The organism is Kitasatospora azatica KCTC 9699, from assembly GCF_000744785.1.
In the GTDB taxonomy this organism is placed as follows: Bacteria; Actinomycetota; Actinomycetes; order Streptomycetales; family Streptomycetaceae; genus Kitasatospora; species Kitasatospora azatica.
In genome coordinates this window covers 744,338-859,680 of sequence record NZ_JQMO01000002.1, presented here as the reverse complement: position 1 = coordinate 859,680, position 115,343 = coordinate 744,338, and the positions used below count along the sequence as shown (strand labels likewise).

Below are 115,343 nucleotides of genomic sequence, written 5' to 3'. Positions count from 1 at the left end.
AGCCGACGGACGTGGCGCAGGTGGTGGAGTCGGCCTTCGACACCGACGCGATCGCCGCCGAGTACCACGCCTTCCTGGACCGCTGGAGCGAGCCTGGCGCCGGAGGTCCCGACCCGCTGGGCGGGCAACTGCTGCTGCACACCGACTGGCTCGAGCTGGTCCGCCGCGACCCGCACCTTCCCGCGGAGCACCTGCCCGCCGACTGGCCGGCGATCCGCGCCGAGGAGCTGTTCCATGCCCTGGCCCAGCGCTGCGCCGCCGCCGCGCGGGCGGAGGCCCAGCGAGTCCTGGACGCGATCCCGGCGCACTGACGGCTCTCCCGCGATGTCGGTCCGCGGCACGACCATCGGCAGATATTGGGCACTGTCTTGACCGTCGCCAAAAAATCGCCCTACATTCATCGGGACCTCAGCCCGCGCCGGCGCTCCCGCTGAGGCACTTTCCCAGCTCCTTCCGAACCCATCTCCGAGAAGGACCACCTCACCATGGGCACACGCCTCGCGCTTCGACTGACCGTCGGCTGCACCGCTCTCGCCCTCGTCGCCGCCCCGGCGGTCGCGGCCCACGCGGACACCGCCACCGTCCACCGCACCGGCACGCTCGCCGACGGCGCCACCTGGGTCGCCGACGTCCCGGCCGACTGGAACGGCACCCTGCTGCTGTACAGCCACGGCTTCGGACCCACCCAGGCCGATGACGCCCCCAGCGCGGCCGCCGCCACCGCACTGCTCGCCGAGGGCTACGCGCTCGTCGGCTCCTCCTACGACCCGAACGGCTCCTGGTGGGCCCTCGGCAGCGCGGAACGCGACCAGTTCCAGACCATCGACGCCTTCGCCGCCGCCGTCGGCCGCCCCACCCGTACGATCTCCGTCGGTCTGTCCATGGGCGGCCTGATCAACGCTCAGATCGCCCGCGACTCGCACGGACGGGTGGCCGGCTCGCTCGGACTGTGCGGACTGGTCGCCGGCGGTGTCGATCTGGGCAACTACCAGCTCGCCGCCGAGACCGTCCTCGCCACCCTGCTCGACCCCGCCGACCGGCTCAGTCTCACCGACTACCCCAGCCAGTCCGCGGCGGCCGCCACCGCGACCACCCTCACCGACGCCGTCAAGGCCGCGCAGACGACACCGCAGGGCCGCGCCCGCATCGCACTGGCGGCGGCCTACCTCAACCTGCCGGACTGGGCCCCGGGCCAGAACCCGCCGGCCGCCGACGACCCGGCCGGCCAGGAGGCGCAGCAGTACGACTGGCTGGCCGCCGGGCAGCTCAACTTCATCATCACCGGCCGCTACTCGATCGAGCAGGCCGCCGGCGGTGACAGCGGCTCCACGGCCGGGCTGAACTGGAAGTCCCTGCTGGCGAGTTCACCCCACCGTGCCGAGGTCCGCGCCCTCTACCGGGCCGCCGGTCTCGACCTCGACGACGACCTTGCCACCCTCCATGCCGCCCCTGCCCACCAGGCCGACCCGGCTGCGACCCGCTGGATGGAGCAGACCTCCACCGCGGGCCAGGGCCTAGACGTGCCGCTACTCGACATTCACACCACCGCCGACCAACTGGTCCCCGTGGAGCAGGAGAACGCCTTCGCGGCCCGCGTCCGCGCCGCCGGAGACGGCGGGCTGCTGCGCCAGGCCTATGTCGCCCGCCAGGGCCACTGCAACTTCACCTCCGACGAGGTCCTCGCCGGCCTGCACGCCGTGGTCCACCGGATCGACACCGGGCACTGGGGCGACACCAGCGCTGCGGCTCTGACCGCCGACCGGCCCGCCGGAACCACGGCCTTCGTCACCTACCGCCCCGCACGCCTGGTCACCCGGTGACGTGCAGTCGCCGATCACCGAGAGGATCCAAGTCGCCATGAGCACCCCCGAGATCGAGCCCGGCCGGCTGTTCATCGGCGGGCGGTGGCGCGAGTCGTCCAGCGGCTCGCGGACCGAGGTGATCGACCCGTCCACCGGTTGGGCGGCCACCACCGTCGCCGAGGCCGACGCGACCGACGTCGACGCGGCGGTGCGTGCCGCCATCGGCGGCCGTCGCGGCGACGGCAGTGGCACCATCAGCCGCGACGGCGCCGCCCTCGGCGGGCACTTCTTCGGCCAGTCGTCCTTCGCCGACCTCGCCCTGGTCGAGGAACGCAGCCTGGTGAAGGTCGACCCCGACGTCCCCCTCGAGCTGATCGCGCCCCTGGGCTGCGGAGTTCAGACCGGCGTCGGCGCCGTGTGGAACGTGCTCCGACCCGAGGTGGGCGCCACCCTGGTCGTGCTCGGCGCCGGCGCGGTCGGACTCTCCTCGGTCATGGCGGCGGCCCTCAGCCCCGCGACCACGATCATCGCCGTCGACCGGGTGCCCGAGCGGCTGGCACTCGCCCGCGAACTCGGCGCCACCCACACCGTGAACACGGCCGAGGTCGATCTCGCCGAAGCAGTCCTGGATCTGACCGATCGTCATGGAGCCGACGGGATCGTGGAGACCACCGGCAGCATCACCGTCCTGCGCCAAGGTGTCGATGCCCTCGCGTCCCGGGGCACCCTGGCGGTCGTGGGCGCCCCACCCTTCGGCACCGAGGTGTCGCTCGATGTCAACGCCATGATCCCCGGCCGCAAGGTGGTTGGCGTGACCCTTGGCGACACCGAGACCCAGACCTTCATCCCCGCCCTGGTCCGCCTGATCCGCGACGGCCGCCTCCCCCTCCACCGCCTGATCAGCCACTACCCGTTCGCAGACATCGACCAGGCCGTCCGCGACATGACCGCCGGCAAGGCCATCAAGCCGGTACTCACCTTCTGAGGTCGCACGGCTTCTGAGGTCGCACGGCCGCGGTGCTGGTGATCTGCGGCCCTGCATCACCCACCAGTGGTACCCGGGCCCTCCGGTTCCGCTGCCGCGAGTTCGCGGACGTGGGTGAGAAGAGCGGTCAGGGCCAGTTCGAAGGCGACGTCGGTGCGGCGGCCGCTGCTGACAGCGGCAAGTGCTCGTGCCAACAAGGGGGTTGACCCGTCGGAAGCGGGCTGCCACATGGCCTCCGGGGCGGCCAGGTCCAGGGCCGAGCCCAGGACGAGGTTGTCCAGCGCGGTGATCACCGGCATCACCGTCTCCTCCGGGACTCCCGCCTCGATCAGCAGCCCGACGGCCCGCTCGTACACCGCCAGCGCCTCGGGCGCGGCGACCTGCGACATCGTCAGCAGCGGGATGGCGCGCGGGTGCGCGGCGAAGGCGGCGCGGTAGGAGCGGGCGAAGGCCTCCACCGCGCGATCCCATGGGCGCAGATCGAGGGTGGAGGCGTCGACGGCCTCGGCGATCCGGACCCGCAGCAGCTCGATGATCCCGGCGCGCCCTTGTACGTGGTGGTAGACGGAGGCGGTCTGCACGCCGAGCCGCTGGGCGATCTGGGGCACGCTGAAGTCGCCCTGGGCGTCGACCAGCGCCAGTGCCGTCGCGCCGATCCGCTCCCTGTCGAGCAGGGCCTTGCTGGGCCGCCCCATCGCCGATCCTCCCGCGCGATTACGTGTTCAGGTCTTCCCAGAGGGTAGACGGCCGGGCTAGGGTGCCAAAACCATCAGCCTTTAGGTTTAGGGCGAAGCACCGGACCCCACTCCGGCTGCCGCAGAAGGGCACCCCCATGGCCTCCGCATCCGCAGCACCCCAAGCCCCCGCACCCACCCTGCGCCCCGGCACCCTCGGCACCGCCGACATCGCCTTCTTCGTCGTCTCCGCCGCCGCCCCGCTCACGGTCATGGCCGGAGTCGCACCGCTGGCCCTGCTCATCGGCGGCATCGGCGCCCCCGTGGCGTACCTGGCGGCGGGCGTCACCCTGGCCGTCTTCGCCATCGGCTTCACCACGATGAGCCGGCACGTGCGCAACGGTGGCGGCTTCTACGCGTACGTCACCCGCGGCCTCGGCCGTCCCGCCGGATTCGGCGCGGCGCTGCTGGCGCTGCTCGGCTACCTGGCCATGAACATCGGCGTCTACGGCCTGTTCGGCGCCCAGACGCACAGCACCCTGCAGTCACTCCTCGGCTGGAACGTGCCCTGGCCGGTCATAGCCCTCGTGGGACTCGTGATCATCTGGTACGGCGGCTTCCGTTCGATCGACTTCGGCGCCAAGGTCCTGGGCGTCCTGCTGGTCGCCGAGACCGGCATCCTGGTCCTGCTCGCCGTCGCCGTCCTGGCCAGGGGCGGGGCGCACGCCCTCTCGTTCCATTCCTTCGCCCCCGGCAGCCTGGCCAACGGCGGCATGCCCGGTGTGCTGGCGATGGCCTTCGCCGCCTTCACCGGCTTCGAGTCCACTGTCATCTACCGCCGCGAGGCGAAGAACCCGAACCGGTCGATCCCCCGCGCCACCTACATCGCCGTCGCCTTCCTGGGCCTGTTCTACGCCTTCATCGTGTGGGTGATCGTCCAGGCCTTCGGCGACGAGGAGGTCATCGCAACCGCCGCCAAGGACCCGACCGGCCTGTTCTTCTCCGCGATCGCCACCTATGTCGGCCCCTGGGCCGCCGACGTCATGCACGTCCTGATCGTCACCAGCCTCGTCGCCTCGCTGCTCGCCTTCCACAACGCGACCAACCGCTACGGCCTGGCCATGGCCGAGGAGGGCGTGCTGCCCAGGGCGCTCGGCAGGATCCACCCCCGGCACCGCTCGCCGTACATCGCCGCAGTCGCGCAGACCGTGCTCGCCGTCATCGTGGTGGCCGCCTTCGCCGCTGCCGGGGCCAACCCCTCCACCCAGTTGCTGATCTGGGTGAACACCCCGGGGGTGATCGCTCTCGTGGCGCTGCAGTTCCTTGTTGCGCTCGCCGTGCTCCGCTACTTCCGCCGCCGTACCCACAGCGAGGGCGTCCTGCGCACCGTCGCCGCCCCGGGCCTGGCCACCCTGCTGCTCGGGGGCGCTCTGTGGCTGGTGATCGACCACATCGACCTGCTCACCGGCGCCTCCGACACGGTCAACCTCACCCTGATCCTTCTCGTCCCCGCGGTTTTCGTGATCGGCCTCGGCTACGCCCTTCGGGTCCGCTCCAACCGCCCGCAGGTCTACGCCGGATTCGCCGCCGAGCCCGCCGAGCCCGCTGAGGACGGCGACCCCAGCGCCACGACCACGCTGGCAGCGGTCTCCTGACACAACACCAGGCCCGGCCGCGCTGTCGGCCGGGCCTGCTCGTCCCGTCCCCTCCCGCACCGCACCGCACCCGGAGCCTCCCGTGTCCCTCGCGCCCGACGTCATCCTCCTCGCCGCCCAGGTCCACACCCTCGACCCCGACCAGCCGCGCGCCACCGCCGTGGCCGTCCGCGACGGGTTGATCACCGCGGTGGGTGACGCGGCCGACGCACGGGACTGGCAGGGGCCGGCCACCGAGGTGATCGACCTCGGCGGCGCCACCCTCTTCCCCGGTCTCGTCGACGGCCACAGCCATCCGGCCTTCGGCCTCGACCTCGCCAGAGGAGTCGACCTGTCCCAGGTGCGCGACCTCGACGGGCTGCGCACGGCGCTCGCCTCGGCCGAGCGCATCGACGGCTGGGTCCTCGGCTGGGGCCTCGACCACAACGTCTTCGCCGGCCGCACCATCCACCGCGAGTACCTCGAAGCCGCGCTGGGGCCGGACACCCCCGCCTTCGTCCGCCTCTACGACGGCCACTCCGCGCTGGCCAGCAGCGCCGCCCTGCAGGCCGCCGCCGTCACCGGGCAGCGCTCCTTCGCCGAGCGTTCGACCGTCGTCTGCGACTCCGACGGTTCCCCGACGGGCCACCTCATCGAGATGGCCGCGATGGACCTGGTCCTGGCGGTCACGCCGCGCCAGCCCCTCGCCGAGCGCCGCGACGCGCTGCACGGGTTGCTGTCCGAAATGGCCGCGACCGGCCTGACCGGCGCCCACGTCATGGACGCCGGCGGCGACGCGGTCGAGTTGCTGCGCGCGGTCGAGGACCGGTACGAGCTGCCGCTGCGACTGCGCCTCGCCCCGTGGTGCAACCCCGGCATCGACGAGGACGGGCTCGACGAGCTCGCCGCCCGGCAGGGCACCGCCGGGCGCAACTGGCTGGTCGGCGGCGTGAAGTTCTTCATGGACGGCACCGTCGAGGGAGGCTCCGCCTGGCTGGAGCACCCCGACTGCCACGGCCAGAACCGTGATGCCCTCTGGCTCGACCCGGCCGACTACAGCACCGCCGTCCAGCATCTGCACGCCGCCGGTGTACGCACCGCCACCCACGCCATCGGCGACGCGGGCGTGCGCCACGTCCTCGATACCGTGGCCACCCTCGGCCCGGACGGACGAATGCGCCACCGGATCGAGCACATCGAGACCCTGTCGTACGAACAGGCGCTCCGCTTTGCCGAGTTGGGCGTGATTGCCTCCATGCAGCCCACCCACTCCGGCTACACGCGTGCCGACCACACCGACGAGTGGTCCATCCGGCTCGGCACCGAGCGCGCCAACCGCGCATGGATCTGCCGCACGCTGCGCGACACCGGCGCGATCCTCGCGCTCGGCTCGGACTGGCCGATCGCCCACTTCGACCCCCGCCATGTCCTCGCCCACGCGCAACTACGCCGGCCTGCCCGTACGGCCATCGCCCCCGTCGCCCCCGAGCAGGCACTCACGGCGCTGATGGCTCTGGAGGGCTTCACCAGCCACGCCGCGCTCGCGGCCGGCGAGGCCGGCCGCGCCGGCCGTATCGCTCCCGGCCTGCGCGCCGACCTCACCGCCTACGCGCTCGATCCGCTCACCGCCCCTGCCGACGAACTCGCCGAGACTCCGGTGCCGTTGACCATGTCCAACGGCCGCATCACGCACCACTTGGGCTGACCGTCAGTCAGCTCCGGCAAGGCATCACCCGATGTCAGCAGCCGGCCCCCTGGCCGGCGTCCGGCGGCGTCAGCGCACCGTTCGGGCGGCCACCACGGCCGCGGCCAGCCGCACCCACACTCTGACCCACGGTCGGCCTCAGGCTTCATCCCCGGCCGCCTTGCGCTGGACGGCGGCTCTGCTGTGGCGCGGGGCAGGCGTCTCACCGACTGTTGGGCTGCAGACGGACCACCGTCCCGATCCCTTCGGCAAGGAGCTCGCCCATGGCCATCACGACGACCGACCATGCGGTCCCGCACACCTAGACCGTCCCCGCAACGGCGGGCCAGAAGGTCGAGCTCTTCGTGCGGGAGCACGACGGCACGCCGCCCGGTCCGCCCGCGAACCGCAAGGCCGTCCTCATGCTGCACGGCAGGAGCATTCCGACGCTGGCGGCCTACGATCTCCAGCACACCTCGTACGCGTGGGGCGAAGCCCTGGCCCGGGCCGGGTACGACGTGTTCATGATGGACCACGCTGCGCCGGCCCGACGGCACACCGATCCCCGGCCCGCGGCTGCTGGACCGCGACAGCAGCCTGCGGCCCGGCGACCTCCACCCAGCCAGGGACGCCAGCTGGGTAGGGGCAACGCGGACGGCCGCGGAGCGTGTGATGGCCGGCGGCGTGGGGCGTGGCGGTGCTGGCGCTGGCGGCCGGGTGCCGCTCGGCGCGATGGCCCGCGGCGGGCCGCAGCAGTGCGCGGTCTTCGCCCGGGAGTTCGCGAGGATGCGGTGGTGGACCTGCTGCACGGCGCCATCGCTTCACGTGCAGCGCATACGGCTCTTCACGCCTGCGTGGTGCGCGTCAGGTGGGCGTACGCGACCACGTTGCCCAGGTAGCCGGTCTTCTTGGAGAAGCGGCCCCCGCAGGTGATCAGTCGAAGCTCCGACCGGCTGGTCGCCCCGTAGACCTTGTCGTCCGGGTAGTGGTCCTTGGGGTAGACCTCGACGGCGTCGACGGTGAAGACGGCGGTGGTGCGGTCCTTCCGCTCGATCTCGACCGTGGCTCCCGGGTGCAGCCGGCCCAGACTGTAGAAGACGGAGAGTCCGTGCTTGTTGTCCACGTGTCCCGCCATGACGGCGTTGCCGTTCTGACCCGGTGTCACGCCGCCTCGGTACCAGCCGACGACGTTGTTGTCGTCCGGCGGGGGTGGTTGGAGGTGCCCGGCGGCGTCCACGTCGATGGGGATGACCCGCGCGTCGACCTGGATGGCGTGGATGCGGATCCGGGTCGGTGGCGAGGCGCTCATGCCGGGGGTCGCGGACATCGTCTCCGGTTGAGTGCCGTGGCCACCGCTCCCGGACGGTGCCTGAGCGGCTGTCGGCTGGGGCGGGAGATCCGTTCGGCGGCCGTCCTGGAGCAGCCATACGCCGATGACCAGGACCAGCACCAGGACGGCGCCGATGACGGCTGGCCGAGGCCTTCCGAGTCCGTGCACTGACGCCTCCTTCGCCGAGCTCTGGCCGAGCTCGCCGTGGTGTCCGAAGAGGACCGCTGACAGTAGGGGGTCGGGGGACGAAGCGGACTCGGGCTGACGGGGCGGGGTCGCTGTCCGAGATTCGTTCATCGTGTCATCGGACCCGCGCTCCCCTCGTCAGCCGCCACCGGACTGAATGAGTGATTGTGTGAATCGGGATGCGAAGCCCGGTGTGGGTCTCGCCGGAATCATCTGACCGGGTGTCACGATCGTGCGGGGCGGGACCTGGCAGGCCTGTTTGCATCACCCGGATGCGCGGGGCGGCGTGGCGCGAACGTGGCCGAGCTGCTCATATCGTATTTGCATACGAACTCTCTTCGAGAGGGCTGGGTCGGGACGGATTCCGCGTCGTCATCTCCTTGTGCAGCCCCGGGGGATGAGAGCTCGACTCTTCGATCGATTGCACTCCCGTCGGACCCTCTCGAAGGAGCTTGGCGCCTCGATGAACTCGAACACCTTAACTGTGCCTCGCCGGCGCGGATTTGCCGCCCGGGTTTCCACGGCACTCACGTTGGCCCTCACCGCTGCGGGGATGGCGGTGCTGCCGACTTCCGCCTACGCGATCGGGGTCGCCGTCCCCCTCGGAACCGCGGCCAGCTTCGCCGTCCTGGCCGGCCAGTCCGTCACGAACACCGGTCCCAGCACCATCACCGGCGATGTCGGGGTGAGCCCGGGGACCTCGGTGACCGGTTTCCCCCCGGGCACGGTGAACGGCGTCATCCACTCGGCCGACGCCGTTGCTCTGCAGGCGCAGACCGATCTGACCGTCGCGTACAACAACGCGGCCGGCCAGGCCTCCGACGCCAGCGTCTCGGGCGACCTCGGCGGCCGGACGCTGAATCCGGGCGTCTACACCGCCTCCTCGTCCATCGGGCTCACCGGAACCCTGACGCTCGACGCCCACGGGGACCCCAACGCGGTCTGGATCTTCCAGGTCGGGTCGACGCTGACCACGGCCTCCGCAAGCAAGGTGCTCCTGGTCAACGGCGCCGCACCGTGCAACGTGTTCTGGAAGATCGGCAGCTCCGCCACGATCGGGACCAACTCCACCTTCGTCGGCAACATCCTGGCGCTGACCTCGATCTCCGCCACCACCGGGGCGACCATTGACGGCCGCGCGCTCGCGCGGAACGGGTCGGTCACCCTGGACACAAACACCATCACGCGCGAGACCTGCTCGACCGGCGGGACGACCTCCGGCACCACGTCCGGCACCACCGCTGGGACGACGTCCGGTACGACAGGTGGGACCACCGCGGGAAGCACGGGCAGTACGACGGGCGGCAGTACCGCGGGAACCACGGGCGGTACGACGGCGGGCACCACCGCAGGGACCACCGGCGGTACGACATCCGGCACCACCGCAGGGACCACCGGCGGTACGACATCCGGCACCACCGCGGGGACCACCGGAGAGGCCACCGGCGGAACGACGGCCGGGACGACCGGCGGAGCCACAGCGGGTGGGGGTGGTTCCGGCGGCCGTCCTCCGGTCGGCGGCGTGGGCACCGGTGTCGGTGGTGCCGCGCAGGGGCCGAGTGCGATCGAGGTCACGATCGGTGCGGTTCTCGTCGGACTATCGTTGCTTGGTATCGGCTTCCTCGTCGTCCGCCGGCGCGCACTGACCCAGTCCTGACCGCACGACACATCAGTGGTGATGTCCCCGCGCGGCTGGTTGGCGTGGGGACATCGCGGTGCTTCACGGTGAGCAGGCAGACGGGAAGGCACGAGGTGCGAGCTGATCAAGAGGAAACGATGAGCGACATCGACCAGGGTGGCCGTCCAGCCGCACCCACGGCGACAACCGAGCCCAGGGAGGGCCATCCCGTCTGGGGCAGGAGGCCCTGCCTGGTACTCCGGTCCCCCAGACCATGGAAGCCGCCGAACTCGGCCGCGGACTCGGCGACGTGGGCGGCCCCCTCCTGGTCGGCGGCATCGCCACCGCAGCCACCCTGACCAGCGATTACGCGGCCCTCGCCCCTCCTTGCCGCCGTAGCCCTCACCATCGGCCATCTGACACGCTCAGCACGCACCGGTGTTCCACGCCTCGGTGCGAGCCCCGCTCCGCGTCGCGGGGGCGCGGTCACCTGATGGATCGCGGACACGGTCTCGATGCTCGGCGTCGGCGTCGGCGCCGCGACTCGGCCGATCGGCAACGGGAATCGCGAGGTCGTCCCCGGTTGGGCTGCGGTTGGGAGCTGCAGCCGGCCGTCTACAGTTCCGCGTCGGCGAGGTGCTCGGTGGTGCCGCCGCGCCACTCGACCAAGAAGAGACTCGCGTCATCGCTGGTGGTCCCGCCCCTCTCGCGCATCAGGGCGTGGGAGAGGCCGCGCACCATCTGCTGCACGGCTCCACTGGTCGGCCCGACGCGCTCGATGGTGGCGATCAGGCGTTCCTCACCGAACTGCTCGCCGCCGGTCTGGTGTTCCTCGACGAGGCCGTCGGTGTAGAAGAGCACCCGGTCACCGCGCCGGAGTTGCCGGGTGCTGATCTGCGGTGTGTCACCGCCGAAGCCGACCGGCAGGGTTCCGGGGCTGTCCAAGGTCTGGATGACCTGGTGGTCGCGGATCAGCAGCGGCGCCGGGTGGCCGGCGTTGACCCATTGCAGATGGCCCGTTCCGACGTCCAGGCGCATCATCTGCGCCGTGACGAACTGGTCGGGGCCGAACTGCTCGTCGATTGCGGCATCCATGAACGCGTACAGTTCGTCGAGCCCGACATCGGCGCGCCTGGCATGCCGGTAGGCGCCCACCGCAACAGTTGCCAGTACGGCGGCGTTCAAGCCGTGACCCATCGCGTCGATCATGGCCAGGTGCAGGATGTCGTCGTTGAGGGCGTAGTCCAGGCTGTCGCCGGCGACGTTGTAGGCGGGCTCCAGGATTCCGGCGACCGCGACCTGCGGGGTGTTCATCGACAGCGGCGGCAGCAGCGACCACTGGATCTCCGCCGCCACACTCATCGGCTCGCGGCGCCGCGCCTGGAAGAACCGGTCCGTGTAGCCGTTCTTGGTGACCAGCATGTCGGCGACCAGACCGGCGAGACGTCGCAGCAGTCGGCGGTCGTCGTCATCGACGCGGTCGAGGGTGACAGCCAAGACCCCGACCTCGTCGCTGCCGTCCAGGAGCGGGAGGAACATCCGAACGCCGTCAGCCTGAGAATGCTCGGCGGGGGTCGCGTTGAGGAAGACCGTGCCGGCCCGAGAACCGTCGATGGACACCGGATCTTCAACGGTGAGTCCTTTGCCCGGGAGCGGCACCAGCAGGAGTTGGCCGTAGTCCTGCAGGAGGATCGAGACGTCCCGGCCACCGATCGCGCGGACCTCTTCCGCCACCAGTGGAGCGATCAGCTGGGGCGGCATCTCGTGAGCCCGGTCCAGCAGATGCCCCAGCAGCCGCTCACCGAACCCTTCCGACCGGTCCACCGCAGCCTCGCTCTTCTCCCAGGCGAATTCCGCCATGGATACTCGGTCCCCGCAGCGGCCTGCCTACCCCGCCGGCGTCCATGGCTTTGCGACCACGTAGATCCGCGAGCGCTCAGTGGGGTTCTCGCTGTCTCAGGATCGCACCGGCTCTCAACCCGCGATACCCGGGTCAGGATGGATCTTGTCGCTGCGAGGTCCGGGTCCTGTGCCGGCTCCTGGCCGCGAATCCCCGAGGGTGGGCGAGGTGTACCCACGGGGGCCTTTGCAGCCGACCAGTAGTGAGGGGCTGTCCGGCGCGACGAATGCCGAGCCGGTCTGCTGCTCATCACGGGCACCAGCTCGCCGCGCGGCGGAACCGCGTGAGGTGGTCCGAGCGGCTCGGGGAATACCGTGGAGGCATGTCCGTATACGTCAAACTTGCGTCGGAAGCCCGGTCGCCTGCGGAGCCGTCAAGCGGGCCGCTGGACATGCAGTACGAAGACAAGCCCGTGAGTGTCACCTACGAGTACGACGTGCATCCGAGCGGGGCCTTGCGAATCCTGCGCGTCTCGGAGAACGGTCCCCATGTCGTCGAGGGGTTCTTCGGGCCAGGGGCGTGGCTTCAGGTCGCGGGCACGTACCGCCGAAGCGGCTCCGAATACTGAGGTGGCCGCCAGAGGGGCGGCGCCTATGGTCGGTGATCCGATCCGGGGGCGAGCTGGTGCGCGCCGAAGGAGCCGGGCCCGCCGGAATCGGACACTGCGGCCGCGAGCCGGACCGTGGACAGCCCGCCCCCGAACGGGCCCTGCACGATCGGGTAGTCGATGTCTTGCAGGTCCTCAAGGCGGTGATTGTTCCTGACCATGGGTCTCTCCCTGTGTGAGTGTTCAGACCGCACTGTTTGCAGGCCCGCCCGAGGTGAGCCGTCGCGTCCGGCACCCGGCACTGCCGTAGAGCACGAGGGTGGCGTCGGGCAGCCGCTGCGACATCGCGTAGCTGAGGTAGGCGTGGGCCATGACGTCGTGGGCGCCGCCCGCGACCAGCACGGGGAGCGTGAGATCCGGCAACCGGTCCCAGTCCCCGTCCGGGCCGCCACTCCAGGCCCGGATCGCGGCGAACTGCGCCTCGACGCCGTCGGCGTCCACGGCCGTTCGGGAGCGCTCCAGCCGTGCTCGTTGGCTGCACGCTCGCGGTTTGCCACGTTTGCGAAGTGGATCGGTATTGTTCCCGGCCGGCCGCCGATCGCGAGCGCGTTGAGGAGGTTGGTGTACGCGACCTCGATGTTCGGCGTCCTCACTTTGTCCGGCCCCTCTCCACCTCGGCGCCAATCCCAGTCAGTGCCCTGACCTCCATCTCCGCCTGCAGCTCCCGGTCGGCGGGGTGCCGGCTGAAGACGGTGCCGAGGTAACCGAGCAGGAAGGAGAGCGGGATCGAGACGATGCCGGGGTTGGTGAGCGGGAACCAGTGGAAGTCCACGCCCTTGATGATCGACGTGGGCGTGCCCGAGATGGCCGGTGAGAAAACGATCAGCACCAGGCAGGACACCAGGCCGCCGTAGATGCTCCACAGCGTGCCGCTGGTGTTGAAGCGCCTCCAGTACAGCGTGTACAGCATGGTGGGCAGGTTGGCGGAGGCGGCCAGCGCCAGCGCCAGCGACACCAGGAAGGCCACGTTCTGACCGTTGGCCACGATGCCGCCGATGATGGCCAGGAAGCCGACCGCGAGCGCGGTCATTCGGGCGACCCGCAGCTCGGAGCCTGGCTCGGCCTGTCCCTTGCGGATCACGTTCGCGTAGACATCGTGAGCGAACGAGGCCGAGGCGGCCAGTGTGAGACCGGCGACCACCGCGAGGATCGTGGCAAAGGCAACCGCGGAGACGATGCCCAGCAGCAGCGGGCCGCCGATCCGGGAGGCGAGCAGCGGTGCGGCGGAATTCTCAGCACCGGGGGCCGAAAGGATCGTCTGCGGACCGACCAGGGCCGTGGCGGCGTACCCGACCACGAGGATGCCCAGGTAGAAGATGAACATCGTCCACGAGCACCACACCACCGATCTGCGCGCCTCCTTGGCGTCCGGCACGGTGTAGAAACGCATCAGCACGTGCGGCAGGCTGGAAATGCCGAGCACCAGGGACAGCGCCAGGGAAACGAAGTCGAGTTCGCTCAGGGCGTTCTTGCCGTACCAACCGCCCGGCGCCAGCAGGTTTTCGCCCAGTGGGCTGTTCCGCGCTGCGTGCTCGAGCAGGCTCGAGAAGCTGAAGCCGAACTTGCCGAGGATGAAGACGCTGATGAAGGTCACGCAGGTCAGCAGCAGACAGGCCTTGATGATCTGCACCCAGGTGGTGCCCTTCATCCCACCCACCAGGACGTAGAAGACCATGATCAGGCCGACCGTGCTGATGACCAGGGCCTGGCCGCCCTTGGTCTGCACGCCGAGCAGCAGCGAGATCAGACCTCCGGCGCCCGCCATCTGGGCGAGCATGTAGAAGAGCGTGATCACCAGGGTCGAGTTGGCCGCTGCGGCCCGCACCGGGCGTTGCTTCATCCGGAAGGCCATCACGTCGCCCATGGTGAAACGGCCGGTGTTGCGCAGCCCCTCACTGATGAGCAGGAGGGCGACCAGCCAGGCGACCAGCCAGCCGACGGAGTAGAGGAAGCCGTCGTAGCCGTGTACGGCGATGGCTCCGGAGATGCCGAGGAAGGAGGCCGCGGAGAGGAAGTCGCCGGACAGCGCGATGCCGTTCTGCACGCCGCTGAAGGCGCTTCCGGCGGCATAGTAGTCGGACGCCGTCGAGCTGCTGCTGGCCCGGTAGACCACGAACAGCGTGAGGAGGACGAAAGCCCCGAAGACCACCAGGTTGATGGTCGGGTTTCCGGTCCTGTCGAGCGCCAGCTGCACTGTCATCGCCTGTCGATTCCCGCCAGCTCGTGGATCCGGTCGACCTGCGGATCGAGTTTCTTCGCGGCGAAGTGTCGGTACGTCAGCACGATGGTGATCGTCGACACGAACTGCAGCAGGCCGAACACGGTGCCGACGTTGATCTCGCCGGACACCTTCTGCTTCATGAATTCGTGATCGTACGCCGAGAGCAATGCGAAGACCATGTACCAGCAGAAGAAGAGCGCGCTCACCGGAAACACGAAAAGCCGCAACCGCCGCCGCAGTCGGGCGAATTCGGGGCTCTGCTGGATGGCCGGGAAGTCGGGTTCGACATCCTCGTCGTACTCGTCACCAAAAGCGTGCACGGCGGTGCGCTCTGACGGGGCGGAAGAAGGAGGCCGCATCGGTCTCGTCATGATCCGGTCCACGGGTGTTCAGGCAGGAGCACTGTGTGGTCCACCTGCGGCGAATGGGGTGAGGGAAGTGACCTGCAACCCCTGGGTGCGGGGGGGCAAGTGTAGCGGGACATCGAAGGGCGTCAACGCTTCGGGGACCGTCGTGCCTGGTCAACTCCTTGATCGAGGAGGCTCGTACATTGTTAAGGCAGCGGGGATGCCCTAAGATCCCGACCATCGAGCGAGCACGGATGTCCGCGAAACGTCACCCGGGACAGCGTTGATACCTCGGCTCAAGAGGGAGGCGGAAGTCCGCTGAAGTCTTCGTGGACATGTCGGGTTCGGCCCACCTGTTCGCTTGCATTACCGTTGCTGCCCGGCGCCTGGCGAGGATTCCGTGCGGTCTCACGTGGAGTCAGAACTCGGCCCAGGTCAGCGCAGTGTCGGCATCCGGCGTGCCTCGCAGGAGAAATCCCAGGAGAAACGGCACAGTGATATATCCCTGTGAGCGGTCCGCTCCCGCCGCGGAGCGTGTCGCGTGACCCCCGCCAGACATGCGGCCCGGCGCACCAACCAGCTGGTGCAGTGGTGGATGGCCCTGGCCCAGTGGCGCAACTGGCGGCTGCCGGTGAAGCTGGCCGTCGTCCTGCTGGTGCCCGCGACACTCGCCGTCGGTCTCGGTGTCGACCAGGTCCAGCGCCAGATCGCGCTCGCTGATTCGTACACCCGGGTCGAGCAGCTGGTCGCCCTGCGCGGCGGGCTGACCTCGCTGATCGGAACGCTGCAGGCCGAGCGGGCCCTCGCTGCCGCGCAGTTGGGCAGCGGACGGGTCGACGCCACCGCACTGCGGCAGCAGACCACCAAGGTCGACGCCGCTGAGGCGGCCCTGACCGCCGCCACCCGGTCCGCCTCACTCACCGACGCCTCCTCGGTCCGCTACGCGGACGCGGTCAAGCTGCTGGGCGGACTGGCCCCGCTGCGCGGGCAGGTGACCTCCGACGGCCTCGCGGAGGCCGCCGCCGTGAACGACTACGGTGTGATCATCAATGGCCTGCTGGACCTGGACCAAGCGCTGGCCGGCCAGTTCGGCGCGTCCGGGCTCGGCGGACCGGCGACCGCCCTCTACGACCTGCAGGTGGCCCAGGAGCAGATCCGCCTCCAGCAGGTGCTCCTCCTCGCCGGGTACCGGCACGGCCTGCAGGACGCCCGGTCGCGGGACATGCTGCGCGACTCCGAGACCCGATTGCAGGATCGGATCGCCGACTTCCGGATCGCGGCTTCCCCCGCCGAACTGCGCACCTACCAGCAGGCGGTCGACAGTGCCGCCGCCACCGCGCGCAGGAACCTGGTGGAGTCGGCGACAGCCCAGCCGCAGCTGCCGCTTCCGCTCTCCGCCGACGCCTGGAACCAGACCTCCGACGCCACCGCCGCCCTCGTCCAGAACGCGATCACCGGACTCACCGCCGAACTGCGAACCACCGCCGCTCAGTTGCAGGACCGGACCAGCAACGGCTCCGGCGAGGAGTCCGTGCTGCTGCTCGCCGTGCTGCTGCTGGCCACCGCCATCGGTCTGGTGATCGGCCGGCACCTGCTGCGCTCGCTGGCAGTCCTGCGGCTGACCGCGCTCGACGTAGCCGCGAACCGGCTGCCGGCGGCCATCGCCAGCCTGCGCGAGGGCCAGGTCACGGAGGCGACGATCGGCGACGTGGCGGTCCACACCACGGAGGAGTTGGGGCAGCTCGCCCGGGCGTTCGACGCGGTACACAGCCAGGCCGTGCGCCTGGCGGCGGAGCAGGCCAAACTCCGCAGCGACCTGAAGAGCACCCTGGTCAACGTCTCCCGGCGCAGCCAGGGTCTGGTGGACCGGCAGCTCAGTCTGATGGAGCAGTTGGAGCGGCACGAGGAGGACCCGGACCAGTTGGCCAGCCTCTTCAGGCTCGACCACCTGGCCACCCGGATGCGGCGCAACAACGAGAACTTGATGATCCTCGCGGGCGGTGCCCTGGTGCGGGCCGCCAGCCAGAGCATGCCGCTGGGCGATGTCCTGCGCGCCGCGGTCTCCGAGATCGAGCATTACCAGCGCGTGACGCTGCGGCCGGCGCCCTCCGCCGACCTGATCGGTTACGCCGCCAGGGACCTCGCGCGGCTGCTCGCTGAACTCCTGGACAATGCCACCGCGTTCTCCCCTCCGGACGCCCAGGTGGTGGTCGTCAGCAGCCAGGGCCTCGACGGCGCACTGCGGATCGATGTCTGCGACCGGGGGATCGGGATGAGCCCGGCCGAACTGGCCGGGGCCAACGAGCGTGCGGCCGACGGCACTTCCGTCGAGGTGCCCGCCTCGCGGCAGATGGGCCTGTTCGTCATCGGCCGCCTGGCGGATCGCCATGGCTTCGCGGTCGAGCTGAGCACGGATCCGGGCATCCAAGGGCTTCGAGCGTCCGTGCTGGTGCCGGCCGCTCTGGTCCGGACAGACCGTGCCGCTCAGCCGGAGCGCGAGCGCCCGCGGCCCGCGCCGCTGGCCGTCCGGCGGGTACCCGGGATCACGGCCAAGCCCATGGCGGCCGCCGTCGGGTCCACCGCCGCCGGTCTGCCGCGCCGGGTCCGAGGTCCGGCCGAGCCGGCGGCGGTCGACGGCGCGTTGGTGGACTCCCGCTCCACCGGGCCGCTCCACCTCGTGGTGCCCCGGTCCGGCGCCGCCGCACCGGGTCAGCCCGCCCCGGGCGGCGACAGTGCGCCGGGGAGGATCCACAGCGGCTCGTCCGGCGAACCGCCGACCCGCCCGGACACCGCCCGTTCACCGTGGTTCGCCCCGGTCGACTCGGGCCCGGCAGCGGAGTTCGGCACCGTGGCCGCACTGCGCCGGCCGGCCCGGCCCACACGGCCGGCGCCCGCACCGGCCCGCGCCCAGGACGGCGATGACCCGGCGGGGAGCTGGTTCTCGGCTCCACCCCGTGGTGAGCGGGTGGCGACCGGCACCCCAGCCCCCGGGTCGGACGACCGCACCGGGGCCGGACTGCCCAAACGGGTGGCACGCCCGCGTCCCGCCCCCGAACGGGCCGAGGCCCGTGCCGCCGGAGGAGAGCAGCCCACCAGGCGGGCCGCCGACCGCGCCGCCACGTTCCTCAGCAGCTACCAGGCGGGCATCCGCCAGGCCCATTCCGACGAGCAGGAGAACTCATGACCGCAGACCAGCGCCAGGGGCCGAGCCAGTTCGGCTGGCTGGTCGGCAACTTCGCCGAGCGCGTCCCCCACGTCGCCCACGCCGTGGTGGTCTCGGCCGACGGTCTGCTGCTCACCAGCTCGCGGCGGCTGCCCGCCGACTGTGCCGAACAGCTCGCCAGCATCGCCGCCGGGGCCATCGGCCTGATCCAGGGCGCCGCCTGGTGCCTCAACACCGGCGAGGTGCAGCGCACCGTGGTGCAGATGGAGCACGGGAACCTGCTGCTCATGTCGATCAGGGACGGCTCCAGCCTGGTCGTGCTCGCCGCGCCGGACTGCGAGATCGGCCAGGTCGCCTATGAGATGGCCGTACTCGTCGGCCAAGTGGGAGAGTTGCTGACTCCGGAGCTGCGCGCCGAGCTGCAGGGTCTGCAGCAGGCCGTGGCCCGCTAGCCCGACGAGGAGACCATGAGCACCGGTCAGGACCCTTCCGGGCGCGGCCCGCGGAGAAAGCAGCGGGCGCAGGACGACACGTTCGCCGACGTGCTCAACGGGTTCAGCTTCGGCAGCGGACGACGCGGCCGCAAGTCTGCCGACCCTGCTCCCAGCGAGGCTCCGCAGGCCGCTCCGCGGGCCGTCTGGGAGCCGCCCGCATCCCAGGGGCCGCCGGGCCACCGGACGACCACCTGGCAGCCGCAGCCCGAGGAGGTGCAGAGCGCCGCTTCGTCCGTCCGCGCCTACGCCTGGACGGGCGGCCGCACCCGGTCGCAGCACCACTTCGAGATCGAGACCCTGGTGACCACCAGCGATCTCGGGCACCACGCGGGCACCGTCACCCATCCCGACCACCGCACGGTGCTGGCCCTGTGCGAGCAGCCACGGTCGGTCGCCGAAGTGGCCGCCCTGCTGTCCGTCCCGTGGGGCGTGGCCAAGGTGCTGCTGGGCGACATGGCCGGCCGAGGCCTGATCGTGGTGCACCGCACGGCAGCCATGGACGGCGACCTCCTGGACACCAACGTGGTGGAGCGGGTCCTGGCGGGCTTGCGTCGGCTGTAGGCCGCTTTTCCACTCCTGTCGGGCTCGGAAAGTCATCGCTGCAGGTCGGGGTGGTAGAACGGGCTCGGCTGGGACCATGTCCGCGTGATCGTCGGCATGCGGTGCGGACGCCAGAGTGACGCCGGGCACGATGACGGCGAGCGCCGCCACGATCGCGAGCGCCCAGAAGCGCCGTGGGAGGGGGGGAGCGAGAGCCGGGAGCGCCCGGGCATGTGCCGTTGAGTGTTGCGCAGTGGGGGAGGTTCGCCCCACTGCGCAACAACGACCAAGATGCTACTGAGTTGACACGTCGTTCACCGGACGCCGGTCAGCTGACCCTGACCAGCTGCCACTGCTGGTTGGTGCCGCCGTTGGTGATCCATTGGTCGACGGCCGCTCCATTGGTGGTGGAGTTCCCCGACACTTCGAGCAGGTAGCCGTTCGAGCGGGACTCGATGGTGTAGTTGCCGTTGTCCGACGGGGCGATCACCCATTGCTGGTTGGCGCCGCCGTTGGACGTCCACAGGTCCAGCTGGGTGCCGGGCCAGGTGGTGACGTTGGGGATGTCCAGCGCCTTGCCGCTGCCGACCCCGGTGATGGTGTAGTACCCGGCGCTGTTCAGGGCCAGCTTCCACTGCTGGTTGGTGGCGCCGGTGGCGGGCCACTGGTCGATCAGGGTGCCGTCACTGGTCCCGGCCCCTGCGGCGTCCAGGAGTTCACTGCTGTGTACGTTGACGATCTTGTAGGTGCCGGTGAGGTCGGGCACGGTGCCCGGGGTGATGGACAGGTTGGCGTACTGGACGGGGTAGTAGCCGGCGGTGCCGAGGCCGATCTGGCCGCCTTGGTACGTGCTGTCGGTGACCGTGGCGACCGTGGTGCCGTCGATCCTGGCGGTGATCGTGGTGCCCTGGAAGGACAGGGCCAGGTTGTGCCAGGTCTTCGTGCCGGGCGCGGTCACCGTACCGCTGGCCAGGGTGGTCCAGGTCCAGGCGGTGTCCGTCTTCAGCAGCGACCAGGCACCGGTGTCCGACAGCCGCAAGTGATAGGCGTTCAGCCCGTTGTTGTTCTTGGCCTGGGTGCCGACGCGTCCCAGGATCTCGGCGGCGCTGCCGCTGTTCTCCAGCAGCACGTCGGAGCTGACCGTGTAGTTGCTCCAGCCCGCATCACCCATGGTGGTGTACGGCTGGTTGCCCGACTCGTCGGTCCAGCGGATCGGCTGGACGGGCGCCATCTGGCGCAGGCACTCGCCGCTGCGGCCACCGCCGCAAGGTGCCGCCTGGAAGGCTCCGTTCATCGAGGAGAAGTACTTCGCCTCCTGGCCCGCGCTGTAGCCGGCGAACGAGTCGGAGTACGGCAGCGCCAGCCGGGTGCGCTGCGGAGGCGTGGTGGTGCCCGCGCCCTGACCGGTGGTGGTGGTCACCGTGTAGACGTGGCCGGGGGCGAGGGTGAGGGTGTAGCTGCCGCCGCCGGCGGTCAGGTCGGCGTTCTGCACCATGCGCGGGGTGGCCTTGCCGGGCTGCGACAGGTCGGTGGACCACACGTGCAGGTTGCCGCTGGGCAGGCCACCGGCGACATTGAGGGTGACGGTCTGGGAGGCCGTGGCGTCCATCGTCTCGAAGACGGTGCTCCAGGCGCTCTTGTCGGGCGCGGCGTAGCTGACGTAGCTGCCGTTGGAGCGTGAGCCGCCGAGGTAGCCGGTGGCGGTGTCCAGGTACTTCCAGCCCGGCGAGGTGAACTGAGTCGTCTGGGCGATGACCGGGGTGGTACGGCCCACGCTGTAGTTGCCGGACCAGGGCTGGTTGGCGGTGATCAGGCCGTCGTCGTGGAAGGCGAGGTTCTGGTACAGGGACGCGACGATGGGCCAGTTGATGAAGGCGGTCAGCTTGGCGTCGATGTAGCCGCGGTTGATGGCACGGGCGACCGGGGCCGCGCCGGTCTCGGCGTCCTGCGAGCCGTTCTCACTGGCCCAGATCGGCTTGCCGAGCGATTGGGCATCGGAAGTGGAGGAACAACTCGTCATCGCCGACAGGTAGGTGCAGGGGTAGTGGGAACCGGCGATGTCCACGGCGTTGTTCAGGTTGCTGTCGTTCTTCATGCCGGTGGCCACGGACCAGCCGAAGTTGTCGCCGCCGACCAGCTTGGTCGAGGTGAAGCCGTTCGAGTTCAGGGCGGACTTCAGGCTCTCGTACCAGGAGGCGTTGTAGTTCTTCTCGTTCCAGCCGCCGATGTAGTCGATGGTCAGACCGTGCTGCTTGGCGCAGCCGAGCCAGGACATCAGGTAGTTGGTCATGTCCTGGGAGTAGAAGCTGCCGCCGCCGATCCAGCCGGGGGCGCCCCAGGACAGGCCGTAGAACTTGATGCCCGGGTTGCGGGCCTTGGCCTGCTCCATCAGCCACCACTCGTAGCCCGCGTTGCAGTCGACGGTGCCTTTGGTGTGCTCGATGCTCGCCTCGGCGCCGTCGGTGGAATTGGTGTCGCCACCGATCTCCACCTTGAGGATCTGCAGGTCTGCTCCGTAACCGGGCTTGAACAGGTGGTCGAGGATTTCATTGCGCTGGGTTGTCGGGTAGTCGTACAGCAAACGGGTGTTGCCACCTCCGCCGCTGATCGCCCCGATACCGTCGAAGGTGCGTCCGCCGCTGGTGCCGTCCACGGTGACCGCGGTGTTGGTGGCGGCGTACGCGGGGGACGGAACTCCGCTGCTGAGCAGGGCGAGGGCGAGGAGCAGAGCGGCCAGGGGCGCTGTCCATCTGATGTGTATGTCGGGCAGACGCAGAACGGTCCGCATGGTGTCCTCCTGTGGGTGGGTGGGTGTGCGGGGCGCGTGGGCGGTCAGGCGGTGCGCTGCTGGAACTGCTGGTTGTTGCCGGTGCCGCAGGTCCACTGGATGAGGCGGGTGCCGTTGGCGGTGGACGCGTCCTTCACGTCCAGGCACTTGCCGCTGTGCCGGGCGACGAGGTGGAAGTAGCCGTTGCCCTGATCCTGCAGCAGCCACTGCTGGTTGGTGCCGCCGCCGCAGTGGTACTGGTTCACGTAGGCGCCGTCCGCGGTCGAGGCGCCCGAGACGTCCAGGCACTTGCCGCTGTGCTCGGCGACAACCTGGACGTAGCCGCCGCCGGCGTCGGTGAGCCGCCACTGCTGGTTGAGGCCGCCGCCGCAGTCCCACTGCAGGACGACCGCGCTGTCGGCGGCGGAGTTGTCCGAGACGTCGAGGCATCTGCCGCTGTGCCGGGCGACGAAGTCGTAGTACGGGCCGCCGCCCACGCCGGTGACGGTTCCGGCGGCCGTGTCGACGGCGAGCTGCGGGTACCACGGCAGGTCCATGGTCGTGTTGGTGGGGAAGGCCAGCGGCAGCCAGACGTACTGGGAGTCGCTGACCGTGCCGCCGATGGAGTTGCCCCAGCGGTCGCCCATGTACAGGTACGAGGTGCCCGTGGTGCCCTGGAGGGGGAGGACGAAGGCGGTCTGGGAGCCGTAGGCCGTGTCGTTGCCGACGTCCGTCATGGCCGTCCACGGGCCGGCGAGGCTGGTGGCGGTGGCGTACCTCTGCTGGTTGGGCTTCCAGCCGCTGTTGGCGGAGGTGAGCATGAAGTAGACGCTGCCCCGCTTGAAGAGTGCCGGAGCCTCACGGAAGGTGCCGGGCCAGGGGTTGGCGACCAGGCTGTCGACGCCGGTGTAGTCGGAGGTCAGCTTGAAGATGTCGAGGTCGGCGTTCTGGTTGGCGGAGGAGGCCAGGTAGGCGGTGCCGTCGCCGTCCTGGTACAGGGTCAGGTCACGCGAGGTAATGCCCAGCGGCCGGAAGCTGCCCAGGTACGTGTAAGTGCCGTCGACCGTGTCCGAGACCGCTACGGCGACCCTGGCCTGGGAGTAGTCGGTGGCCAACTCCTTGTGCATCCACATGACGTACTTGCCGGTGGCGCTGTTGTAGATGACCTTCGGCCGCTCGATGTTGGCGGAGGCGAGCTCGGCAGCGCTGCCCTGCGTGAGGACGTTGTTGCGGAACTCCCATGTCTTCAGGTCGGTCGACCGGTAGACCGAGACGTACTTGAACGAGTTGTCGGGGTTCCGGTTCTCGCCGAACCAGTAGTAGGACGAGCCGACCTTGATGACGCCGCCGCCGTGGGCGTGGACCACGGCTCCGGTGGTGTCGGTGAACTGGGTCGCGTTGGTCACCGTGGCGGGGGCGGCCTGTGCGGGCGCACCGGCGGGCAGGAGCGCGAGCAGGCCCATGAGCACGGCCGAAATGATCAAGCGGGCACGACGGAGCATGGGGGTTCCTCGTGGAAAGCCGGCGGGGTGGGCCGGCGTTGGGTGCGGCTCTTCGCAGGTGGGCGGCTACCACCTGAGGATCTTGGAAACTGTCGGAAGATGTTCGTTTCTGGGGGAGCACCGTAGGGCGCGACGGAGGCCCCGTCAATGCTTTCAGCATTTTTGATCTTGAACCCATGGTCCCAGCGCCTGCCCGGATTCATCCCATGTCGGCCCCGGCGCCGTCAGGGCCCGGTCGGCCTCCATGGCAGCTTTGCCGGAAAAATACGCACGAGTCTGGACAGGGGCAACGCGGATGGTCGTTAATACATCCAATGTCTCCAGGCTGAAGCAGGACGAGGTCTGGATACTCATGGGCCCCGGAGCCATCGGCTGAGCCGCACTGCCTCTGACGAGAAGTCGCCGACTCCGGGGAAAGCTTTCAACGTTCGAACAGGAGACACCACGGTGCCGGAATCCATCTCACGCAGATCGGTTCTCGTTGGCATGGCTGCCGCAACGGTGGCCGCAGCGGTCGGCTCCATCGCGGTGGGGACACCCGCGTACGCCGCGACGGCCGCCACCCCGCTGCCGCTTCCGCCCTTGCGCATCCCGAAGTCCGACATGGGCCTCGAGCAGCAGCCCGATTCCAAGATCCAGTGGCTGCAGGACGCCAAGCTGGGCATGTTCATCCACTGGGGCGTCTACTCGGGCCCGGCCAAGGGCGAGTGGTGGATGCACAACGCCCCGATCACGCCGACCGACTACCGCAAGTACGTCACCGACGCCACCAGTGACCAGTTCACCGCAGACGCCTTTGACCCGGCGGCCTGGGCGCAGTTGGCCAAGGACTTCGGAGCGAAGTACGTGACGCTGACCACGCGTCACCACGACGGTTTCGCGCTGTGGCCGCTGAACCACCCCAACAGCTGGAACGCCGGCCAGGCGTTCGGCCGTGACTTCGTGAAGGACTACGTCGCGGCGGTGCGGGCGGCGGGGCTGCGGGTCGGCCTCTACTACTCGCCGATCGACTGGCGCTACCCCGGCTACTACGACGTGACCGGCACCAACTGCGCCACCAACCCGTGGAACTACACCACCGACCCCGCGCACAAGGAGAACGCGCGGATCCTGAAGACCGAGGTGTACGAGTCCGTCAAGGAGCTGGTCACCCAGTACGGCGTGATCGACGACCTGTGGTGGGACGGCGGCTGGGTCGCCGAAAAGGGCACTGACGCGGACGGCGCGTTCTTCTGGGAGCCCGGCCAGTACCGGGACACCGCCAACCAGTGGCCGGTGGACGCCGTCTACGGCGAGACCGACGCCAGCGGGAAGCCGCTGGGCCTGATGGGCATGGTGCGCAAGCACCAGCCCGACATCGTCGCCACCTCGCGCTCCGGCTGGATGGGCGACTACGCCAGCGAGGAGGGCGGCTCGGTGCCCACCGGGGCGATCCGCACCGGCAAGCTCGTCGAGAAGGTCTTCACCGTCGGCGGCACCTGGGGCTACAACTCCACCGCCACCGTGATGAGCTACGGCACCACGATGAACATCCTGGTCAACTGCTGGGTGCGGAACATGACCGCGATGGTCAACGTCGGCCCGGACCGGCACGGCACCGTCTCCGCCCCCCAGGCGAACCTGCTGCGCCAGATCGGTACCTTCATGTCCGCCTGCGGCCAGTCGATCTACGGGACCCGCGGCGGTCCGTGGAACCCGGTCGACGGCCAGTACGGCTTCACGTACAAGGACAACACCTTCTACGTCCACCTGCTGCCCGGCTACAGCGGCACCTCCTTCACCACCCCGTCGATCGGGGACGCCCAGGTCACGCGCGTGTTCGACGTACGCTCCGGCAACAACCTCTCCTTCACCGTCGGCGCCGACGGCCGGGTCGCCATCAGCGGTATCGACCGCACCACGCACCCCCAGGACAGCGTCGTCGGCGTCACGCTCGACCGCAGCGTGCAGCCCGCCGACATCGCCGCCGGCAAGACCGCCTCCGCCGACAGCGAGGAGTCGTCCAAGGGCAACACCGCGGCGAGCGCGGTCGACGGGGCCACCGCCACCCGCTGGAGCGCGAACGACGGCAGCACCGGTCACTGGCTCAAGGTCGACCTCGGCTCGGCCCGCTCGCTGACGGGCGCCCGCATCGCCTGGGAGCTGGACCAGACCAACTACCGTTACAAGATCGAGGGTTCCACCGACAACAGCACCTGGACCACCCTCGTCGACAACTCCGCCACCACCAGCACCAGCCAGGTGCAGACCCTCGCGTTCCTGGCGCAGGCACGGTACCTGCGCGTCACCGTCACCGGACTGCCGTCCGGTGTCTGGGCCTCCATCCGCAACCTGGAGGTCTACGACCGGCCGTTCTCCGGCAGTTCGAGCACCTACAAGCTGGTCAACCGCAAGAGCGGCAAGGTGCTGGACGTCGCCAACGCCTCCACCACCGACGGCAGCCCCGTCATCCAGTGGCCCTGGACCGGCGGCACCAACCAGCAGTGGAACCTCGCGCCGAACACCGACGGCTCCTACCGGCTGGTCAACGGCAGAAGCGGCAAGGTGCTGGAGAGCCCGGGCAGTTCCGCCCAGGGTGCGAACCTGGACCAGTGGACCGACAACGGCGCCGACAACCAGTGGTGGAAGCTCGTCCCGTCCACCACCAGCGGCTACTACCGGCTCGTCAACGTCCGCACCGGATGGTGCGCCGACGTGGCGAACGCCTCGACCGCCGACGGCGCCAACGTCATCCAGTGGCCCACGACCGGCGGTCCCAACCAGGACTGGCAGCTCGTCGCCCTCTGAGCCATCTCTCGGGGCCGGGCCGCCCGGCGGTCCGGCCCCTTCCCCGCGCCTGTGCCACGTCCTCCCCGCCCCTGCCACGCATTGGAGTCAGCGCCGTGGGACTCTACGATCAACCGCTCGACCGCAGACGGTTCCTGACCGCTGCGGCACTGACTGCCGGCGCCGTAGCACTGCCCGGTTTCTCCGCCGGCAGCGCGGCCGCCGCCCTGCCGCCCGAGGTCACTCTCCCCGACCGGGGCATCTACGACACCGCCACCGCGTCGGTGTGGACCGACGGTTTCGTGACCGGCAACGGTGAATACGGAGCCGTCTACCACGGTGCGCCGACGCTGGAGAAGGTCGTCTTCAACCATCATCGGTTCGTCCTTCCCAACGGCACCCGTGACACGGTGCCGCCGGTGATCTCGGACCGGCTGGCGTCCGTGCGGGACAAGGCGCTGGCCGGTGACTACTCCGGGGCGCAGACGGCTTTCGCCTCCGGCTGGAGCCTGCGGTGGACGCAGACCTTCCACCCGGGCTACGAGCTGCAGCTGAGCACTCCCGGCATGACCACGGTCAACGACTTCGCCCGGATCACCGACTTCCGCACCGGCGAGGTCACCCACACCTGGACCGACAGCTCCGGCACCTGGAAGCGCCACGTCTTCGTCTCACGCGCCGACAAGGTCATCGTCCACGAACTACTGCCCGCCACCGGCCGCACCATCGACACCACCCTCAGCGTCAACACCGCCCTGGACGGCGTCCCGACCAGCGTCTCCTTCTCCACCACCGCCACCGTCAGCAAAGGCGACGGCTACCTGAACCTGCGCGGCACGTATCCGTCGGGCGGCGCCCACGGCTACGAGGGCGTCACCCGGGTCGTCGTCACCGGCAGCGGCTCCTCCGTCACCGCCAACGGGCAGACACTCGTGGTCGCCAAGGCCGCCAAGGTGCTGCTGCTGACCAAACTCGGCCGCTACGAGAACTCCACCGACTGGAACGCCCAGCCTCTGCAGACCGCCCTCGCGGGTCTGACGACCGACTACGCCACCCTGCTGTCCCGTCACGCCCCGCTGCACCAGGCGATGTACGACCGCTCCAGCATCGACCTGAACGTCTCCGCCGCCGACCGGCAACTGTCCACCAGCGAGCTGATCACCCGTCAGAACGGCAACACCTCTGCCATCGACATCGCCCTGCTGGAGCGGATGTACGACTCCGGCCGGTACTTCTTCGTCAGCTCCAGCGGTGTCCTGCCGCCGCGCCTGACCGGCCTCTGGACCGGCACCTGGAACGGCTCCTGGGCAGACGACCTCACCACCGACGCGAACGTCAACTTCCAGGTCGCGGGCGGCAACATCCTCGACCTCACCGACGCCATGCAGGGCTACTTCGACCTCGTCCTCGGCCAGCTCGGCGACTGGAGAACCAACGCCGCCAACATCTACGGAACACGCGGCTTCCTCGCCCCCATCCGCACCGACGGCGAAGACGGCCACATGCTCCACTTCGACGCAGGCTTCCCGGGACAGACCTGGATCGGCGGCGCGGACTGGCTGCTGTACCCGCTGCTGGAGTACTACCAGGTCACCGGTGACAGCGGGTTCTACCGCAGCAAGCTGGCCCCCGCCCTGATGGAACTGGCCCTGTTCTACGAAGACTTCCTCACCCGCACCGACTCCAGTGGCAAAGTCGTCTTCGTGCCGTGCTTCTCCGTCGAGAACAAGCCGGGCAACACCAACCAGTACCTCTCGATCAACGCCACCGGGGAGATCGCCGCAGGCCGCCACGCCCTCCAGGCGGCGATCGACGCCGCGGACACCCTGGGCGTCGAGCAGGGCAGCGGCCAGGGTGTGGCGCGCTGGACGGCTCTGCTGGCAAAGCTGCCCGACTACCGTGTCAACAGCGACGGGGCACTGGCTGAATGGGCCTGGCCCAGCCTGAGCGACCACTACAACAACAACCACGCCCAGCACATGTATGGCGCCTGGCCGCTGCACGAGATCAACCCCGAGGACGAACCCGACCTCGTTCTCCGTGCCCGCAGGGCCCTGGACCTGCGCGGCGACGAGACACAGGCGGCCCACGGCGCCATTCACCGGACCTTCGCCCGCGCCCGCCTCAAGGACGGCCCTGGCGTCTACGCGAACATCAGGAAGATCCTCGGCAACAACATGGTCTTCAAGTCCCTGATGACCTCCCACAACCCCAACCTGACCATTTACAACGCGGACGCCGCCAACGCCCTGCCCGCGATGCTCGCCGAGTCCCTGATCCTCAGCCGGCCCGGCATCCTCGAGCTGCTGCCCGCCCTGCCCGACCAGCTCGCCAAGGGCACCATCAAGGGCGTACGGGGCCGCAACCGCATCCGCGTGGAGAGCCTTGCCTGGGACACCGCGGCCGGCACTGCCACGGCCGTCCTCACCTCGGACATCACCCAGGACATCACCCTTGTCTGCCGGCGTGGCATCACCTCGGTGACCACCACGGCGACCGTCGCCTCTTCCTCCCTCGGCAACCACGCACGAGTCGTCTCCCTCACAGCCGGCACCAGGACGACCGTCGCCGTCGGCCTGCTGACGGGCACATACCGCCTGGTCAACCACAGAAGCGGCACCGTGCTCGACATCGCGAACGCCTCCACCGCCGACGGCGCCTCCGCCATCATCTGGCCCTGGAAGGGCGGCACCAACCAGCAGTGGCGGTTCCTGCCCAACCACGACGGTTCCTTCCGCCTGGCATGCGTCAAGAGCGGCAAGCTCCTCGAAGGCCCGGGTGGGTCGACCACACAGGGCCAGGCACTCGACCAGTGGACGGACACCACCGGAGCACACCAGTGGTGGAAGCTGGTCCCCGCCACGAGCGGCTACTACCGTCTCGTCAACGTCAAGAGCGGGATGTGCGTGGATGCCGAGAACGGCTCCACCGCCGACGGCACGCGGCTCATCCAGTGGTCCCCCACCGGGGGCAGCAACCAGGAATGGCAGATCGTCCCGCTGTGAGCCACCCATGCCGCGGACATCGGCCCCTGCCGGCCCCGGATGTGAACCACGAGTACGCATCGCCTTTCGCGAGAGTGCCGGCCACCACGATCACACGCGGGCAGGGCGCTCCATCCACTGCCGGGTGCGGGCGCCGGCCACTCGGCCCTGGATGTCGCAGACGCAGGCCTCGCCGGCGGGGTGGGAGGCGACGCGGGAGAGAAGGCGCAGGCGGACCGGCCCGGAGAGGGCTTTGAAACGGGCGGCGAGGACCTCGGCGTCGTCCTCGGAGAGGGCCGCGCTGGTGACCGGCGGGCACCAGGGGATGCCGGCGTCGGTCGAGCGGAGGTCCTGGAGGTTCGGCATGGGGCTCTCTCGGCGGGGGGTGTTCGGCGGAAGCCGACGGCTCGCCATGTATGCCAGATCGAACTCGGTCCGCGGACCGTGGGCGACGCAACTTGTGCGCCGTCATGTGACACCGGCTGATTGACCGTCAGGACCGGAACGGATGGCACGATGCGCACCCCATCGGGAGGTTCGCTTGGCGAACCTCCCGCAGAGCGGAGATCGGCCTCCCGGAAGGCCGAACGGGGCTGACCGTTCTCAGATCACCTTGCCCCGCGCCGACCTGTCAGACGGTGTCCTTGACCTTGATCTGACCGCTGTCGATGACGAAGTCTTGGTTGCCGAAGCCGGGGCTCTGGCACTGCCAGATCTTGGCCCGGTCCCCGTTGTTGCGGGATCCACCCACGTCCAGGCACATCTCCCGGCCGGTTCCGATGGTGTCCTTGACCTTGATCTGGCCCCTGTCGATGACGAAGTCTTGGTTGCCGAAGCCGGGGCTCTGGCACTGCCAGATCTTGGCCCGGTCCCCGTTGTTGCGGGATCCACCCACGTCCAGGCACATCTCCCGGCCGGTTCCGATGGTGTCCTTGACCTTGATCTGACCGCTGTCGATGACGAAGTCTTGGTTGCCGAAGCCGGGGCTCTGGCACTGCCAGATCTTGACCCCGTCGCCGTTGTTGCGGGATCCACCCACGTCCAGGCACATGGTGTTGGCAGCCGCGCGGGGCGCGGCAACGGCAGCCACGGGCGCCGCCACGGCGATCAGGCCGGCGGCGGCCAGGGCGGCGAGCGCGGTAGTGGAACGGGACATGATGTACCTCCGTAAGTGCACCGACGGATGTCGGCTCTCGGTGGGGTGGCCGGGCGTGGGGAGGCCTGCCGGAAGGCGCAGTCGGCATACCTGCCTGGCATAGGCAACGCTCGCAGCCGGCAGCTGAAACACGCCCGGGTACGAACTACATTCACCCCATGGGGCGACATATGGTTTGAAACCCGAGCACCACCTGGGCAGGAGACCGGAGCGAGGCGGCTGAGCGACTCTTCACGGGTGCGACGGCGCTCAGCCACCCTTGCCTGCGTCCTTCTCGTGTATCGGGCGCAGGCCCCAGGCAGGTCGAGAAGAACGCGCCGCCGTCCAGTCACGAGCTGCGCAGGAGGCCCTGCCTTCATGCCCCGGCAGTCGGAGGATCGCACCGACCGGGACGGTGCCAAGGGCTCGCGTTCGACCACCACGCGAACTGGCCGGAACACAATGACGTCTTAGGCGTCCGTGCTCAAGTCCTCAGTGTCAAGGTCCCAAGTTCAGACCTGCAGAAACCCGGTGTCGTCGACGATCAGCACGCCGCCGGGATCCGCCAGGTGCTCGACGACATAGTCGCGCATGTCGTCGAGCACCCCGTCGGCGTCCCAGTCGATGCGGTTCAGCAGCCGCTGGATCCGGTCCGGGCCGCCGTGGCCGGCTTCCTTGGCCACCGTCCACCCGTTCTTGCGATCCAACGGCGCCAGCAGGCCACGCATGTAGGCCAGTGCTGAATCCCGCGACTCGCTCCGCGCGAACCGATGCGCAAACCGCTCATGCAACCCGGCCGGCCCGTCCGACCAGCGACGAGCATCGACCTTGGATATGTCCCCACCCATGAACAGCCCAACGAGCGAACCCAACAACCGTCGCGGTAAGCACCGTTGCAGTACTAGCTTGACTCTGTCGGGGATCTTGGATGACCAAGCTCAAGTGCCTAGGGATCGCCAGGACTTCGGCCGGGGGATGTCGTTGTCGTCCAGGAAGGTCTCCCCCTACGACACCGTAGTTCTGCACGAGGATCTGCCGCAGCGCCTCGGCCTGCGGGCCGGGCCGGTAGCCCGGTCCGTGCCGGCGAAGGTGTTCCAGCAGGCGGCAGGCGTCGTCGCCGGCGGCGAGGATCCTGGTCTTGGGCCGAGTGGGGTTCTTGCCCAGGCGGACCGGGCGGCCGTAGCGGCGGCCCCACTCCTCGTCGACCAGGCCGGTCAGCAGGTGCGAAGCGGTCCGGGCCACTTCTTCCAGCGCGGCACGGACGGCCTCGGTGACCAGTTCCAGCCGGGTCAGGTCCCGCACCGCGGCCAGGACATGGGTGGAGTCGGTGCGCTGCGTGGTGCGCTCGCGCACGAGTCCGGCCTCCTTCAGGCGTGCGAGTGCCAGGTCGAGGAGGCGGTCGGCGCGGTTGTCCAGGGTCAGGCGCTCGCGGAAGTCGGCCAGCACGCTGTGGTGGAAGCCGGGATCGTCCAGTTCCATGGCCAGGGCGTACTTGAAGTCGATGCGGCAGCGCACCGCTTCGGCCGCTTGCCGGTCCGACAGACCGAGTAGGAACTGCAGCACGCTGACGGTGGCCAGTTGGGCGGGCGAGATGCCGGGGCGTCCGTCGCGCGGGTACCAGCCCGCGAAGTCCTCGTCACGCCACAGCCCGTCCAGCCTGTCTCTGACCCACATCGCTGTCGTCCCGCCCGGGTTGCTCGCCCGCGCGATCTGCGCGGTCAGAGAGGGGAACTTGCTCACCGGAACGGGGGCGGAGCGACAACTGACACCTCGACAACTACACGGTCTTCGATCCGCCCCGAGCATGCCCGCTGATCACGCCAGCACACCGGGAGACTCCAAGATCCCCGACAGAGTCAAGGGCCTGCTGCGAAAGTGCTGGTCACGGATGGTCTGGCAGGCATGGACGCCGTCGTGTCAGTGGTGTCATGCATGATCGGCGCGTCAGTTCATCTGGAAGGATGGGGGTAGGGGCCGTGCCGATCACGAACCAGCAGGTGGCAGGGCACGCTTTTCTGCGCGAGATGTACGAGGACTCGTACTTCCCCGATCATGTTGTAGATCAGGGCAGGGCGATTCTGCTGCGACTGTGCGAGCGGATCGAGGCTGAGCAGCCGTCGGATCTGCAGGCCCTGTATGCGCTCACCCGGGCCGCAACAGAGGAGTTCAACCTGCTGGAAGCCGAGTTCGAGGCTGCTGGAAGTGAGATCGAGACGGTCGCGCGCGAGTGGATCGGCGATGAGTTCTGGTTCGTCGCGTTGGCGTACGGGTTCCCGGACGCAGACGGAGAGGCGCTCATCGCTGGCCGGGACTGGTGAGCGGGACTGGCAGGCACTGCGTCGGTCAGAGCCACTCGTTGATGGCTGCGACCAGCACGGTGGCCTCGTAACGCACGGCCAGCTTGTCGTATCTCGTGGCCACCGCCCGGTGCCGTTTCAGGCGGTTGATCCCGCACTCCACCGCGTGGCGCTCCTTGTAGTCCTCCTTGTCGAAGGCCGGTGGACGGCCGCCCCGAGAGCCGAGCTTCTTGCGGTTGCGGACCTGGTCGGCCTTCTCCGGGATGGTGCACTCGATCCTGCGTCTGCGCAGGTAGGAGCGGTTGGCGCGCGAGCCGTAGGCTTTGTCGGCCCGAACCTTGTCCGGCTTGGTCCGTGGCCGTCCCGGCCCGGTGCGCGGGACGCGGATGCGTTCGAGGACGGGCTGGAATTGCGGGCTGTCGTGCCGGTGCCCGGCGGTGATCAGCAACGACAGCGGCTTCTGCCCCTGCTCGGTCGCGAGGTGGATCTTCGTGGTCAGGCCGCCGCGGGAGCGTCCGAGCCCGTGGTCCTCGGGCTCGGTGTCGAGCCCGCCGGGCGGCTCGCGCTGCAGTTCCCTTTTTTACACGCGCCGGCGGCGTGCTGGTGGGCACGGCAGACGGTCGAGTCCACGCTCACGTCCCAGGTGATGAGGCCCTGCGCGTCGGCCTGGACCTGCAGTTGCTCCAGGATCTGCTTCCAGGTGCCGTCGCGCTGCCAGCGGCGAAACAGGTCGTAGACCCGGTCCCACGGACCGTAGCGCTCGGGGACGTCGCGCCACGGTGTGCCCGCGCGGGTCCGCCACCGTATCCCGTCGATCAACTGCTGACGTGTCCACGTCCGCGGCCGGCCCGCCTTCTTCCCCACCGGCAGCAGCGGCTCCAGCCGTGCCCACTGCCGGTCCGTCAGATCCCCTCGCGCCACACCATGATCATCGCAACTCAAGATCACTCTCGCGACAGACCCTCGTGTGATCCCTTGAGCACCGGCCCTGAACGGACGCTGGGGGCATCGGCGGACCAGAGCACACAGCCAGGCCGGGCCCTCGCCATGCTGGCGACAAGCCGACTGTCGCACCGTCATATCCATCACCCCTGCGGGGTCAGTCCTCTCCTCCGGATGGCCCCATTCGCCGTTGCGGCAGGCCGGCTCGCCCTCTCCTATCGGGAGAGCTCTCGTCGCAAGGCTGGTGACCGCCCCGAGGAACGCGGTGCCGGCGCTCTCGTGTTCACCCGCGGTGGATCCTGGCGGGGCGCCGCTCCTCTCGAACCGGCCGCCCGCTTCTCGGTCCACCCCCACAGGAGGGAGACGGAATTGACCGCCCCACTACAGACAGCTGTGCTGAGACGGTGGCTGCGCGCGCTCGCCGCGGCCACCATGGTTGTCCTCGGCGCTTCCCCCGCCGCTGCGGCCCCGCCCGCCGAAGCGCAACTTCCCCCGGATTCCCATCACTTCAGACACCTGTGCGCCGCGCCCACGCAGCCCAGGGCGGTGCGCTGCCACGCGCTGGTGCGCACCGACCTGCCTCACCCGGTCCGGACACCCGATGTCGTTCCCTTCGGCTACGGCCCCTCGGACCTGCGCAGCGCCTACAACCTGCCCGCCACTGCGGGCGCAGGGGCGATCGTGGCCGTCGTCGACGCCTTCGACGACCCCAATGCCGCAGCCGACCTGGCGGTCTACCGCGCGCAGTATGCGCTGCCCTCCTGCACCACCGCGAACGGCTGCTTCAGCAAGGTCAACGAGAACGGCTCGCCGTCGCCGCTGCCCGCTGCGGACACCGGCTGGGCGGGCGAGACGTCGCTGGACCTGGACATGGTCAGTGCGATCTGCCCGAACTGCAAGATCCTTCTGGTGGAGGCCGACAGCACCTCACTCAGCGACCTGGGCGCGGCGGTGAACACCGCGGTGCGGCTCGGGGCCAGGTACGTGTCGAACAGTTACGGCGGCTCCGAGAACTCATTCGACTCCACGTTCGACGGCCAGTACTTCAACCACCCGGGCGTGGCGATCACCGCATCGGCCGGGGACTCCGGCTACGGCGTGGAATACCCGGCGGCGTCCAGGTACGTCACCGCCGTCGGCGGGACCTCGCTCATCCGCTCCGCCACCACCCGCGGCTGGAGCGAGACGGTCTGGGGCGCGCCCGCCGGCGGCGTCGGCACGGGATCGGGCTGCTCGACCTACGACGCCAAGCCGACCTGGCAGAGCGACAGCGGCTGCTCCTCGCGCACCGTGGCCGACGTCTCCGCCATCGCGGACCCGGCGACCGGAGTGGCGGCGTACGACACGTACGGCGCACCCGGCTGGCAGGTCTACGGCGGCACCAGCGTCTCGGCCCCGATCATCGCCGGGGTGTACGCGTTGGCCGGCACGCCGGTCACGGGCAGCTACCCGGCGGCCTACCCGTATGCCCACCCGGGCTCACTGTACGACGTGACCATCGGCGCCAACGGCGCCTGCGGCAGCTACCTGTGCACAGCCCGAACCGGCTACGACGGCCCGACCGGACTGGGCACTCCCCACGGCACCTCCGCCTTCACCGCCGCCGCCACCTCGCCGTGCCCGGCCCAACAACTGCTCGGCAACCCGGGCTTCGAGAACGACACCGCACCCTGGACGGCCACCCCGGGAGTGATCGACAACTCGCCCAGCGAACCCCCGCACTCCGGCTCCTGGAAGGCCTGGCTCGACGGCTACGGCACCACCCACACCGACACGCTGGCCCAGCAGGTGTCGATCCCGCCCGCGTGCACCACGGCGAACCTGTCCTTCTGGCTGCACATCAACACCGTCGAGACCGCCGCCAGCGCCCACGACACCCTCAACGTCCAGGTCCTCAACGGCGCCACCACCACGACCCTGGCCAGCTACTCCAACCTCAACGCTGCTCCCGGCTACACCCTGTGGTCCTTCAACCTGGCCCCCTACATCGGCAAGACGATCGCACTGAGAATCACCGGCACCGAGAACTCCACCCTGCAGACCAGCTTCGTCATCGACGACACGGCCCTGAACGTGTTCTGACCATCCGTCAGGCGGCGCGGCGCCCGCCCTTGGCCGCCGCGCCGCGTCGGGCCGTTGGCCAGGTCGCGCGTGTGGATCAACGGGGTCGTGATTGCCGCCGTAGCCGTTCGCTGTCTGATCCCCATGAGGCGTTCCTCTCTGTCGCTGCCAGTGCGGGGACATTCTTCGGACCCGACCTACGACACGGCGCATGACATGCGCACCGGGCAGGGTTTCATTCTTCGGGCCATCTGGCTGATCCCGTGGCGCCAATCGGGCGACCAGACGTCAGGCAACTACCGGTGACGTGTCTTTGAGGGTGTCGGCCACAACGGCAGGGCAGCCAGCGGACGGCTACCGGGCGGAGTGGGTGGTCGGCGGCCGTGGCGACGCGGTCCTGCACGTCGCCTTCGGTCCCAACCGCTGGTGGCACCGGGCCCTCGCCCTGGTCCTGCTGTGCGTGGCATCAATGCCGGCGCCCGCACGCCGGCTTCTCACCGCGAAAGGGCGAGCTCTCACCACCCGCATCCGCACACCCCGCGCCGCAGCGCACCAGGTGAAACCCGCCGGAGGCCTCCGATGACTCTTCCCCTCGCCGACCGTCCGTCGATCAAGAGCTGCGAATACGCCGCCGCCGCCCCAGCCCTGCTATGGCCCGGCCGATGACGGCCCCGCACGCGAGGCAACCAGGCGGCGGGAACCTCGCACCCCACCCGCCGCTGCGCGGCGCCACCTGTGGTGGGCAGGCCCCGCCGCACTGCTCATCTGCACTCCGCCCCTCGCCTTGTCAGCGCTCCTGCTCTGGGTGCAGTTCGGCCCCACACAGACAAGCCGCCCGCGGCCCCCAACCCACCCGCGGCGCGAAGCGTCAAGGAAGGGTGGACGCCCGGACCGTCCTCGACACCGGCGCGGTGGGACACCAAGAGGACACCCAACTCCCGGGTGTCACAGGCAAGTTCGGCCTCACAGGCCACCGGAACACACACGGGGAACCCTTCCGGCACCTCAACGAGCTGCAACCCGGCGACACGGTTCAGGTCGAGACGGCCCAGGCCTCGTACACCTACATCCCGGACCGGGAGCTGCCGCAGACCGACGACGACAACTACACGGTGCTGGACCCGGTAGCGGCCCAGGCCGGCTACACCCGCCCGGGACAGTACCTGACCCTGACCACCTGCACCCCGGAGTTCACCTCCCGCTACCGGCTCATCTGGTGGGGACATCTGGACCGAACGAGATCAACGGCGAAGCAGAGCCCTGGCATACGGCTTGCCCTCCACCAAGAAGTCGCCCAGGAATTCCCGAAATCGAGCCCGAAAGTGTGAACCATGTCGACACCCGTGCTGGACGCGGCTCCCGGGACCGAGGCCGCCCCGACCCGGTTCGCCCGCCTGCACCGCCGCTGGCTCCTCCTGCACCGCGCGCCCTGGCGCTCCCCGCAGGACCAGCCCGCATACGCCCGACCCGCGCTGCTCGCCGTCGCCGCCCTCGCCACCGTGCTCTACACCTGGCGCATCGGCCACAGCCACTACCACCCGTTCTACGCCGACGCGGCCCGCAGCATGACGCAGAGCTGGAAAGCCTTCCTCTTCGGCTCCTTCGACCCCGCGAACACCATCACCATGGACAAGCTGCCCGGCTTCCTGTGGCCCCAGGCACTGTGCGCGCGGATCTTCGGCTTCCACCCGTGGGCACTCACCCTGCCCCAGGCGATCGAAGGCACACTCTGCGTCCTGGTTCTCTACCGGGTGGTGCGCCGCTGGGCGGGAGCCAACGCGGGCCTGCTCGCGGCCACCGCCTTCACCCTGACACCCGTGGTCGCAGGCCTGTTCCGAACCGCGGTCGAGGACCCCGTGTTCACCCTGCTGCTCCTGCTGGCAGCCGATGCCACCTGGCAGGCCGCACGCAACGCGCGACTGCGCCCGCTCCTGCTGGCCGGCCTCTGGGTGGGGCTGGCCTTCCAGGCCAAGATGCTGGAGGCATGGGCGGTACTGCCCGCGCTCGGCGCAACCTACCTGCTCGCCGCCCCCACCGCCTGGCGGCGCAGATGGGCGCATGTCGCGCTGGCGGGCGCGGTGACGGTGGCCATCTCGGCGTCCTGGATCCTGCTGGTGACCGTGGTGCCCGCACAGGACCGTCCCTACGTGGACGGCACCACGAACAACTCGGCGCTCAGCATGGTGGTGGGCTACAACTTCCTCAACCGCTTCTCCTCCGTTGGCCTGAGCGCCGGCGGCACCGGCAGCGTGAGCGCGGTGCGCGGCGGCCAGGGCGCAGCGAGTGCCCAGCAGGACCCCCGCGAGCACAGCGGCGCGGCGACCGGCTCCGCCGCCGGCCCCTCGCGACAACACCCGCCCGGCGCAGCGCCGGCCACGAAGCCAAGCGGCACACGCGCCTACGGCGCCGGGCCCGCCGGCGACGACGGCTGGAACAAGATGTTCAGCTCGCAGTTCGCCTCGCAGACCGGGTGGCTCTACCCGCTGGCCGCGCTGGCCGCGCTCTGCGCGCTCATCTGGCGCCGACGCGAACCGCGTACCGACGCGCTGCGCGCCGGCTTCGTGCTCTGGGGCACCTGGCTGGCGGTGTTCTTCCTGGTGTTCAGCGCCGGCAGCGTCGGCGGCCACAGCTACTACATGGGCGTGATCGCCGCCGCGCTCGCGGCACTGACCGGCGCAGGAACAGCCCTGCTGTGGCGCGCCTACAAGGCGGGCGGGCGACGGGCCTGGGCGCTGCCGACGGCGATCGCCGCCACGGTGGTCTGGTGTTCGCTGCTGACATGGAGGTTCCCATCCTTCCTGCCATGGCTGGCACCGGCCACCATCGCCCTGGGCCTGGTCGCGCTCGCCCTGCTGGTGTGGGCCAGGCCCGGGCACCTGCCCGCACGGCGCTGCGCATCGGCCGGGCTGCTGGCGGGCATCGCCGCGATGCTGCTCGCGCCGGCCGCCTGGGCGGCCTCGGTCCTGAACCCGGCCTTGGGCAACCCCGGCATGGGGACCGTCGGCCCAGCGGCACAACACTTCGCGGCCGCGTGGGCATCCGGGCCGGAGCGACTCGACGAGAACCCCAAGCCCTTCACAGACAGCTCACCGCGCCTGACGACCCAACAGCAGGCGCTGTACGACTACCTGCAGGCACACCGCGGCACGGCCCGCTACCTGTTCGCCGCTTCCAGCTGGACCGGCGCCTCGCCCTACATCCTCGCCAAGGGCCAGGACGTGCTGCCGATGGGCGGCTTCAGCGGCCAAGTCCCCTCCCCAAGCCTGGCGCAGGTCCAATCCCTCATCACCCAAGGCAAACTGCGCTACGTCCAGGTCGGCGGGCCGCGCGGCGAAAGCGGGTCCAACGGGCCGACCGCCGGGATCCAGGCCTGGGTGCGCACCACCTGCGCACTGGTAGCGCCCGACCGCTACGGCGCCCCGGCGACCGGCAACGGTGCACCGGCGGAAGGCGGCGCGCCCGAAGCGGAGCAGCTCTACGACTGCGCGGCCACGACGTGAGCGTCTCCGTGCGCCGTTCGACTACGCAAAACAGCCGGATCCTCTGACCTGAAGTCACCAGCCGAAGGGTGTGCCCGTGCACGTCGTATCCAGCCGAACCCGCCTGACCAGGGCCATCTTGGCGATCTGCGGCACATCCGCGCTGCTCGCCCCCTGCGCCGTGGCCGGCTCCAGCGCCGCTGTCGCCGAGGAGCCTGCTGCCGCGAGCGTCACCTCCGACAGGGGCGGGGTCATCACCGTGACGACCGCCAAGGTCGGCGCACCCGGCAATCCCGCGGTGGGCGTCGTCCCGTTCACGGACGCCGTCTACCGGTCATGCGCCGACGCCCCCAAGACATCGAGCAACTGCCTGATGGTCGGCGGTGTCAGTTACCCCTACCAGGTCGGGCAGCTCGAAGTCACCGTCCAGCAGTGGGTGGCGTTCCTGAACACGGCCGATCCCACAGGCCGCGATCCCCACGGTCTCTACGACGAGACAGAGAGCTCCTCGCAGTGGCCCAAGTACGGCCAGATCAACTTCTCCGCCGACGCCCGCCCCGGCCGCCACTACTCGGTGGCGTATCCGCAGTGGGCCGACAAGCCCTACGGATTCGCGAACTTCCTTCGGGCAGCGCGATTCGTCAACTCGCTCTACAACGGTCGACTGATCTCCAAGCAGACCAGCCACAAGGGCAGCTTCAACTACGTCAGTTACCAGGTCGAACTGTCGGCGCGAACCGAAAGCGGGATGTACGACCTCGCCCGCCCGGACACGACCAGGACCCACGATTCCGGCTTCGTCCTGCCGAGCCAGGACGAGTGGATCAAGGCGGCCTACTACGACCCGAACGGCGGCGGGACCTACTCCTACTGGAAGTACCCCACCAATCCGGGAGTCTTCGGCGACGGTGACGCAACCGCCCCCAACCCCACCGTCCTCAACCCCACCACCGGAGACGTCACCAACGCGGCGACCCAACCACTGGCCTCCTACCACGCCGGCGGCAAGCCGGCACCGAACTGGTGCCCGGGCCAGGTGGCGCCCGAGACCTGCTCCACCGTCAACCCGCTCGGGCTGGACCCCATCGCCTACGCCGAGCTCTACCAGGGCAGCCTCGCCACGGTCGGCCAGAGCAGGACCCCCTCGCCCTGGGGCACCTTCGACCAGGGTGGCAACGCGGTCGAGTGGACCGACACGATCACAGCACCCCCGTTCGGACGCAACTCCGTGCGGGTCTGGCGGCGGTTGCACGGGGGAATCTCCAACGCGTCGGCCTACCAGATGTGGCCCTCGGCGGTCGGACTTCAGCCCCAGGACAACGTGTTCTACAACCACACCTATCCGTGGCTGGGCATCCGGATCGCAGTGATCGGCGACCTGGAGCCCGGCAGGCCCTGAGCGAAGACAGCTCAGTGCCCCTTCCCCCAGCCTTCGGCCGGGGGAAGGGGCAGGGGGAGCTGTTCATTCGGCACACGCGCGGCCGGGATCCCCGTGCTTCACGAGAGAGTGTTCCTGGCCTTGATGTAGCCGCGCTGCACCACCCACTTCTGGTTGGTGTTGGTGCTCCCGCAGGTCCAGATGAAGACGTTGTCGTGGTTGTTGCGGGTGTTGCCGATGTCCAGGCGCAGCGCTGAGCTTCTGCTCCGATCAGGGCGGCCATGGGCCTGGGCCGGTCATGGCAGGTCTCCATGACTTGATACGGCCCTTGCCCGAGGCTTTGGCGCCGTACATAGCAAGATCGGCATTGTGCATGAGCTCCTCGGCCGTGATGCCTGGGGTGGCGATGGCGATGCCGATCGAGGCGGCCACTGCGGTGTTGAGACCGCCGATCCGGTACGGCTGGGACAGGGTGGACAGCAGCCGCTGGGCCACTTCCCAGGCCCGCGCCTCGCACAAGCCGGCCGCTCCCTCGAGCAGCGCCGCGAACTCGTCGCCGCCCAGCCGGGCAACGGTGCCCCCAGCCCCCACCGCGCCCCTCAGCCGACGTGCCACCTGGACCAGCAGCTCATCGCCTGCCGCATGCCCGGCCGAGTCGTTGACTTCCTTGAATCCGTCCAAGTCCACGAAAAGCACCGCAGGCGGATCGCCGTGCGCCGAGCTCTTCGCCAACCCGTGAGCCACCCGGTCGGCGAACAGTACGCGGTTGGGCAACCCGGTCAGCGCGTCGTGGAACGCCAGGTGTTCCAATCGTGCCTGCAACGCCACCCGCTCACTCACATCCCGGCTGTTGACGACGAATCCGGCGGGGTGCCGGGCGATCGTCGACTCGATGTCACGCCACCGGCCGTCCGCCGCCCGGACCCTGCAGGAGAGCGGGTCCACGAGGTCGCCGGCCGCCTCGCCGGTCTCGCTCAAACGCTCAGCTGCCCGTCTCACCCTCCTCCGGTCGTCCGGATGGACAAGCCGAGCCCAGCCGGTGCCGAGCAGGTCCTCAGGCCGGTAGCCGAACACCCGGCGCGCGGCGGGGCTGACGTAGCACAGGGCGCCGTCGTGTCCGGCGATCGCAATCACGTCGCTCGATCCCTGCACCAGCTGGCGGAAGTGCTCCTCCTGGACGGCCAACTCCCGTGTCAGGTGCAGGTTGTAGGCCTGGGTGACCCCCTGGCGCACGCACAGCGCCAGCAGCACCGAAGCACCCACCGCCAGCACAACCACGTCCGGCCGGCGGCCGGAGAACACATGCGCCGTCACGCCGAATGCGCAGACGACGGCAGGGACGAACGCTGCCATCACGCCCCGCACCGCGGGTGTCCCGCCGTCGGCCCCCAGGACGCTGCCACCTCCGGGCATCCACGGTGCTGCAGCGATGACGAGCAGCCCGGTCATCCGACACGCCTGCGTGAGGAGACCGATGGAAAGGCCGCACGGCCCCGGGTGGCACAGACTCAGCACCTCGCTCAGCGTCAGCAGGGCGAGCCCGGCCCCCGCGACGGTGACGGTGGCCCGCTCGCCGGGCCGCACCGAGAACTGCAACCCCACCAGCAAGCCCAGCAACAGGATGTCAGTGAACACTCGCCCGAACACGGACACCGCTGTCAGCGTGCCGCCCGCCGACGCGGCCCGCTGCAACCCCAGCACACTGCCCAGTGTGAACAGCGAACCTGCGACCATCCCCCCATCCAGCAGCCGACGCAACCACATCAGCTGGCCGGTGCCGCTGTCCGCCGCGAGAACCATCCCGGCCACCGCGAACGCGGCGGCAACCAGCACCCCGGGCGCGGCCACCATCCGGCACAGCAGATGCAGGACACCTCCGGACGGGAGCCGTGACACGGCAAACTGACGGGCAGCCACCTCCTGCAGGCACCCGGCGGCTGCCGCTGCGCCGAACAGCAGCAGCCGGACCCTGACCCGCCCCGAGACCACCCGTGCACGAGCCAGCAACGAGACCGCCTCCAACCCCTGCGCGGCTGGCACACCCGCATCAGCCATGACCCCGGGCAGGTCCGCCGACCACCAGCCCACGAATGCGACCACCGCGCCACCGACACACGCAACTGCCAGGGCGGTACCCGCAGCGAGCAGCCAGAGGCACTCCACAGGGACCCCCCAACGGTGTCCCGGGCCCCTCCGCCGCATGACAAACCCGACCACTGGTGCCTCCCTGAGCGCTATGCCCCACAACAGATCACCATGGAGGTGTCTACCGTGTATCCGGACATAGGATGACCAATTCACCTGAATGGAGGACCCGCCCACCCGGAGGGAATGGCACCGGCCACCTGTGGGAGCAGGGCGGTGTCGTTCAGAGGTTTTGTCCGGCTGGATGCCGGTTCAGGTGGCGTGCGGGGCAGCGTAGTTACTCAGGTTGAACCTGTGAGGGCGCGCAACGCGTCCACGCACACCGCAACGCGTCCACGCACACCAGGGCTCCACGCAGAGCGGGTCAGCCGCCCGGGTGGGAGGCCGCCCAGCCGTGTTCGAGCAGCGCGAAGGCCTCGTCGGCGGCGCGGCGCGGCGCGGCATGCCGCAGGATGAGTCCGCGGGCCTCAAGGGCGAAACGGGCCAGTGCGGCGCAGCTGATGTCGTCCTCGGGGGCGCCGACAGCCTCGGTAATGGCTCGCGCCAGGGCCGCTTCGTGGCGCGTCCACATGCGGTGGGCGTAGTCGCGCAGCGCGGGGGTCTCCTCCACCATGCGCGTGAAGTCGGCGAACCGCGGGTCCGTGGCGTGGACGGCGAATTGGGTCTGTTTCAGCAGGATGTGCTCGCGCAGCGCCTGCGGGATCGACTGGCCGGGGGTGCGGTCGCGCACCGCGGCGACGAGCGCTGCCTCCAGGTCGTCGTCCTGGTCGAAGACCAGGGCTTCCTTGCTGGAGAAGTGCTTGAACAGGGTGGTTACCGAGACGTCCGCGGCGTCGGCGACGTCCTTGACGCCGACCTGGTCGTAGCCGCGGTCGAGGAAGAGTTCGAGTGCGGCGTCGGCCAGGGACTGGCGTGTTTGGGCCTTCTTGCGCTCGCGGCGCCCGGTCGGTTCGGTCACTCGCCCATGATATCCCAAGATGCAGTGACTTCGAAAGTATAGTCATTGCACTTATTTAGTGAGTGTGCTTTCTTGGTGAGGCCGGATCTCCCGGCGCCTCACCCACCCCCCGAGGGACACTCCCATGAACCCTGCTCGTGATCCCCGCATCGCGATCGTCGGCGCCGGCCTCGGCGGCCTCACCTGCGCCCGAGTCCTGCAGCAACACGGCTGCTCCGCCACCGTCTTCGAACGCGAGGCCTCCGCCGACGCCCGCCCGCAGGGCGGCACCCTCGACCTGCACGCCGACACCGGCCAGGCCGCCCTGCGGGCGGCGGGGCTCCTCGACCGATTCCAAGCCCTCTCCCGCCCCGAAGGAGAGGAGTGGCGTGTGCTCGACTTCGCCGACGCCGCCCTCCTGGCGCATCAGGGGCCTTCCGCCGCCGGCGGCCGGCCGGAGATCGACCGTGGCCAACTGCGCGGTCTGTTCCTGGATTCGCTCACCGAGGGCACGGTGCGGTGGGGCCGCGCCGTCAGCGGGGTCACCCCGCTCGCGGACGGCACCTGCCGGCTGCTCTTCGCTGACGGCACCGCCGAGGACTTCGACCTGGTGGTCGGCGCCGACGGCGCCTGGTCGCGCGTCCGCCCGGCCCTGTCGCACGCCGCACCCCGCTACACCGGCGTCACCTTCGTCGAGACCGGGTTCGACCACTGCAACACCCGCCATCCCGACCTCGCGCGGCTGGTCGGCAACGGATCGATGCTGGCGAAGGGCGCCGGCAGGTCCCTGGTCGCCCAGCGCAACAGCAACGGCCACATCCGCGCCTACATTGCGCTCCGCGCGCCGCAGGACTGGCACGTGGCTGCCGGTCTCGACCTCGGCGACCAGCGGGCCGTACGCACGCACCTGCTGGGGATGTTCGACGGCTGGGACGAGAGCCTGCGCTACATCCTGCGCAACAGCGACAGCGGGTTCATCAACCGGTCCCTGTTCGTCCTGCCCGCCCCGCACACCTGGCAGCACGTTCCCGGCGTGACGCTGCTCGGCGATGCCGCGCACCTGATGCCCCCGGTCGGGCTGGGCGCCAATCTCGCGATGCTCGACGGCTCCGACCTCGCCCACGCCCTCGTCACCGAATCCAACGTCGACGACGCCGTCCGCGCCTACGAGAGCATCATGCTGCCGCGATCGATTGAGGCCGCGACGAGCAGTGCGCAGGGACTCGACCACCTCGTTCCCGCAGCGACTTCCTGAGTCGACTCCACGGCCCGGGCGTTCCCGGGGGCGGCGGAGGTCTTCGGCGAGGGGTTACAAATTGAGTCGTTTCCCTGACCGGCGTCTGGCCGCTCGAGTGCGAACGTTGCGACCTCCGCCGTGTGGTGTGCGGTGCAGTGGTGGGCAGGTGAACGCTCTGGATCTACCCCGAGCAGGCGTGGCTGTGACTGAGCGGGTCTCGCCAGGTCGCGTTACCTTCCGTCAGCGCCACAGGAGTTGGCCGTGGTCGAAGACTGCCGTGACGGGTGCGTGGTCGGACCAGCGCTCGGCGTGGGAGGCGGGGCGCTCGATGTAGGCCTCGGTGCAAGTGGCCGCGAGTCCCTGACTGGTCATCAGGTAGTCGATCCGCCAGCGGGTCGACGCACCTTTTCCAAGTATCTTCCCAAGTCAGGGACACTGAGCCCTCGTGCCGTCGGTGACCCGATCTGGAGACGCTGATGATGAGTGATGCCGCAGTCCTTCCCGTGCGAGCCGTTGTTGGTTCGCGTGTTTCCGACAGGCATGGCGATGAGGGGGAAGCTATCGCACCTGGTGCAGGCGGAGTCGGCGACCCGCCATGCCCCGTCGCAGGCGTGGGACATCGTGGGGTCCTTCGAGAGTCGACGTCGAGACCGGCGAGACCTTCACCGACGCCTGGAACAGCGCCGACCAGGAACACCGACGCCTCATGCTCATCACCCTGAAGGCCAGGCTCTACATTTCACCGACCGTCGTCGGCTGGCATTTGCCCGAGGACCTCGAATCCAGGATCAGGCAGAGCGAAGGTACTTGAGGTTTGCCCCCCCTGGCGAGACTCACGCTCAGTAGTACGTGGGTGTTCATGACGCTGGCCGGACACAGACCGTGAGCCGACGGCGGTCAGGGGTGTTGGGGGAGCTGGACCTGGGTGGGTCCTGAGCGGCGGCGACTGCGTCACGGCCGAGCCGTCTCACCTCGGAGAGCAGTCGGTGCGATGCACACAAGGGCAGCAGGGCAGCAGGGCAGTAGGGCAGCAGGGCAGCGGAGCGCGAAGCGTTGGAACACCCCGCCATCTACGGCGTGCGGCTGACGCGCCCAGCGCCCCGGATGAGGTACGGCCAGGCACCCCGCCTGCCTATGCCACCGCCTCGGCGCCCGCCGTGATCCGGGTCACGGTGTGGCTGGGATTGCTGAACTGGGTGCGGTACAGCTCCGCGTACCGCCCGGCTGCGGCGAGCAGTTCGTCGTGGGTGCCGCGTTCCACGATGTGCCCGCCCTCGACGACGAGGATCTGGTCGGCTGCGTGGATGGTGGAGAGCCGGTGGGCGATGACGACGGCGGTGCGGCCCTCCAGCGCCTCCGCGAGGGCTTCCTGGACGGCGGCCTCGGAGGTGCTGTCCAGATGGGCGGTGGCCTCGTCGAGGATGACGACGCGCTGGCGGGCGAGGAGGAGCCGGGCGATGGTCATGCGCTGGCGCTCGCCACCGGAGAGCCGGTAGCCGCGCTCGCCGACCACGGTGTCGAGCCCGTCGGGCAGCGAGCGGACGAGGTCTTCGAGCCTGGCCCGGCGCAGCACGTCCCACAGCTCGTCCTCGGCGGCCTCGGGTCGGGCGAGCAGCAGATTGGCGCGCACGGAGTCGTGGAAGAGGTGCCCGTCCTGGGTGACCATGCCCAGCGTCCCTCGCAGGGCTGCGTGCGACATGTCGCGTACGTCGATGCCGCCGATGCGGACCGCGCCTTCGTCGGTGTCGTACAGGCGCGGCAGCAGCTGTGCGATGGTCGACTTGCCTGCCCCGGACGAGCCGACGAGGGCGATGGTCTGGCCGGGTTCGGCGCGGAAGGAGATACCGTGCAGGACTTCGGCGCCGCCCCGGGTGTCGAGCGCCGCGACCTCTTCGAGGGATGCGAGAGAGACCTTCTCGGCGGACGGGTAGCCGAAGCGGACGTTCTCGAACTCCACGGACACGGGCCCGTCGGGGACCTGCCGGGCGTCCGGCTTCTCCTCGATCAGGGGCTTCAGATCGAGCACCTCGAAGACCCGCTCGAAGGAGACCAGGGCGCTCATGACCTCCACCCGGGCCCCGGCGAGCGAGGTCAGCGGAGCGTACAGCCGGGTGAGGAGCAGGGCGAGCGAGACGACGGCGCCGGCCTGCAGGCTGCCGTGCAGCGCGAACCAACCGCCGAGGCCGTAGACGAGCGCGAGCGCCAGCGCCGAGACGAGGGTGAGCGCAGTGATGAACGCCGACTGCGCCATGGCCGTACGGACGCCGATGTCACGCACTCGGCGTGCCCGCGCCGCGAACTCGACCGACTCGTCGTCGGGCCGCCCGAACAGCTTCACCAGGGTCGCTCCGGGCGCGGAGAAGCGTTCGGTCATCCGGGTACCCATCGCGGCGTTGAGGTTCGCGGCCTCGCGCTGAAGCCCCGCCATCCGGCTGCCCATGCGACGGGCCGGGATGACGAAGACCGGCAGCAGGACGAGCGCGAGCAGCGTGATCTGCCAGGACAGCGTGAGCATGACCGCGAGCGTGAGCAGCACGGTGACGACATTGCCGACCACCCCGGAGAGCGTGTTGCTGAACGCCCGCTGCGCGCCGATCACATCGTTGTTGAGGCGGCTGACGAGCGCGCCGGTGCGGGTTCGGGTGAAGAACGCGATGGGCATCCGCTGGACGTGGTCGAAGACCGCGGTACGCAGATCGAGGATGAGCCCTTCGCCGAGGGACGAGGACAGCCAGCGGTTCAGCAGCCCGAGCGCGGCATCGCCGAGTGCGATGAGCGCGATCAGCAGCGACAGGCCGACGACGGCGCCCGGGTCCCTCCCCGACACGATCGCGTCCACGACACGTCCAGCGAGTACCGGAGTGGCCACCGCGAGCAGCGCGCCCACCACGCTGAGCAGCACGAACTGGGCGATACGGCGGCGGTGCGGGCGCGCGAAGGCGGCGATGCGGCGCAGCGTCGCGCGGGCGAAAGGGCGGCTGTCCTGCTGCGCGTTCATGACGCTGTGCAGCTGCATCCAGGCTGTGGTCTCCATGCTCATAGAAGAACGGTAGAACCTCGCCGCCCACCCGAAGGAGCGGAGGGGGCACGAGTGGGTAGAACACCACGTCACCGGCCGTTCGGCGCCGCTACCGCCAGGCAGAGTTTCGGGGCCGCTGAGGATCCAGCCGGCCACGGTCCGGGGTGCCGGTGGTCGTGCAGTGACGAGTCGTGCTTCAAATTCTTTGAGTGGGCTGGGGTGCAGCGCCCATCCGGTCGAAGTCGCGTGGCCGATGAGATCAAGCAGAGGTGTGCGGGTGAGAACCTACGGCAGCAACCAACACACGGATCACAACTGGAGCAACCCCGGGCGTGCGGGGAGGAGATCGACGTCCACCCGAGGTAGCCGTCATTGACCGGAGCAACCCCGGCGGGCGGGGCGGAGACGGGCGTCGACGTTCAGGGTGCCCGGCTCGGCGGAGCAACCCCTGACATCCGGGGAGGAGATGCCGGGTCGGTTACCGACCTTGATCAAGTACAGAGCCACCCCGGACGAGCGGGGAGGGGGAGCTGAATTCGGTGGACTCGACAGTGTAGAGGGCCGTCCGGCGCGGACGCCGCCGGTTCTCCGCGGACACGCTACCGTCCCGGAGCGGCCCGGCCGGTCAGCCGTTCCGCCAGCACGGCCGCATCCTCGGCGACGCCGAGGAAGGTCGCGGACTGCCTAGTCCGCTGCCAGTGCACGCCCATGAAGTGCAGCCCCGGGACGACCGTGCTGCAGCCGTCGGTCTGGAGCGGGAAGCCCGTCGCGTCGAAGGCCTCCGGGAAGTCCACCCACCTCGCGAAGTCCGGACGGTAGCCGGAGGTGAAGACGATCGCGCCGACGCCGTCGAGGTCCAGCTCGGTCACCGGCTCCGCCGCGAACGGTGGTGGCGGCGGCAACTGCGGGGCCCGCTTTCCGCGCTTGGCCAGGCAGGACGTCAGCAGCGCGTCGATCTCGGCGTGGCGCGCGTCGCCGAAGGCGACGGAGTTCGGCAGGTCGTCAGCAAAGTGCACGCGGCCGTCGTCGGCGCCGAGGAAATGCCCAGCGAGTGTGACTCCCAGCGCCTGCAGGGTGCGGTAGTTGAGGTCGTGACCGCCGTCGCGGCCGCTGCACTGCAGGTTGGCGAGCAGCCTCATGCCGAGGTCGGGTAGGTCGCCAACCTTGGTGACGAAGAATGGCGTCTCCTCGACCAGCCAGGAGATGATGTCCCGCCCCTCGACGCGCCGGGGGATCCAGGGCGCGCGACCGCAGGCCAGGTGTACCCGGCGTCCGGTCTCGACCAGCTCTTCGGCGAGCTGGCACCCGGTCTGACCACTGCCGACGACCAGCACCCCGCCCGGCGGCAGGGCCTGCGGACGGGTGTAGTCCTCCGCGTCGAAGACGATGACCGAGGGCGGCAACGAACGCCAGCCTGCCGGGCGGTGCGGTCGCTGGTAGCCGCCGGAGGCCAGCACCAGTTTCCGGGCGCGCAACAGGCCGTCCGAGCTGGCGAGCCGGAAGCCGCCGTCGGGGTCGGCGTTGACGCGGGTCACCTCGACGCCCTCGCGCACCGGCGCCCGTCCGTCGGCGGCGTAGCGCACGAGATGGTCGACGATCGCGTCACGCGCCATGAAGCCGTCCTGGTCGGATCCGGTGTAAGGCGCGCCGGGGAGCCGGACCGTCCAGTTGGGGATCACCAGACAGAAGCTGTCCCAGCGCCGCCGCCAGCTCTGTGCCACGCGACCGCGCTCAAGCACGACGTGCTCGACATCCGCCTGCGCGAGCTCGTGCGCGATCGACAGGCCCGCCTGCCCGGCGCCCACGATCACGACATCGTGTTCCTCGGGACGGGACTGGTGCGACTGGTGCTTTGCAGGAACGGCCATGACGGATCCGGCGGCGTGCTCGCACTCGGGGACGCGCGAGGCCCTTGCCTCAAATGTCGCCGCGCCTTCATTATCGCCGCGCCGCGGGCCCCTCGCCTTCGGAAAGCTCAAGGGACGAGCAGGTCCAGCAGGCGGAAAACACGGGCGGCGGACAGCCTGAAGTGGACCAGTCCCGGCTGCACGATGGTGCTGCGCAAAGCGGTCAGCCGAGAAGTACACCTTCCCGGTACTGACCCTGGTATTCGTGGCCGCCGCCGCGGTCATCCTCGGTAACTCCCGCCCGGGCTCCGCGACCGGCGCGCACGCCGCCCCCGGCGCGTTCTGGCTCGCCGCGGGCGCCGCCTTCGGCTACGCCGCCGGTTGGAACCCGTACGCCGCGGACTACACCCGCTACCTCCCGGCCACCACCGCGCGATGGAAGACCGCCTTGTGGCCGGCGGTCGGCGTCTTCGTCTCCTGCGCCTTTCTGGAGATCATCGGCGCGGCCTCCTCGACCGTGCTGATCCCGGACGGCATCGCGTCCAAGCTCTCCCTCACCGGAGCGTTCACCTACTCCCTCCCGGGCTGGCTGGCTGACCTCACCCTGCTCGCCATCGCGCTGGGCGGAATCGCCGCCAACGCGCTGAACATCTACTCGGGGTCGCTCTCCTTCGTCGCGATCGGCCGGGGGCTCACGGCCCGGATGAACCGCGCTGTGGTCGCCCTGGTCTTCGGCATCGTCGGCACCCTGGTCGCCTGCAGCGGGCTCGGCAACTCCGGTACCAAATACGAGAACTTCCTGCTCGTCATCAGTTACTGGATCGGCCCCTGGCTGGGCGTCACCTTCCTGGACCGCTTCCTCAGCCGCGCCCGCTCCGACGCGGACACCGCCGCGCTGCTCCAGGACACCACGTACCGCAACTGGGCCGCGCCGATCGCGATGGCCGTGGGCACGGCGCTCGGCGTCTGGCTCTTCTCCAACCAGACGGACTACGGCGGACTGGTCGCCAAGCAGTACCCGGACATCGGTGACCTCGCCTTCGCAGCGGGCTTCACTATCGCCGTGCTGCTCTACCTGGTGCTGCGCCGGGTGCCCGGTCTCGTCCGGACACCGGTGACCGGCGCGCCCGTTGCCGTCGTCGGCTGAATCGGTGGACAGTGGGCTCATGACTGACCTGCCCGTTCCTGCTGATCTCCTGTCCGTCGCCCTCGCGGAGGCCCGTCTGGGTCTGCGCGAGGGTGGTATCCCGATCGGCGCCGCGCTCTTCGGCCCGGACGGGGGACTGCTGGGACGCGGCCACAATCGCCGCGTCCAGGACGGTGATCCGTCCACGCATGCGGAGACCGCCGCCTTCCGGGCGGCGGGCCGACTGCGCGGATACGGCCGGACCACGATGGTCACCACGCTGTCGCCCTGCTGGTACTGCTCTGGCCTGGTCCGGCAGTTCGGCATCGGGCAGGTGATCATCGGGGAGGCGAGGACCTTCCACGGCGGCCACGACTGGCTCGCCGAGCACGGGGTACGAATCACCGTCCTCGACGACGCCGAATGCATCGCACTGATGCGGGAATTCATCGCTACCCGGCCCGACCTCTGGTACGAGGACATCGGCGAGTGATCCCGTTCCTACCCTTTGGAGCACCATGTCCTCTCGCATCCCCGTGATCGACCTCGCCCTCTGGCTCTCCGATGACCCGGCGGCCCGGGCCCGTACCGCCGATGCCGTGGACGCCGCGCTCAGCCAGGCCGGCTTCCTGCTGATCACCGGACACGGCGTCGGCCTCGAGATCCGGGAGGAGGTCCGGCAGGCCGCCCACTCGTTCTTCGCGCTGCCTGCGGAGGTGAAGCAACGCTACGCGGTGAGCGTCGGCGGCCGCGGCTGGCTGGCCAAGGGCGCCGAGGCCAACGGCTACTCGGAAGGCACTCCGACCCCGCCGGATCTCAAGGAGTCCTGGACGGTCGGAGCGGATCAGCCGATCGGCGAAGCCGAGATCGACGCCTTCTGGTTCCAGCCGAATCGCTGGCCGCAGGTCGAAGTACCGCAGTTGCAGCCGATCGTAGAGGACTACCTGGCGCGGATGCGCTCCGTCGCCGACGAGGTGCTCCGGCTGCTCGGCACCGCGCTGGGCCAGGGCGCGGACTTCTTCACCGCGCACACCACGCACCCGACGTACACCCTGAACATCAACTGGTACCCGGGCACGGGTCTGGTGGGCGAGCCCCTCCCCGGCCAGTTCCGGATCGGCCCGCACACCGACTTCGGCACGGTCACCCTGCTGGACCGCCAGCAGGGCAAGGGCGGGCTACAGGTCTGGATCGACCCCGAGGACGGCGGCGAAGGCTGGGAGGATGCCCCGTACGACCCGGTGGCACTTACCGTCAACATCGGTGACCTGATGGCCCGTTGGACCGGCGGCCGCTGGCGCTCCGGCCGCCACCGGGTCCTCCCGCCGTCCCCCGACACCCCGGATGAGGACCTGATGTCCCTGGTCTACTTCTACGAGTGCGACCCCCACACCATGGTCGTCCCGATCGCCGGCCCCGTGGCGCACGCGCCAGTGGACTCCTCCGTATATCTGAGGGACAAGCTGTACGCCATCAGCGTGAGTTGATTTGCTGCCGCGGGCGGCCTCCTCCGGGGCGCGGTCGATCCGGTCGAAGGGGACGAACGAGCCGCCGCCGCGCTCGGCGAGGCCCTTGGTGATGGCGGCGGTGAGGGTGGTCTTGCCGTGGTCGACGTGACCCATGGTGCCGATGTTGAGGTGCGGCTTGGTGCGCACGAAGGCCTGCTTGGCCATGACGGGATCTTCCCCTGCGAGTCGAATGCGTGATGACGGAACCTCAGCCCGGATCCACCGGTGATCTGGGCCGGTAGGGCCTGCCGTCCATGGTCAGGGGCAGGACGGCGTCGTCGACCTGGGGCACTTCGTAAGTGCAGCCCGACAAACGGTCCAGCGGGTCGTTGGGCTGGCGTAACGATCGACTCCAGGCGCTCCGTGTGGAGGCGTCCGCCGAGGCGCCGGTCGCTACGGACCGCGGCCCGTCGGGGATCGGCCGGGCGTACCGAGCATAGAGATTGTTATCGTCAGGCAGACGATAACAATGCGGGGTTCCACGTGCCGCCCCGCAGGCGGGGAAGTGCGGAGGCGAAGCGGGCTACCGCGTCGGCCAGCGCGTCGGCGCTGTCGGCGGCCGGCAGCGCCGGGCCGTCCGCAGTCGCGCCCAGCTCGTGGTCAAGCACGTAACGGCCCTGTGCGACCTGTGCGCCGAGCGTGGTCAGCACCGGGCGCAACGCGTAGTCCAGCGCCAGCACATGGGCGGCCGAGCCGCCGGTGGCCAGTGGCAGCACGGTCTTCCCGTCCAGCGCGTGCCTGGGCAGCAGGTCGAGGAAGACCTTCAGCAGGCCCGAGTACGCGGCCTGGTAGATCGGGGTGGCGACCACCAGGGCGTCCGCCTCGGCGACCAGGCGCACCGCGCGGGCGATCGCCGGGTCCGTGCCCTGTGCGGCGAGCAGCGGCCCGGCGGGCAGGTCGCGCAGTGCGAGGGTGTGCACGCGGTGGCCCCGGGCGCGCAGGTCGGCGGCGGCAAGCTCGGCCAGCCGGGCGGTCCGCGAGGCGGGTGACGGGCTGCCCGAGAGGGCGAGGACGATGGCCATGACTGCCTTCCGGGACGGCTGGGTTCGGACGCCGTCCGGTCGGCGGCGGCCGCCGACCGGATGTCTCACTTCGTCAGCTCGCGCCGAGAACGGCGCACTCGGCGCGTCGCTCGCGGAGCCTGGACAGCTCCGCCACCACCTCCGCCGCGTCCGCCTCGTCCTGGGCCGCCGCGATCTCGGGCAGCAGCAGGTCCATCGCGGCCGCGTAGTCCGCGGCGGCGGCCCTCCAGTTGCCGGAACTCTCGTGGGCGAGCGCCCGGTTGGCGCGGACCACCGGGTCCTCGTCCAGGTGGAGCGAGCGGTCGAAGCAGCGCACGGACTCCTCGGCCTCGTCCCGCTCGTACGCCAGGACACCGAGCGCGGCCCAGGCGGCGGGCAGTTCGGGGTCGCGGGCGAGCGCGGCCCGAAGGTCGGCGCGGGCGTCCTCGGGGCGGTCGTCGTCCTGGGCGAGCAGGCCGCGCAGCGCGAGCAGGTGCGGCTGTCCGGCCTCGCGGACCAGGCCCTCGGCGACGTCGCTCGCGGTGCCCGGCAGGTCGCCGAGCGAGTAGCGCAGCCCGGCCCGGTTGACGTACGCGTCCAGGAACTCCGGGTCCAGCTCGAGCACCCGGTCGAAGTCGCTCAACGCCCCGTCCAGGTCGCCGAGTTCGAGCCGAAGGTCGGCCCGGTTGTAGACCGCCTCGGGGTAGGGCGGGGAGGTCCGGATGGCGTGCTCGTAGTCGGCGAGCGCCTCCGTTTCGCGGCCCAACTTGCGCAGCAGCACGGCGCGTTCGAAGTAGTACTCGCTGTGGTGCGGGTCCTGCGCGATCACCCGGTCGTACGCGGCGGCGCCGGCCTCCGGGCCGACCAGGCGGGCCAGCAGCTGGGCCCGGTTGTACTCGAGGACCGAGCGGTGCTGGCCCTGGTCCTCGGCGTCGAGGGCGCCGTCCATCCGCTCGATGCCCGCCTCGACCAGTTCGAGGGCGCGCACCGGGTCGCCGAGGTGCATCTCGATCAGCGCCAGGCCGTTCTCGTTGAAGGTCCGGTTGTAGGCGCGCCGGGCGTCGGTGTCGGCGAGGCGGGAGAGCGCGACCGCGGTGTTCACCCACGCCTTCGCCTTGCGGTGGTCGCGCCGCTCGGGCTCCAGGTAGCGGGTGTAGACCATGGCGCGGCCGTACGCCGCCGACATGTGGACGGCGGGCAGCGCGGTGCTCGCGCAGGCGTCGTCGTACAGCGCCAGGGCGTCGTCGGCGCGGTCGCCCATCACGCTGTAGGCGATGGTCGTCCGGGCGGTGACCAGCCAGCAGTCCTCGGGGCGGGTCTGCCAGTCGAGCACGGCGTGGGCGAGCGGGCCGAGTTCGACCAGGGCGTCGTAGAAGCCCTCCAACAGGCATTCCTGCATGGCGTTCTGCAGGGCGAGCGCGCCCGCGCCGGCCGGGTCGGCGCCCAGCGCCCGGTGGTGGGCGAGCGGTCCGCGCAGCAGCGAGGACTCGCCGTCCCGGGCGGCGGCGGCCAGTTCCTCGGCCCGGGCCTCGTGCAGCCGGGCCCGCTCGGCAGGCTCCAGTTCGGCGTAGCAGGCGGCGGCCGCCGGGTCGTCGGTGCTGCGGTCGGCGGCGACCCAGCCGGCGGCCAGCTCCCGGCGGGCGGCCGGGTCGGCGGGCAGCGGTCCGAGGGGTGTGGCGGGCGCCTCGCGGCGGGTGGTGTGGGCGGCGAGTGCGTCGGCCAGCGGCTGCGGGACGTCCGTGCCCGCGGTGCATACCACGATCCGTAGGCGCTCGGGGTCGGCGCGGCGCAGCAGCAGGGCCAGCCAGTCGGCGTCCGTCCGGTCGGCGTGCTCGGCGTGCCGCACCACCAGGGTCGCCGGGGCGTCGAGCACCGCGGTCTGGAAGTCGATCAGCCCGTGCGCGATCCGGGTGGTGCGGATGTACGGGTAGTACCGGGTGCGCTTCTGCGGCGCGGTCAGCGAGGTCAGCGTCTCCCGGCGGCACGGCAGTACTTCGCGCAACTCCGGTGCGGCGGCGAGGATTTCGATGTCGTGCCGGATGGCCGGCTCCGGGTCGGCGGCCAGTACCGCCGGTACCAGCCGGCGCATCAGCGCGCCGGCGGCGGTGAACGGTCCGCGCAGCCGGCGGTGCGCGTCGAGTTCGGCGAGCAGCGGCGGCATGCCCGGTTCGGCCAGTGTGTCGGCGACCAGGGCGCGGGCGGCGCTCTCGTCGGGCGCGACCAGCCAGTGGTGCGGGCGCTGCGCGGCGGACGGCGGGTACTGCGCGGCGGACGGCGGACGGTCAGACGGGCCGGACATGGGCTCCCCCTTGGTGTGACGACTCGTTCGTGCTGGTGCTGGTGCTGGTGCTGGTGCTGGTGCTGGTGCTGGTGCTGATGGTCATGCTCGTTTCGGATGCGGCCCGGCGTCGCCGCCAGGCCCGCCAGGCGCCGTACGCCACTGCGAGCAGCTGCACCCCGACCATGGCCAGGGCGAACGCCGCGTCCGCGAGCCGGGTGAACGGCACCGAGCCGTCCCGCACCGTCGCCAGCGCCGAACCGGCGAACCGCCAGCCGACCGGCACCACCACGGTCACGAGCATCACCGTCATGGCGGCGTACCCGAGCAGGTACGCCGGGGCGTACCAGCGCACGGCGGCGGCGTCCTTCGGGTGCCAGCGGCTCTCGTCGGTCAGCCGGTCGGTACGCCCGCGCAGCCGGTTCAGCCGGTTGGCGACGTACGCGCGGGCCGTGCCGTGCGGGTCGCTGCCGCCGAGCACGACGACGGCCAGGTGGTACAGGTCGGTGCGCAGGAAGAAGTAGAACTGGGCCAGCAGCCGCGGGATCGCCGTGAACGCCAGCGCCAGGCAGACCCGTCCGGCGGTGCTCGGCGTGCCGTCCGGTGCGCAGCTCGTCCAGGCGGCCACCGTCAGCGCGGCCATGCCGAGCACGTCCACCAGCATCCCGGCCAGTACCGGCAGCAGGCGGCTCCGCCTGGGGAGCACCACCAGGCCGTCCAGGGCGGTCTCGAAGGCGAGGAAGTACAGTCGGCGGCTGATCCGCAGCGTGGTGCGCAGCCCCAGCCGGCGGCCCGCCAGCACATGCCCGTACTCGTGCACCAGCATGAACACCGGCTGGCTGACGAACACCACCAGCTGTACCAGCAGCGCGTACGGGCTGAAGAACAGATTGCCCGGACGCGGAAGCAGCGCCGGCCGGTCCAGGCAGGCGAGGACGGCGGCGGCCAGCAGCGCGGCGTATCCCAGCCACGCGGGCGGGGAGAACAGTGCGCGGCCGAGGCGCTGCAACGGGACGGTGCGGTGCGGGAGTCGTTCGGTGTCCTGTTCCTGCTCGTCGCCGAGCAGGAAGTCGAGTTCGCGCAGGGTGTCGAGGAAGTCGTCGAGGTCCACCTCCTCGCCGAACTCGGCGCGGTACCAGCCCGCGGCGTCCTGCGGGGCGGCGCCGCTCTCCAGACGGCGGAGCAGCGCGGCCCCGTCGGGCGGGAACGCCCCGTAGGAGTCGATGTCGGTGCGTCCGACCACCACCTCGTCCCCCTGGTCGAGGTAGGTCAGCCGGTGGAAGCGGAGCGGTGCGTCGTTCACCATCGGGGTGCCCCTGTCCTTCGGCGGGTCCGGCCCCGTCCGGCGGGCCGGGAGCGCTCCACGCTCCCGGCCCGCCGGACGGCCGCTGTCAGAGGCAGCAGCAGTTGCCGTAGCCGTAGTTGGTGCACATCGCGGTCAGCCGAACCGCACCCGGCTTGCGGACCGCGATCTTCTTGCCGGTGACAATCTTCTTCACGGCGAATCCCCCATCTCGTCGTGCGCTGCGCCGGTCGGCGCTTCGCATGTGACCAGAGTGCGGCGCGGCTGTTTACACGGAATAAACGCCGGGTCGCTGCGCAGCTCGAACGGCTCGTTCTGTGAACGACTGTTGCTGGAACATGACTTGACGATCAGTCAGATATCGCCGGCGGCATCACCTTGGCGGTGCTACGGCCGGACCCGCACCGCCGCATCCTCCGCCGCCGTGGAATCACCCCGGCGGCAGTCGGCAGTCGGGTGGGACGGGCCGAGGTCCGGCGGCAGGAAGACGAGGATTCGGGCCACCCGAGGTTCGAGCAATCGGCCATCTCCCGACGCAACTGTTATCCGTCCGAGTGATGGTGAACCAGCCGGTACCTCCTACGATGCCGGGCATGACTACTGCGGGGCCGCACCGCCGGCTCATCGATGGACGCTATGAACTGCTGGAACCGCTGGAAGGCGCCGCTGCGGGAGCGGTGGTCTGGCGGGCACGGGAGACGCTGCTCGAGAAGGAGGTCGTGCTTCGCGAGCTCCGTCCCGCCGACTCCTCGCCGACCGGGCGGGCGGAGCGGGACCGGTGGCGTGAGCAGGTCCTGCGGAGGGTACAGGAGCTGATGCGCCTGCAGCACCCCAGCATCGCCGCGGTGCAGTGTGTCGTGGACAGCGGCGAGCACCCCTGGCTCGTGACGGAGCTGGTGACCGGACGCAGCCTTGCCGAGCAGCTGTCCGACGGACCGTTGGAAGTGCCCGAGGCGGCCGGGATCGGGCGGGGGATCCTGGCCGGGCTGCGCGCCGCGCACGGCCTGGGGTTGCACTACGGTGATCTGCGGCCCGGCAACGTCCTCATCCGCCCCGACGGTACGCCGGTCCTCTCCGGCTTCGGCATCGCCGCCCTGAATGACGCGGCTGGGACGGCACTCGCGGAGCCCGGCTACACGGCCCCCGACTACCTGGCCCCCGAACGCCTGCGGAGCGGGGAGCCCGGCCCGTCCGCAGACCTGTGGGCACTGAGCATGGTGCTGTACGTCGCCGTCGAGGGGCACCACCCCTACCGGCGTGCGAACGACTTCGCCACCGTCGCCGCCGTCCTGCAGGAGCCCCTCCCGGACCCGGTCCGCGCGGGTGCGCTCGCACCGCTCCTGGCAGAGGCTCTCGCCAAGGACCCGGCGCAGCGGCCGGGTATCGCGCGCTTCGACCGCCTGCTGGCCGTCGCTCAGAAGGCCCGCCAAGCGGACCCGCGAAGATCCGGGCCGAATGTCAGCATGGTCAAGCCCGGCCCGACGGTCCACCTGAACAAGCACCTCGCACCGGAGCCTCAGGACGCCGTTCCGCAGGACGCCCCGCCGTCCGGGCGCCACCCGCACGAGGACAGACCGAAAGCCCGCGGTACGAAGAGCGATGGTCCGAAAGCCCGCGGGGCGGAGAAGTCCCCACACCGGAGCGACTCCGAACGGTCCGCCGAAATGGCGGCTCTGCGCAAGCGGCGGGAGGCTCGGCTGGGCAAGGCGGCCCAGGAGAACGAGAAGCCCGCGGCGAAGGCTCGTACTCGCCGCCGGGTCCTCGTCCTGTCGTCGGTCGCTGTCGTCCTGGTGACTGTGGCCGGTGTGACGGTCTGGAGCACGGGCATGTTCGCGCCCGACGCGGTGGACTGCCGGCCAGGGGCGGTCCAGTCCCCTGCAGGAGCGGGCCTGCTGACCCCTCAGGGAGTGCGCGAGGTCATCGCCTCACAGCAGCAGCAGTTGAACACCATCAAGGCCCTCAGCCTTTCCGTCTACTCGACCCACGCGGAGTCCGACGTGCCGACGGCCGCGAACCCGCACCTGTACGACCAGTTCAGCTACAGCAAAGGGGCGGGCACCCACCGGCCTGAAGGCACCGTCAGCTCCGGCGACAAGCCCGTCGACCTGAACAGCGTCAATTGGGACTGCCTCCCCGGACTTCTCCAGAAGGCGCAGGACACGCTGAACGTCCCACATCCGACCGGCCGCTACATCATGCTGGAGGGCCCCGACCGCTTCAGTGACGAGCCGCTTATCAGCATCTACCTGTCGGATGCTTACGGCTCCGGCTATTTGAAGGCCGACACCAGCGGGCACATCCAGGACACCCACCGGCACGGCTGAGCCCCACCCGTAGGACTGGGCAGCCAGAGGCGGCCAGCGAAGAGGTCACGGCAGCCTGGCCGTGCGGCTACGTCCGCGACGCAGCCGACGACGTCCCGGAGCGCGCCCGTGCTGGTGGACCGGGACCGCGAGGTCGACGCCCAGGCGCTGACCGCCGCCAAGCGGGACAAGAGCAAATGAGCGATGCCAACTTGAAGAGCACAGGCCGGACGGAAGCCCTGGCGCAAGAGGGGAAACGGCTGGTCCGTATTCGATGGCGACCGCCGGATTTGCGTTGTGTGCCACGAACCTGTCCGCTCCTACCAGTACCGTTTCCATCCGCCCCCCCGAGTTCGACAGTGTGTGGGCACATAACTGGGCCGGATTTCGGGGGTGACCTGCGGGTTCGGGCGTGATGGCCCGCCGGGGTCGTGTGTCCACGGCTCTGGTGGATGTTTGGCCAGGTCAGGGGCTATTCGGCAGGCGCGAGGCCGCTCATCTTTGGTGGCATCGGGACGCCGCAGTCCCGGAAGATTCGGACCTGGGCCTCGGTGGTGTCGGTAGTTTGCTGGAGGCGTCCGGCGGGCCCGGCGAGGGTGACCTGGTGGAGCCTCTGGAGTTCGGTTCTGATGGTCCGCCAGGTGGTGTCGGTGCGGCGTTCGGCCACGCGGATCAGCAGCAGGGCCAGCCAGCACAGCAGCACGTGAGCGCGGATCCGGTCATCCACGCGGTGGTAGACCGGCCGTAGATACAAGGTCGACTTCATGGTGCGGAAGGCCCGTTCGGCTTCCAGGAGGTTCTTGTAGCCAAGGGCGACGTCCTCGGCGGTCAGGTCCGGGTCGGAGGTAGCCAGGAGGTACTTGCCGTCGAGGTTGGCCTCGGTCTTGACCTTGGCGCGGTCGATGGAGAGCCGTCCGGTCGGGGACTGCTTGAGCCACCGGCCGAGCGAGGGGTGGTCGCGAAGTGCGCACTCGGCCTTGCGGTGCACGATGTCCGGCGGTGGGACAGCGCGCTTGAGGCCGGCCCTGACGGCCTTGTCCTTCGCCTTCTTGGAAGAGCAGGTCGACTTCGAGGTCGAGGAGGTTCGCGGCGGCGAAGAACACCGCTTCCTGCACGGCGGCTCGGGTGTGTTCGTCGACCAGCAGGTCCATGGCCCGAAGCCGCGGCTGTTTCAGGTCGACCAACGCCCGGCGGGCGGCGAGTGCACGCACCAGCGGATCGCCGAAGCCGAGGAGCTCGATCACGTCCTCGAGCCGCTCCTCCAGCAGGGGCTCGAGGGCGTCGTAGCGCCGGGCCAGGATCAACAGCTCCACGGCGATCTCCCGGGCCCGGGTCAAGCTCGGACCAGAGCCGCTGAAGGCCCTGTTCGAGCAGACCGCCCGGCCAATGGCGACCGATTCCACCACTGGTGCGTGGTACGGGCGTTGGCGGCTGATGGCGGTCGACGGGACGACGTTCGACGTGCCGGTTTGGTTGATCGGGGCCGTCCTTTGAGGTTAGGCCCAGAATCGTATTTCCGCGCGGGACAAGCTCCGGTGACTGCCCGGGGCTGGGGGGCTATCCAGCCCACCGGACGGAGTCCTCGATCGGGCAGCGCGCGCCCTGGCGGAGCGGGGTGGTCGTGGCCCGTCCGGTGCGCAGGACCGTCAGGACCTCGTTGTCCCCGTCGGGGCCGAGTCCGGCCGCCGGGCGACCGAACTCGGCGCCCAGCGGCTGGGCCGCGTATCCGGCCTCGGTCAGTGCGAGCCAGATGTGCATCAGCGTGGCTCCCGCTTCGAGGCGGTCGGCGACGGTCCGGCGCGGACCGCGCAGGACGAGCACGGCCCCGCAGTCGCGCAGCCTCCGTGCCCGACCGCCGGCCGCCGCTGAGGCCAGTTGGCGGACCAGCGCCCGCGGTACCGCCTCGCTGTCGATGGCGCGGGCGACCACGCCGGTCGCCCCCGAGCGGTCGAGGAGGTCGCGCGGGTCCCCGAAGGAACGGCGGCCGCTGTCGTTCCGTGCGCGTTCCCGCAGCCAGGCCCGGAGTTGGGCGTCCGACGCCGGGGCGGCGGCCATGGCTGAGTCGAGCTCGGTCCGGGCGAGCCGGGCCAGGGCGGTGGGGCCGGTCACCGTCTCCAGGGAGAGGTTCCGCTCGGCGCACAGCAGTTCGATCCGCTTCGCCGTCGCCGTGTCGAGAGGGGTGCGCAGCAGGCCCTCCCGGTGGGTGGAGCGCAGGCCGAGCGCGCCCTGCCGAACGAGGACGTCGTCGCGGAGGCGTTCGCAGTGGAACCGGCCGACGAACGCGGGCGTCCCGTCCTCGTCGGCTGGCCGATCCGACGAGGTCGAGGCCTCCCACTCGCCGTGCGCCAGGTAGGCCATGGATCCCAGAGCGCAGCCGAGGCTCTCCGCCCAGCCCAGCGGGTCCCGGACGGCGGCGGGCCAGCGCTGCGGGTCGTGCGCCAGCCGGACCGTGCGGTCGTCGAGGAGTTCGAACGCCCACGGCTGGGCGTTGAAGGCGGAAGGGGCGAGCCGGGCGCCGTCCAGCACGGTGGCGAGCCGCTCCGGCAGCGGGCGCGGGGGCTGTGGCGCGGCCGAGGGCCGGAAGGGACCGCGCCGGGAGGCGGCGCGTAGCGCCCGTCGGGACCGTACGATCTCCACCGGCAGCCGCGCCCGGTGCAGCAGGGCGGCCGGGCGGGGCATGACCGCGGCATGCACGTCCATGGTGACGACGTCCCGTGTCCTGCGGTTCATGAGCAGGTCCACGACCGTTCTGGCGGTCAGTGTGGCCAGGCCGAGGAGGCAGTAGCCGATCTGCGGCCAGGCGCCCCCGTTGACGCGCCGGTCGGTCTGCACGGCCAGGAAGTCGCTGGGGACCTGGGTCCTGCCGATCCACCGCAACGATTCCCACAGACGGTTCTCGCGGTGCGCCTCCGCGCTCGCCCTGCCGTAGAACGGCACCGGGTTGCGCCGGTAGTCGAAGACGTACAGGGTCGGTTTCCCACCGAAGTCCATACCCGCCAGGACGGGGATGCCGAGCCGGGCGGCCCGCTCGTGCAGCTGGTACTTGACCCAGGACGACATCGTCGGGTCGATGCCGTCGAAGACGATGTGGGAGCCGTCGAGTGCCTCGTCGAGGTTCTCCAGGGTCAGCCCCTGCGGGTAGACGGTCACTTCGGCCGAGGGGTTGAGAGCGCGAATCCGGTCGGCGATCGCCTCGGGCTTCGAACGGCCCAGGTCGGCCTGTACGCAGGCCTGCCGGTTCAGGTTCGAGACGTCGAAGCGGTCGGGGTCGGCGAGCCGGAAGCGCAGCACACCGAGCCGGGCCAGTGGTTCGACGACGGCGCCACCGCCGCCGCATCCCGCCACGAGTACGGTCGCGGCGCGCAGGGCCGCCTGTTCTCGTTCGCTGATGATGTCGGCGTTGCGGCTCACCGCCTCGGCCCCGGCGGCCATCACGTCGATGTCCGCCCGGTGGGTGTCAGTGGCCATGACCAGTTCCGTTCGCTCGGCGCTCGTGCTGGGCCCGCGCTCCGACGGCGGTGGAGCGCAGTGCCGTACGGCACTGGTGGGAGGGGGGACGGGGGCGTGTTCGGCTCATGCGCATTCCGTTTCAGGGTGGTGGCTGTTGGCTGCGCGCACCGGTGCGGGCCGTCGTGCGTCGACGAGGTCGTCGCACGGGCGGGGAGCCAGCACCCGGGCGCGGTCCGCGGGCGCGGGAGCCGAGGTGGCACAGGCGGACCTGCCGACCGGGAACCGCATCATCTGCTGGGGCCTGACCCGAGGCGGCCAGCAGTGCGGGACGAGGATGTCCAGCGCGTAGGCGCGGGCGACGAGCGCGGACCGGGTGGGGGCTTTCAGTTTCCTCAGCATCGCGCTGATGTGGTACTCGACACCGTGGCTGCTGAGGCCGAGCCGTGGGGCCAACTGCTGGGTGGACAGCCCGGCGGCCACGCCTTCCAGGATGCGTGCGGGCACCTCCCCGAGCGCCACGGGCGCTGCGGCCGGTGTGAGCGGGGGGCTGTGGACGGTGTCCGGGAGGATGAGCGCGATCGCGGCACAGTCGGTGCGGCAGACGTGCGGGACGGTGTTGGGCGCGATGCCCGTGACCAGGCAGTCCCTGTCCGTGAGGTTCGCGTCGAGCATCAGGCGGATGCTGAAGTCACCGCACCGCCCGTCGACGAGCTGGGAGAAGTGTTCCTCCAGGCTCGCCACGGCCGTCGGACGGAAGAACCGTGACAGGGGTTTCCCCGTCACCTCCGCGAGTACGAGCCCGAACTGCTCGCAGAACGCCTTGTTCGTCTCCACGACCCGGAGGCCGGTGTCGAGATGGACGATGCCGAGTGCCGCGGTGACTGCCGGCGGGGGCGCTGGTGTCGACGGGTCCCCGGATTTCGCCGCGACGGGCTCTGCGCGTGGCTCCGGAATCGTGGCCTTGGGCAGGGTGGACAAGGCAGTAGTACCTCTTTCGGGGGGCCGGAAGGACCCGGGTGAGCCGCGTTCGGCCAGCGCCGGTGGACTGCCCTGTGCGCAACGTCGCTCGAATAAGTCTCCAAGCGAAGATGACCTGCACGAACGCCTCACGGAGGTGAGGCCGGAGCGTCATGACTGAGCGACGTTGGCCCTGTGCGGGGGCGTCCTTTTCTCTTCCGTCAGGCGGGACTGACAGGGTCGTGTGGTGAACCCCGTTCTCCATCGGTCGGACGGGGTGGGGAAAGCCGTCCGGATCCCGTGGGCGTTCACGTCTGCGCACCCGGGCTGCGGGGCTCTGGTGACGAGTGCTCACGGACGGGGCGGACCGAACCGTTATGGGCTGTTGTATCGCTGAGGGGTGAAGTCCTGCTCGCTCGGGGCCTCAGTACCCGACGACGATGTTCGAGCCGATGTTGGGAGTGAACGCTTGGCCCTGCGCGCTGATTATTACACCGCTGTGGACCACGGCTCCATTTCAGATTTGTTAAATCGTGTTCACCGCCGCGGTGCTCTCGTGCTGGTCCGGTCCGGTGCCGTGCCAAGGCCTAACGCCCTTGTCCGGGTCATCGAATTTGGTGGCGAGTCAGCTTGCCGCGGGCTCATCGGATGGTTGCGCAGTGTGACTGTAGACGTTGGCTTCTTCGGCTTCGGCGCCGAAGGCCTTGCGGGCTTCGGGCTTGATCACGCGGTTGCTCCCCTCTCGATGCCGCACGATCGGACCCACCCCGGCCTCCTCCGTCCTGGTCACCCCCAGCCCCAGCAGCAGCGTCGCGCCGTATCGGTACAGGTTTCGTCGATGTTCAACGCCTCTGAAGCATCACTCAGCGTCACCTTGAAGCGGTGTCATGCAGCTGACGCCAACCCAAACGCGGAGACTACGGGTTTTCCTAGTCGACCTTCGTTCTGTGGCCCTTGTATGGTCGCATTGCCTCCGCAGGGCGGCCCCTTTCGCCACTACAGGAGACCCCCTATGACGAACATCGAATCGACCATCAAGCACATCCTGGTCGACGATCTCTTCATCACTGTTCCGCCGTCCGAGATCGGTCTGGACGACAATTTTCGGGATGTTCTCGGACTTGACTCGCTCGGATTCATCGAACTCCGCACCCAGTGCGAATACGTCTTCGGCATCACCATCTCGGACGAGGACTTCGTCCCGGAGCACTTCTCCTCGGTCCGGACCTTGACCCGGTTGGTTTCGCTCAGGCAAGTGGTTCTTCCGAACGAGGCGAGCGTCCAGTGACCGAGATAACGAACACCGAGGTGGCGCGTGAACCGCGGACCATGGGGTTCACGGAACTCAAGAGCTGGTTGCGCCATCGCCATCCGATGGTTTATCTCGACCGTATTCTGGACTACGAGCCCGGGAAATACGTAAAGAGCCTCATGGCTGTTTCCGGGCAGATCGACGCGCTCGCCGGCCACTTTCCCGAGCGTGCCATCTTTCCCGCCAGCCACATGATGCAGGCGATCGCCCAGTCGGCGATCATCCTCGCACAGTTGTCGACCTCGCCGCTCGCCGACGATGAGATCACCCTGATCGGATCGGTCAAGGCCAGGTTCACCCGCGTCGTCGTCCCCGGCGACCAGATCGTCTTCCACACCACCTGCGACAAGCTTCGCGGCGACGTCATGACGTTCGCCTGCCGGGCGGAGGTCTCCGGCAAGCCCGTCGCCATGACCAGGGGCACGCTGGTCCGCACCAAGGTGACGGATCTGGGGGAGCAGTTGTGGTGAGCGCGGGGTCCCAGGTGTGGGTGACGGGGAGGGCGTGGTCGACCGCTCTGGGCTCCGACGTGGACACCGTGTGGGAGTCGCTGCTGGCCGGCGCCTCCGGCATCACCGAAGTGCCGTCCCCGTTGCCGCTGCGCGGCATGCTCGCCGCGACCGTGCCCGACCTCGGGAGGGACCTGCCCGCGTGGGACCGCCAGCAGCGGATCACCCGCGCCACGCTGTCAAAGGCCCTGCGGGACGCGGGGATCGACCCCGGCGACCGGCGTGTCCTGCCCGTCCTCGGCACCAGCTACGGCCCCCACCTGGAGATGCCGGAAACCCGCTCCCTGTCCCACTGGTCCACGACGGCGGCACGGGGCGCCGGATACGTGGTGGAACCGGTCACCGTCACCACCGCCTGCTCCGCGGGTTCCGACGCCGTCCTGGCCGGACTCGCCTTCCTTGAGGAAGGCATCGCGGATGTCTGCGTGTGCGGCGGGGCGGACGTACTCACCCTGGGCAAACGCCTCGGCCACTCACACCTCGGCACGATGTCCCCCGACGGCCTTCGTGCCTTCGATGCCGCCCGCAACGGCACAGTCCTCGGCGAGGGAGCGGCGTTCCTCGTGCTGGAGCGGGCCGAGCGCGCCCGCGCCCGCGGAGCCCGCCCATACGGCGTCGTCGCCGGCGCCGGATCGTCGAACGACGCCGTCAATGCCGTGGCCCCCGATCCGTCCGGCGCGAACGTCGTCCTGGCCGTCGAACGCGCGCTGCGCGACGCGGACATCACGCCGGAGGACGTCACCGTCGTCAATGCGCACGGCTCCGGGACACCGGTGAACGACGACGTGGAGGCCCGGGCCTACGCGCGGCTCTTCGCAGGCGTACCCCGCCCACCGATCGCGTTCGCGACGAAGGGGGCGTTCGGACACACGCTCGGCGCGACCGGCGCCATCGAGGCGGTGGCCCTGCTCCAGGCCCTCGCGACAGGGACGGTTCCCCCCGTCCCCTCCCTACGGGACCCGCTGCCAAGGCTCGGCCTGCCGATCCCGATGGAGCGACCCATGAAGGCCGAACCGGGCTGGGGCATCAGCGTGACGCTCGGATTCGGCGGCTTCAACACCTGCCTCGTCCTCCAGGGTCCCGAAAGCGCGGCGCCATGACTGACGCGGCCACCTTGACCACGTACGGCATGACCGTGCTCGGCGAAGGCGTCGCCGAGGCGACCGACCTGTCCGGTGTGCTGCCGAGACAGAGGGCCTCCCTCTACGCGGACCCGCTCTCCTGGCTCGTGTTCGAGGCCGTGCAACACGCGATCGACGCACACCGGGAGGCCATCGACTCGGCGCGGGAGAGCGTGGGGCACATCGTCGTCAGCGACGACTGCACCACGTACACCATGCGCGCGATCGCCGCGACGATCGCGGCGGGACGCATCTCGCCGCTGCGGTTCTCCGGGGCGAACCCGGGTTCGGTGTGCAGCCTCCCCTCGCAGTTCCTGGGCTTCAGCGGGCCCAGCATGACCCTGTCGATGCCGCCGGACAAGGGCCTGCCCCCGGCGGCCGCCGTCGCCCGCGCATGGTTGCGTCAGGGCTCGGCGACCCATGTGCTCGTCACCTCCCATCGAGTTGGCCCCTCGGGCCATCGCGTCACCAGCAGGCTGCTGACGGGGACACAGGAAGGCTGAAGTGGACACCGCCCTCACCCTTGAGTCCGGCGTCGTGCGGGACTTTCTCCGTGATCTCGTCCAGGTGGACCGACCGGGAACCCGGCCCCCTCCGTTCGACACCGTGGTGGGGGAGATCCAGCAACTCGGTATCGAACCCGGAATGCCCGTCATGGTGGCGATGCCGAACGGGGCTCCGTTCGTCACCGTGGTGTGCGCGCTGCTGGTCCGGGGCGCGGTCCCGGTGCTCCTGCCGCCGTCGGCGCCGCCGTCCCGTATCGAGCGGATGGCGCGGGCCCTCGGTGCGGACGCCCTGATCGCTCCGAGGGTCCCGCCCGGACCGCCCGCCGGCGTACCACCGCGCACCCTCGGCGGGTTCGCCCGGTTCGCCCGCCTGAGCGGCGTGGACACCCTCCGGTACCGGCCCGGGGAGATCATCCTCCTCACCTCGGGCACCTCCGGTGTGTTCAGCGGCTGTCTGCACCGCGTCGACTCGCTCCTGCGCAACGCCGGCCGCCACGCCCGGGTGATCGGCCAGAGCGCCGCCGACTGCGTCCTGATCAGCCTGCCTATGCACTACTCCTACGCCTTCGTCGCCCAGTTGCTCGCCGCCCTCGTGACAGGGGGCAGGGCGGTCATCGCGGGACCGCCGTTCACGCCCGCCCACTACCACCGGACCATCCAGGAACACGGGGTCACCGTGTCCTCGCTGACACCAACGATGGTCGAGTCATGGCTCCGCGCGGGAGAGCGGCTCCCGGCACCCCTGCGCCGTTTGACGGTAGGGGGCGACGTGTTCGCCGCCTCGTCCGTGGCGGACGTCCTGAAGCACAACGCGGGCCTGGAGCTGTACCTCACCTACGGGCTCACCGAAGCCGGTCCCCGCGTCTCCACCCTCGCCGCCCACCTGGAGCCGCCCCGGCGCTACGCCTCGGTGGGACTCCCGCTCCCCGGGGTCCAGGTCCGGCTGCGCACAGCCGATGCCGGTGACAAGGCCGGCGAGCTGATCGTCGAGACGGACACGGGCATGCTCCGCCGGGTCGGCCGCCGCGACGAGCCCGAGCCTCCCGCCGGCGGCCCCAGCACCTCGATCAGCACGGGCGACCTCTTCGAGAGGGACGACGACGGCTATCTGTTCTTCCGCAGCCGCCGCCCCAGCTATGTGATCAGCCGCGGCGAGAAGGTCTCCCTGAAATCGGTCTGCGCACTCGCGGAGACGATCCCCGGCGTCCTGGGCGCGGAGGCCTGGACCCACGAGAACACCGCCGGCGACGTTGTGTTCACCCTCGACGTCTACTGCGCGGACCCCTCGATCGGCGAAAAGGAAATCCGACGACGGCTGGCAAAGGTCCTGCTGCGCGGCGAGCAGCCGGCCCGCCTGCTGATCCACCCGGCAACGCACCTGGGCTGGCGCAAGTCCGCCGGCAAGTAGCGGAGGTCGACCATGGAACATCTCACCCCACCCCTCGTGGTCTCAGGAGACTCCCCGGGCGCGCTCGCGGCGGCGGCCGACCGGCTGTGCGAGGAGGCCGAGTCGGCCCCGGAGGAGGCACTGCGGGATCTTTGCCACCGAAGCCTGACCGCGGTCCACGCCCACCGACGTGGCGCGGTCCTCGCCACGGACCGGGACGGACTGCTGCGCGGCCTCACCGCCCTGGCCCGGGGCCGGACCGGGCGCGACGTCCTCACCGGCACCGCCGACGTGGCCCGTGAACCCGTCCTGGTCTTCCCCGGCCAGGGCGCCAGTTGGCCGGGGATGGCCTCGGAACTGCGTGCGTCCTCGCCCGAGTTCCGGGAGCGGATCAAGTTCTACGGCCGGAAACTGAGCGCCCACCTGGACGGCTGGGACCCGGCCGACGCGCTCGCCGAGGAAGCGGAGCTCACCCGGCTCGGCACCGTCCAGCCCGTCCAGTTCGCCCTGTCCTCGGCCCTCGCGGACACCTGGCGCGCCCACGGACTCCAGGAGACGGCGGCGGTCGGACACTCCGTCGGCGAGATCGCCGCCGCCCACGCCTCCGGCGCGGTGGCCATCGAGGACGCCGCCCGGCTCCTCGCCCAGTACGGCAGCGCGCTCACCCGCATCGAGGGGCGGGGCGCGATGGCATCCGTCGCCGCCCCCGTCGACCGCGTCGAACCGCTGCTCCGCAAGTGGGGCGGTCGCCTCGACATCGCCGCCGTCAACAGCGCCCGCAACGTGACGGTCAGCGGTGACCGGGACGCCGTGGACGAACTCCTGGCCGAGCTGATCGGCGAGGGGCTCTGGGCCTGGAAGGTGCCCGGGATCGAAGTCGCCGGGCACTCCCGCCAGACGGAGATCCTGCGCGAACTGATGCTCGAACAGACGTCGCCCGGGACTCCGGGCCCGCTCCGTGCCGCCTTCTACTCCACCGCCACGGGCTCGCGACTCGGCGCCGCAGACCTCACCGCCGCGCACTGGTACCGCTCGCTGCGCGGCACGGTCCTCTTCGCGCAGGCCGTTCGCGCGCTCGTCGCCGCGGGCCACCGGCTCTTCATCGAGGTCAGCACCCATCCCACACTCACCACCGTCATCGGCGAGACGCTGCGCTCGGAGGGTGTGACCGGCGTGGTGATCCCCACGCTGGACCGTAGGAAAGGCGACCGCGAGAGCCTCCTGCGCGCCCTCACCCACGCGTACGTCAACGGAGTGCCGGTCAACTGGGAGACGGCGTACGAAGAACTCCTCACTCCGGCCCCGGGCTCAGCCCCGACTTTGATTTCAGCCCCGCCCTCAGCTCCGGTCTCAACCCCGGCCCCCGTCACCTGTCCGGAGCAGCCCGCCGTGGCGCCGCCGACCGCGGAGTTCCTTGACAGCGCGGAGTTGCGCGACGCCTCCCCGGCCGAACAACGCGCGATCCTGGTCGATCTGATCGCCCGGGAAACCGACAGGGTGCGGGGCCACGCCGACTCCGCTGGCTCCTCGGGCTCCTCGGGCTCCTTCGACACCCACACCTTCCTGGAAAGCGGGCTCACCTCGCTCACCGTGGTCGAGCTGGCGCGCGCCCTCTCAGCGGCCACCGGCCTCGACCTCCCGGCCACCCTCGTCTACGACCACTCCACCCCCCTGGCCCTCGCCGACCACCTGCGCCGCGAACTCGGCCTCACCTCGCCGGACGACGCCCTGGCGCGCCCCGTGCGCCGTGCTGCGACGGACGAGCCGATCGCGATCGTCGGGATCGGCTGTCGCTTCCCCGGCGGGGTGACCAGCGCTGAGTCCTTGTGGGACCTGGTGCTGGGCGGCCGCGACGGGATCGGCGAGCACCCCGCCGACCGCGGCTGGGACGCGGACCGCCTGTACGACCCGACCCCGGGTGAACTGGGGAAGATCTCCTCGCGGTACGGCGGGTTCCTGTACGACGCTGCCGACTTCGACCCGGGGTTCTTCGGACTCTCACCGCGCGAGGCGACCGCGATGGAGCCGCAGCAGCGGCTGCTCCTGGAGGTGTCCTGGGAGGCGGTCGAACACGCCGGCATCGTCCCCGAGAGCCTGCGCGGCACCCGCACCGGAGTGTTCGCCGGGGTGATCTCCCAGGAGTACGGCCCCCGCCTCCACCAGGCTGGCGAGGAGGTGGCGGGCCACGCGTTCCTGGGCACCGCGCTGTGTGTGGCCTCGGGCCGGATCTCCTACCTCCTGGGGCTGGAGGGACCGGCGATCACCCTGGACACGGCCTGCTCCTCCTCCCTGGTGGCGATCCATCAGGCCTGCCAGGCGCTCCGCGCCCACGACTGCGACCTGGCACTCGCGGGCGGGGCGACCGTGATGTCCGGTCCCGGTGTGCTCGTCGAGTTCTCCCGACAGCGTGTCCTCGCCCCGGACGGCCGGTGCAAGGCGTTCTCGGCGTCCGCCGACGGCATCGGCCTCGCCGAGGGCGTCGGCATGGTGCTGCTGGAACGGCTGTCAGACGCCCACGCGAACGGCCACCAGGTGCTCGCGGTGATCCGGGGCAGCGCGGTCAACCAGGACGGCGCCTCCAACGGTCTGTCCGCGCCCAGCGGTTCCGCCCAACAACAGGTCGTCCGCCATGCCCTCGTCAACGCCGGGCTGGGCCCCCACGACATCGACGCGATCGAGGCCCACGGCACCGGAACACCGCTCGGCGACCCGATCGAGGCGCACGCGCTGCTGGCCACCTACGGTCAGCGACCCACCGAACAGCCGGTGTGGCTGGGATCGGTCAAGTCCAACCTCGGTCACACACAGGCCGCCGCCGGGGTCGCGGGAGTGATCAAGATGGTCATGGCCCTCCGGCACGGACTGCTGCCCAGGAGCCTGCACATCGATGCCCCTTCCCCGCACGTGAACTGGTCGGCCGGCGCGATGCGGCTGCTCACCGAGGAACAGTGGTGGCCCGACATCGACGGCCGCCCGCGGCGCGCCGCGGTGTCCTCCTTCGGCGTTTCCGGCACCAACAGCCACCTGATCCTGGAACAGTCGCCCCAGCTCCCGGCCCTCGCGCCCGCCGTCGGCGGCGGAACGCCGACGGAGGTCCTGTGGCCCGTCTCGGCGAAGAGCCGGACCGCGCTGCGGGCCCAGGCCGCCCGGCTGCGCCAGTACGCCGCCGACCGCCCCGACCTCGACCCCGCGGACGTGGCTCATACGCTGGGCACCGCACGGAGCGCGTTCGCGCACCGCGCCGTGGTGCGGGGCTGTACCCGTGACGAACTCCTCGACGGCCTGCGGGCGTTGCAACGGCAGGAGGACCACCCTCACCTCGTCCAGGCGGCCGTGCCCGTGTCGGGGCCCGGGAAGCTGGTGTTCGTCTTCCCCGGGCAGGGCTCGCAGTGGCCCGGCATGGGCATGGAGCTGTACGACGCCCACCCGGCCTACCGGCAGGCGCTCGACGCGGCCGACGAGGCTCTGCGGCCCCACACCGGCTGGTCGGTGGTGGAGGTCCTGCGCGGCACCCCGGGCGCGCCCGCGCTGGACCGGGTCGAGGTCGTCCACCCCGCGCTGTTCGCGGTGATGACCTCGCTCGCCTGCCTGTGGCAGTCCCACGGCCTCGTCCCCGACGCTGTGGTGGGGCACTCCCAGGGCGAGATAGCCGCCGCCCACATCGCCGGTGCCCTCACCCTGCCCGACGCGGCGAAACTGGTCGCCCTGCGCGCGCAGTCGCTGGCCGCCCTGTCCGGCACCGGCTCCATGGCCACCCTCGGCCTGCCCGCCGACCGGGCCCAGGCGCTCGTCGAGCAGTACGGCGGTGCCCTGGGCGTCGCCGCCGTCAACAGCCCCGCCTCCACGGTCGTCGCCGGCACCACCGCCGCCGTCGAGGGACTGCTGCGGCGGTGCGAGGCGGAGGGCATACGGGCGCGGCGCATCGACGTGGAGGTCGCCGGCCACTCCCCGCACATCGACCCCCTGCACGACGACATCCTGGAACGGCTCGCGGACATCACCCCGCACCCCACCGGTATCGCCTTCCACAGCACGGTGGACGGCCATCTCCAGGACGGCCCGCTCGACGGTACGACCCTGACCGCCGCCTACTGGTGGGACAACCTCCGCAACACCGTCCGCCTCGCCGACACCATCCGCTCCCTCGGCTCCGGAGGGCACCGGACCTTCCTGGAGTGCAGCCCGCACCCGGTGCTCGTGCCGGCCGTCGAGGAGACCGCCGACACCGCCGGGCTCGTCGTCGGCACCCTGCACCGGACCCAGTCCCAGACCGGCTCCCTCGCGTCCGCCGCGGCACGCCTGCACACCCACGGGCACGACCTCGACTGGAACGCCCTGTACCCCGGGGCCCACCGAGTCGACGTGCCCACCTACGCCTTCGAACACCGCCGCCACTGGCTCGTTCAGGCCCCCTCGTCCGAGGTGGTGACCGCGGGGCAGCGCACGACGGGGCACCCGCTGCTGGGCGCGATGGTCGACCTGCCCGACGACGAGGGCCTGCTCCTGACCGGCCGCATCGGCCTGGACACCCACCCCTGGCTCGCCGACCACGCCGCCACCGGAGTCGCGCTGGTCCCCGGCACCGCCTACCTGGACATGGTCCTGCACGCGGCCGACCTGGCCGGCTGCCCGCACACCGCCGAGCTGACCCTGCACGCCCCCATGGTGCTGCCCGACCAGGAGACCCTCGACCTGCATCTGAGGGTCGGCCCGCCCGACGACCACGGGCACCGGCCGGTCACCCTGCACGCCCGTGTCCACACCACCGACACCGATCCGCCCCCCTGGACCCTCCACGCCACCGCGCGCCTGGCCGAGGAACCGGCGACGGCGGCACCGGCACCCGCCGGACCGGCCGTGTGGCCGCCCGACGACGCCCGGCCGGTCGATCTGGCCGGCCTGCGCACCGGCCTCGCCGAGGCGGGCTACGACTACGGCCCGGCCTTCACCGGCCTGCGCTCCGTGTGGCAACGGGGTGAGCACTTCTACGCCGAGGCCGAACTGCCCGACGGCCTGACGTCCACCGGCCACGTCATCCATCCCGCGCTGCTCGACACCGCGCTGCACCCCATCGCCCTGCCCGACACCGCGGGGGAGCCGGCCGACGGACGCGACGGGCCCCGGCTGCCCTTCACCTTCAGCGGTATCACCCGCACCGGAACCCCGGCCAGGCACCTGCGCGTCCACCTGCAGGTCACCAAGCCGGACACCGTGCGTGTGCTGGCCACCGACCGCACGGGCGCCCCGGTCCTGACCATCGACGCGCTCACCCTGTGCGCGACCACCCGCGACCATCTGCGCCGCCAGACCACTACCGGCCCCGAGCACGACCTGCTGCACCTGACGTGGAGCACCCCGCCCGGCGCCCGCACCGACGCCCCCGACAGCACGGGATGGGCCCTGCTCGACACGGACCCCCGGCTCACCGAGGCCCTGGACACAGTCCCCCGCCACGCCGGTCTCTCCGCCCTGACCGCGGCCGTCGACCGGGGAGCGGCTCCGCCCGAGCTGGTCGTCTGGCCCCTGCCTGCACAGGACCAGGCCGATGCCGAGGGCGCCCGGACCCTGTGCGAACACGTGCTGCACTTCCTTCAGGAATGGCTCGCCGACGATCGGCTGACCCGTACGGTCCTCGCGGCCGTCACCCGCCACGCCGTCGTCACCGGTCCCCACGACCCGCCCGGACTGGCCCACGGCCCGGCGTGGGGTCTCCTGTACGCCGCCCAGAACGAGAACCCCGGCCGGATCGTCCTGGTCGACACCGACCGCGACCCCGACAGCGCGGCCGCGCTGACCGCCGTACTGGCCGCCGGGCACCCCCAGTCAGCGATACGGGCCGGGAAGCCGCACATCCCCCGGCTCGCCCGGACCAGCACGGCCGAGCTGCTCACCCCGCCGGCCGAAACCCCCGCCTGGAGGCTGGAGTCCACCGGCGCGGGCGGTCTCGACCGGCTCGCCCTGCTGCCCGCGCCCGACGCTACCGCCCCGCTGCGGCCCGGCGAGGTCCGCGTCGAGGTGCATGCCGCCGCGATGAACTTCGTCGACACCGCCGCCGCACTCGGTCTGATCCCGCCCCGGAGTCTCGGGGCGGAGGCCGCCGGTGTCGTCACCGAGACCGGGCCGGGCGTGCACCGGTTCGCCGTGGGGGACCGTGTGACGGGTCTGATCGAGAAGGCCTTCGGGCCGGTCGCCGTCGCCGACCACCGCCTGCTGGTGCACGTCCCCGACGAGTGGTCGTTCGCGCAGGCCGCCGGTGTGCCCGTGGCGTTCGCCACCGCCTACCACGGCCTCGTGGACCTGGCGGACGTCCGGCCCGGCGAGACGGTCCTGATCCACGCCGCCGCCGGAGGCGTCGGCCAAGCCGCCGTCCAGCTGGTCCGCCACCTGGGCGCGACGCCGCTGGTGACCGCCCACCCCGACAAGTGGGAGACCATGCGCGCACTGGACTGCCCCGACGAGCACATCGCCAGTTCCCGCACCCTCGACTTCGCCGAGCGCTTCCGGGAGGCCACCGGGGGCCGTGGCGTGGATGTCGTCCTGAACTGCCTGGCCGGTTCCTTCGTCGACGCGTCCCTTGACCTCCTAGCGCCCGGCGGTCGTTTCGTCGAACTCGGCAAGACCGACATCCGGGACACCGGGCACCTGGCCACAACCCACCCGCACCTCACCTACCAGGCCTTCGACCTGCACCCCAGCGCGGGCCCCGACCGTCTGGCGGATCTGCTCGCCGAACTCCTCGACCTGTTCCGCACTGGAGCGTTGACCCCCCTGCCCGTCACCGCCTACGGCATCCACCAGGCAGTCGATGCCTTCAAGCTCATGCAGAACGCCCGTCACACCGGGAAGCTCGTCCTGACCTTCCCCCGTCCGCTGGACCCCGACGGCACGGTTCTGATCACCGGAGGCACCGGTACCCTCGGCACTCTGCTCGCCAGGCACCTCGTCGCCACGCACGGGGTCCGCCACCTCGTGCTGGCCAGCCGGCGCGGACCCGGCGCCGACGGAGCCGACCGCCTGCGCGCCGACCTCGAAGGCGCGGGCGCGCACGTCACGATCACCGCCTGCGACGTCGCCGACCCGCACGCGCTGCGGCAACTCATCGACTCCGTCCCGCCCGAGCACCCGCTGACCGGTGTCTTCCACACGGCGGGCACGCTGGCGGACGCCACCATCACCAACCTGACCCCCGAGCAGTTCGCCAGGGCCTTCGCGCCGAAGGCCGAAGCCGCCCGTCAGCTGCACGAACTGACCTGCCAACTCGACCTGGCCGCCTTCGTCCTGTACTCCTCGACCGCCGCCACCTTCGGCAACCCGGGCCAGGGCAACTACGTGGCCGCCAACGCCTTCCTCGACGCCCTCGCACACCACCGGCGCCGCCAGGGCCTGCCCGCCACCTCCATGGCCTGGGGCTGGTGGCAGCCCATAACCGGACTCACCGGCACGCTGACCGACACCGACAACGCGAGGATCTCCGGCACCGGACTCGCCCCGATCACCGCGGAGTACGGGCACGCCCTCCTCGACGCCGCGCTGGAACTGCCGTACCCGGTGCTCACCGCCAGCCCCCTCAACCAGCGGACCCTGCGCGCCAACGGCGAACTGGGCACCCTGCACCCGCTGCTGGAGCGCCTGACCGCCGCCACAGCCGCTCGCCGGACCTCGGGCGCCGTCGACTCGGCCCCCGATCTGCGCCAGGAACTCGACGCCCTCGCCCCCGAGGCACGGCTGCGTCGGCTGCGCACGCTCATCACCGCCCACGCTGGCGCCGTACTGGGTCTCGACGCGGCCTCGCCGCTGCCGGCGGACCAGCCCTTCAAGGCGTCCGGCTTCGACTCCCTGACGGCCCTGGAACTGCGCAACCGGCTCGCCAAGGCCACCGCGCTCCGGCTGCCGGCCACCCTCACCTACGACCATCCGACCCCCGACGACCTCGCCGCCCACCTCGCCGTCGAGCTGTTTCCCGATGCCAACGCCGACGGCGTGGACCGGACGGCGGCCAACCCGGACGCGGCGATCCAGCGGGCCCTCGCCTCGATCCCCGTCGCCCGCCTGCGGGACCTCGGGCTTCTGGAGACGCTCCTGCAGCTGACCGACGACGGCACAACCCCCGCCCGGCACACCGGCGCGGAGGACATCAGGTTGGCGAGCGCCGACGAACTCGTCGCACTCGCCCTGTCCATGGAGGAGTCCGGATGACGCACCGCCCCGGCAGCGCCGCGCCCGCCTCCCAGAACGGACCGACGTCTCCCGAACCGACGGAGCCGACCGTGACCAACCCGCCCGCCAACATCGTCGAGGCCCTGCGGCACAGCCTGCTGGCCAACGAGCAGTTGAGGCGGACGAACCAGAAGCTGCTCGGCGCCGCACGGGAACCGATCGCCGTGGTCGCGATGGGGTGCCGACTGCCCGGTGGAGTCCGGTCCCCCGAGCAGTTGTGGCAGCTGGTCGCCGACGGCGGGGAGGCACTGGGGGAGTTCCCCACCGACCGGGGCTGGGACCTCGACGGCCTGTTCGGCTACGTTGCCGAGCGGCCCCGGCGGGCCGGCTTCCTGAAGGACGCCATCGGCTTCGACGCCGGACTCTTCGGGATATCCGACCGCGAGGCGCTGGCGATGGAACCCCAGCAGAGGCTGCTGCTGGAGACCGCCTGGGAGCTGGCGGAGCGCGCCGGCATCGCCCCGACCTCCCTGCGCGGCACCCGGACGGGCACCTTCGTCGGCGTCACCCATCAGGCCTACCTGCCCCCCATCGACCGGCCCGCCCCCGCCGCGGACGGGTACCGCCTTCAGGGCGGCCTGCCCAGCATCGCCTCCGGCCGGATCGCCTACACGCTCGGCCTGAACGGCCCGGCGGTCACGGTGGACACCGCGTGCTCCTCCTCGCTGTCCGCCGTGCACCTGGCCTGCCAGTCGCTGCGTGCCCACGAGTGCTCGCTCGCCATCGCCGGCGGTGCGACGGTCATGGCTACCCCGGAGGTGTTCGTCGAGTTCACCAGGCAGGGCGGGCTGGCCGCGGACGGGCGGTGCAAGGCGTTCGGCGACGGCGCGGACGGCACCGGGTTCTCCGAGGGCGTAGGCCTGCTCCTGCTGGAGCGGCTCTCCGACGCGCTCCGGGCCGGTCATCCGGTGCTGGCGGTCATCCGGGGCAGCGCCCTCAACCAGGACGGCGCCAGCAACGGGCTGACCGCGCCCAGCGGCCCCGCCCAGGAACAGGTCATCCGCCAGGCGCTGGCCAACGCGGGCCTGACCCCGTCCGACGTGGACATGGTGGAGGCGCACGGCACCGGCACCGCACTGGGCGACCCCATCGAAGCGAACGCCCTGATCAACACCTACGGCAAGGACCGCCCCGCGGACCTGCCGCTTTGGCTGGGCTCGCTGAAGTCCAACATCGGCCACACCCAGACGGCGGCCGGGGTCGCCGGGATCATCAAGACGGTCATGGCGCTGCGCCACGGCCAGCTGCCCCGGACCCTGCACGCCGACACCCGCTCCTCCAGGGTGGACTGGTCCAGGGGGTCGGTGCGGCTGCTCACCGAACAGCGCTCCTGGCCGGACACCGGGCGGCCCCGCCGCGCGGCGGTGTCCTCGTTCGGTATCTCCGGCACCAACGCCCACCTCGTCCTGGAGCAGGCCCCGCCGCCGGCCGCCCCACCGGAGGATCCGGACCGGCCGCCGGCGCTGACCGTGCCCGGGTTCGTCTGGCCGGTCTCCGCCGCCTCGCCCGGCGCACTGCGCGCCCAGGCGGCCCAGCTCTCCCGACTCCTGACGGACGCGCCGGAGACCGACCTCGCCGCCGTCGGCCACTCCCTGGCGACCACCCGGGCTCACCTCGCCCAACGGGCCGTCCTCACCGGCACGGACCGCAACGGCCTGCTCGCCGGCCTCGATGCCCTCGCCAACGACTCCGCCGGGGCGGGCCTCGTCCAAGGGGTGCGCGGCCCGGCGGGCAGGACCGCGTTCCTGTTCTCCGGCCAGGGCTCCCAGTGGCCCGGCATGGGCCGCGCCCTGCACACGCACTCCCCGGTGTTCGCCCAGGCCCTGGACGAGGCGTGCGCCCACCTCGACCCGCATCTGCCACGCTCGCTGAAAGACGTGATGTTCGCCGGGCCGGACACGGACGAGGCCGGGCTGCTGGACCGTACGGACTTCACCCAAGCCGCCCTCTTCGCCCTGGAAGTCGCGCTGTACCGGACCGTCGAACACCTCGGGCCCCTCCCCGACTTCGTGGCCGGACACTCCGTCGGCGAGATCGCCGCCGCCCATGTCGCCGGGGTGCTGTCCCTCGCGGACGCGGCCACGCTGGTGGCCGCGCGCGGCCGGCTCATGGGGTCGCTGCCCGCCACGGGGGCGATGATCGCCGTGTCCGCCTCCGAGGAGGAGGTCCTGGTCACGCTCCGCGGCCGCGAGGACCAAGTGTCCGTCGCCGCGGTCAACGCGCCGACCTCCACGGTGATCTCGGGCGACCACGACACCGTCGTACGCATCGCCGAGGAGTGGCGAGAGCGCGGACGCCGCATCCACCGGCTGCGCGTCAGCCACGCGTTCCACTCCCCGCACATCGACCCCGTCCTCGACGAACTCACCAGCGTGGCGGCCGGACTCGACCTCCGTCCGCCCGCCGTGCCCGTCGTCTCCACGCTCACCGGTGCCGTCCTGTCCGCGGAGGAGGCCTGCTCGCCGGAGTACTGGGCCCGGCAGGCACGCGGTGCGGTGCGCTTCGCCGACGCCGTCGCCCGGCTGCGGGACCAGGGCATCACCACGTTCCTGGAAATCGGCCCGGACGCCGTACTGACCGCGCTTGGCCAGGCCGGCCCCGGCACTGCGGACGGGGCCGGCACGTCCGCGGCCGCGTGGATCCCCACCCTGCGCAGGGAACGTGACGAGCCGCGCGTCCTGACCGCCGCGCTGGCCCGTCTGCACGTCGGAGGAGCGCCGGTTGACTGGACGCGGCTCCTCGCCCACGCCGACCGCGTGGAACTGCCCACCTATCCGTTCCAGCGCCGCCCCTACTGGCTGCACACCCCACCGCCACGGCAGCTGAGCACGGGCGGGGGACTGAGCCCGGTGACGCACCCCTTCCTGGACGCCAAGGCCGTACTCGCCGACGGCGAGGGCTGGTTGTTCACCGGCGGCCTGTCCGTGCGGACCCACCCGTGGCTGCGCGACCACGCGGTGGGCGGCACCCCGGTCGCGGCCGGCGCGGGCACCGCCGAACTGATCCTGCACGCCGGGTCCCAGCTCGGCTGCGGCCGTCTCGACGAACTCACCCTGTACACCCCGCTGATCCTGCCGGAGAACACCTCCGTCGATCTCCAACTGCGTGTCAAGGCGGCCACGGCCGACGGGCGGCGCCCCGCCGACCTCCACTTCCGGATCCCCTCCGACGACACCGACGCGCTTGTCACGGAGACCGGCTGGACCCACTACGCCAGCGGCACGCTCGTTCCGCACGAGGACACCGTGCCCGCATGGCCCGACCTGACGGCATGGCCACCCCCCGGCGCGCGGCCCGTCGACCTCGACCCGCTCTACGAGCGCCTCGCCGAGCAGGGCGTCGACTTCGGCCCCACCTTCCGGCTCCTCACGGGCGCGTGGCGGCGCGGCGACGACACCTACATCGAGGCCCACCTGCCCGAGGACGCCGCCGACCCGGGATTCGCCGTGCACCCCGCACTGCTGGACGCGGGGCTACAGGCCTGCCTCGTGGAGGCGGTGGCGGACACCACGGGCGGGCAACCGGCCCGCATGCCCTTCGCCATCGCCGGCATGCGGATCTTTACACAGGGCGCCACCGTCGTGCGCGCCCACCTGTCGACCACGACACGCGCCATCTCCCCGGCCGGGCACAGCGAACACACGCTCCGGCTGGCCGACGGCACGGGCCGGCCCGTCGCCGTGATCGACTCGCTGACGCTACGGCCCTTCACGGCGGAGACCGTCGGGCGGGCCCACTCCCGTCGCCAGGCGCCGTACCTCCTGGAATGGCGCGAGTTGTCCCCGGCCGCGGACCCGCCGTCCCGCGACGTCCGCTGGATCCTCCCCGAGGACGGCCCGGCCCGGCTTCCGCACGACCTGCGGGCGGACCGTCGCCACACCGGCATCGGTCCCGCCGTCGACGCCCTGGCCACCCGGCCGCACGGTGACGTGGCGGTCCTGGTGTGCGCCGGGCACCCCGTTGCGGACGTCGCGAACTCCGCACACCGTTCGGCCCGGGGGCTCCTCACCGCCGTACAGGATTGGCTGGCCGACGAACGGACCCGGGACCGGCCCCTGGTGGTGCTCACCCACGGCGCGGTGGCGACCGAGGCGGGGGAGGACGTCTCCGACCTCGCCCAGGCGCCCGCGTGGGGGCTGCTGCGGACCGCCCAGTCCGAACATCCCGGCCGGTTCGTCCTGCTCGACATCGACGACCACGAGGCCTCCTGGCAGTACCTGCCCACGGCGCTCGCCACCGCACTCGCCGACGGCGAACCGCAACTGGCCCTGCGGCACGGCCGGTTGCGCGTGCCCCGGCTGACCAGGACTGCTACCGACGACACCCTGACCGTGCCGGACGGCCAAGCGGCCTGGCGGCTGACCCTGCGCGAACCGTCCACCGGCAGCCCGGACGACCTCGTCCTCGCCGCCTGCCCCGACGCCGAGGCCCCCCTCGCGGGGGGACAGGTCCGCGTCGCCGTCCGCGCCGCCGGCGTCAGCTTCCGCGACGTGCTCCTCACGCTCGGCACGTATCCCGAACCCGGGCGGCTCGGCAGCGAGTTGGCAGCAGTGGTGGTCGAGTGCGGCCCCGGCGTGGAGGGACTGCGGCCCGGAGACCGGGTGCTGGGGCTTGCCTGGCAGGGAGCGATGGGCCCGCTGGCGGTCACCGACCACCGCAACCTCGTCCGCATTCCGCGCGGTTGGACGTTCGCGCAGGCCGCCACCGTGCCCACCGCCTTCCTCACCGCCTGGCAGAGCCTCGTCAACATCGCCGGTGTGCGCCCCGGCGAGACGGTACTGGTGCACGCGGGCGCCGGCGGAGTCGGCATGGCCGCCCTCCAGATCGCCCGCCACCTCGGCGCGGACGTCTACGCCACCGCCCACCCCACGAAATACGCCACCCTGCGCGCCCTCGGCCTCGACGACTCCCATATCGCCTCCTCCCGGGACTCCGGCTTCGAGCAGCGGTTCCGCACCATGACGGCGGGCCGTGGGATCGACGTCATCCTGCACAGCCTCAGCGGCGAGCTGACCGACGCCTCCCTACGCCTGCTCGCCCCAGGGGGACGCCTCGTCGACATCGGCAAGACCGACCCGCGCGACCCCCTGCAGACCGCCCTGGACCACCCCGGCAGGCGTTACCTGCCGTACGGACTCGACACGCGTCCCGACCGCGTCGCGTGTACCTTCGCCCGCCTCAGCGGACTCTTCGACGACGGCACCCTCCAACCCCTGCCCGTCACCGCCCTCGACGTCCGCCACGCTCCCCGGGCGATCCGGCTCATGCGGGACGCGGCCCACACCGGAAAGATCGTCCTCACCGTCCCGCGACCCCTCGACCCCAACGGCACAGTCCTCGTCACCGGAGGCACTGGAACCCTCGGCTCCCTGGCCGCCCGCCACCTCGTCACACGGCACCACGTCCTGCACCTGCTGCTCGTCGGCAGGCGCGGACCGGACGCCCCTGGCGCCGAGAGCCTGCGCGCCGAACTGACCGGACTCGGCGCGCACGTCACCCTCGCCGCCTGCGACACCGCCGACCCCGATGCCCTGGCAGCCCTCCTGGACACCGTCCCGGCCGACCACCCCCTCACGGCCGTCGTCCACGCCGCCGGCACGGTGGACCCCGCGACCGTCCGGGGACTGACCTCCGACCAGATGGACAGCGTCCTGCGGCCCAAGGCCGACGCGGCCTGGCATCTGCACCGGCTCACCGAGCACCTCGACCTCGCCGAGTTCGTCCTGTACTCCTCGGCGGCGGGCGTGTTCGGGCTCGCCGGGCAGGGCAACTACGCCGCCGCCCACACCTTCGTCGACGCCCTCGCCCACCACCGCCGCCGCCACGGGCTGCCGGCAACCGCCCTGGCCTGGGGCATGTGGGAGGAGAGGTCGGCAATGGGGGAGGAACTCGGCGCCGAAGGGATCCGGCAACTCCTGGGCTCCGGGATCGTGCCGATGTCCGCCGCAGAAGGACTGGCGCGGCTCGACGCCGCCCTCGGCACCGGGCCCGACAGCCACCATCCGCTGCTCGTGCCGGCACGCCTGGACCTGAACTCGCTACAGGCGCAGCACCCCACACCGCTGCTGTCGGGCCTCGCACCCGCCCCGGCACGGCCGTCGGCCACCGCCGGGGTGGCCGACCGGTTCGCGGCACTGCCGGAGTCGGAACGCCGGCAATTCCTGCTCGACCTGGTCACCCGCCACACCGGCGCCGTCCTGAGCCACCCGGACCCCACGGCCATCCCGGCCGACACGGCCTTCAGGGACCTGGGCTTCGACTCCATGACCGCCGTGGAAGCACGTAACCGGCTCACCGCGTCGACCGGGCTCCCCCTGCCGGCGACCGTCGTCTTCGACCACCCGACCCCCGTCGCTCTCGCGGCCCACCTCCACGACCGGCTGGCCGACGCCACCGAACCCCGCGCCGCCGCGGCGCCTCCGGCCGCCCACCACGACGGCACCGCCGGAAGCCTCGGCACGCTGCTGAGGCAGGCGGTCTCCCTGGGCCGTACCCACGACGGCATCGGGATCCTGGCGGCGGCCGCACGGCTGCGCCCCACGTTCTCCCACCCCCCGAAGCAGGAACACACACCTGCCGCGACCTGGCTGCGCCGGGCGGGACGGCCGGCACTGATCTGCGTGGAGCCGTTCATCCCGGGCGCGGCGAACCTCACCTACCAGCGGCTGGCCGTCGCGCTCGACGGGCGGTACGACGTGGCGGCCGTACCGCTGCCGGGGTACCGCGACGGCGAGCAACTGCCCGCGTCCGTCGACGCCGTGGCCGAGGCACTGGCCGCCGCCGTCCAGACCTGCGCCGAGGGCGAGCCGTTCACCCTGGTCGGGTTCTCCACCGGCGGCTTCGCCGCCCACGCGACGGCCCAGCGCCTTCAGACGCTGGGCACCCGTCCCGAGGCCGTGGTACTGCTCGACAGCCTGTCGCCCGGCGCCCTCCCCGAGGCGGCGTCGGCCGACATCCTCCAGGAGTGGCTGGCGTCGCAGGGCGAGTTCTGGACCTACGACGACACCGGACTCACCGCCATGGGCTGGTATCTCGACCTCTTCGGCCGCGGATGGCGGCCAACCGGACTCACCGCCCCCGTCCTGCTCGTCGAGGCCGCCGAGCAGGTGCCCTCCGCCCCTGAGCAGGGCTGGGCCGGGGACTGGCCGGACCTCACGGCCCGCACCACCACACCCGGCAGCCACTTCACCCTGCTCACCGACTACGTCATGCGGACCGCCGACACCCTCACCGGGCTGCTCGACGCCCACACCACGGCCGGCGAGATCAGCTGACCCCACCCGCCCGCCCGCATCACAGCCGGCCGCCCCAGCCCCCCCGCACACACCGACCGCCGTCGCGAACCACCAGCGCCCGACGCCCCCCGATGCCCCGCAAGGCGATCCCACCGGAGGTACTCATGTCAGTCTTCTCGGACTTCCAGCAGGTCGCGCTACGACAGCCGGACGCGCCCGCGCTGGTCACGCTTGACGGCGCGGTGTCGTACGCGACCGTCCTCGGCCTCGCCGACCGGATCGCCGGTGGCCTGCTATCGGCGGGGGTGCGTACGGGGGACCGGGCCGCGGTGCACCTGACCAACCGGTACGAGCTGGTCGCGGTCTACTACGCCTGTCTGCGTGTGGGAGCCGTGATCGTGCCGGTCAGCCACAAGATGTCGGCCGGCGAGGTGGAGCAGCTGATCACCGACAGCGCGCCCCGGTTCTACTTCGGCGAGGCCGCGGTGCACGGGCCGTGCTCCGACGTCACCGAGAAGACGGCCGCCGTCGAGCGGGCGTGGATCCTGGACGCCTCCGCCACGACCGCGACGACGCGCCCGTGGAACGACGTCCTCGCCGATGCCCCGGCCGACACCGACGAGGTCGACGCGGACGACCTCGCGGCTATCTTCTACACCTCGGGTACGACGGGACGCCCCAAGAGCCTGGTGCTCTCCCACACGACGCTCGACGCCGGCCTCGGTTTGACGCAGGCCCAGGGCGTCGGTCGCGCCGACGCCACGTATTACATGATCAACCTGGTCAACCCGTGGGGCGTCCTCGTCCTGCTCACCTCGCTCCGACGCGGCTCCCCGCTGGCCCTGGCCGCGACCAACGAGCCGGACGTCGTCCTACGGATGCTGCGCGCCCACCGGTTCGGCTGGATCGGCGGTGCGCCGACCACCTACCGCGCGCTCCTCGCCGAGGCCCGCGCCGCCGCCGAACCGGCACCCGATCTCACGGACACGCGCTGCGTCACCGGGGGCGACGCGTGCCCGATCGAGCTCAGCCGGGAGTTCGCCGAGACCTTCAAGTCCTCTCTGACGGGCGTCTACGGCATGACCGAGACCGCCGCCCCCGTGATCGAGCAGCCCCGGATCGACGCCGTCGACGAGCCGTCCATCGGATGGCCGCTGCCTGGCGTGGAGATCAGGGTCGACGCCGAGCCGGGCGAAGCCGGTGAGCTCCTGATCCGCACCCCCTCCAGGCCCGTCGGGTCCTGGAACGGGACGGGAGTGGACCCCTTCGACCGCGAGCAGTGGCTCGCCAGCGGGGACCTTGTGCGGCAACGACCGGACGGCTGCCTGCTGTTCATCGGCCGGAAGAAGGACCTGATCATGGTCGAGGGCTATCCGATCGCGCCGCTGGAGGTCGAACGGGAACTGTCCGGACACCCGGACGTGGCGGCTGCGATCGTCTTCGGCGTGCCCGACGCCACCACCGGCGAACGCGTCGTCGCCCTGATCGAACCCGAACCGGGGCGCGAGGTCTACCTGCCGGAGCTGCTGAAGCACCTGTCCGGCCGTATCGGCGCGTACAAGCACCCCAGCGAGATCATCCCGGTGGACAGGCTCCCCGTCCTGCCCACCGGGAAACTGGGCCGCCAGCGGCTCACGGCGGACTACCTGGCGGCCCGGGAAGACGCGTCCCGCACGGCGGCCCAGGGGAGCGCGTCGTGAAGTTCGGCTTCGTCATGTTCCCTACCCAGGACGCCATTTCACCCGGAGAGTTCGGCGCCCTGCTGGAGGACCGAGGCTTCGAGTCCCTGTTCCTGCCCGACCACACCCATATCCCGGCCGTCACGCCCGAAGGGGACGACGTCGCCGGTCTAGCGCCGGAGTTCAGGAAGGGCATGGACGCGCTGGTCGCCCTGGGCGCAGTGGCGCAGGCCACCACGACCCTGCGGATCGGCACCGGCATCCTGCTGGTCCCGGAACGCGACCCCATCATCACCGCGAAGCAAGTGGCGTCCGTGGACGTCCTCTCCGGCGGCCGCATGAACCTGGGGGTGGGACCCGGCTGGATCAAACAGGAACTGCGCAACCACGGCACCGACCCCGACGACCGCTGGCGCGTCATGCGGGAGCGGGTCGAGGCCATGCGACGGATCTGGACCCACGACATCGCCTCCTACCACGGCGACTTCGTCGACTTCGACGACATCACCTCCTGGCCCAAACCCGTCCAACGGCCCCACCCGCCGATCCTGGTGGCCGGCAACGGCCCTCGGGTCGCCGAACGCGTCCTCGCCTACGGCGACGAGTGGATCCCGATGCTCCGCCCCGGAGTCCTCGACCACATCGCCGAGTTCAAGAAGACCGCCCGCAGGCCGGGCAGCGACCAGCCCCTTCCGGTCACCCTATTCGGCGGCGAACTCCGTGACGCCGACAGCTATGCGGCCGCCGGCGTCGACCGCGTCCTGTTCTGGGTCAGACCCCTCGACACGGCCCGCATGACCAGGACCGTCGACCGGATCGCCCTGCAACTCGGTGACCGCCTGCGCTGACCGGACCGGCAACACAACGAGAGTCCATCGACAGGAAAAGGAGAAAACCCCATGAAGGACATCGTCGGCGCCGTCCTCTCCGGCGACGCGACCAGCGCCGATGTCGCCGGTCTGGCCATCCCGGAGTCCTGTCGCGCCGTGGTCCTCCGCAAGGAAGAGGTCGGCCTCTTCGAGGGAATGGCCTCGGCGGACAAGGACCCACGCAAGTCGCTGCACGTGGACGAGGTGCCGGTGCCCGAACTTGGTCCGGGCGAGGTGGTGGTGGCCGTCATGGCGTCGTCCGTGAACTACAACACTGTCTGGTCGGCCATCTTCGAGCCACTGCCGACGTTCGCTTTCCTGGAGCGCTACGGCAGGCTGTCCGAGCTGACCAAGCGCCATGACCTGCCGTACCACATCATCGGCTCCGACCTCGCGGGTGTGGTCCTGCGCACCGGCCCGGGGGTCAACGCCTGGAAGCCCGGTGACGAGGTCGTCGCGCACTGCCTCTCCGTGGAGTTGGAGTCGTCCGACGGCCACAACGACACGATGCTCGATCCCGAGCAGCGGATCTGGGGCTTCGAGACCAATTTCGGCGGCCTCGCGGAGATCGCGCTGGTGAAGTCCAACCAGCTGATGCCCAAGCCGGACCATCTCAGCTGGGAGGAGGCCGCCGCCCCGGGACTGGTGAACTCCACCGCCTACCGCCAGCTGGTCTCCCGCAACGGCGCCGGGATGAAGCAGGGCGACAACGTGCTGATCTGGGGCGCCTCCGGCGGCCTGGGCTCGTACGCCACCCAGTTCGCCCTCGCCGGGGGCGCCAACCCGATCTGTGTCGTCTCCAGCGAGCAGAAGGCCGGCATCTGCCGGGCCATGGGCGCCGAGGCGATCATCGACCGCACCGCCGAGGACTACAAGTTCTGGAAGGACGAGCACCACCAGGATCCGCATGAGTGGAAGCGCTTCGGCAAGCGCATCCGTGAGCTGACCGGCGGCGAGGACGTCGACATCGTCTTCGAGCACCCCGGCCGCGAGACCTTCGGCGCCTCGGTCTACGTCACCCGCAAGGGCGGCACCATCGTCACCTGCGCCTCCACCTCCGGCTACACCCACGAGTACGACAACCGCTACCTGTGGATGTCGCTGAAGCGGATCATCGGCTCGCACTTCGCCAACTACCGCGAGGCCTGGGAAGCCAACCGCCTGGTCGCCAAGGGCAAGATCCACCCGACGCTGTCGAAGGTCTACTCCCTGGAAGAGACCGGGCAGGCCGCCCACGACGTGCACCGCAACCTCCACCAGGGCAAGGTCGGCGTCCTGTGCCTGGCCCCCGAAGAAGGCCTCGGAGTCCGCGACCACGACAAGCGTGCCCAGCACATCGACGCCATCAACCGCTTCCGGGAGACGGCTGTCGCCTCCCGGCCGGAGGAGGAGACACCTTGGTCGTGACACCGCACAAGCCCGTGGTCGGGATCGTCGGCCTGGGCACCATGGGCCGGGCGCTGCTGGACCTGCTGCGGGAAACCGGGCACGAGGTGATCGGAGTCGACTCCGACCCCGCGGCCCTCGCCCGGCTGAACGGAGGTCCCACGGCCGACGGTTCCGCCCCCGTTCACCTCACCGCGGAGATCGCCCAGCTGAGCAGGGCCGACCTGGTCATCGAGGCTGCGAGCGAGGACGAGGCCGTGAAGAGCGAGGTGCTGCACCGGCTGCACACCCTCTGCGCCGACGGCACCCCCGTGGTCACCACCACGTCCTCGCTGCCGCTGCCCCGGCTGGCGGTCGCCTCCGGCCGCCCCGCGGACACGATGGGGCTGCGCTTCCTGATCCCGCCCGGGCCCCAGGGGCCGGTGCAGGTCCTACGCACGCCCATGACCTCACCGGACACCGCCGTCGCCGTCGACGAGCTGGTCGCCCGGCTCGGTCTGACGCCTGTGGCCGTGAACTCCCGGTGCGGGGCCGACGCCACCGACTTGGTGTACGCGTACCTCAACCGAGCCATGACCCTGTACGAGCGGGGCGAGGCGGACCGGGACGCCATCGACACCGCCATGCGCATGGGCTGCGGCCTGCCGTTCGGGCCACTGGAACTGCTCGACCGCATCGGTCTCGACACGGCGCTGTCCGTCCTCACCAGCCTGTGGACCCGCACCGGTGACGACTCTTTCGCACCCGCACCAGTGCTGACCCGGCTGGTGCGCCAAGGGAGCCTCGGCCGGAAGAGCGGAAACGGCTTCTACGCGTACGACGACGCCGGCCGGCCGACCGAGCCCCACCGCCCCGCCGGTCTCCCCGCAGCACCGGCCGACGTCCGTCGCGTCGGCGTGGTGGGCTCAGGGACCATGGCCCGCGGTATCGCCGAGGTCACGGCCGGGGCGGGCTTCCCGACGGTGCTGGTCGCGCGCGACGCGGACAAGGCCTCCCAGGCCGTGGCGGGGATCGGCGAGTCACTCGTGCGGGCCGTCCGCCGGGGCAGGATCACGCCGCAGGCGAAAGCCGCCGCGCTGGATCTGCTGGTCGGTGCCGACGACGTGGGTGCGCTGGGCGACTGCGATCTGGTGATCGAGGCGGTGGCGGAGGACCTCGACGTCAAACGCGCGCTGTTCGCCCAGCTCGGTGCGGTGTGCGAGCCGGGTGCGCTGCTGGCGACCACGACGTCCAGCCTCTCGGTCACCGCGTGTGCCGAGGCCTCCGGACGCCCCTCCCGCGTGCTGGGAATGCACTTCTTCAACCCCGCCCCGGCGATGCGGCTGGTGGAGCTCGTCCGCACCGACGCCACGAGCGACGAGGCCGCCGCCACCGCGCAGGCCGTGTGCGAGCGGCTCGGCCGGACGACGGTGCACTGCCGGGACCGCGTCGGCTTCATCGTCAACTACCTGCTGTTCCCCTACCTGGGGCGCGCCCTGAACCTGCTGGACCGGTACGACATGGACATCGTAGGGGTCGACACGGCGATCGAGCGGGGCTTCGGCCATCCCATGGGCCCGTTCGCCCTGCTGGACGCGATCGGACTGGACGTCTCACTGGCCATTCAGGGCGAGTTGTACAAGGCGTTCGGGGAGCCGGACTTCATGCCGTCTCACGTGCTCGAACAACTGGTCGCGGCCGGCTGGCTGGGACGTAAGAACCGGAAGGGACTGAGATCACAGTGAATGCCGTTCAGGACGCGGGGGCGTCGGTGGGTGGGCCCGTGGTGCTGGGTGCGGAGTTCGTGCGGGATCCGCATGGGGTCAACGCGCGGTTGCGGGACCTGGGCGCGGTGCACGAGGTGGTGATGCCGACGGGGTTGAAGGTGTGGTGGGTGACCCGTTGGGAGGAGGGACGCGCGTTGCTGGCGGACGCGCGGTTGAGCAAGAACGTGGCGGACGCGGGGAAGTTGTTCGAGCGGCATCAGAGTGACATGAGCCGGCAGCGGGACTACTCGCATGTGGTCAACCGGTCGATGGTGAACATGGATCCGCCGGATCACACGCGGCTTCGGGGGCTGGTGGCGAAGGCGTTCACGGTGCGGCAGGTGACCGGGTTGCGTCCGAGGATCGAGGAGATCGCGGACGAGGTGCTGGGGTCGCTGGAGGGCCGCGCCGAGTTCGATGTGATCGCCGACTTGGCGGCCCCCCTGGTCAGCACGGTCATCTTCGAACTGCTCGGCGTACCGGAGCGCTGCCGGGCGGACTTCTCGGCCGGGACCGCCGTGTTGACCTCCGACAGCGACCGGCAGGCCGCACAGGAGGCGTCGAACGCACTGTTCACGCTCGTGAGCGACATCGTCATGGCCAAGCGAGCCGACCTCGGGGACGATCTGCTCAGCTCGCTGATCCTCGCGGCCGACGGCTCGGACCGGCTGTCCGACGACGAGATCGTCTCCTTCGCCGTACTGCTGTTCGTCGGCGGGTTCGACACCACGGTCAATCTCCTCGGCAACGGCACGCTGGCGCTGCTGCGCAACCCGGACCAACTGGCCGCCGTACGGGACGATCCGGCATTGCTGCCAGGCGCCGTCGAGGAGTTCCTGCGCTACGACGGCCCGGCCAACATCAGCCACTGGCGGCGCACCGTCGAACCGGTACCCGTTGGCGAAGTCACCATCCCAGCCGGCGAGTTCGTGTTCATCGCGCTCACCTCGGCCAACCGGGACGCGGCCCGCTTCCCCGACCCCGACCGCCTGGACGTCACCCGCACCGCGCAGGGGCATCTGGCGTTCGGTCACGGCATCCACCACTGCATCGGCGCACCCTTGGCGAGGGCCGAGGGGGAGATCGCTTTCCGGCGGCTGCTCGCGCACTTCCCGTCGCTGACGCTCGCGGTCGACCCCGAGGAACTGCAATGGCGCCCCAGCGCGCTCCACCACGGGCTGCGGTCACTGCCCGTCCGGACGGCGTGAGGGAGAGCGGCGTGCAGCAAAGGTTCACCGACAAGGTCGCCCTGATCACCGGCGGCGGCTCCGGACTCGGCCGCGCCACCGCGGTCCGGCTCGCGACCGAGGGCGCCCGGCTGGTCCTGGTCGACATCAACGAGCGGGGCCTGGCCGACTCCGTGGTGGAGTTGGGAGAGGCCGTGCCCGGCACGGAGGTACGGACGGTCGTGGCGGACGTCAGCCAGGAGGCGGACGTGGCACGGTACGTGGCACGTACCGTCGAGCACCACGGCCGGATCGACTGTTTCTTCAACAACGCGGGAGTCGAGCCGACGCAACGGCGCACCGAGGACATCGGCCACGAGGACTTCGCCCGGACCGTCGCGATCAACCTCGCCGGCGTGTTCCTCGGCCTGAAGCACGTGCTGAAGTTCATGCGCGAACAGGGTCACGGACGGGTGCTCAACACCGCGTCGCTCTTCGGTATCCGCGCCAACGGCCTGGGATCCGACTACCACGCCGCCAAGCACGGCGTGGTCGGTCTGACGCGTAACGCCGGCGTGGAGTACGGCCGGTACGGCGTCACCGTCAACGCCATAGCCCCCGGGACCATCCTGACCCCGATGCTGGAGGACCACCTGGGCGCGCTTCGCCGGCACGCCCCGGAGGAGATCGACAAGGCCCTCGACAGGATTCCGGTGCAACGGTTCGGCCGCCCCGACGAGGTCGCCGCCCTGGCCGCCTTCCTCCTCTCCGACGAGGCGTCGTACATCAACGCCACGGTGGTGACGATTGACGGCGGCCGCTCCGAGCGGGCATGAGGGCGACGGGGCAGCCACGCGGGCCGCGACCCACTCGCGTCCGACTCCGGGCCGCCGCCCTCCGCGCGGCCTCCGCCATCGACCGCGTCGAGCGGATCCTGACCGACTCAACAGCAATCGCCTGCGGATGCCCGCCCGCCCCGGATCCGTACGAGGATTTCCGGGGCCGGGACGTGCTAGTGCCGTGTCAGGCAACCTTCGCCCCGTCGCGACGCCCGGCACGCACTCTCGCCGCACCGGCCGAAAGCCCAAGTACGTCCAGTACGAGGACTTCCGGCCGGCACGCCGAGAGCACGCACCGGACGCCGCTCCTTGACGGGCAAAGGTTGCCTGACGCGGCACTAGTCGATCGTCTCACGGCAACCGGTTCGTCCACGAACGCAGAGCGGGCGCCAGCCGGAGCAGACGGCGAAGGCCATCAAGCGCCGCTCCAGGCCATGCCCCCTGGCTACGGCGCTCCGGCCGGGTGCACCGCGCTCAGCGGGACCCCGGGGGCTGGAACCAGGAGCCCCGGGGTTCCCATTGGACCAGCCTGAGCACGGCACCCACCGCCGGTCTCGCCGATGACCGGCAGGTCGACCGAGGTCGCACCGCACCCGGGGGCGTAGACGTCGAAGGCGCCGTGATTGATGAAACCGGGCGGCTCCGCCCGACACCGCCCACGCAAGCCGGCCTGATCACGGCTCCCCCGGCCGCCTGGGCCCGACGGGAGCTGCAGATGGACGAGCTGGGTGGCCCAGCGAACGACCCATGCTCTCCAACCGGCCACCCCGCCAGGGCTGTATGGACGTCATCTCCTCAGTGAGGTTTTCTCAACGGTGATCACTTCCAGATTCCGCTGAGGGCGAGGGCGGCGCGGGCGATGTCGCCGATCCGGCTGGGGCTGAGCGTGACGTGCTGCAGGGCGCGCCACCGCTGTTTGAGCTCGGCGGCGGTCCGCTCGCCCAGGGCCCGCACGTGTTGCAGCAGGGTGTTGAACATGCGGGTGTCGACGTGAAGTGCCTGTTCGGACTTGCCTCTTGGTCGTCGGACGGGGATGCGGATGCCGATGCCCGCGCCGATGTAGCCCTTGTCTGCCAGGGTGGGCAGGCCGTCGGCCGCCGCCTTGTAGAGGGCGGGAAGGGCGTGGATCCGGGCAGCGGTGATGTCGGGGACGCTGCCGGGCTCGACCTCGGAAACCCACAGAGGGGTGCCATCCGGCGCGGCGAGGAACTGAATGTTGCCGCCGAACGCAAGTGTTTCTGACTGAACCACAGGTCGTTGCCGTTGTCGCGGACGCCAGCGAGGCGGTCCGATTCGATCAGCGTGCCGTCGAGGATCACGTGCGTCATGCCCTCGCGCCCCGGCAGCGGGCGAGGACGTCGTGCAGATCGGGGGCCTGCTCGGCGAGGACGTCGATGCCCTCGTGGAGGTAGCGGTAGCCGGTGGCCTGGGAGACACCCGCGTCACGGGCCAGGCAGTGCACGCAGCCGCGCTCGCGGAACCAGCGCAGCACCAGCACCGCCTGACGGAACGGCCCCAGCGCGCGGGACCTTCTCGGGGTCCCGATCCGGCGCCGGTGAGCGGCCAGGTGGCGGGCGAGAAACTCGACGACGTGGCGCGGGACGTCGAGCGTGGCACTATAGGTGACCAACGTGAAGCCTCTGGTTCAGCGGACGATCTTGTGAGAGAGACCTGTCCTACCAGGGGCTTCACGCCTGTCCGCAACCAGGGCACGCCAGCCGGTCAAGCCGCGTCTCCCATCTCGACACGACGAAGATCATTTCGTTGAGAAAACCTCCTTACCTTCAGTGCTCAGCCGTCGCTGAGGCCGCTGTAGAGCGAATGGGTGGACGCTGCCGTAGTCGACCTCGGCAGGCGCACGGAGTCCCTTCGCTTCCTGCTCCGGGACCGCGTTGACGTCGCAAATTAGCTCGATGGCGAGGGAGTTAGCCGGCCATGCAGGCGCGCGCGTTATCAGCCCTGTCCGTGTTCATCTCCCGGCACACCGCTGTGTGCGCGCTGCTACGGCTGCCACTGCCGGCGGCGCGGGCGCCTCGGGACGGGTTCTTGCCGCCAGCCGAGTGCGTCCTCGCTGGCCGATCGGGCGCGGTGTCAGTGTCCGGTCATCGAGTGAGCACGGTGCCCCAGCCACTGCAGTACTCGCAGCCGCGCGCGGCGTCTTGGCCCCACCCTCTGAGAGGGAGGCTGGTTGCTGGGAGGGCATTCTGGCATGGCGGAGTCCCTGCCAGCGGGTCAGCGGTGGCCGAGGCTGAAGAGGAGGATGACGAAGCCGGCGAAGAAGTGGGTGGCGAAGACGTAGATGGAGACCCGGATGAGCATGGCCTTGCGCTTGGTCTTCTCGTCGCGGGTGGCGTCGCTCATGGTTGGTTCTCCTGTTCGGGGGAGGTGGGGCGAGTGGTTCGGGGGCGGGGCCGAATGTGCAGGCGCTGGCCGGTGGTGACGGCCTCGGCGAGCAGGTCGCGCAGGGTGGGCAGGTCGACGAGGTCGGGGGCGGTGGCGCTGCCGTGGTCGTCGTAGGGGGTGATCTCGAAGCGCACGGGCTCTCCTTGTCAGGGCCGGGTCTACGGTACGGGCACGGGAATCAGCGGGAGCAGGACGCGGATGGTCTTGCCGGGGCCGGGGACGTCGGGGGTGATGGTGAGCGCGCCGTCGAAGTCCTGGACGAGGTCGGCGATCAGACGCAGGCCGCCTTCCGTCCCGAGGTCCGGCACCTGGGGGTGCCGGTCGTGGACGGCGACGTCCAGGTGCCCGTCGCTCAGGGCCAGCGTCAGCACGGTGGAGGGGAGAATTCGGCGGCGTGGCGCACGGCGTTGGTCACGAGTTCGGTGACGATGAGCAGGGCGGCGCCGAGCGCGGTCGCCTGAGGCGGCATGCCCCAAGAGGTGAAAGCCAGTTGGGTGGCGCGTCGGGCGAGCGGGATGGATGTGGGGGCGGTGGCGAGGGCCAGGGTGTGCTCCCGTTCCCGCCGGGTGGCGGCGGGAACGTGAGGTGTGTACGACGGTTCCGGGCGGCGGCGGCGCCAGCGTCGGGTCACTAGGGGCTCCCCGTGTCCGTGTTCATCGGGTGGCTCCGGCGCTCTCGGCAACCGGGTGGGCCGAGGACTGGGCGGGCAGTGCGCCGCTGTCGTGCAGGTGCGTGCGGGCGTAGGCGATGGCCTCGGGGGTGGTGGCGAAGACGTGGCCGTCGGCGCGGGGCTGGTCCAGGACGCCGAGGGCGTCCAGGGGCTGGTGGTGTTCGTCGCGGATGCCGGAGACGAGGACGAGGGTGCCACGCCGCTGCAGCTTGTCGATGGCGTCACCCAGGACGCGGGCGCCGCTGGCGTCGATCGCGCTGACCCGCGACATCCGCAGGATCGCGACCTTCACCTCGGCGCTCTCGGTCAGTTCCAGCAGGAAGCGGTGGGCGGCGGCGAACAGCAGCGGGCCGTCGATGCGGTAGGCGACGATGTGCTCGCCGAGCAGGGCCTGCTCCTCCTCGTGGTGGTCGGCCGGCGGCAGGTCCTGGTGGAGCGGGACCTGTTCGAGGCGGGCGGCCTTGGCCACGGAGCGCAGGGCCAGGATACCCGAGACGACCAGGCCGGTGATCACGGCGGTGACCAGGTTGAAGGCCAGCGTGGCGCCGGCGGTCAGGATCATGACGGCGGCTTCGCCGCGCCCGGTGCGGGCCAGGGCGCGCAGGGAGCCGACCTCGACCATGCGCACGGCGGTGGCGATCAGTACGCCGGCCAGGGCGGCGAGCGGGATACCGGCGACCAGCGGGGCGGCTGCGAAGACTATGACCGCGAGGACTGCGGCGTGTACCAGGGACGCCAGGCGCGATGCTCCGCCGGAGCGGACGTTGACGGCGGTGCGGGCGATGGCGCCGGTGGCCGCGACGCCGCCGAACAGCGGGGCGGCGAGGTTGGCCAGGCCCTGGCCGAACAGTTCCCGGTTGCTGTCGTGCCGCTCGGAGACGCTCATGGCATCGGCCGCGGAGGCGGACATCAACGACTCCAGTGCCGCCAGCGCGGCGACGGCCAACGCGGCGGGCAGCAGCGAGGGCACTGCCGAGGCGGTGAAGAACCCGAGGGACGGAGCGGGAAGGCCGGCGGGCAGGTGGCCGATGGTGGCCACGGGCAGGCCGGCGGCCTTGACCACCAGTGTGGCGGCGACGACGGCGATCAGCGAGAAGGGGATGCCGGGCTTGAGACGGGCCCCGGCGAGCATCAGCGCGGCCACCGCGAGGGCGAGGGCGATCGCGGCCCAGTGCGGGTGGGCGGCGAAGTCCGCCACCGCCTTGCCCGCGACCAGGGCCGGGTTGTCCCCCTTGGGGGTCTTCACGCCCAGCGCGCCGGGGACCTGCTGCAGGGCGATCACGGCGGCGATGCCGAGGGTGAAGCCCTCGACCACGGGGAGCGGGACGTAGGCCATGTACCGCCCGGCCCTTGCCAGGGCCAGGACTATCAGCAGGACGCCGGCCAGCAGACCGACCGTCAGCAGGCCTGAGGTGCCGTACTGGTGGACGATGGGAACCAGGACGACGGTCATGGCACCGGTGGGACCGGAGACCTGCAGGTTGGAGCCGCCGAAGACGGCGGCCAGCGCGCCTGCGATGACGGCGGTGGCGATTCCCGCCTCGGCGCCCGCGCCGGAGGAGATGCCGAAGCCCAGGGCGAGTGGCAGTGCGACGATCGCCACCGTCAGCCCGGCGATCAGGTCCTTGCGGGGGGAGCGGCCCATGGTGGCGAGGATCTGCCGGTTGGGCAGGACGGCCAGCAGCTGCCCCGCCGCGCGACGGGCGGCGGTGGCGTGTGCGGCGCTCACGCGGGCAACTCGCGGGCGGTGGTGGCGGCGCGCAGCTCGTCGAGCAACTGGCCCTGGTCGGTGATCATCTCGGTGAGGATGCGGCGCGCGGTGAGCAGCAGCTCGGCGACGTCGGGGGTGCTGAGCGCGTACACGACGGTGTTGCCCTCACGGGTGGCGGTCACCAGCTGGGTGCGGCGCAGGACGGCGAGCTGCTGGGAGAGGCTGGATGCCTCGATGTCGATCTGGGCGAGCAGTTCGCGCACGGGCAGCGGGCCGTCCTGGAGGAGTTCGAGGACGCGGATGCGGGCGGGGTGGCCCAGGGTGCGGAAGAACTCCGCCTTGGCCTGGTAGAGGGGGACGGCCATGCTCAGTGGTCTCCTTCGTCTTCCTCGGATGCGTGCGGCAGCTCGATGCCGTGCCCCGCCGCGATGCGCCGAAGCGCGGACACGCGCCCCCCGTAGGCCTGCGCTCCGGCGTCGTCCCCCGCAGTCCTGGCCTCGCCCAGGGCCTGGCGGGCCTGGGCGAACTGCTCGCGCAGCTCTTCGCCGAACACGTCTGCCACGACCGTCCTTCCGTGCCGGCGCCCATGGGCCCGGCCTGCCGCCCGAGTATGTACAGGACACCATCATCTATGAATGTGAAGAATTCTTCAACTTCATCAGTTGGCCGTGAGCTCGGACCACGGACGCAGGCGGGTTGCACCCGGCGGTTCCGGCCTGCGCCATGGCCGCGCTGTCCCTGGTCTCGAACGCTGCGGCGCCGCCTGCCCGCGCGAGCACGCCGCAGGAGGCCCTGGACCGGCTGCGGGCCGGCAACGACAACTGGGTGCGCGGCCGGGCCCGCCGCCCCGATGCCTCGCTCCCGCGCCGCGAGGAACTCGCCCGCCGGCAGGAGCCGGTCGCGGTGGTGTTCACCTGCATCGACTCCCGCGTCCCGCCCGAGTTGGTCTTCGACCAGGGGCTCGGCGACCTCCTGGTGGTCCGTACCGCGGCCCACACCCATGACTCTCTCGTCGCCGGCAGCCTTGAGTACGGCCCCGCCGAGCTGGCTACCCGCCTCCTGGTGGTCCTGGGTCACCAGCGCTGCGGTGCCGTGAGCGCCGCCGTCCAGGCCTTCCGCAGCGGCGATGCGCCGCCCGGCCATCTGGCGGACGTGACCGAGGACCTCCGCCCGGCCTACGAGGAGGCGCTGGGGCAGGGCCCGGCGCCCGAGCAGCTCATCGAGGCGACCGTCCGCGCTCAGACCCGGCAGACCGTCACCCGCCTGCGCACCGACCGGCTGCTGCGTCCGCTGCTGGCCGCGGGCGCGCTGGAGATCGTGGGCGGCTACTACTCGCTCGACACCGGCGCGGTCGCCATCTCCCGCTGACGCCCCGAAGTGCGCCAAGCCCCGCACCGGCGCTGGCGGCTCGCGCGGCGGCAGACGAGCCCCGCTTAGCTTGGGTGGGCGGGGGACTTGCGCGGGCGTCTCAGCGCCGGCGATATCTGGTTTTCGTGCCCTGCGGGCTGTGCAACGATGCCGTGATGATCTCAAGCTTGCCCGTGCCTCCCGTCGTTCCCGCAGGTCGGATGGCTCAGACCGAACAGCCGGTGCTCGAACTTCCCAACGGGCTGGAGCTGCGGCCCTGGCACCTCAGCGACGCCGAGGTCCTGGTTGCTGCGGCCCAGGATCCGGCGATTCGGCTTTGGAACCTCCTGAGTGTGGGGTCGCTGGAGGATGCGTGTAAGCGCATCGAGCGCATGCACGAGCGCTGGAGGGCCGAGCAGGGTGCGATATGGGCCATCGCCCGACCGGGCGGCGGGGCCCTCGGCCTGATCGGATGGGGCGACATCGACCTCGTCCATGGCAACGCCGAGATCCTTTACTGGGTGCTGGCCGCAGCACGTGGTGGGGGTGTCGTCGCCGAGGCCACCAAGCGTGTCAGCCGGTGGGCGCTTGACGATCTCGGCTTGCACCGGCTGCGACTGTGCCACGCGGTGGAGAACCCGGCCTCATGCCGGGTGGCGCTCAAGGCCGGGTACTCGTTCGAAGGCACCCAGCGCAGCGCGCTGCTGCATGTGGACGGATGGCACGACCAGCATCTGCATGCCCTGATCCAGGGCGACGTGTAGTGGGGTGCGCGAGAAGGATGGGCAGAGCGGGTTCGGGCTGAAAGCCGCGCAGGCACGCGTCGTACCTCACCTCCCGGCACCAGCCTGTGCCCGGCTCAGGGCAGCGGCCGGCACCGGCGCGATCCGCAGGCCGGTCAGGAACGGGAGCGGGTGAGGCGGTAGCCCGTGATGGTCTCGGGCCGCAGGCGCAGCAGGTGCTCGGTGTGCTCGTCGGGCCAGGCGCGCATGGTCAGGCGGAAGCGCATCTGGTGGTCGGGGTCGGTGATCTGCTCGGCGGGGCCTGTGACGATCACCATCCAGCCCGTGTGGTCCTCGGGGTCGATCCGGTCGGCCTGGTAGGTGAGCCTGGCCGGATAGGCGGGCGGGCCGGACAGGACCGGCAGCAACCGCACCCGCAGGATGAGCTGCCCGTCCTCGACGAGGTGGCGCAGTGGGAACACGGCGGGCGGGCGGTCGTCGCTGCGGACCAGCCGTCCGGCGTCGCTGGTGGCGAGCAGCGGCAGGGCACCGCCGTCGGACAGGGGGACCAGCTGGGGCAGGGCGCGGCCGGCTCCCCGGTCGGCGCTCACGCGCGCACTGCGCAGGTGCGGCGACGCCGGGACGTCAGCCGGGTGCGCCCGGTGGGGATCTCGGCGTCGAATGCGCCGGCGGGCCGGTCGATCGGCCCCATCAGCTCGGGGCCAGTGCGAGCGGCGAGGTTGCGGGCGAGATGTCGATGCCGTCCCTGAGCGCGAGGTACTGCAGCTCTTCGAGATCCACCGTGTGCACGGCCAGCTTCCATTCGTCGCCCCGTTCGGCGGCGGCCGTTCTCGCCTGCCGCAGTTCGGCCGCGCGGCGGCGCAACACGCCCGCGAACTCCTGGTCCATCAGTGACTCCCGTGTGTACCCGCAGGCGCCGGAGTGCCCGCCTGCCGCCGCGGGACGACGGCGCACGTGCGGTCAAGGTGTTCGGGTGGCCGCCCCGGCGTCGGTTCCAGGCGACCACCACATGACGACCTTAGCAGTTGCTAAGGTTGGCAACTGCGAGGGAGTGAAAGGAGTCGGGGATGCGTGACGGCCCAGCGGTGCTCGTCTCACGCCCGGTGGGCGGCAGTGGGTGCCGCCGCCGCGTACCGGGCGCAGGCGGGCGCCGCCAACGACGCGGGCATCCCCGGCTCCCGCGCACCGGTGCTGACGTGCCGGGTCCGACTTCGGATCCGGTGCCCTACCGACACACGACAAGGCGGTGGTCACCATGCAGTGGCACTTCGAGGAACGGGACGGCACCGGAGTACTTCACCTGTCCGGCTTTCTCGGTGACCACGTCACCCACCGCTTCGAGGGGGCTGTGGGATGGGCCTGCTCCCGGTGCGCCGGTGCGATCGTGGTTGACATGTCCGCACTGGTCGGCTGGAGCCGCGAGGGCGAGGCCGCGATCATGGACGCGGCCGGTCTGCTGGCCGCCCACCGCGCCCCGCTGGCCGTGTGCGGCCTGGGCGACCGCCACGCCCCGCTGCTGCTCGCCGGTGACGCGCTGGCCCTCGTCCGCGTCTACCCGGACCTGGACAGCGCGCTTGCGGCCGTCGCCGCCCGCTGAGCGCGGTTCCGCCGATATCGACGGCGGCACGCAATTGCTAAAGTTGAGAATTAATAATCTTTCGCTTTTTGAGGGTCGAACCGAGACGGTGACCACGTGAACGACGATGCCACACACCCTGCGCCGGACGGCCCGGGCCCCCGGGAGGCGGTTGCGGTGAGCGCGCCTCTCTACCAGCTCAAGGCCGAGTTCTTCAAAACTCTGAGTCACCCGATCCGCATCCGGGTCCTGGAGCTGCTCAGCGAAGGCGAGCGCGCGGTCTCCGAGATGCTTCCCGAGGTCGGCGTCGAGCCCGCCCACCTGTCGCAGCAGCTCGCGGTCCTGCGTCGCGCCAAGCTCGTGACCACCCGCAGGGAGGGGTCCGCGATCTACTACAGCGTCACCAGCCCCCAGGTCGGCGACCTCCTCCAGGTCGCCCGCGCCATTCTCGGCGGCGTGCTGGCCGGCCAGGCAGAACTCCTTCACGATCTGCGCGCCACCACACCAGCCGCCACGGGTGCGGATTCCCCCCGGCCCACAACGCGCTGAGGGTGCGCCAGTCGAGCGGACCCGCGGGGCCCGCGAGACGGGGGCGGCCGACCGTGAGGCAGCGGGGCGCCGAAGTGTGTCGGCGTGCGCAGAACCGGCTCGGCGTGCCGCGCGGGCCCGGCCGTCGCGGATGCGCCGACGACGGCGGTGCCCGCCGCCGGGTTCTCCACCTGGGGGCGGGACCGGCTGGGCTCAGCTCTCGCCCAGTTCTTCCTCGGCGAGGTGCGGGAGCTGAATGCCATGGTGGGCGGCGAGATGCAGGAGCCCGGCGACGCGCCCGGCGTATGCCTGCGCGCCGTCCTCGTCCCCGGCCTTGCGGGCCTCGGCCAACGCCTGGCGGGCCTGCGCGAGCTGCTCGCGCAGCTCCTGGTCGAACATGTGAGTCAACGTCGTCCTCCCATGCCGCCTCTCGCGCCACCGGGTGGAGCGCGGGCCCCCAGTATCCGCGCATGTGAAGAGTTCTTCAAGCGCATAGATTTGCATGTGCTGAAACCGGTCGGGCCCGCTCTTCTTCGGTCGGTTCTGATCATCGCCCCGGCTGGGGGATCGGTCTCTTTACGCTCGGGGCCAGGGCCGATCAACCAGGCCCGGCCGGGCAGAGCGAGCATCAGGAGGATTCCCAATGATGTTGTCAAGCCGGAGTGGTGACTCCAGGTGACTGCATCAGGCTGCGGCAGTTGCTTGCCGGTCAGCGGCTGTCTCGAAGGTGCGGTGGTCGCGTATGAGGGCCCAGAGCACATTGAGACGACGGCGGGCCAGGGCCAGCACGGCTTGCTTGTGGGACTTCCCCTCAGCCCGTTTGCGTTGGTAGAAGCGCCGAGACTCGGGACAGTGGATTGCGGCGGCCTGGGCGGCGAGGTAGCACATCCGCAGCAGGCGCCGGCTGTAGCGGCGAGGGCGTTGCAGGTTGCCGCTGATCTTGCCCGAATCGCGGGGAACCGGGGCGAGACCGGCGACGCCGGCGAGCCGGTCGGGGCTGCCGAAGGCGGCCATGTCGCCGCCCGTGGCGGCGATGAACTCGGCTCCGAGCGTGTCGCCGATGCCGGGCATGCTGGTGATCACTGCGGCGTCGGGGTGCTCGCGAAACCGTTCCTCGATGAGGGTGTTGAGCTGGTCGATCTCCTCATCGAGGGCCATCACCTCCATGGCAAGGGTGCGGACCATCCTGGCGGCGGTCTTCTCACCGGGCACGACGGTGTGCTGGGCCTCGGCGGCGGTGAGCGCGGTGTTAGCGGCGCTCTTGGCGTTGGTGACGGTGCGGACGCCGTGGTTCTTGAGCCAGGTCGTCAGCCGGGCCCGGCCGATCCGCCGCAGCGCGGAGGGCGTCTGGTAGCCGGTCAGCAGGATGAGCGCGGTCTTGGAGGTGCTGTAGTCGAACGCCCGCTCAAGGGCGGGGAAGTACTCCAGCAGCTGGGCGCGGAGCCGGTTGATGGCGCGGGTGCGGTCGGCCGACAGGTCCATACGGCGGGCCGTCATGATCCGCAGGTCCACCGCGATCTCGCTCGTCTCGGTCAGCGGCTGCAGATCACGCCGCATGCGGGCGGTGTCGGCGATGACGAAGGCGTCCTTCGCGTCCGTCTTCCCGCTGCCCCGGTAGGCGGCCGAGGCGTGGTGCACGGTCCGGCCGGGGATGTAGAGCAGCTTCTGCTCGTGGCTGACCAGGAGGGCGATCAACAGGGCGGCGCCGCCGGAGTTGAGGTCGACCGCCCAGGTAACGGGGCCTCCGTCGGCCAACTCCAGGACGTCGCCGAGCAGTTCGAGCAGTTCTGGCTCGTTGTTCGGCACCCGCCGGGAGAGGACCTTGTTCCCGTCCGTGTCGATCGCCGTGCAGTGGTGCTCGCCCTTACCCGCATCTGTCCCGGCCCACAGTTCGGGCACCCGGTCCTCCTCGCTCGACGTGCGTGTTCACGGTCCCAGCAGACGACCTCGCCGACGTGTCCATACGAGCGATCTTGTTCCGCGCATCCCAATCAGCGGCCGAGTCGTCGCGGGGTCCCGGCGGCCAATCCTCCTAAGCCACATCAGCGGCAACAGCATGGAAGCCACACCAGGGACCCCTGGGCGTCCCGATCTTACGAGTGATCCGAATCAACCCACGATGAAAGGTATGGACAGCATGGCCACCACCGAGACCGCGCTCAAGGAAGCCATGGCCATCGACGGCGCGCTGGGCGTGGCCCTGGTCGACGCCGGCAGCGGAATGGCCCTGGGCACGTTGGGAGCCGCGGCGGGGCTGGACCTGGCACTGGCGGCCGCCGGCAGCACCGACCTGGTGCGCGCCCAGCAGCGTGCCCTGGGGGCGCTGGGCCTGCACGGCGAGGCACTGGAGGACATCCTGACCACGCTGACGAACCAGTACCACCTGATCCGCCCGCTGACCGGGGCGGGCGGGCAGGGGCTGTACCTCTACCTGGTCCTGGACCGCGCCCGCGCGAACCTGGCGATGGCCCGCCACCTGGTGCGGCGCGTCGAGGCCGAGCTGGAGGTGTGAGCCCGGCCCGCCGGGAGCGGGCCGGGCTCAGAAGCCGGTCGGGGCAGCCGGGGTGAGGGCCAGGGCCAGGGTGCAGGCCGGTGACGGGGTCTATGTCCTGCGGGGTGAGGACGATTCTGCCGGGCGCGTTGTGCAGGGCCGCGCCCAGCGCGCGGGCGGCCTCGGGCGGGATGTGGGCCCGCAGGCTGTAGGCGGGGCCCAGCAGCCCGTACCAGGGGATCACCGGGGGCCGCCCGGCAGCGGGCGCGGGCAGAACTGGTGGGAGTGCATGGGTGTGCCGGGCTCCTTGTGCGGGGCGCCGCCCGTGGGGCCGCGCGGGTGGGGTTGTCGGCGCCTGGTGCGCGTGAGGCGCCGGCCGGTGACGCTCTCGCAGCGGATACGCAGCAGGTGCTCGCCTGGTGTGCCCACCCACGCGCGCAGCGGCAGGCGGTAGCGGGCCTGCTCCTCGGCGGCGGCGATCCGCTCGCCCCTCGGACGAAGGTCCCCGCCGCTGAGGTACAGATGCGCGTTGAGCCTCTGCGATCACTCGTAGTTGCTAATCTTGGCAATTGATGACTTCGCTGTGCCGCGCCCCGGATCATGGGGTGCGACGGGCGGCTCCCCGCTCGGCGAGTGAGAGGTGGACGTGGCTGGGCTGCTCTGCGCAAGGCGGCCGGATCCGCGACAGCGGCCCCGGGCAACGGCCGTGATGAACACGCCACCGCACCCCGGCGATCTACTCTTCGCCAGCACCCGGCCGGACGCGGGGCGCTGTGCGGGCAGCGCCTGCCGGCACGTCCCGGGCCGCCGTGGCCCGGCACCAGGCGGCGGCCACCGCACGCCGCGCTCACCCTTGCCAGGGGTCGGCGCGCGGTGGCCGCTCTCAACTCCCGCCATGGAAAGCTTCGCTGACGCATAGGGGTACGTGATGAGCCTGCTGCGAAAGATCCGCGCCACAGGCCGGGTGGCCGAGCCGGCTCCGCCGCTCCCGAGCCAGGAGCCCCCATCGGCCGCCCGCGAGCTGGGCGGCTCGGTGCAGGTGCGGTGCGTGGACGCGGGGTCCTGCAACGGGTGCGAGATCGAGATCGGCGGCGCGTTCGGCCCGGTGTACGACGCCGAGCGGTACGGGGCGCGCCTGGTGGCCTCGCCCCGGCACGCGGACGTGCTGCTGGTGACCGGCCCGGTGACGCGCAACATGGCCGAGCCGCTGCGCCGCACCTACGAGGCCACACCCGAGCCGCGCCTGGTGGTCGCAGTCGGCGACTGCGCGATCGACTGCGGCGCGTTCGCCGGGGGCTACGGGGTGCACGGCGCGGTGGACAGTGTGGTGCCGGTGGACCTGGTGGTGCCGGGCTGCCCGCCCGAGCCGGCCGCGATCGTGGCGGCGCTGCGCACCGTGACCGGCCGGTGAGCGTCCTTGGACCGGCGCTGGCGGCCTCGTCCATGCTGGCCGGCGTCGCGGTAGCGGCCGGGGTGTGCGTACCGCGCCGGGCACGACCGGCGGCTGTGGGCGTGTGCACCGCCGCAGTGGGCGCCGCCGCTCTGGTGGCCGGGGTGTCGGCGCTGACCGGAGGCAGGTGGTCAGCAACCCTTCCAGCCCTGCTGCCGCTGGCCGGAGTGCACCTGGCGGTCGACGCCCTGTCAGGCCTGTTCATGGCCGTGGCCGGCGCGGTGGTGGCCGTGGTGGCGCTGTACGGGATCGGCTACGCGGGACACGGTCTGGACAGGCGGGGCGTGCAGGCGGTGCTGCCGCTGTTCGCGTGGACGCTGGTGATGGTTCCGGTTGCGGCGAGCGTCTCCACGTTCCTGCTGCTGTGGGAGCTGATGGCCGCCTCCTCGCTGCTGCTGGTCGTGGCCGAGTACCGGCTGCGGGCCTCGGTGCGCGAGGCCGGCGTCTGGTACGCCGTGATGACGCATCTGGGCCTGGTGGCCCTCCTGATCGCCCTGGTGCTGTTCGCCACCGATGCCGGGGGCGAGACGTTCGCCGCGCTGCGGTCGGGCGCCCACCTCCTCTCGCCGGCGGTGCGCGGGACGGTCTTCGGGCTGGCGCTGGCCGCGTTCGCGTCCAAGGCCGGGATGGTGCCGCTGCACGCCTGGCTGCCCCGGGCCCACCCGGAGGCGCCCAGTCACGTGTCGGCGCTGATGAGCGCCGCGATGGTCAACCTGGGGGTGTACGGCATCGTCCGCGTGGGCTTCGACCTGCTGGGCGGCGGTGCCCGCTGGTGGTGGCTGCTCACGCTCACGGTAGGCGCGCTCTCCGCCGTGTACGGCATCCTGCAGGCGGCGGTGGCCACCGACCTCAAGCGCCTGCTGGCCTACTCCACCAGCGAGAACCTGGGCCTGGTCCTGATCGGCCTCGGAGCAGCGGGCCTGTTCGCCTCCTACGGAGCGCAGGCACTGGCCGCCCTCGCACTGGCCGCCGCCCTGCTGCACGTCGTCAACCACGCCGCGTTCAAGGCACTGCTGTTCCTCGCGGCCGGCTCGGTACTGCGGGCGACCGGCCTGCGGGACCTCGACGCCCTGGGCGGGCTGCGCGCGCGAATGCCCGCGACGACCGCCCTGTTCGCGCTCGGCGCGCTCGGCGCTGTAGCGCTGCCCCCGGGCAACGGCTTCATCAGCGAATGGCTGCTGCTGCAGTCCCTCATCCACGGCGTGGCCCTGCCCTCCGTCACCATGTCGGTGACCCTGCCGCTGGCAGTGGCGGCCGTCGCCCTGGCGGCGGGGCTCGCCGCCGCGACCTTCGTCAAGGCACTCGGGGTCGGCTTCCTCGCCCGCCCGCGCAGCACCGAAGCCGCCTCGGCCCGCGAGAGCCCGCCCAGCATGCTCGCCGCGATGGGCCTGTGCGCCCTCGCCATCCTCACGCTCGCCCTTGTCCCCGGCGCACTGGCCGCCCCCCTGGCCCGCGCCGAGAAGGCGGCCGGGCTCCCCACCGGGCCAGAGCTCGCCACCCCCGACCTGCAACTACACCTCAACCAGCTGTCCGGCTCGCTGTCCCCGCTCTGGCTGGCCGCCTCCCTGACCGCGACCGTGCTCGCCGCCGCAGCCGCGGTCCGGCTGGTGGCACGCGGGCGGCGACGCCGACAGGCAGCGCTGTGGGACTGCGGCGCCGGTGCGCCCACCGCCCGCATGCAGTACACCGCCACGTCCTTCGCCGAGCCGCTGCAGCGCGTCTTCGACGACGTACTCGCCCCCGAGCAGGACGTCGACGTCACCCCGGTGCGCGAATCCGCCTACCTCGTCGAACGGGTGCGCTTCCAACGCAAGGTCCCCGACCGGATCGAACACCGCCTCTACACCCCCGTCCTGACCATGCTCGCCAGCGTGGGGCACGCGGCCCGACGCCTGGCCGGCGGCAGTGTGCACCGCTACCTCGGCTACGGCTTCGCCGGCCTGATCACCCTGCTGGTGGCCCTGGCGGTGACCCGGTGAACGCCCTCGGCGCCGCAGCCGCAGCCGCGCAGGTCGCACTCGTCATCGCCGGCGCGCCGTGGCTGGCGGGCGTGATGCGCCAGGTCCGCGCCCGCCTGGAGGGACGCGCCGGAGCCGGACTCGCCCAGCCGTGGCGTGACCTGCGCAAACTGATGCGCAAACAGCCCACCACCCCGGTCGGAGCCGGACCGGCGTTCCGCACGGCCCCGCTGCTGCTGGTCGCCACCACCGCCGTCGTCGCCGCCCTGATCCCCCTCGCCTCCACCGCCACACCCGTCAGCGGCTCCGCCGACCTCATCGTGGTCGTCGCACTGCTCGCGCTCGGCACGGTCGCCCTCGCGCTCGCCGGCCTGGACACCGGCACCGCGTTCGGCGGCATGGGCGCCTCCCGCGAGATGACCATCGCCGCCCTGGTCGAACCCACCATCCTCATGTCGGTGTTCGCGCTATCCATCCCCGCCGGATCGACCAACCTCACCACGATCGTCTCCGGCGCCGCAGGCAACCCCGCCCGCCTCGCCAGCCCGGCCAGTCTGCTGGCCGCGTTCGCGCTTGCGGTGGTCACCCTCGCCGAGACCGGGCGCCTGCCGGTGGACAACCCGTCCACCCACCTGGAACTGACGATGATCCACGAGGCGATGATCCTGGAGTACTCCGGCCCGGACCTGGCCCTCGTCGAACTCGGCGCGCAGATGCGCCTGACCGTCCTCCTCGGCCTGCTCGCCTCCCTGTTCGCCCCCTGGGGCATCGCCACCACCACACACCTTGCGGCCCTGCTGGTGGCGCTTGTCCTGTTTGCCACCAAGGTCACTCTCCTCGCCGCCGCACTGGCCGCAGCCGAAGTCTTCTGGGCCAAGGTCCGCCTGTTCAAGGTGCCCGAACTGCTCGCCGGCTCCTTCCTGCTCGCCCTGCTCGCCGTCTCCGCCTCCTTCTTCCTCACCGGAAAGTGAGCGTGACCCCCATGCCCCCGATCCGCCGATCCGCCCCGGGCGGGCCCAGGTGAGCACCGGCCTCTTCTCCCAGCTGCTGGACCTGGCTTGCGGCGTCTTCCTGCTCGCCGCCGTTCTCATCCTGTGGCGGCGCGAACTGGCCGCCATCGTGCGGATCTTCGCCCTCCAAGGCGTCGCGCTCGCCGCCATCGCCGTCATCCTCGCCGTCCACGAGCACCACTGGGTCCTGCTGGCCGTCGCCGCGCTGATCGCCGCACTGCGCGCCGGGCTGCTGCCGCACCTGATGCGCCGGGCCCTGGCCGCCAGCGGCGAGAGCCGCGAAACCCAGCCTCTGGTCAACGTCGCCGCCTCTCTGCTGACCGCCGCCGCCCTGACCCTGCTTTCCTACGCTGTCTGCCAGCCCCTGATCCGCCTCGCCCCCTCGCCCGCCACCCGCGCCCTGCCGGTCGGGCTGGCCGTCGTCCTGATCGGCTTCTTCACCCTGGTCACCCGCCGGCGCGCCGTCTCCCAGGTGGTCGGCTTCCTGCTGCTGGACAACGGCACCACCGCGGTGGCGTTCCTCGCCACCTCCGGCGTTCCGCTGATCGTCGAACTCGGTGTCTCCTTCGACCTGTTGTTCGCCGTCCTGGTCCTGCAGATCCTCACCGCGCGCATCCAGGTCGCCTTCGGCAGCACCGACCTCGACGATCTGAGGGAGCTCCACGACTGATGACCGCTGCCACCAGCGACCTTCTGCTCACCGCCCCCGTCGTCGCCCCGCTGGCCATTGCCGCCCTTTACGCAGCGGTCGGCTGGCGGACCGTCACCGCCTGGGCCGGACTTGCCGCACCCGCCGCGATGCTCGCCTGCGCCGCCGCCCTCGCCGGCCCTCACCAGCAGCCCGTCAGCGCCTGGGGACGGCTGCTGCGTGCCGACGCCCTGTCGGTGTGGATCCTCCTGGTGATCGGCGCGGTCGCGCTGCTCGCCTGCGCCACGGGCCCCGCCTACCTCCAGGCCGAACGGCGGGCCGGGCACGCCGACGCGTCCGCCGCACGCCGCTACGGCGTCCTGGTCCACCTCTTCCTCGCCGCCATGGCCACGGCCGTCCTCGCCGCCAACCTCGGCGTGCTGTGGGTCGCCATCGAGGCCACCACCATCGTCACCGCCTTCCTGGTCGGCCACCGGCGCACCCGCGCCAGCGTCGAGGCCGCCTGGAAGTACGTGGTCATCTGCTCGGTCGGCATCGGCCTGGCCTTCCTGGGCACCGTCCTGATCTACTACGCCGCCCGCCAGGCCGGCCTCTCCGAGGCCGACGCCCTCGACTGGCCCACCCTCGCCGCCCACGCGAGCCGCCTCGACCCCGACGTGACCCGCCTGGGCACCGCCCTGGTCGTCTTCGGCTTCGGCGCCAAGGCCGGCCTCGCCCCCCTCCAGGCCTGGCTCCCCGACGCCCACAGCCAGGCCCCCGCCCCCGTCTCGGCCCTGATGTCAGGAGTTCTGCTCGCGGTCTCCTTCACCGCCGTCCTGCGCTACAAGGTCATCGCCGACGCCGCCCTGGGCCCCGCCTTCGTCAAAGGCATGCTGCTCGGCACAGCCCTGCTCACCCTCGCCGTCGCCGCCGCCCTGCTGCTCGGACAGAGCGACTACAAGCGGATGCTCGCCTACTCCAGCATGGAGCACATGAGCCTGATCGCCCTCGGCGCCGCCAGCGGCAACACCCTCGCCATGTCGGCGGCGCTGCTGCACATCGCCGGCCACGGGCTCGCCAAGACCGTCGCGTTCTGCGCCTCCGGCCACATCCTGCACCTGCAGCACACCACCCGCATCGGCCGCGTCCGCGCCCTGCTCACCCGCGCCCCGGCGCTCGGCGCCGCCTTCGGCCTCGCCGTCCTCGCCCTGCTCGGCCTGCCCCCGTTCAGCCTCTTCGCCTCCGAACTCGCCATCACCCGCGGCACCTTCGCCGCCCGCCTCGGCTGGGCCATGACCATCGCACTCGTCCTGGTCCTCACCGCGTTCGCGGCACTGACCACCCGCACCGCGCACATGCTCCTGGGCATTACCCCCGCCACGCCCGTCGGCCAGCCCAGCCCGCCACCCGCCGCCACAACCGCCTCGACCTGGGCACCACTGGCCGCCGGACTGCTCGCCTGCGCCGCCCTCGGCATCAGCCTCGGACCCCTCACCGGCCTGCTCGCCGACGCCACCGCCACCGTCCTCGGAGGCCACTGACCCCATGCACTCGCGCACCGTGATCGACACCGAGCCCGCCGAACTGACCGGCCTGGCCGCCGACCTGCTGGCAGCAGGCCACCGCCTGGCGCTGGTCGCCGCCCACCACGACGATGCCACCGCCCCCGGCGGCAAGGCCATCCGCGTCGTCTACCTGTTCACCGCCGGCCCGCCCGACCTGCGCACCGAACTCCACGTCCGCCTCGACCCCGAAACCCCCGAACTGCCCAGCCTCGCCCATCTCTCCTTCCCCGCCGGCCGCTTCGAACGCGAGATGCGCGACCTGCACGGCATCATCCCCCTCGACCACCCGCTGCCCCGTCGCCTGGTCCGCCACCCCCACTGGCCACAAGGCTGGTACCCGATGCGCCCCGATGCCGGCGACCCACCACCCTTCACCGACACCGAAGGCCCCTTCCCGTTCCTGACCGTCGAAGGGCCCGGCGTCTATGAGATCCCCGTCGGCCCCGTCCACGCCGGAATCATCGAACCCGGACACTTCCGCTTCTCCGTCGTCGGCGAGACCATCCTCAAACTCAAAGCCCGCCTCTGGTACGTCCACAAAGGCATCGAGAAACTCTTCGAAGGCAGGACCATCGAGCACGGCGTGCCGCTGGCCGAGCGGATCAGCGGCGACACCGCCGTCGGCCACACCCTCGCCTACTGTCTCGCCCTCGAAGACGCCACCCACACCCACGTCCCCGCCCGAGCCCAGCAAGCCCGCGCACTGCTCCTGGAACTGGAGCGCCTGCACAACCACACCGCCGACCTCGGCGCCCTGTGCAACGACGTCGGCCACTCCATCCTCAACGCCCACGCCCTACGCGTGCGCGAGCAACTCCTGCGCCTGGGCCGGCACATCACCGGCCACCGCCTGCTACGCGGGGGCGTCGTACCCGGCGGAGCCGTCCTGCGCGCACTGCCCGACCCCGCCCAGCTGAAGGCCATCGGCGCCGACATCCGCGAGATCGTCGACCTCGCCCTGGGCCACACCGTCGTCCGCGACCGCTTCACCGGCACCTCCGTCCTGCCCCCCGACGCCGCCCGCGACCTCGGCTGCCTCGGCTACGTCGCCCGCGCCAGCGGCCTGGCAACCGACGCCCGCCGCTCCCACCCCTTCCACGACCTGGGCGACACCCTGACCACCGCGGTCGAGACCGGCGGCGACGTCCTCGCCCGCTTCCTCATCCGCGCACGCGAGATCGAGGTCTCCCTCGCCCTGATCGACCATCTCGCCGACGGCCTGCAACCCGGCACCGTCACCACCCCCTTGGGCCGCTCAGGCGTCCCACGCTCCGGCGTCGGCATCGTCGAAGGATGGCGCGGCACCATCACCACCCGCCTCGAACTCGCCGCCGGCCACACCCTGACCCGCGCCAAGATCGCCGACCCGTCCTTCTTCAACTGGCCCGCCCTACCGGTCGCCCTCACCGGCACCATCGTCCCCGACTTCCCCCTCACCAATAAGAGCTTCAACCTCTCCTACGCCGCCAACGACCTGTAGCCACAGCACCGCGCCGACGAACGGGATCCCGAAGCGGCCAGGCACCCGACCGCACCCCAGCACCAACCCCACACCGAGGCCCCTCGTCCGACCGACCTTCCCGAAGCACCCCCACGAACCCCGCCCTCCGCACCACCCTTGCAAGGAGCAACGCAGTGAGCACCACGGCAGCCCGACCCGGCCAACGATCCACCCACGACCCCGCACCCGCCGCGCGGCTGCCACGCGCTCGCGTCGTCGGCCCGGTAACCGCGACCCGCTCACTGACACCCACCGCCCACGACCTCCTCCTCCTTCACCACCTCAGCGCCCTGCGCCACACCCCCGGCCACCACGGACAGCAGCCCTCACTGCCCGCCTGGGCTCACGATCACCTGCGCGCCCGCCCCTGGGTCGCCGTCAGCCGATCCCCCATCCTGGTCGGCCGCTCCACCACCCCGACCCAGCCGGGCCGCCGCACTCCCAACACCGTCCCGGCATCAGAACAGTGGATCCCCGTCACCATCCACGGACCCCAGCGCCACCAAGAGCTCTCCGCCTTCGCCCCGCGCTCCACCATCGCCCGCGTAATGCGCCCCGAAGACCTCCTCCACCGCCTCGGCCTCCTGCCCGCCACACGCACCACCCGGATCCCCGCCCTGCACGTCCTCCCCTCCGTCGACGAGATCATGACCCGCCAAGGCCTGTCCTGGGGCCCAACCGGCGAAGTCGCCTACGAGCTGGCCTCCGGTGCCCCGGTCACCCGCCCCACCAGCCATCTGCAAGTGCTGCTGCGCGCCCCACAGCCACTCGGCCGCAACGAAACCGCCCAGCTACGCCAATGCCTGCGCCAGCTCCCGGCCCAGATCGATGCCGAATTCGAGACCCGCCACGGCGCCGCCTCCCTCACCGAATACGCCGCCTCCACCCGCATACTCACCCTCCACACCGAAAACGGGCCCCGCACGGTCACCGACCCCTGGCACCCCGATATCCGCGCGCAATGATTCCGCGCCCGCACACGATCCCGCGGAGCAGATTGCGCCACCCCGGCGACCAGACCTTCACCCTGCTCCAGCAGGACGCGAAATGCATTGAGGGCCGAAGCCACCGGGAGGTTGCGGCGACAGCGAAAGCGGCCATCACCCACAGTCGTCACCCGCGCACGTGCCCGGGCCCGTGCCGGAGGTCGGATATTCTGACCGAATGAGCGAGAACCTGCCCCCGTGCCCGAAGTGCTCCAGCGAGTACACCTATGAGATGAACGCTCTGATGGTCTGCCCGGAGTGCGGCAACGAATGGGTTTCCGCCGAGGGCACCGCCGATGACGCGAGTTCCTCGGGAGAACGGGTGGTCAAGGACGCTGTCGGCAATGTGCTGAGCGACGGCGACACCGTGACCGTCGTCAAGGCCCTCAAGGTCAAGGGCAGCCCCTCCGGAATCAAGGCCGGTACCAAGGTCCGCAACATCCGTCTCATCGACGGCGTCGACGGCCACGACATCGACTGCCGCATCGAGGGCTTCGGCGCCATGCAGCTCAAGTCCAGCGTAGTCAAGAAGGCCTGACCCAAGAGTCGGCGCTCGCGTCCGTGCGGGGCAGTGAGCCAGCATCGTCCGCTGGCTGGTGCGCTCCACGAACCTGACGGAGACCACCACTTCGGACGTCGCAGCGGTCCACGGAATGACCCGCGCTCCGTCGCCGGGAGCCGGGGCCGGGAGACAGTTACTGCTTCCCGGCGGCAGGACGCTCGAACGGTCCGGCTAGACCGTGGCGCTCGCGACGACGCCAGGATCGATCACGGCTGGACCCAGATTGCTGCCGCACTGTGGACTGGTCCGTGTCAGCCCACCGCTTGATCCTGGCGAGCAGACGCCCTCCGCACTGACTGAGCCCGGCCCTGTCGATCTTCTTATCAGCCGGCGTGGTGCCGTGCACGTGGGCCGGTCGGTCTACGCTCACGGCACCACCCTGTGGACCGCGATCTGCGGCCTCGTGCCCCTGCTCGTCAGCGGTAGCAGCGGGGGCGCTGCCCTCCAGGTGCTGGCGAATGCTGGCGTACCGCTCGGGCCCCCACTCGGGCGAGGCGGCCAGTTCTGCCTCCACCCAAGCGTCTTTGTTCTTACCCAGTCCCTCATCGTACGTGTCCATGCGGTTACCCCCTGGCAACGCCCCAGGTCAGGACTACCTGGTTGGGTTAAGTCCTGGCACCAGTGGCATGCCGCGTACCCGACGGGCGGCGTCCTCAGTTGCTCAGTCCGGACGAATGTCGCCTGGGCCCCCAGGGCCGCCGATCGACTGAGATCCTGGCACACAGTGGGAGATGGCGTCAGAATGTGCCACCGAGTCCCCTTTGGTCCGCATGCTGGATCCCCAGCAGGGCAAAGATCCTCTTCCGCTTCTCGGCAGACCACGCGGGCGACAGTGCGAGATGCTCCTCCACCCAGGCGTCGATCGACTTGCTCAAGTCATCGCCTACTGCACCCATATGGCGACTCTACGGCACCAGGCGCGTCGTCCGCGATGGCGATCGAACCTGCCCATCCATGACCGGAGTGAGCAGCGCGCGGCTCTCCTCGACCGTACGGGCCAACTGCGATGGCGAGATTGAGTCGTTGGACGTGTGGAACGTAGTCCGCGAAGCGGGTGAAGCCCGGGCAGTTGCAGCCGCCCGTGTTGGGAGGGGCCTTTCGCCGGACGGCGTTGGCTTCTACAAACCGAGGCGATTCCGGGAGCGTCAGCTGACCCCCACTCAGGAATGACGGATCGTTGCGTAGTCCAGTTGCAGGCTAGTGGCAGCCTCGGTCGTCGCTCTGGGACAGACAGTGCGACGACCGCGATAGCCGATACCAATTGCCTGATCTTCTTTCTGTGCTACAGGAGTTGGTCGAGGTCGAAGGCGGCGGTCACTGGTGCGTGGTCTGACCAGCGTGCGTCGTGAGAAGGGGCCTTTTCGACGCACGCTGAGACGCAAGCGTCCGCGAGTTTCTGACTGGTCATCAGGTAGTCGATCCGCCAGCCGGAGTCGTTGTCGAAGGCGCGGCCGCGGTAGGACCACCAGGTGTAGGGGCCGGGCTGGTCGGGGTGGTGGCGGCGGACGATGTCGACGTAGCCGGCCTCGTCGAGGACCTGGGTGAGCCAGGCGCGTTCCTCGGGGAGGAAGCCGGCGGCCTTCTGGTTGGCCTTCCAGTTCTTCAGGTCCGCCTCCTGGTGCGCGATGTTCCAGTCGCCGCAGACCACGACCTCGCGGCCGTCGGCGGCGGCGCGGGTGCGCAGCTCGGTGAGGTGGGTGAGGAACTCGGCCATGAAGCGTTCCTTCTCGTCCTGGCGCTCGGTGCCGACTTCACCGGAGGGCAGGTAGAGGCTGGCGACGGTCAGGCCCGGGAGGTCGATTTCAAGATATCTGCCCGAATTGTCGAATTCATCCGAATCGAACCCGATCTTGCTGCGCTGCGGCTCGATCCGGGAGAGGATCGCCACGCCGGCCCGGCCCTTGGCGGCGGCCGGCGCCCAGAATGCGTGCCAACCGTCCAACTCAAGGATCTCGCGCGGCAGTTGGTCGACCTCCGCGCGGACCTCCTGAAGGCACAGGACATCCGCCTCGGTGTTCGCGAGCCACTCCACGAACCCCTTCTTCGCGGCGGCCCGAATTCCGTTCACGTTCACACTCGTCACCACGTACGTCACCCGGGCAGCCTACCCGCCGTCCTTCCGGGGGTCGGGCAGCCGCGTGTCGCGGGCCGGTCAAGGCTCCGTCATTGGTCTTGACCATCTCCCGCGGCACCCCCTAGGGTCACTTACTGCAAGGACCTTTAATAAAGAAGGACGGATAAAGCCCGAGCCCTCACCTGGCAGAATCTGCCGGTCCGGCCGGGGCGCACACGGTCCTTCGAGATGCCGGCGGCCGCCCCACAGCGACCTAAGGCCGGCCAGGGTGGAGGATACGGTGGGGACAGCTCAGCTCACGGCGGTACCGGAGCCGAAGTACTGGCACCTGCGCACGGTCCTGCTGCGCGCCATCGACTCGGAGTTCTCCACCGGCCAGGTGATCCCGAACGAGCGCGAGCTCGCCGCCCGCTTCGGCGTGGCCCGGGCGACCCTGCGCCAGGCCCTCGACCAGCTGGAGATGGAGGGCCGTCTGGTCCGCCGCCGTGGCATCGGCACCCTGGTGGCCGCGCCTCGGGTCGGCGTCCCGGTCAGCCGGCGCGAGGAGGGCTGGCCCGGCGGC

General features: G+C 70.8%; 81 protein-coding genes and 7 pseudogenes (2 of these 88 running past the window's edge). 49 read left to right on the top strand and 39 right to left on the bottom strand.

All coding sequences use genetic code 11. The annotated features are described in order from the left end of the window. The 3 genes from BR98_RS04085 to BR98_RS04075 all read left to right on the top strand — a co-directional run. Window positions 1–311 carry the end of a PaaX family transcriptional regulator gene (locus BR98_RS04085; RefSeq protein ID WP_035840141.1) on the top strand. It extends 508 nt beyond the left edge of the window, so the window shows 311 of its 819 coding nt (coding positions 509–819); the start codon falls outside the window, past its left edge; it ends in the stop codon at window positions 309–311. A 174-nt stretch (window positions 312–485) separates the two neighbouring features. Then, window positions 486–1,820: a hypothetical protein gene (locus BR98_RS04080; protein WP_035840139.1), complete on the top strand. Its 1,335-nt coding sequence runs from the start codon at window positions 486–488 to the stop codon at window positions 1,818–1,820. A gap of 37 nt (window positions 1,821–1,857) precedes the next feature. Continuing rightward, the gene (locus BR98_RS04075; RefSeq protein WP_157537383.1) at window positions 1,858–2,787 is read left to right on the top strand and encodes a zinc-binding dehydrogenase; all 930 of its coding nucleotides are present in this window, start codon (window positions 1,858–1,860) and stop codon (window positions 2,785–2,787) included. A 56-nt stretch (window positions 2,788–2,843) separates the two neighbouring features. Here BR98_RS04075 and BR98_RS04070 read toward each other — a convergent pair whose 3' ends face one another. Then, window positions 2,844–3,482, bottom strand: a complete 639-nt coding sequence (locus BR98_RS04070; RefSeq protein WP_035840137.1) for a TetR/AcrR family transcriptional regulator — start codon at window positions 3,480–3,482, stop codon at window positions 2,844–2,846. Window positions 3,483–3,619: 137 nt separating this feature from the next. Here BR98_RS04070 and BR98_RS04065 point away from each other — a divergent pair, with 137 nt between their 5' ends. After that, window positions 3,620–5,116 (top strand): APC family permease, encoded by a 1,497-nt coding sequence (locus BR98_RS04065; RefSeq protein WP_035840135.1) that lies wholly within the window; start codon window positions 3,620–3,622, stop codon window positions 5,114–5,116. Window positions 5,117–5,198: 82 nt separating this feature from the next. Beyond that, a complete protein-coding gene (locus BR98_RS04060) occupies window positions 5,199–6,800 on the top strand; it encodes an amidohydrolase (protein WP_035840131.1) in 1,602 nt (533 codons plus the stop codon). A gap of 823 nt (window positions 6,801–7,623) precedes the next feature. On the opposite strand, the gene BR98_RS40835 is transcribed toward BR98_RS04060, so the two are convergent. Next, window positions 7,624–8,106, bottom strand: a complete 483-nt coding sequence (locus tag BR98_RS40835) for a class F sortase (RefSeq protein WP_232247232.1) — start codon at window positions 8,104–8,106, stop codon at window positions 7,624–7,626. A gap of 586 nt (window positions 8,107–8,692) precedes the next feature. Here BR98_RS40835 and BR98_RS04050 point away from each other — a divergent pair. After that, complete coding sequence (locus tag BR98_RS04050) at window positions 8,693–9,952, top strand: ice-binding family protein (protein WP_157537381.1); 1,260 nt, start codon at window positions 8,693–8,695, stop codon at window positions 9,950–9,952. A gap of 576 nt (window positions 9,953–10,528) precedes the next feature. On the opposite strand, the gene BR98_RS04040 is transcribed toward BR98_RS04050, so the two are convergent. After that, window positions 10,529–11,773 (bottom strand): PP2C family protein-serine/threonine phosphatase, encoded by a 1,245-nt coding sequence (locus BR98_RS04040; protein ID WP_035840125.1) that lies wholly within the window; start codon window positions 11,771–11,773, stop codon window positions 10,529–10,531. Between the two features lie 362 nt (window positions 11,774–12,135). Between BR98_RS04040 and BR98_RS04035 the strand changes: the two genes are divergently transcribed. Further along, entirely contained in the window at window positions 12,136–12,381 is a 246-nt protein-coding gene (locus BR98_RS04035) for a hypothetical protein (protein WP_035840123.1), read from the top strand. Window positions 12,382–12,404: 23 nt separating this feature from the next. Here the strand turns inward: BR98_RS04035 and BR98_RS38955 are convergent, their stop codons facing one another. The 4 genes from BR98_RS38955 to BR98_RS04020 form a co-directional block, all read right to left on the bottom strand. Then, entirely contained in the window at window positions 12,405–12,581 is a 177-nt protein-coding gene (locus BR98_RS38955) for a nitronate monooxygenase (protein ID WP_157537379.1), read from the bottom strand. Window positions 12,582–12,603: 22 nt separating this feature from the next. Beyond that, the gene (locus BR98_RS04030) at window positions 12,604–12,861 is read right to left on the bottom strand and encodes an alpha/beta fold hydrolase (protein ID WP_035840120.1); all 258 of its coding nucleotides are present in this window, start codon (window positions 12,859–12,861) and stop codon (window positions 12,604–12,606) included. A 148-nt stretch (window positions 12,862–13,009) separates the two neighbouring features. Further along, window positions 13,010–14,620, bottom strand: a complete 1,611-nt coding sequence (locus tag BR98_RS04025; protein WP_035840117.1) for a solute symporter family protein — start codon at window positions 14,618–14,620, stop codon at window positions 13,010–13,012. Next, window positions 14,617–15,012, bottom strand: coding sequence for a DUF485 domain-containing protein (locus BR98_RS04020; RefSeq protein ID WP_035842839.1), 396 nt, complete (start codon window positions 15,010–15,012; stop codon window positions 14,617–14,619). Before BR98_RS04020 ends, BR98_RS04025 begins: the two co-directional genes overlap by 4 nt. A gap of 517 nt (window positions 15,013–15,529) precedes the next feature. Here BR98_RS04020 and BR98_RS04015 point away from each other — a divergent pair. From BR98_RS04015 to BR98_RS04005, 3 genes are read left to right on the top strand one after another with little or no spacing between them, the layout of a single operon-like run. After that, window positions 15,530–18,172 carry a nitrate- and nitrite sensing domain-containing protein gene (locus BR98_RS04015; protein ID WP_051969283.1) on the top strand — a complete coding sequence of 881 codons (2,643 nt, stop codon included), beginning with the start codon at window positions 15,530–15,532 and terminating at the stop codon, window positions 18,170–18,172. After that, a complete protein-coding gene (locus BR98_RS04010) occupies window positions 18,169–18,603 on the top strand; it encodes a roadblock/LC7 domain-containing protein (RefSeq protein ID WP_035840115.1) in 435 nt (144 codons plus the stop codon). The genes BR98_RS04015 and BR98_RS04010 overlap by 4 nt, the downstream gene beginning before the upstream one ends. 15 nt (window positions 18,604–18,618) lie before the next feature. Next, the gene (locus BR98_RS04005) at window positions 18,619–19,206 is read left to right on the top strand and encodes a DUF742 domain-containing protein (RefSeq protein ID WP_051969282.1); all 588 of its coding nucleotides are present in this window, start codon (window positions 18,619–18,621) and stop codon (window positions 19,204–19,206) included. A gap of 307 nt (window positions 19,207–19,513) precedes the next feature. Here the strand turns inward: BR98_RS04005 and BR98_RS04000 are convergent, their stop codons facing one another. Both BR98_RS04000 and BR98_RS03995 read right to left on the bottom strand, forming a co-directional pair. Further along, window positions 19,514–21,973 carry an RICIN domain-containing protein gene (locus BR98_RS04000; protein ID WP_035840113.1) on the bottom strand — a complete coding sequence of 820 codons (2,460 nt, stop codon included), beginning with the start codon at window positions 21,971–21,973 and terminating at the stop codon, window positions 19,514–19,516. Between the two features lie 44 nt (window positions 21,974–22,017). Next, window positions 22,018–23,454, bottom strand: coding sequence for an RICIN domain-containing protein (locus BR98_RS03995; protein ID WP_035840112.1), 1,437 nt, complete (start codon window positions 23,452–23,454; stop codon window positions 22,018–22,020). A gap of 486 nt (window positions 23,455–23,940) precedes the next feature. Here BR98_RS03995 and BR98_RS03990 point away from each other — a divergent pair, with 486 nt between their 5' ends. Next, window positions 23,941–26,241 (top strand): alpha-L-fucosidase, encoded by a 2,301-nt coding sequence (locus BR98_RS03990; RefSeq protein ID WP_232247231.1) that lies wholly within the window; start codon window positions 23,941–23,943, stop codon window positions 26,239–26,241. A gap of 95 nt (window positions 26,242–26,336) precedes the next feature. Then, window positions 26,337–29,225, top strand: coding sequence for a glycosyl hydrolase family 95 catalytic domain-containing protein (locus BR98_RS03985; RefSeq protein WP_035840110.1), 2,889 nt, complete (start codon window positions 26,337–26,339; stop codon window positions 29,223–29,225). Window positions 29,226–29,375: 150 nt separating this feature from the next. On the opposite strand, the pseudogene BR98_RS03980 reads toward BR98_RS03985, so the two are convergent. The 4 genes and pseudogenes from BR98_RS03980 to BR98_RS03965 all read right to left on the bottom strand — a co-directional run. Then, window positions 29,376–29,570 (bottom strand): annotated as a pseudogene (locus BR98_RS03980) (ArsR/SmtB family transcription factor); the annotation flags it as partial. A gap of 265 nt (window positions 29,571–29,835) precedes the next feature. Then, window positions 29,836–30,360: a ricin-type beta-trefoil lectin domain protein gene (locus tag BR98_RS03975; protein ID WP_035840108.1), complete on the bottom strand. Its 525-nt coding sequence runs from the start codon at window positions 30,358–30,360 to the stop codon at window positions 29,836–29,838. 497 nt (window positions 30,361–30,857) lie between these two features. Beyond that, window positions 30,858–31,187, bottom strand: a pseudogene (locus BR98_RS37435) (transposase); the annotation flags it as partial. After that, on the bottom strand, window positions 31,123–32,079 hold the full coding sequence (locus BR98_RS03965) for a transposase (protein ID WP_232247230.1): 957 nt from the start codon (window positions 32,077–32,079) through the stop codon (window positions 31,123–31,125). The gene BR98_RS03965 and the pseudogene BR98_RS37435, both read right to left, overlap by 65 nt. Before the next feature lie 236 nt (window positions 32,080–32,315). On the opposite strand from BR98_RS03965, the gene BR98_RS03960 reads away from it, so the two are divergent. Then, window positions 32,316–32,657: a DUF5713 family protein gene (locus tag BR98_RS03960; RefSeq protein WP_035840103.1), complete on the top strand. Its 342-nt coding sequence runs from the start codon at window positions 32,316–32,318 to the stop codon at window positions 32,655–32,657. Between the two features lie 25 nt (window positions 32,658–32,682). Here the strand turns inward: BR98_RS03960 and BR98_RS37430 are convergent. Continuing rightward, window positions 32,683–33,557 (bottom strand): IS5 family transposase gene (locus BR98_RS37430; RefSeq protein WP_407639412.1). Its coding sequence is split into 2 segments (ribosomal slippage): window positions 32,683–33,165 and window positions 33,168–33,557, totalling 873 coding nucleotides; the frame shifts between segments, so codons are not numbered across the junction. 453 nt (window positions 33,558–34,010) lie between these two features. Here BR98_RS37430 and BR98_RS03945 point away from each other — a divergent pair. The 4 genes from BR98_RS03945 to BR98_RS03930 all read left to right on the top strand — a co-directional run bounded on the left by BR98_RS03945 (window position 34,011) and on the right by BR98_RS03930 (window position 40,517). Beyond that, a complete protein-coding gene (locus tag BR98_RS03945) occupies window positions 34,011–35,660 on the top strand; it encodes a S53 family peptidase (protein ID WP_051969591.1) in 1,650 nt (549 codons plus the stop codon). 857 nt (window positions 35,661–36,517) lie between these two features. Continuing rightward, window positions 36,518–36,967 (top strand): sortase domain-containing protein, encoded by a 450-nt coding sequence (locus BR98_RS03940; RefSeq protein WP_051969281.1) that lies wholly within the window; start codon window positions 36,518–36,520, stop codon window positions 36,965–36,967. Between the two features lie 3 nt (window positions 36,968–36,970). Next, window positions 36,971–39,139, top strand: a complete 2,169-nt coding sequence (locus tag BR98_RS03935; RefSeq protein WP_083975949.1) for an ArnT family glycosyltransferase — start codon at window positions 36,971–36,973, stop codon at window positions 39,137–39,139. 76 nt (window positions 39,140–39,215) lie between these two features. Beyond that, complete coding sequence (locus tag BR98_RS03930; RefSeq protein ID WP_035840097.1) at window positions 39,216–40,517, top strand: hypothetical protein; 1,302 nt, start codon at window positions 39,216–39,218, stop codon at window positions 40,515–40,517. 249 nt (window positions 40,518–40,766) lie between these two features. Here BR98_RS03930 and BR98_RS03925 read toward each other — a convergent pair whose 3' ends face one another. Continuing rightward, window positions 40,767–42,596, bottom strand: a complete 1,830-nt coding sequence (locus tag BR98_RS03925; protein ID WP_157537376.1) for a sensor domain-containing diguanylate cyclase — start codon at window positions 42,594–42,596, stop codon at window positions 40,767–40,769. A 409-nt stretch (window positions 42,597–43,005) separates the two neighbouring features. Next, window positions 43,006–43,599 carry a TetR/AcrR family transcriptional regulator gene (locus BR98_RS03920; protein WP_035840089.1) on the bottom strand — a complete coding sequence of 198 codons (594 nt, stop codon included), beginning with the start codon at window positions 43,597–43,599 and terminating at the stop codon, window positions 43,006–43,008. A 124-nt stretch (window positions 43,600–43,723) separates the two neighbouring features. On the opposite strand from BR98_RS03920, the gene BR98_RS03915 reads away from it, so the two are divergent. Then, a complete protein-coding gene (locus BR98_RS03915; RefSeq protein ID WP_035840086.1) occupies window positions 43,724–44,833 on the top strand; it encodes an FAD-dependent oxidoreductase in 1,110 nt (369 codons plus the stop codon). 222 nt (window positions 44,834–45,055) lie between these two features. On the opposite strand, the gene BR98_RS41920 is transcribed toward BR98_RS03915, so the two are convergent. The 3 genes from BR98_RS41920 to BR98_RS03900 form a co-directional block, all read right to left on the bottom strand. Continuing rightward, window positions 45,056–45,187: a hypothetical protein gene (locus BR98_RS41920; RefSeq protein WP_267886038.1), complete on the bottom strand. Its 132-nt coding sequence runs from the start codon at window positions 45,185–45,187 to the stop codon at window positions 45,056–45,058. 760 nt (window positions 45,188–45,947) lie between these two features. Further along, complete coding sequence (locus BR98_RS03905; RefSeq protein ID WP_035840084.1) at window positions 45,948–47,849, bottom strand: ABC transporter ATP-binding protein; 1,902 nt, start codon at window positions 47,847–47,849, stop codon at window positions 45,948–45,950. Window positions 47,850–48,433: 584 nt separating this feature from the next. Continuing rightward, the gene (locus BR98_RS03900; protein ID WP_051969278.1) at window positions 48,434–49,702 is read right to left on the bottom strand and encodes an NAD(P)-binding domain-containing protein; all 1,269 of its coding nucleotides are present in this window, start codon (window positions 49,700–49,702) and stop codon (window positions 48,434–48,436) included. Window positions 49,703–49,922: 220 nt separating this feature from the next. Here BR98_RS03900 and BR98_RS03895 point away from each other — a divergent pair. From BR98_RS03895 to BR98_RS03885, 3 genes and pseudogenes are all read left to right on the top strand, one after another. After that, a pseudogene (locus BR98_RS03895) lies at window positions 49,923–50,828 on the top strand (cytosine permease); the annotation flags it as partial. A 19-nt stretch (window positions 50,829–50,847) separates the two neighbouring features. Continuing rightward, window positions 50,848–51,300: a nucleoside deaminase gene (locus BR98_RS03890; protein ID WP_035840083.1), complete on the top strand. Its 453-nt coding sequence runs from the start codon at window positions 50,848–50,850 to the stop codon at window positions 51,298–51,300. A 25-nt stretch (window positions 51,301–51,325) separates the two neighbouring features. Then, a complete protein-coding gene (locus tag BR98_RS03885) occupies window positions 51,326–52,294 on the top strand; it encodes an isopenicillin N synthase family dioxygenase (RefSeq protein ID WP_035840081.1) in 969 nt (322 codons plus the stop codon). 6 nt (window positions 52,295–52,300) lie between these two features. Here the strand turns inward: BR98_RS03885 and BR98_RS37425 are convergent. From BR98_RS37425 to BR98_RS03870, 4 genes and pseudogenes are all read right to left on the bottom strand, one after another. After that, window positions 52,301–52,480, bottom strand: a pseudogene (locus tag BR98_RS37425) (GTP-binding protein); the annotation flags it as partial. Window positions 52,481–52,767: 287 nt separating this feature from the next. Next, window positions 52,768–53,337, bottom strand: coding sequence for an NADPH-dependent FMN reductase (ssuE, locus tag BR98_RS03880; protein WP_035840078.1), 570 nt, complete (start codon window positions 53,335–53,337; stop codon window positions 52,768–52,770). Window positions 53,338–53,410: 73 nt separating this feature from the next. Next, the gene (locus tag BR98_RS03875; protein WP_051969276.1) at window positions 53,411–55,615 is read right to left on the bottom strand and encodes a tetratricopeptide repeat protein; all 2,205 of its coding nucleotides are present in this window, start codon (window positions 55,613–55,615) and stop codon (window positions 53,411–53,413) included. Next, window positions 55,599–56,900, bottom strand: a complete 1,302-nt coding sequence (locus tag BR98_RS03870; RefSeq protein WP_051969275.1) for a hypothetical protein — start codon at window positions 56,898–56,900, stop codon at window positions 55,599–55,601. Before BR98_RS03870 ends, BR98_RS03875 begins: the two co-directional genes overlap by 17 nt. 590 nt (window positions 56,901–57,490) lie before the next feature. Between BR98_RS03870 and BR98_RS03865 the strand changes: the two genes are divergently transcribed. Then, window positions 57,491–59,221 carry a serine/threonine protein kinase gene (locus BR98_RS03865; protein ID WP_198042122.1) on the top strand — a complete coding sequence of 577 codons (1,731 nt, stop codon included), beginning with the start codon at window positions 57,491–57,493 and terminating at the stop codon, window positions 59,219–59,221. Window positions 59,222–59,672: 451 nt separating this feature from the next. On the opposite strand, the pseudogene BR98_RS03860 reads toward BR98_RS03865, so the two are convergent. The 3 genes and pseudogenes from BR98_RS03860 to BR98_RS35985 all read right to left on the bottom strand — a co-directional run. Further along, window positions 59,673–60,233, bottom strand: a pseudogene (locus BR98_RS03860) (IS1634 family transposase); the annotation flags it as partial. Between the two features lie 524 nt (window positions 60,234–60,757). Beyond that, window positions 60,758–62,668, bottom strand: coding sequence for a ThiF family adenylyltransferase (locus BR98_RS03855; protein WP_051969274.1), 1,911 nt, complete (start codon window positions 62,666–62,668; stop codon window positions 60,758–60,760). 105 nt (window positions 62,669–62,773) lie between these two features. After that, window positions 62,774–63,628 carry a helix-turn-helix transcriptional regulator gene (locus BR98_RS35985; protein WP_051969273.1) on the bottom strand — a complete coding sequence of 285 codons (855 nt, stop codon included), beginning with the start codon at window positions 63,626–63,628 and terminating at the stop codon, window positions 62,774–62,776. Between the two features lie 991 nt (window positions 63,629–64,619). On the opposite strand from BR98_RS35985, the gene BR98_RS03845 reads away from it, so the two are divergent. The 13 genes and pseudogenes from BR98_RS03845 to BR98_RS03785 all read left to right on the top strand — a co-directional run bounded on the left by BR98_RS03845 (window position 64,620) and on the right by BR98_RS03785 (window position 91,575). Continuing rightward, window positions 64,620–64,895 carry an acyl carrier protein gene (locus BR98_RS03845; RefSeq protein ID WP_035840073.1) on the top strand — a complete coding sequence of 92 codons (276 nt, stop codon included), beginning with the start codon at window positions 64,620–64,622 and terminating at the stop codon, window positions 64,893–64,895. Further along, complete coding sequence (locus BR98_RS03840; RefSeq protein WP_035840070.1) at window positions 64,892–65,389, top strand: 3-hydroxyacyl-ACP dehydratase FabZ family protein; 498 nt, start codon at window positions 64,892–64,894, stop codon at window positions 65,387–65,389. Before BR98_RS03845 ends, BR98_RS03840 begins: the two co-directional genes overlap by 4 nt. Continuing rightward, window positions 65,386–66,528, top strand: coding sequence for a beta-ketoacyl synthase N-terminal-like domain-containing protein (locus tag BR98_RS03835; protein ID WP_157537360.1), 1,143 nt, complete (start codon window positions 65,386–65,388; stop codon window positions 66,526–66,528). Before BR98_RS03840 ends, BR98_RS03835 begins: the two co-directional genes overlap by 4 nt. Then, on the top strand, window positions 66,525–67,052 hold the full coding sequence (locus BR98_RS03830; RefSeq protein ID WP_035840064.1) for a hypothetical protein: 528 nt from the start codon (window positions 66,525–66,527) through the stop codon (window positions 67,050–67,052). Before BR98_RS03835 ends, BR98_RS03830 begins: the two co-directional genes overlap by 4 nt. 1 nt (window position 67,053) lies before the next feature. Next, the gene (locus BR98_RS03825; protein WP_035840054.1) at window positions 67,054–68,463 is read left to right on the top strand and encodes a class I adenylate-forming enzyme family protein; all 1,410 of its coding nucleotides are present in this window, start codon (window positions 67,054–67,056) and stop codon (window positions 68,461–68,463) included. A 12-nt stretch (window positions 68,464–68,475) separates the two neighbouring features. Next, on the top strand, window positions 68,476–76,638 hold the full coding sequence (locus BR98_RS03820; RefSeq protein WP_035840051.1) for a type I polyketide synthase: 8,163 nt from the start codon (window positions 68,476–68,478) through the stop codon (window positions 76,636–76,638). A 161-nt stretch (window positions 76,639–76,799) separates the two neighbouring features. Then, window positions 76,800–83,933 (top strand): annotated as a pseudogene (locus tag BR98_RS03815) (SDR family NAD(P)-dependent oxidoreductase); the annotation flags it as partial. A gap of 125 nt (window positions 83,934–84,058) precedes the next feature. After that, a complete protein-coding gene (locus BR98_RS03810) occupies window positions 84,059–85,594 on the top strand; it encodes a class I adenylate-forming enzyme family protein (RefSeq protein ID WP_035840049.1) in 1,536 nt (511 codons plus the stop codon). Then, window positions 85,591–86,421: an LLM class F420-dependent oxidoreductase gene (locus BR98_RS03805; protein WP_035840047.1), complete on the top strand. Its 831-nt coding sequence runs from the start codon at window positions 85,591–85,593 to the stop codon at window positions 86,419–86,421. The genes BR98_RS03810 and BR98_RS03805 overlap by 4 nt, the downstream gene beginning before the upstream one ends. A 51-nt stretch (window positions 86,422–86,472) precedes the next feature. Further along, window positions 86,473–87,849 carry a crotonyl-CoA carboxylase/reductase gene (ccrA, locus tag BR98_RS03800; RefSeq protein WP_051969271.1) on the top strand — a complete coding sequence of 459 codons (1,377 nt, stop codon included), beginning with the start codon at window positions 86,473–86,475 and terminating at the stop codon, window positions 87,847–87,849. Continuing rightward, complete coding sequence (locus BR98_RS03795) at window positions 87,846–89,552, top strand: 3-hydroxyacyl-CoA dehydrogenase family protein (protein WP_232247228.1); 1,707 nt, start codon at window positions 87,846–87,848, stop codon at window positions 89,550–89,552. The genes ccrA and BR98_RS03795 overlap by 4 nt, the downstream gene beginning before the upstream one ends. Before the next feature lie 59 nt (window positions 89,553–89,611). Further along, the gene (locus tag BR98_RS03790; protein WP_232247227.1) at window positions 89,612–90,781 is read left to right on the top strand and encodes a cytochrome P450 family protein; all 1,170 of its coding nucleotides are present in this window, start codon (window positions 89,612–89,614) and stop codon (window positions 90,779–90,781) included. Window positions 90,782–90,792: 11 nt separating this feature from the next. Beyond that, the gene (locus BR98_RS03785) at window positions 90,793–91,575 is read left to right on the top strand and encodes a glucose 1-dehydrogenase (RefSeq protein ID WP_035840039.1); all 783 of its coding nucleotides are present in this window, start codon (window positions 90,793–90,795) and stop codon (window positions 91,573–91,575) included. A gap of 822 nt (window positions 91,576–92,397) precedes the next feature. On the opposite strand, the pseudogene BR98_RS03780 reads toward BR98_RS03785, so the two are convergent. From BR98_RS03780 to BR98_RS03755, 8 genes and pseudogenes are all read right to left on the bottom strand, one after another. Then, window positions 92,398–93,208 (bottom strand): annotated as a pseudogene (locus BR98_RS03780) (transposase family protein). Between the two features lie 602 nt (window positions 93,209–93,810). Continuing rightward, window positions 93,811–93,939 carry a DUF6126 family protein gene (locus BR98_RS40825; RefSeq protein WP_232247226.1) on the bottom strand — a complete coding sequence of 43 codons (129 nt, stop codon included), beginning with the start codon at window positions 93,937–93,939 and terminating at the stop codon, window positions 93,811–93,813. Further along, the gene (locus BR98_RS03775; protein WP_035840038.1) at window positions 93,936–94,115 is read right to left on the bottom strand and encodes a hypothetical protein; all 180 of its coding nucleotides are present in this window, start codon (window positions 94,113–94,115) and stop codon (window positions 93,936–93,938) included. The genes BR98_RS40825 and BR98_RS03775 overlap by 4 nt, the downstream gene beginning before the upstream one ends. A gap of 24 nt (window positions 94,116–94,139) precedes the next feature. After that, window positions 94,140–94,352, bottom strand: a complete 213-nt coding sequence (locus tag BR98_RS37420) for a hypothetical protein (RefSeq protein WP_051969270.1) — start codon at window positions 94,350–94,352, stop codon at window positions 94,140–94,142. Further along, window positions 94,346–94,612 (bottom strand): ATP-binding protein, encoded by a 267-nt coding sequence (locus BR98_RS37415; RefSeq protein ID WP_051969269.1) that lies wholly within the window; start codon window positions 94,610–94,612, stop codon window positions 94,346–94,348. The genes BR98_RS37420 and BR98_RS37415 overlap by 7 nt, the downstream gene beginning before the upstream one ends. Before the next feature lie 22 nt (window positions 94,613–94,634). After that, entirely contained in the window at window positions 94,635–96,296 is a 1,662-nt protein-coding gene (locus BR98_RS03765) for a SulP family inorganic anion transporter (protein ID WP_083976340.1), read from the bottom strand. A gap of 80 nt (window positions 96,297–96,376) precedes the next feature. Next, window positions 96,377–96,727: an ArsR/SmtB family transcription factor gene (locus BR98_RS03760; protein WP_035840037.1), complete on the bottom strand. Its 351-nt coding sequence runs from the start codon at window positions 96,725–96,727 to the stop codon at window positions 96,377–96,379. Between the two features lie 2 nt (window positions 96,728–96,729). After that, the gene (locus tag BR98_RS03755) at window positions 96,730–96,924 is read right to left on the bottom strand and encodes a hypothetical protein (RefSeq protein ID WP_035840036.1); all 195 of its coding nucleotides are present in this window, start codon (window positions 96,922–96,924) and stop codon (window positions 96,730–96,732) included. A 161-nt stretch (window positions 96,925–97,085) separates the two neighbouring features. Here BR98_RS03755 and BR98_RS03750 point away from each other — a divergent pair, with 161 nt between their 5' ends. Next, entirely contained in the window at window positions 97,086–97,730 is a 645-nt protein-coding gene (locus tag BR98_RS03750) for a carbonic anhydrase (RefSeq protein WP_051969589.1), read from the top strand. A gap of 200 nt (window positions 97,731–97,930) precedes the next feature. Beyond that, complete coding sequence (locus BR98_RS03745) at window positions 97,931–98,473, top strand: GNAT family N-acetyltransferase (protein WP_232247225.1); 543 nt, start codon at window positions 97,931–97,933, stop codon at window positions 98,471–98,473. 134 nt (window positions 98,474–98,607) lie between these two features. Here BR98_RS03745 and BR98_RS03740 read toward each other — a convergent pair whose 3' ends face one another. Then, complete coding sequence (locus tag BR98_RS03740) at window positions 98,608–99,042, bottom strand: pyridoxamine 5'-phosphate oxidase family protein (RefSeq protein WP_051969267.1); 435 nt, start codon at window positions 99,040–99,042, stop codon at window positions 98,608–98,610. 100 nt (window positions 99,043–99,142) lie between these two features. Further along, the gene (locus tag BR98_RS03735; RefSeq protein ID WP_035840031.1) at window positions 99,143–99,340 is read right to left on the bottom strand and encodes a hypothetical protein; all 198 of its coding nucleotides are present in this window, start codon (window positions 99,338–99,340) and stop codon (window positions 99,143–99,145) included. A gap of 367 nt (window positions 99,341–99,707) precedes the next feature. Between BR98_RS03735 and BR98_RS42245 the strand changes: the two genes are divergently transcribed. Together BR98_RS42245 and BR98_RS03725 are read left to right on the top strand one after the other, a co-directional pair. Continuing rightward, window positions 99,708–100,049 carry an STAS domain-containing protein gene (locus BR98_RS42245; RefSeq protein WP_035842791.1) on the top strand — a complete coding sequence of 114 codons (342 nt, stop codon included), beginning with the start codon at window positions 99,708–99,710 and terminating at the stop codon, window positions 100,047–100,049. 156 nt (window positions 100,050–100,205) lie between these two features. Further along, complete coding sequence (locus BR98_RS03725) at window positions 100,206–100,577, top strand: ArsR/SmtB family transcription factor (protein WP_035840029.1); 372 nt, start codon at window positions 100,206–100,208, stop codon at window positions 100,575–100,577. 192 nt (window positions 100,578–100,769) lie between these two features. Here the strand turns inward: BR98_RS03725 and BR98_RS03720 are convergent, their stop codons facing one another. Next, complete coding sequence (locus BR98_RS03720) at window positions 100,770–100,964, bottom strand: hypothetical protein (RefSeq protein ID WP_157537358.1); 195 nt, start codon at window positions 100,962–100,964, stop codon at window positions 100,770–100,772. Between the two features lie 276 nt (window positions 100,965–101,240). Next, window positions 101,241–102,455, bottom strand: a complete 1,215-nt coding sequence (locus BR98_RS03715; RefSeq protein WP_035840023.1) for an IS110 family RNA-guided transposase — start codon at window positions 102,453–102,455, stop codon at window positions 101,241–101,243. A 238-nt stretch (window positions 102,456–102,693) separates the two neighbouring features. Between BR98_RS03715 and BR98_RS03710 the strand changes: the two genes are divergently transcribed. The 9 genes from BR98_RS03710 to BR98_RS03670 all read left to right on the top strand — a co-directional run bounded on the left by BR98_RS03710 (window position 102,694) and on the right by BR98_RS03670 (window position 112,683). Further along, window positions 102,694–103,068 carry a hypothetical protein gene (locus tag BR98_RS03710; RefSeq protein ID WP_035842789.1) on the top strand — a complete coding sequence of 125 codons (375 nt, stop codon included), beginning with the start codon at window positions 102,694–102,696 and terminating at the stop codon, window positions 103,066–103,068. 907 nt (window positions 103,069–103,975) lie between these two features. After that, window positions 103,976–104,458: an NADH-quinone oxidoreductase subunit B family protein gene (locus tag BR98_RS03705; protein ID WP_035840020.1), complete on the top strand. Its 483-nt coding sequence runs from the start codon at window positions 103,976–103,978 to the stop codon at window positions 104,456–104,458. Beyond that, window positions 104,455–106,476, top strand: a complete 2,022-nt coding sequence (locus BR98_RS03700) for a proton-conducting transporter transmembrane domain-containing protein (RefSeq protein WP_035840018.1) — start codon at window positions 104,455–104,457, stop codon at window positions 106,474–106,476. The genes BR98_RS03705 and BR98_RS03700 overlap by 4 nt, the downstream gene beginning before the upstream one ends. Beyond that, entirely contained in the window at window positions 106,473–107,426 is a 954-nt protein-coding gene (locus tag BR98_RS03695) for a respiratory chain complex I subunit 1 family protein (RefSeq protein ID WP_035840017.1), read from the top strand. Before BR98_RS03700 ends, BR98_RS03695 begins: the two co-directional genes overlap by 4 nt. 49 nt (window positions 107,427–107,475) lie before the next feature. Next, window positions 107,476–108,135 carry a hypothetical protein gene (locus tag BR98_RS03690; RefSeq protein ID WP_035840015.1) on the top strand — a complete coding sequence of 220 codons (660 nt, stop codon included), beginning with the start codon at window positions 107,476–107,478 and terminating at the stop codon, window positions 108,133–108,135. Next, the gene (locus BR98_RS03685) at window positions 108,135–109,634 is read left to right on the top strand and encodes a proton-conducting transporter transmembrane domain-containing protein (protein ID WP_035840012.1); all 1,500 of its coding nucleotides are present in this window, start codon (window positions 108,135–108,137) and stop codon (window positions 109,632–109,634) included. The genes BR98_RS03690 and BR98_RS03685 overlap by 1 nt, the downstream gene beginning before the upstream one ends. Before the next feature lie 4 nt (window positions 109,635–109,638). Then, window positions 109,639–111,138 (top strand): hydrogenase large subunit, encoded by a 1,500-nt coding sequence (locus BR98_RS03680; RefSeq protein ID WP_051969265.1) that lies wholly within the window; start codon window positions 109,639–109,641, stop codon window positions 111,136–111,138. 155 nt (window positions 111,139–111,293) lie between these two features. Next, window positions 111,294–112,124 (top strand): malonate decarboxylase holo-ACP synthase, encoded by an 831-nt coding sequence (locus BR98_RS35970; protein WP_051969264.1) that lies wholly within the window; start codon window positions 111,294–111,296, stop codon window positions 112,122–112,124. A gap of 199 nt (window positions 112,125–112,323) precedes the next feature. Further along, window positions 112,324–112,683: a zinc ribbon domain-containing protein YjdM gene (locus BR98_RS03670; RefSeq protein ID WP_035840009.1), complete on the top strand. Its 360-nt coding sequence runs from the start codon at window positions 112,324–112,326 to the stop codon at window positions 112,681–112,683. Window positions 112,684–113,989: 1,306 nt separating this feature from the next. Here the strand turns inward: BR98_RS03670 and BR98_RS03665 are convergent. Beyond that, entirely contained in the window at window positions 113,990–114,802 is an 813-nt protein-coding gene (locus tag BR98_RS03665) for an exodeoxyribonuclease III (RefSeq protein WP_232247223.1), read from the bottom strand. A gap of 259 nt (window positions 114,803–115,061) precedes the next feature. On the opposite strand from BR98_RS03665, the gene BR98_RS03660 reads away from it, so the two are divergent. Next, window positions 115,062–115,343, top strand: the 5' portion of a protein-coding gene (locus BR98_RS03660) for a GntR family transcriptional regulator (RefSeq protein WP_035840005.1). Its footprint extends 516 nt past the window's final position; 282 of the gene's 798 nt are visible here — the first part of the coding sequence; it begins with the start codon at window positions 115,062–115,064; its stop codon lies off the right edge, out of view.

What these genes read in the sequence shown, in the direction of transcription:
- BR98_RS03900 (WP_051969278.1), bottom strand. Translation starts at nt 49,702, where the DNA reads ATGGCCGTTCCTGCAAAGCACCAGTCGCACCAGTCCCGTCCCGAGGAA.
- BR98_RS41920 (WP_267886038.1), bottom strand. Translation starts at nt 45,187, where the DNA reads ATGACCAGTCAGGGACTCGCGGCCACTTGCACCGAGGCCTACATCGAG.
- BR98_RS04010 (WP_035840115.1), top strand. Translation starts at nt 18,169, where the DNA reads ATGACCGCAGACCAGCGCCAGGGGCCGAGCCAGTTCGGCTGGCTGGTC.
- BR98_RS04020 (WP_035842839.1), bottom strand. Translation starts at nt 15,012, where the DNA reads ATGACGAGACCGATGCGGCCTCCTTCTTCCGCCCCGTCAGAGCGCACC.
- BR98_RS03670 (WP_035840009.1), top strand. Translation starts at nt 112,324, where the DNA reads ATGAGCGAGAACCTGCCCCCGTGCCCGAAGTGCTCCAGCGAGTACACC.
- BR98_RS03710 (WP_035842789.1), top strand. Translation starts at nt 102,694, where the DNA reads ATGGCCACCACCGAGACCGCGCTCAAGGAAGCCATGGCCATCGACGGC.
- BR98_RS04040 (WP_035840125.1), bottom strand. Translation starts at nt 11,773, where the DNA reads ATGGCGGAATTCGCCTGGGAGAAGAGCGAGGCTGCGGTGGACCGGTCG.
- BR98_RS03865 (WP_198042122.1), top strand. Translation starts at nt 57,491, where the DNA reads ATGACTACTGCGGGGCCGCACCGCCGGCTCATCGATGGACGCTATGAA.
- BR98_RS03745 (WP_232247225.1), top strand. Translation starts at nt 97,931, where the DNA reads ATGGCTCAGACCGAACAGCCGGTGCTCGAACTTCCCAACGGGCTGGAG.
- BR98_RS04000 (WP_035840113.1), bottom strand. Translation starts at nt 21,973, where the DNA reads ATGCGGACCGTTCTGCGTCTGCCCGACATACACATCAGATGGACAGCG.
- BR98_RS03875 (WP_051969276.1), bottom strand. Translation starts at nt 55,615, where the DNA reads ATGTCCGGCCCGTCTGACCGTCCGCCGTCCGCCGCGCAGTACCCGCCG.
- BR98_RS03765 (WP_083976340.1), bottom strand. Translation starts at nt 96,296, where the DNA reads ATGGGCCGCTCCCCCCGCAAGGACCTGATCGCCGGGCTGACGGTGGCG.
- BR98_RS38955 (WP_157537379.1), bottom strand. Translation starts at nt 12,581, where the DNA reads ATGGTCAGGAACAATCACCGCCTTGAGGACCTGCAAGACATCGACTAC.
- BR98_RS03685 (WP_035840012.1), top strand. Translation starts at nt 108,135, where the DNA reads ATGACCGCTGCCACCAGCGACCTTCTGCTCACCGCCCCCGTCGTCGCC.
- BR98_RS03975 (WP_035840108.1), bottom strand. Translation starts at nt 30,360, where the DNA reads ATGTCCCGTTCCACTACCGCGCTCGCCGCCCTGGCCGCCGCCGGCCTG.
- BR98_RS04070 (WP_035840137.1), bottom strand. Translation starts at nt 3,482, where the DNA reads ATGGGGCGGCCCAGCAAGGCCCTGCTCGACAGGGAGCGGATCGGCGCG.
- BR98_RS03760 (WP_035840037.1), bottom strand. Translation starts at nt 96,727, where the DNA reads ATGGCCGTCCCCCTCTACCAGGCCAAGGCGGAGTTCTTCCGCACCCTG.
- BR98_RS40835 (WP_232247232.1), bottom strand. Translation starts at nt 8,106, where the DNA reads ATGTCCGCGACCCCCGGCATGAGCGCCTCGCCACCGACCCGGATCCGC.
- BR98_RS03915 (WP_035840086.1), top strand. Translation starts at nt 43,724, where the DNA reads ATGAACCCTGCTCGTGATCCCCGCATCGCGATCGTCGGCGCCGGCCTC.
- BR98_RS03935 (WP_083975949.1), top strand. Translation starts at nt 36,971, where the DNA reads ATGTCGACACCCGTGCTGGACGCGGCTCCCGGGACCGAGGCCGCCCCG.
- BR98_RS03890 (WP_035840083.1), top strand. Translation starts at nt 50,848, where the DNA reads ATGACTGACCTGCCCGTTCCTGCTGATCTCCTGTCCGTCGCCCTCGCG.
- BR98_RS04080 (WP_035840139.1), top strand. Translation starts at nt 486, where the DNA reads ATGGGCACACGCCTCGCGCTTCGACTGACCGTCGGCTGCACCGCTCTC.
- BR98_RS04050 (WP_157537381.1), top strand. Translation starts at nt 8,693, where the DNA reads ATGAGAGCTCGACTCTTCGATCGATTGCACTCCCGTCGGACCCTCTCG.
- BR98_RS42245 (WP_035842791.1), top strand. Translation starts at nt 99,708, where the DNA reads ATGCAGTGGCACTTCGAGGAACGGGACGGCACCGGAGTACTTCACCTG.
- BR98_RS04035 (WP_035840123.1), top strand. Translation starts at nt 12,136, where the DNA reads ATGTCCGTATACGTCAAACTTGCGTCGGAAGCCCGGTCGCCTGCGGAG.
- BR98_RS03750 (WP_051969589.1), top strand. Translation starts at nt 97,086, where the DNA reads ATGGCCGCGCTGTCCCTGGTCTCGAACGCTGCGGCGCCGCCTGCCCGC.
- BR98_RS03885 (WP_035840081.1), top strand. Translation starts at nt 51,326, where the DNA reads ATGTCCTCTCGCATCCCCGTGATCGACCTCGCCCTCTGGCTCTCCGAT.
- ssuE (WP_035840078.1), bottom strand. Translation starts at nt 53,337, where the DNA reads ATGGCCATCGTCCTCGCCCTCTCGGGCAGCCCGTCACCCGCCTCGCGG.
- BR98_RS04005 (WP_051969282.1), top strand. Translation starts at nt 18,619, where the DNA reads ATGAGCACCGGTCAGGACCCTTCCGGGCGCGGCCCGCGGAGAAAGCAG.
- ccrA (WP_051969271.1), top strand. Translation starts at nt 86,473, where the DNA reads ATGAAGGACATCGTCGGCGCCGTCCTCTCCGGCGACGCGACCAGCGCC.
- BR98_RS03870 (WP_051969275.1), bottom strand. Translation starts at nt 56,900, where the DNA reads ATGGTGAACGACGCACCGCTCCGCTTCCACCGGCTGACCTACCTCGAC.
- BR98_RS03705 (WP_035840020.1), top strand. Translation starts at nt 103,976, where the DNA reads ATGAGCCTGCTGCGAAAGATCCGCGCCACAGGCCGGGTGGCCGAGCCG.
- BR98_RS03905 (WP_035840084.1), bottom strand. Translation starts at nt 47,849, where the DNA reads ATGGAGACCACAGCCTGGATGCAGCTGCACAGCGTCATGAACGCGCAG.
- BR98_RS04065 (WP_035840135.1), top strand. Translation starts at nt 3,620, where the DNA reads ATGGCCTCCGCATCCGCAGCACCCCAAGCCCCCGCACCCACCCTGCGC.
- BR98_RS03810 (WP_035840049.1), top strand. Translation starts at nt 84,059, where the DNA reads ATGTCAGTCTTCTCGGACTTCCAGCAGGTCGCGCTACGACAGCCGGAC.
- BR98_RS03990 (WP_232247231.1), top strand. Translation starts at nt 23,941, where the DNA reads ATGGCTGCCGCAACGGTGGCCGCAGCGGTCGGCTCCATCGCGGTGGGG.
- BR98_RS03735 (WP_035840031.1), bottom strand. Translation starts at nt 99,340, where the DNA reads ATGGACCAGGAGTTCGCGGGCGTGTTGCGCCGCCGCGCGGCCGAACTG.
- BR98_RS03845 (WP_035840073.1), top strand. Translation starts at nt 64,620, where the DNA reads ATGACGAACATCGAATCGACCATCAAGCACATCCTGGTCGACGATCTC.
- BR98_RS40825 (WP_232247226.1), bottom strand. Translation starts at nt 93,939, where the DNA reads ATGAGCGACGCCACCCGCGACGAGAAGACCAAGCGCAAGGCCATGCTC.
- BR98_RS03995 (WP_035840112.1), bottom strand. Translation starts at nt 23,454, where the DNA reads ATGCTCCGTCGTGCCCGCTTGATCATTTCGGCCGTGCTCATGGGCCTG.
- BR98_RS03855 (WP_051969274.1), bottom strand. Translation starts at nt 62,668, where the DNA reads ATGGCCACTGACACCCACCGGGCGGACATCGACGTGATGGCCGCCGGG.
- BR98_RS04025 (WP_035840117.1), bottom strand. Translation starts at nt 14,620, where the DNA reads ATGACAGTGCAGCTGGCGCTCGACAGGACCGGAAACCCGACCATCAAC.
- BR98_RS04075 (WP_157537383.1), top strand. Translation starts at nt 1,858, where the DNA reads ATGAGCACCCCCGAGATCGAGCCCGGCCGGCTGTTCATCGGCGGGCGG.
- BR98_RS03945 (WP_051969591.1), top strand. Translation starts at nt 34,011, where the DNA reads ATGGTTGTCCTCGGCGCTTCCCCCGCCGCTGCGGCCCCGCCCGCCGAA.
- BR98_RS03820 (WP_035840051.1), top strand. Translation starts at nt 68,476, where the DNA reads ATGGAACATCTCACCCCACCCCTCGTGGTCTCAGGAGACTCCCCGGGC.
- BR98_RS03830 (WP_035840064.1), top strand. Translation starts at nt 66,525, where the DNA reads ATGACTGACGCGGCCACCTTGACCACGTACGGCATGACCGTGCTCGGC.
- BR98_RS03680 (WP_051969265.1), top strand. Translation starts at nt 109,639, where the DNA reads ATGCACTCGCGCACCGTGATCGACACCGAGCCCGCCGAACTGACCGGC.